At 71.1% G+C, this 115,343-nt stretch carries 79 protein-coding genes and 2 pseudogenes (1 of these 81 running past the window's edge); 39 read left to right on the top strand and 42 right to left on the bottom strand.

Annotation, left to right across the window (positions count from 1 at the left end):
• Positions 1-120: the 3' end of an NAD(P)/FAD-dependent oxidoreductase gene (locus tag KUM40_RS17915; RefSeq protein ID WP_217166998.1), read on the top strand. It extends 1,284 nt beyond the left edge of the window; only the last 120 of its 1,404 coding nucleotides appear in the window; the start codon falls outside the window, past its left edge; its stop codon occupies positions 118-120.
• Positions 117-1,421 (top strand): NAD(P)/FAD-dependent oxidoreductase, encoded by a 1,305-nt coding sequence (locus KUM40_RS17910; RefSeq protein WP_217166997.1) that lies wholly within the window; start codon positions 117-119, stop codon positions 1,419-1,421. Before KUM40_RS17915 ends, KUM40_RS17910 begins: the two co-directional genes overlap by 4 nt.
• Positions 1,422-1,445: 24 nt before the next feature.
• Here KUM40_RS17910 and KUM40_RS17905 read toward each other — a convergent pair whose 3' ends face one another.
• Positions 1,446-2,345, bottom strand: coding sequence for a lysylphosphatidylglycerol synthase domain-containing protein (locus tag KUM40_RS17905; RefSeq protein WP_217166996.1), 900 nt, complete (start codon positions 2,343-2,345; stop codon positions 1,446-1,448).
• 195 nt (positions 2,346-2,540) lie between these two features.
• On the opposite strand from KUM40_RS17905, the gene KUM40_RS17900 reads away from it, so the two are divergent.
• Entirely contained in the window at positions 2,541-4,415 is a 1,875-nt protein-coding gene (locus KUM40_RS17900; RefSeq protein WP_217167003.1) for an ABC transporter ATP-binding protein, read from the top strand.
• A gap of 56 nt (positions 4,416-4,471) precedes the next feature.
• Here KUM40_RS17900 and KUM40_RS17895 read toward each other — a convergent pair whose 3' ends face one another.
• The 13 genes and pseudogenes from KUM40_RS17895 to KUM40_RS42445 all read right to left on the bottom strand — a co-directional run.
• Positions 4,472-6,253 carry a SpoIIE family protein phosphatase gene (locus tag KUM40_RS17895; RefSeq protein ID WP_217166995.1) on the bottom strand — a complete coding sequence of 594 codons (1,782 nt, stop codon included), beginning with the start codon at positions 6,251-6,253 and terminating at the stop codon, positions 4,472-4,474.
• 903 nt (positions 6,254-7,156) lie between these two features.
• Positions 7,157-8,761, bottom strand: coding sequence for a glycoside hydrolase family 13 protein (locus KUM40_RS17890; protein ID WP_217166994.1), 1,605 nt, complete (start codon positions 8,759-8,761; stop codon positions 7,157-7,159).
• 148 nt (positions 8,762-8,909) lie between these two features.
• Entirely contained in the window at positions 8,910-9,785 is an 876-nt protein-coding gene (locus KUM40_RS17885) for a carbohydrate ABC transporter permease (RefSeq protein ID WP_217166993.1), read from the bottom strand.
• A gap of 18 nt (positions 9,786-9,803) precedes the next feature.
• Positions 9,804-10,763 carry a carbohydrate ABC transporter permease gene (locus KUM40_RS17880; RefSeq protein WP_217166992.1) on the bottom strand — a complete coding sequence of 320 codons (960 nt, stop codon included), beginning with the start codon at positions 10,761-10,763 and terminating at the stop codon, positions 9,804-9,806.
• A gap of 67 nt (positions 10,764-10,830) precedes the next feature.
• Entirely contained in the window at positions 10,831-12,246 is a 1,416-nt protein-coding gene (locus KUM40_RS17875) for an extracellular solute-binding protein (RefSeq protein WP_217166991.1), read from the bottom strand.
• A 151-nt stretch (positions 12,247-12,397) separates the two neighbouring features.
• Positions 12,398-13,411: a LacI family DNA-binding transcriptional regulator gene (locus tag KUM40_RS17870; protein WP_217166990.1), complete on the bottom strand. Its 1,014-nt coding sequence runs from the start codon at positions 13,409-13,411 to the stop codon at positions 12,398-12,400.
• Between the two features lie 146 nt (positions 13,412-13,557).
• Positions 13,558-17,847 carry a discoidin domain-containing protein gene (locus KUM40_RS17865; RefSeq protein WP_217166989.1) on the bottom strand — a complete coding sequence of 1,430 codons (4,290 nt, stop codon included), beginning with the start codon at positions 17,845-17,847 and terminating at the stop codon, positions 13,558-13,560.
• A gap of 240 nt (positions 17,848-18,087) precedes the next feature.
• The gene (locus KUM40_RS17860) at positions 18,088-19,098 is read right to left on the bottom strand and encodes a LacI family DNA-binding transcriptional regulator (RefSeq protein ID WP_217166988.1); all 1,011 of its coding nucleotides are present in this window, start codon (positions 19,096-19,098) and stop codon (positions 18,088-18,090) included.
• Between the two features lie 98 nt (positions 19,099-19,196).
• Complete coding sequence (locus KUM40_RS17855) at positions 19,197-20,228, bottom strand: endonuclease/exonuclease/phosphatase family protein (protein WP_217166987.1); 1,032 nt, start codon at positions 20,226-20,228, stop codon at positions 19,197-19,199.
• A 164-nt stretch (positions 20,229-20,392) separates the two neighbouring features.
• A pseudogene (locus KUM40_RS41390) lies at positions 20,393-20,703 on the bottom strand (N-6 DNA methylase); the annotation flags it as partial.
• A gap of 1 nt (position 20,704) precedes the next feature.
• Positions 20,705-20,911: a DUF397 domain-containing protein gene (locus KUM40_RS17850; RefSeq protein ID WP_217166986.1), complete on the bottom strand. Its 207-nt coding sequence runs from the start codon at positions 20,909-20,911 to the stop codon at positions 20,705-20,707.
• On the bottom strand, positions 20,908-21,333 hold the full coding sequence (locus KUM40_RS42450; protein WP_308401178.1) for a DUF5753 domain-containing protein: 426 nt from the start codon (positions 21,331-21,333) through the stop codon (positions 20,908-20,910). The genes KUM40_RS17850 and KUM40_RS42450 overlap by 4 nt, the downstream gene beginning before the upstream one ends.
• 122 nt (positions 21,334-21,455) lie before the next feature.
• Positions 21,456-21,653, bottom strand: a pseudogene (locus KUM40_RS42445) (multiprotein-bridging factor 1 family protein); the annotation flags it as partial.
• Positions 21,654-21,807: 154 nt separating this feature from the next.
• On the opposite strand from KUM40_RS42445, the gene KUM40_RS17840 reads away from it, so the two are divergent.
• Together KUM40_RS17840 and KUM40_RS17835 are read left to right on the top strand one after the other, a co-directional pair.
• Positions 21,808-22,287: an ATP-binding protein gene (locus KUM40_RS17840; RefSeq protein WP_217166985.1), complete on the top strand. Its 480-nt coding sequence runs from the start codon at positions 21,808-21,810 to the stop codon at positions 22,285-22,287.
• Between the two features lie 180 nt (positions 22,288-22,467).
• Complete coding sequence (locus KUM40_RS17835) at positions 22,468-23,052, top strand: hypothetical protein (protein ID WP_217166984.1); 585 nt, start codon at positions 22,468-22,470, stop codon at positions 23,050-23,052.
• A gap of 384 nt (positions 23,053-23,436) precedes the next feature.
• Here the strand turns inward: KUM40_RS17835 and KUM40_RS17830 are convergent, their stop codons facing one another.
• Entirely contained in the window at positions 23,437-24,093 is a 657-nt protein-coding gene (locus KUM40_RS17830; protein ID WP_217166983.1) for a hypothetical protein, read from the bottom strand.
• Positions 24,094-24,221: 128 nt separating this feature from the next.
• Here KUM40_RS17830 and KUM40_RS17825 point away from each other — a divergent pair, with 128 nt between their 5' ends.
• Both KUM40_RS17825 and KUM40_RS17820 read left to right on the top strand, forming a co-directional pair.
• Positions 24,222-24,554 (top strand): deoxyxylulose-5-phosphate synthase, encoded by a 333-nt coding sequence (locus KUM40_RS17825; RefSeq protein WP_217166982.1) that lies wholly within the window; start codon positions 24,222-24,224, stop codon positions 24,552-24,554.
• 260 nt (positions 24,555-24,814) lie between these two features.
• Positions 24,815-25,072, top strand: coding sequence for a phospholipase D-like domain-containing protein (locus KUM40_RS17820; protein ID WP_254395271.1), 258 nt, complete (start codon positions 24,815-24,817; stop codon positions 25,070-25,072).
• 71 nt (positions 25,073-25,143) lie between these two features.
• Here the strand turns inward: KUM40_RS17820 and KUM40_RS17815 are convergent, their stop codons facing one another.
• The gene (locus tag KUM40_RS17815) at positions 25,144-28,158 is read right to left on the bottom strand and encodes a carbohydrate binding domain-containing protein (RefSeq protein ID WP_217167002.1); all 3,015 of its coding nucleotides are present in this window, start codon (positions 28,156-28,158) and stop codon (positions 25,144-25,146) included.
• 414 nt (positions 28,159-28,572) lie between these two features.
• On the opposite strand from KUM40_RS17815, the gene KUM40_RS17810 reads away from it, so the two are divergent.
• The 4 genes from KUM40_RS17810 to KUM40_RS17795 all read left to right on the top strand — a co-directional run bounded on the left by KUM40_RS17810 (position 28,573) and on the right by KUM40_RS17795 (position 35,055).
• A complete protein-coding gene (locus KUM40_RS17810; RefSeq protein ID WP_217166981.1) occupies positions 28,573-30,294 on the top strand; it encodes a carbohydrate-binding module family 20 domain-containing protein in 1,722 nt (573 codons plus the stop codon).
• A 180-nt stretch (positions 30,295-30,474) separates the two neighbouring features.
• Positions 30,475-31,572 (top strand): NlpC/P60 family protein, encoded by a 1,098-nt coding sequence (locus KUM40_RS17805; protein ID WP_217166980.1) that lies wholly within the window; start codon positions 30,475-30,477, stop codon positions 31,570-31,572.
• A gap of 4 nt (positions 31,573-31,576) precedes the next feature.
• Positions 31,577-32,479 carry a hypothetical protein gene (locus KUM40_RS17800; protein WP_217166979.1) on the top strand — a complete coding sequence of 301 codons (903 nt, stop codon included), beginning with the start codon at positions 31,577-31,579 and terminating at the stop codon, positions 32,477-32,479.
• A 140-nt stretch (positions 32,480-32,619) separates the two neighbouring features.
• Positions 32,620-35,055 (top strand): polysaccharide lyase family 7 protein, encoded by a 2,436-nt coding sequence (locus KUM40_RS17795; RefSeq protein ID WP_217167001.1) that lies wholly within the window; start codon positions 32,620-32,622, stop codon positions 35,053-35,055.
• Positions 35,056-35,087: 32 nt separating this feature from the next.
• Here the strand turns inward: KUM40_RS17795 and KUM40_RS17790 are convergent, their stop codons facing one another.
• The 3 genes from KUM40_RS17790 to KUM40_RS17780 all read right to left on the bottom strand — a co-directional run bounded on the left by KUM40_RS17790 (position 35,088) and on the right by KUM40_RS17780 (position 41,009).
• Positions 35,088-36,539 (bottom strand): short-chain fatty acid transporter, encoded by a 1,452-nt coding sequence (locus KUM40_RS17790; RefSeq protein ID WP_217166978.1) that lies wholly within the window; start codon positions 36,537-36,539, stop codon positions 35,088-35,090.
• 6 nt (positions 36,540-36,545) lie between these two features.
• Positions 36,546-37,541, bottom strand: coding sequence for an ornithine cyclodeaminase family protein (locus KUM40_RS17785; protein WP_217166977.1), 996 nt, complete (start codon positions 37,539-37,541; stop codon positions 36,546-36,548).
• 93 nt (positions 37,542-37,634) lie between these two features.
• Positions 37,635-41,009, bottom strand: a complete 3,375-nt coding sequence (locus KUM40_RS17780; protein ID WP_217166976.1) for a molybdopterin-dependent oxidoreductase — start codon at positions 41,007-41,009, stop codon at positions 37,635-37,637.
• Positions 41,010-41,143: 134 nt separating this feature from the next.
• On the opposite strand from KUM40_RS17780, the gene KUM40_RS17775 reads away from it, so the two are divergent.
• On the top strand, positions 41,144-41,869 hold the full coding sequence (locus tag KUM40_RS17775; RefSeq protein WP_217166975.1) for a GntR family transcriptional regulator: 726 nt from the start codon (positions 41,144-41,146) through the stop codon (positions 41,867-41,869).
• Positions 41,870-42,032: 163 nt separating this feature from the next.
• Positions 42,033-43,226 (top strand): winged helix DNA-binding domain-containing protein, encoded by a 1,194-nt coding sequence (locus tag KUM40_RS17770; RefSeq protein ID WP_217166974.1) that lies wholly within the window; start codon positions 42,033-42,035, stop codon positions 43,224-43,226.
• Positions 43,227-43,330: 104 nt separating this feature from the next.
• Here KUM40_RS17770 and KUM40_RS17765 read toward each other — a convergent pair whose 3' ends face one another.
• The 7 genes from KUM40_RS17765 to KUM40_RS17735 form a co-directional block, all read right to left on the bottom strand.
• Complete coding sequence (locus KUM40_RS17765; RefSeq protein ID WP_217166973.1) at positions 43,331-45,637, bottom strand: UvrD-helicase domain-containing protein; 2,307 nt, start codon at positions 45,635-45,637, stop codon at positions 43,331-43,333.
• Between the two features lie 93 nt (positions 45,638-45,730).
• A complete protein-coding gene (locus KUM40_RS17760; RefSeq protein ID WP_217166972.1) occupies positions 45,731-52,525 on the bottom strand; it encodes a DEAD/DEAH box helicase in 6,795 nt (2,264 codons plus the stop codon).
• Entirely contained in the window at positions 52,522-58,023 is a 5,502-nt protein-coding gene (locus tag KUM40_RS17755) for a hypothetical protein (protein ID WP_217166971.1), read from the bottom strand. Before KUM40_RS17755 ends, KUM40_RS17760 begins: the two co-directional genes overlap by 4 nt.
• Positions 58,020-61,133: a DEAD/DEAH box helicase gene (locus KUM40_RS17750; RefSeq protein ID WP_308401177.1), complete on the bottom strand. Its 3,114-nt coding sequence runs from the start codon at positions 61,131-61,133 to the stop codon at positions 58,020-58,022. Before KUM40_RS17750 ends, KUM40_RS17755 begins: the two co-directional genes overlap by 4 nt.
• 126 nt (positions 61,134-61,259) lie before the next feature.
• Entirely contained in the window at positions 61,260-62,444 is a 1,185-nt protein-coding gene (locus KUM40_RS17745) for a serine/threonine-protein kinase (protein ID WP_217166969.1), read from the bottom strand.
• 125 nt (positions 62,445-62,569) lie between these two features.
• On the bottom strand, positions 62,570-62,770 hold the full coding sequence (locus KUM40_RS17740) for a DUF397 domain-containing protein (protein WP_217166968.1): 201 nt from the start codon (positions 62,768-62,770) through the stop codon (positions 62,570-62,572).
• Positions 62,770-63,639, bottom strand: a complete 870-nt coding sequence (locus tag KUM40_RS17735; RefSeq protein WP_217166967.1) for a helix-turn-helix transcriptional regulator — start codon at positions 63,637-63,639, stop codon at positions 62,770-62,772. Before KUM40_RS17735 ends, KUM40_RS17740 begins: the two co-directional genes overlap by 1 nt.
• A gap of 162 nt (positions 63,640-63,801) precedes the next feature.
• Between KUM40_RS17735 and KUM40_RS17730 the strand changes: the two genes are divergently transcribed.
• Positions 63,802-64,323, top strand: a complete 522-nt coding sequence (locus KUM40_RS17730; protein ID WP_217166966.1) for an ATP-binding protein — start codon at positions 63,802-63,804, stop codon at positions 64,321-64,323.
• Here the strand turns inward: KUM40_RS17730 and KUM40_RS17725 are convergent.
• Positions 64,268-66,853: a DUF262 domain-containing protein gene (locus KUM40_RS17725; RefSeq protein WP_217166965.1), complete on the bottom strand. Its 2,586-nt coding sequence runs from the start codon at positions 66,851-66,853 to the stop codon at positions 64,268-64,270. The two genes, KUM40_RS17730 and KUM40_RS17725, sit on opposite strands and share 56 nt — an antisense overlap.
• A gap of 174 nt (positions 66,854-67,027) precedes the next feature.
• Between KUM40_RS17725 and KUM40_RS17720 the strand changes: the two genes are divergently transcribed.
• The 4 genes from KUM40_RS17720 to KUM40_RS17705 all read left to right on the top strand — a co-directional run bounded on the left by KUM40_RS17720 (position 67,028) and on the right by KUM40_RS17705 (position 69,129).
• The gene (locus KUM40_RS17720) at positions 67,028-67,390 is read left to right on the top strand and encodes a hypothetical protein (RefSeq protein WP_217166964.1); all 363 of its coding nucleotides are present in this window, start codon (positions 67,028-67,030) and stop codon (positions 67,388-67,390) included.
• A 227-nt stretch (positions 67,391-67,617) separates the two neighbouring features.
• Positions 67,618-68,037 carry an aspartate 1-decarboxylase gene (gene panD / locus KUM40_RS17715; protein ID WP_217166963.1) on the top strand — a complete coding sequence of 140 codons (420 nt, stop codon included), beginning with the start codon at positions 67,618-67,620 and terminating at the stop codon, positions 68,035-68,037.
• A gap of 49 nt (positions 68,038-68,086) precedes the next feature.
• A complete protein-coding gene (locus tag KUM40_RS17710) occupies positions 68,087-68,431 on the top strand; it encodes a GNAT family N-acetyltransferase (RefSeq protein WP_217166962.1) in 345 nt (114 codons plus the stop codon).
• Positions 68,432-68,451: 20 nt separating this feature from the next.
• Positions 68,452-69,129, top strand: a complete 678-nt coding sequence (locus KUM40_RS17705; RefSeq protein WP_217166961.1) for an aspartate/glutamate racemase family protein — start codon at positions 68,452-68,454, stop codon at positions 69,127-69,129.
• A gap of 481 nt (positions 69,130-69,610) precedes the next feature.
• Here the strand turns inward: KUM40_RS17705 and gndA are convergent, their stop codons facing one another.
• Positions 69,611-71,050 carry an NADP-dependent phosphogluconate dehydrogenase gene (gndA, locus tag KUM40_RS17700; RefSeq protein WP_217166960.1) on the bottom strand — a complete coding sequence of 480 codons (1,440 nt, stop codon included), beginning with the start codon at positions 71,048-71,050 and terminating at the stop codon, positions 69,611-69,613.
• Between the two features lie 311 nt (positions 71,051-71,361).
• Here gndA and KUM40_RS17695 point away from each other — a divergent pair, with 311 nt between their 5' ends.
• Complete coding sequence (locus tag KUM40_RS17695) at positions 71,362-72,627, top strand: transglycosylase family protein (RefSeq protein WP_217166959.1); 1,266 nt, start codon at positions 71,362-71,364, stop codon at positions 72,625-72,627.
• On the opposite strand, the gene KUM40_RS17690 is transcribed toward KUM40_RS17695, so the two are convergent.
• On the bottom strand, positions 72,617-73,816 hold the full coding sequence (locus KUM40_RS17690) for a DMT family transporter (RefSeq protein ID WP_217166958.1): 1,200 nt from the start codon (positions 73,814-73,816) through the stop codon (positions 72,617-72,619). The genes KUM40_RS17695 and KUM40_RS17690 overlap by 11 nt on opposite strands.
• A 227-nt stretch (positions 73,817-74,043) precedes the next feature.
• Here KUM40_RS17690 and KUM40_RS17685 point away from each other — a divergent pair, with 227 nt between their 5' ends.
• The 8 genes from KUM40_RS17685 (at position 74,044) to KUM40_RS17650 (ending at position 88,516) form a co-directional block, all read left to right on the top strand.
• Positions 74,044-74,880, top strand: coding sequence for a (2Fe-2S)-binding protein (locus tag KUM40_RS17685; protein ID WP_217166957.1), 837 nt, complete (start codon positions 74,044-74,046; stop codon positions 74,878-74,880).
• Between the two features lie 37 nt (positions 74,881-74,917).
• A complete protein-coding gene (gene glgA, locus KUM40_RS17680) occupies positions 74,918-76,114 on the top strand; it encodes a glycogen synthase (RefSeq protein WP_217166956.1) in 1,197 nt (398 codons plus the stop codon).
• A gap of 50 nt (positions 76,115-76,164) precedes the next feature.
• A complete protein-coding gene (gene glgC / locus KUM40_RS17675) occupies positions 76,165-77,385 on the top strand; it encodes a glucose-1-phosphate adenylyltransferase (protein ID WP_217166955.1) in 1,221 nt (406 codons plus the stop codon).
• 170 nt (positions 77,386-77,555) lie between these two features.
• On the top strand, positions 77,556-80,177 hold the full coding sequence (locus KUM40_RS17670; RefSeq protein ID WP_217166954.1) for a PA14 domain-containing protein: 2,622 nt from the start codon (positions 77,556-77,558) through the stop codon (positions 80,175-80,177).
• A gap of 346 nt (positions 80,178-80,523) precedes the next feature.
• Complete coding sequence (locus KUM40_RS17665) at positions 80,524-82,926, top strand: RICIN domain-containing protein (protein ID WP_217166953.1); 2,403 nt, start codon at positions 80,524-80,526, stop codon at positions 82,924-82,926.
• A 59-nt stretch (positions 82,927-82,985) separates the two neighbouring features.
• Positions 82,986-85,310 carry a GH92 family glycosyl hydrolase gene (locus KUM40_RS17660; protein ID WP_217166952.1) on the top strand — a complete coding sequence of 775 codons (2,325 nt, stop codon included), beginning with the start codon at positions 82,986-82,988 and terminating at the stop codon, positions 85,308-85,310.
• 199 nt (positions 85,311-85,509) lie between these two features.
• On the top strand, positions 85,510-86,850 hold the full coding sequence (locus KUM40_RS17655; RefSeq protein ID WP_217166951.1) for a wax ester/triacylglycerol synthase family O-acyltransferase: 1,341 nt from the start codon (positions 85,510-85,512) through the stop codon (positions 86,848-86,850).
• Positions 86,851-86,953: 103 nt separating this feature from the next.
• The gene (locus KUM40_RS17650; protein WP_217166950.1) at positions 86,954-88,516 is read left to right on the top strand and encodes an SDR family NAD(P)-dependent oxidoreductase; all 1,563 of its coding nucleotides are present in this window, start codon (positions 86,954-86,956) and stop codon (positions 88,514-88,516) included.
• 33 nt (positions 88,517-88,549) lie between these two features.
• Here KUM40_RS17650 and KUM40_RS17645 read toward each other — a convergent pair whose 3' ends face one another.
• On the bottom strand, positions 88,550-89,017 hold the full coding sequence (locus tag KUM40_RS17645) for a hypothetical protein (protein WP_217166949.1): 468 nt from the start codon (positions 89,015-89,017) through the stop codon (positions 88,550-88,552).
• 456 nt (positions 89,018-89,473) lie between these two features.
• Here KUM40_RS17645 and KUM40_RS17640 point away from each other — a divergent pair, with 456 nt between their 5' ends.
• Together KUM40_RS17640 and KUM40_RS17635 are read left to right on the top strand one after the other, a co-directional pair.
• Entirely contained in the window at positions 89,474-89,662 is a 189-nt protein-coding gene (locus KUM40_RS17640) for a hypothetical protein (protein ID WP_217166948.1), read from the top strand.
• A gap of 40 nt (positions 89,663-89,702) precedes the next feature.
• Positions 89,703-90,185, top strand: coding sequence for a GNAT family N-acetyltransferase (locus KUM40_RS17635; protein WP_217166947.1), 483 nt, complete (start codon positions 89,703-89,705; stop codon positions 90,183-90,185).
• Positions 90,186-90,216: 31 nt separating this feature from the next.
• Here KUM40_RS17635 and KUM40_RS17630 read toward each other — a convergent pair whose 3' ends face one another.
• Complete coding sequence (locus KUM40_RS17630; RefSeq protein WP_217166946.1) at positions 90,217-91,566, bottom strand: amidase; 1,350 nt, start codon at positions 91,564-91,566, stop codon at positions 90,217-90,219.
• A gap of 162 nt (positions 91,567-91,728) precedes the next feature.
• A complete protein-coding gene (locus tag KUM40_RS17625; protein ID WP_217166945.1) occupies positions 91,729-92,775 on the bottom strand; it encodes a LacI family DNA-binding transcriptional regulator in 1,047 nt (348 codons plus the stop codon).
• A 230-nt stretch (positions 92,776-93,005) separates the two neighbouring features.
• Here KUM40_RS17625 and KUM40_RS17620 point away from each other — a divergent pair, with 230 nt between their 5' ends.
• The 5 genes from KUM40_RS17620 to KUM40_RS17600 all read left to right on the top strand — a co-directional run bounded on the left by KUM40_RS17620 (position 93,006) and on the right by KUM40_RS17600 (position 100,645).
• Positions 93,006-94,298, top strand: coding sequence for an ABC transporter substrate-binding protein (locus KUM40_RS17620; RefSeq protein ID WP_217166944.1), 1,293 nt, complete (start codon positions 93,006-93,008; stop codon positions 94,296-94,298).
• 6 nt (positions 94,299-94,304) lie between these two features.
• On the top strand, positions 94,305-95,255 hold the full coding sequence (locus KUM40_RS17615; RefSeq protein WP_217166943.1) for a carbohydrate ABC transporter permease: 951 nt from the start codon (positions 94,305-94,307) through the stop codon (positions 95,253-95,255).
• Positions 95,252-96,163: a carbohydrate ABC transporter permease gene (locus KUM40_RS17610; RefSeq protein WP_217166942.1), complete on the top strand. Its 912-nt coding sequence runs from the start codon at positions 95,252-95,254 to the stop codon at positions 96,161-96,163. The genes KUM40_RS17615 and KUM40_RS17610 overlap by 4 nt, the downstream gene beginning before the upstream one ends.
• A 42-nt stretch (positions 96,164-96,205) precedes the next feature.
• Positions 96,206-97,453 carry a cellulase family glycosylhydrolase gene (locus tag KUM40_RS17605; protein WP_217166941.1) on the top strand — a complete coding sequence of 416 codons (1,248 nt, stop codon included), beginning with the start codon at positions 96,206-96,208 and terminating at the stop codon, positions 97,451-97,453.
• A gap of 165 nt (positions 97,454-97,618) precedes the next feature.
• Entirely contained in the window at positions 97,619-100,645 is a 3,027-nt protein-coding gene (locus tag KUM40_RS17600) for a glycoside hydrolase family 38 C-terminal domain-containing protein (protein ID WP_217166940.1), read from the top strand.
• Between the two features lie 72 nt (positions 100,646-100,717).
• Here the strand turns inward: KUM40_RS17600 and KUM40_RS17595 are convergent, their stop codons facing one another.
• Positions 100,718-102,139 carry a lipase maturation factor family protein gene (locus KUM40_RS17595; protein ID WP_217166939.1) on the bottom strand — a complete coding sequence of 474 codons (1,422 nt, stop codon included), beginning with the start codon at positions 102,137-102,139 and terminating at the stop codon, positions 100,718-100,720.
• Positions 102,140-102,297: 158 nt separating this feature from the next.
• Here KUM40_RS17595 and KUM40_RS17590 point away from each other — a divergent pair, with 158 nt between their 5' ends.
• On the top strand, positions 102,298-104,388 hold the full coding sequence (locus tag KUM40_RS17590; protein WP_217166938.1) for a SpoIIE family protein phosphatase: 2,091 nt from the start codon (positions 102,298-102,300) through the stop codon (positions 104,386-104,388).
• 42 nt (positions 104,389-104,430) lie between these two features.
• On the top strand, positions 104,431-105,294 hold the full coding sequence (locus KUM40_RS17585; protein ID WP_217166937.1) for an Fpg/Nei family DNA glycosylase: 864 nt from the start codon (positions 104,431-104,433) through the stop codon (positions 105,292-105,294).
• 76 nt (positions 105,295-105,370) lie between these two features.
• Here KUM40_RS17585 and KUM40_RS17580 read toward each other — a convergent pair whose 3' ends face one another.
• From KUM40_RS17580 to KUM40_RS17570, 3 genes are all read right to left on the bottom strand, one after another.
• Positions 105,371-106,021 (bottom strand): zf-HC2 domain-containing protein, encoded by a 651-nt coding sequence (locus tag KUM40_RS17580; protein WP_217166936.1) that lies wholly within the window; start codon positions 106,019-106,021, stop codon positions 105,371-105,373.
• 199 nt (positions 106,022-106,220) lie between these two features.
• Positions 106,221-106,736 carry a hypothetical protein gene (locus tag KUM40_RS17575; protein ID WP_217166935.1) on the bottom strand — a complete coding sequence of 172 codons (516 nt, stop codon included), beginning with the start codon at positions 106,734-106,736 and terminating at the stop codon, positions 106,221-106,223.
• A 141-nt stretch (positions 106,737-106,877) separates the two neighbouring features.
• Positions 106,878-107,432, bottom strand: a complete 555-nt coding sequence (locus KUM40_RS17570; RefSeq protein WP_217166934.1) for a sigma-70 family RNA polymerase sigma factor — start codon at positions 107,430-107,432, stop codon at positions 106,878-106,880.
• A gap of 237 nt (positions 107,433-107,669) precedes the next feature.
• On the opposite strand from KUM40_RS17570, the gene KUM40_RS17565 reads away from it, so the two are divergent.
• Complete coding sequence (locus tag KUM40_RS17565; RefSeq protein WP_217166933.1) at positions 107,670-108,824, top strand: CapA family protein; 1,155 nt, start codon at positions 107,670-107,672, stop codon at positions 108,822-108,824.
• Positions 108,825-108,885: 61 nt separating this feature from the next.
• On the opposite strand, the gene KUM40_RS17560 is transcribed toward KUM40_RS17565, so the two are convergent.
• Both KUM40_RS17560 and KUM40_RS17555 read right to left on the bottom strand, forming a co-directional pair.
• The gene (locus tag KUM40_RS17560) at positions 108,886-110,292 is read right to left on the bottom strand and encodes an amino acid permease (RefSeq protein ID WP_217166932.1); all 1,407 of its coding nucleotides are present in this window, start codon (positions 110,290-110,292) and stop codon (positions 108,886-108,888) included.
• Between the two features lie 127 nt (positions 110,293-110,419).
• Positions 110,420-110,881 (bottom strand): universal stress protein, encoded by a 462-nt coding sequence (locus tag KUM40_RS17555; protein ID WP_217166931.1) that lies wholly within the window; start codon positions 110,879-110,881, stop codon positions 110,420-110,422.
• Between the two features lie 110 nt (positions 110,882-110,991).
• Between KUM40_RS17555 and KUM40_RS17550 the strand changes: the two genes are divergently transcribed.
• Positions 110,992-111,849 (top strand): polysaccharide deacetylase family protein, encoded by an 858-nt coding sequence (locus tag KUM40_RS17550; RefSeq protein ID WP_217166930.1) that lies wholly within the window; start codon positions 110,992-110,994, stop codon positions 111,847-111,849.
• A gap of 31 nt (positions 111,850-111,880) precedes the next feature.
• Here KUM40_RS17550 and KUM40_RS17545 read toward each other — a convergent pair whose 3' ends face one another.
• Positions 111,881-112,549, bottom strand: coding sequence for a class F sortase (locus KUM40_RS17545; RefSeq protein ID WP_217166929.1), 669 nt, complete (start codon positions 112,547-112,549; stop codon positions 111,881-111,883).
• Between the two features lie 331 nt (positions 112,550-112,880).
• Between KUM40_RS17545 and KUM40_RS17540 the strand changes: the two genes are divergently transcribed.
• The gene (locus KUM40_RS17540; protein ID WP_217166928.1) at positions 112,881-113,375 is read left to right on the top strand and encodes a hypothetical protein; all 495 of its coding nucleotides are present in this window, start codon (positions 112,881-112,883) and stop codon (positions 113,373-113,375) included.
• A gap of 99 nt (positions 113,376-113,474) precedes the next feature.
• Here KUM40_RS17540 and KUM40_RS17535 read toward each other — a convergent pair whose 3' ends face one another.
• The 3 genes from KUM40_RS17535 to KUM40_RS42150 all read right to left on the bottom strand — a co-directional run bounded on the left by KUM40_RS17535 (position 113,475) and on the right by KUM40_RS42150 (position 115,118).
• Positions 113,475-113,999 carry a hypothetical protein gene (locus tag KUM40_RS17535; protein ID WP_217166927.1) on the bottom strand — a complete coding sequence of 175 codons (525 nt, stop codon included), beginning with the start codon at positions 113,997-113,999 and terminating at the stop codon, positions 113,475-113,477.
• Positions 114,000-114,206: 207 nt separating this feature from the next.
• Positions 114,207-114,971 carry a DUF4239 domain-containing protein gene (locus KUM40_RS17530; protein WP_217166926.1) on the bottom strand — a complete coding sequence of 255 codons (765 nt, stop codon included), beginning with the start codon at positions 114,969-114,971 and terminating at the stop codon, positions 114,207-114,209.
• 15 nt (positions 114,972-114,986) lie between these two features.
• Positions 114,987-115,118: a hypothetical protein gene (locus KUM40_RS42150; protein ID WP_302180873.1), complete on the bottom strand. Its 132-nt coding sequence runs from the start codon at positions 115,116-115,118 to the stop codon at positions 114,987-114,989.
• Positions 115,119-115,343: the final 225 nt, after the last annotated feature.

The following is a 115,343-nucleotide window of genomic DNA, read 5'->3' as shown; positions in this document are numbered from 1 at the left end:
CCGATCCCGCCCCGCTCCCTCGACGGACTGCGCCGCCGCACCCGGGTCCGGTCGGGCCGCTGCCAGGGCTTCTACTGCGGGGCCGCGGTGCGGGAGTTGTTCGAGGAGGATCAGAAATGATGCGCCGTCAGATCGACGTGCTGGTGGTGGGGGCGGGCCCCGCCGGACTCGCGGCCGCCTCCCTGCTCGCGGCGACCGGCGCACGCGTCGAGGTGCTGGAGCGGGAGCAGCGCGCCGGGGGAGTGCCCAGGCACTGCGCGCACCGGGGCTTCGGCGACCGGCCGCGCACGCTGACCGGACCGGCCTACGCGCGTCTGCTCGCCGACGCGGCCCGCTGGGCGGGAGCGGACGTGCGGACCGGCGTCACCGCCCTCGACTGGGCGGGCCCGCGCACCCTCACCACCGTCGGACCACAGGGCGCCGAGACCCTCGCCGCCCGCGCGGTCGTCCTGGCCACCGGCGCCCGCGAACGCCCCCGCGCCGCCCGCCTCGTCCCCGGCACCCGCCCCGCCGGCGTGTACACCACCGGCGAACTCCAGCAGGCGGTCCACCTGTACGGGCAGCACATCGGCACCCGCGCGGTGATCGTCGGCGCCGAGGACGTCTCGCACGCCGCCGCCGACACCGTACGGGCCGCCGGAGCCGCGGTCGTCGCCCTGGTCACGGAGTTGCCCCGGGCCCCCGCCCACCTCGCACGCACCCTGGACGCGCGCCTGCGCCATCGCACCCCGCTCCTCACCGGCACCACGGTCACCGAACTCCTCGGCCACGGACGCCTGTCGGGCGTGCGGGTGCGCCACCGCGACGGCCGTACGGCGACGCTGCCCTGCGACACCGTCGTGTTCACCGGCGACTTCGTCCCCGACCACGAACTCGCCCGGCGCGGCGGACTGACCCTGGACCCCGCCACCCGCGGCCCCGCCGTGGACGGTGCCCTGCGCACCTCACGGCCCGGCGTCTTCGCGGTCGGCAGCGTGCTGCACGCCGTCGAGAGCGCGGCGACGGCGGCCCGCGAGGGCGCCCACGCCGCGACCGCCGTACGCGACTGGCTCGCCGGGACCACCGGGACCGCCGGGACCACCGAGAACAGCGGGAACACCGGGAACACCGGACGCGGCGCTGAGGGGGACGCCGACTGGCCCAGCGGTGTCCCCCTGATCGCCGCCCCGCCCCTGCTCCGCGTCACCCCGAACCGCGTCACCCCGAACCGCGTCACCCCGGCCGACCGCCTCCCGTACATCCTGCGCACGGCGATCCCGCTGACCCGCCCGGTCCTGTACGTCACCCAGGACGGCCGCCCGCTGCACCGCGAGCGGTTCCTCCTCACCACGGCCCTCCCGCACCGCCCGCTGACGCTGACGGCCCGCTGGGCGCACCGGGTCGACCCCGGGGGCGGTCCGGTGCGCGTCACCGTCGCCTGAACGCATCCCCCGGGTGAGCCGCCCTCAGATCACCCGCATCCGCACCAGCGCGGCCAGCGTCAGCGCCCCCGGCAGCAGCGGCAGCCAGACCGTCAGGAGCCTGAACGCCAGCACCACCGCCGTGGCCACGGCAGCCGGGCCGCCCGCCGCCACCAGCGCCACGACCAGCGCCGCCTCGACCGACCCGATGCCGCCCGGCGTGGGCACCAGCGCCACCGCGACCGTCGCCGCCAGATAGGCCACCGCCACGTGCGCGGCCGGCACCGGCAGCCCCAGCGACCGCCCCACCAGCACCAGCGCCGAGGCCTGCAACGCGGGGAACGCCAGCGCGCCGCCCCACAGCGCCAGCGCGCGAGCCGGGCGGGTGTGCACCGACCGGGCCTCGCCCAGCGCCGTCCGCAGGAAGCCGGCCACCGCCCCGCGCAGCCGCGGCAGCAGCGCAAGGACCACCGCCGCCACGACCGGGACCGCGCCCGCGACGAACACCAGGGGCCCCACGGCCCCCTCGGGCAGCAGCGTGCCGAGCCGCAGCGCGTCGGGGAACGCGATCAGCAGGGCGCCCAGCAGGGCGAGCCGGCCGACGCTCTCCGCCAGCAGATACAGGGCGAGGGCGGCCGAGGACCGGGCGAGCGGCAGCCCGCACACCGTCATGAACCGTAGGTTGACCGCGCTCGCGCCAAGACCCGTCGGCAGCAGGTGGTTGGCCGCGCCCGCCGCGAACTGCGTGGCCAGCAGCCGCCGCCGGGGCAACCGCTCCACCACCGCGCCCTGCCGGGTGCAGGCGGCGGCGACCCAGGTCAGACAGGTCGCGCCGGCCGCGGCCAGCAGCCAGGGCCAGCGGGCCGTGCCGAGCTGGCCGAAGCCCTCGGCGAGTACCGACCGGTGCCGCACCGCGACCACGGTCACCAGGAGCAGCGGAAGCACACAAAGGATCCGGCGGACCGGGACGCGGTGCAGGAGTGGCTTCTCGGGGAGTCGTACCGCTGTCGTCACACCACAAGACAGTCCCCGAGTCGCGCCAACTACGGATGGCCGACGCGCGGACACGGGCTTACGGACCGCGGGCGGCGCCTCCTTGACCTCAAGGTTGGTCGAGGTTCTACGGTCACTCGCATGAGTATGGAGAGCACGGCGTGGACGCAGCTTTACAGCGTCATGAACGCCAAACAGGAGCGCCGCCCCCTCGCCCGCGCCACGCTGCGCCGCATCGGCGCGTTCGCCCGCCCGCACCGCCGCCGCATCGCCCGTTTCGTGCTGCTCGGGATGGTGACCGCACTGCTCGCCGTCGCCACCCCCGTCCTGGCCGGACGGGTCGTCGACGCGATCGTGTCGCAGGGCGAGGAGGGCACGGTCGTGCGTCTCGCCCTGCTGATCGCGCTCATCGCGGTCGCCGAGGCGGTGCTCGGCATCCTCTCCCGCAGGCTCTCGGCGGCGCTCGGGGAGGGACTCATCCTCGATCTGCGGACGGCCGTGTTCGATCATGTGCAGCGCATGCCGGTCGCGTTCTTCACACGTACTCGTACGGGCGCGCTGGTCTCCCGTCTCAACAACGACGTCATCGGCGCCCAGCGCGCCTTCAGCAACACCCTGTCCGGCGTGGTCAGCAACCTGGTCACGCTGCTGCTCACCCTCGCCGTCATGCTCACCCTGTCCTGGCAGATCACCCTGCTCGCGCTGGCGCTGCTCCCGGTCTTCGTGCTCCCGGCCCGCCGCATGGGCCGCCGCATGGCCGGAATGCAGCGCGAGGCCGCCGCGCTGAACGCGTCGATGGGCACCCGTATGACCGAGCGCTTCTCGGCGCCCGGCGCCACCCTGATCAAGCTGTTCGGCCGTCCGGAGGAGGAGTCCGCCGAGTTCGCCGACCGCGCCCGCCGCGTCGCGGACATCGGCGTGCGCACCGCCACCGCCCAGGCCGCCTTCATCACCGCGCTCACCCTGGTCTCCGCGCTCGCTCTGGCCCTGGTCTACGGCCTCGGCGGCTTCTTCGCCCTGCGCGGCACCCTGGACCCGGGCGCCGTCGTGGCGCTGGCCCTGCTGCTGACCCGCATGTACGCGCCCCTCACCGCGCTCGCCGGGGCCCGGGTGGAGGTCATGAGCGCCCTCGTCAGCTTCGAGCGGGTCTTCGAGGTGCTGGACCTGACCCCGCTCATCGACGAGAAGCCCGACGCCCGCCCCGTCCCCGACGGCCCGGCCGCAGTCGAGTTCGACGACGTCCGCTTCGGCTACCCGTCCGCCGACAAGGTCTCCCTGGCCTCCCTCGAAGAGGTCGCCTCCCTGGACACCCGCGGCGGCGAAGAGGTCCTGCACGGCCTCTCCTTCCGCGCCGAACCCGGCCAGACCGTCGCGCTCGTCGGTTCCTCCGGCGCCGGCAAGTCCACCATCGCCCAGTTGCTGCCGCGCCTGTACGACACCGACGGCGGCACCGTACGCGTCGGCGGCGTCGACGTCCGCGACCTGAGCGCCCGGTCGCTGCGCGACACCGTCGGCATGGTCACCCAGGACGGCCACCTCTTCCACGACACGGTCCGCGCCAACCTGCTGCTGGCCCGGCCCGACACCACCGAGGAAGACCTGTGGGACGCGCTGCGCCGCGCCCGCCTCGCCGACCTCGTACGGTCCCTGCCCGACGGACTCGACACCGTGGTCGGCGAGCGCGGCTACCGGCTCTCCGGCGGCGAACGCCAGCGCATGACCATCGCCCGGCTGCTCCTTGCCCGCCAGCGCGTCGTCATCCTCGACGAGGCCACGGCCCACCTCGACAACACCTCCGAGGCGGCTGTCCAGGAGGCCCTCGCCGAGGCCCTCGAGGACCGGACGGCCGTGGTGATCGCGCACCGGCTGTCCACGATCCGGGCGGCCGACCAGATCCTGGTGGTCGAGGCGGGCCGCATCGCGGAACGCGGCACCCACGAGGAACTCCTCGCCGCCGACGGCCGCTACGCCCAACTGCACCGCACCCAGTTCGCACGCCCGGCCATGGACAAGGCCGCGTAACCCGGCGGCGCAGGCACGCGCAGGCGGACACGCGCCGGCAGGCCGCGCGCAGACTGCTACGGCGGGCCGGACACCCCGGCCCGCACCGGCAGGTCCTGCTCGGCCCAGACGACCTTGCCCTCGGGCGTGCGGCACGAGCCCCAGCGCCGGCACAGCATGTTGATCAACTGGAGACCGCGCCCGCTCTCGTCGCTCACGTCCGCGTGCTGGATCTGCGGCAGGTCGGGACCGGAGTCGGAGACCTCCACCGACAGCCGCTCGTCCCGCAGCAGCCGCAGCTCACCGGGGGCGTTCCCGTACCGCAGGGCGTTGCCGACCAGCTCGCTGACCACCAGCTCCGTCGTGTCGACCAGCTCCTCCAGACCCCACCGCACCAACTGCTCGCGCACCGCCGTACGGGCCTGCCCGGCGGCCTTGCCGTCCGGCGGCAGCGTACGCACGTACACGTCGTGGCCGGGACCGAGCGACCGGGCGCGGGCGGCCAGGACGATCGCGTCGTCCGACCGGTCGCCGCCGACCCGTTCGGCGACCGTTCGGCACTCGGTGCCGTCCTCGGGAACGCCTTCGCCGACCGCCTCGCGCAGCCGCTCCAGTTGGGTGGCGAGGTCGGCCGTACGGGACCTGATCAGCCCGTCCGTGTACAGCATCAGCCGGCTCCGCTCGGGCACCGCCCGCTCGACCGAGTCGTACGGGATCACCCCGGTCCCCAGTGGCGCCCCGGCGGGCACCTCCAGGAAGGAGACGGCACCGTCGGGCCCGGTCAGCAGCGGCGGCGGGTGACCGGCGCTGGCGATGCGGAAGGTGCGGCCGTACGGGTCGTAGACCGCGCACAGGCACGTGGCCACCTGGTCCTCCTCCAGGTCGCGGGCGGCCAGGTCGAGGCGGGCCAGCAGCCGCTCGGGCGCGATGTCGAGCGCCATCAGGGTCCGCGCGACCGTGCGCAGCCGCCCCATGGTCGCGGCGGCGGCCAGACCGCGCCCCATCACGTCGCCCACCATCAGCGCCGTACGGCCGCTCGGCAGCTCGACCACGTCGAACCAGTCGCCGCCCACGGCCGCCGGATCCGCGGCCGGGTCGTAGCACGAGGTCACGTCGAGGCCGGGAGTGCTCGGGCTGGACCGGGGGAGCAGCGCCCGCTGCAGGGTGACGACGTGCTCGCGCTCGCGCCCGTACAGCCGGGCGTTGTCGATGTACACGGCAGCCTTGGACGCCAGCTCCATGGCCAGTGCCACGTCGGTCCGGTTGAACGGCGCCCGGTGGCCGGCCCGGACGAAGTCGGCGAGCCCCAGCAGCACCCCGCGGGCGATCAGCGGCACCGCCAGGTAGGAGTGGACGCCCGCCCGGCGCATGATGTCCGACGACTCGCGCGAGGGGGCGATCACGGCGAAGTCCGCCCGCGTCATCCGGGGCACCAGTACCGGTCGGCGGGAGGTGAGACACCGTTGCCCCAGCCGGTCGGCGGTGTGCACCGACAACTCGCCGACGGGATCGGGCGCGAGGTTCAGGCCCTCGACCTCCGACACCGCCATGGCCCTGAGCCGCGGGGCGTCCCCGCCCAGGACCCGGTCGCCCTCCTGGAACCGCAGCACCGAGTCCAGCAGGTCCACCGCGGAGCCGTCGGCCAGCTCCGGCACGGTGAAGTCGGCCAGCTCCTCCGCCGTCCGCCGTACGTCGAGCGTGGTGCCGATGCTCAGGTCCGCCGCGTTCAGCCAGGCCAGGCGGCGTCGCGCGCCCAGTGCCTCCGTCATCGACCGCAGTGCGCCCCGCGCCGCGCGGTGCCCGCTCACGAGGGGATTCGGGGGGCGGCGCAGCCCGCCGAGCCACGGTCGTTCCCGCACGCGTCGCCTCCTCCCACGGCCTCCTGCCCTGATTCTGCCTTGCCACGCGACGACCGGCGACGGCGGCACCCCACCCAACGAACGCACCAACCGGCCCACCGCACCGCCACCGCACCTGGGTGCCGCGCCGGGCCACCGTGTCGGCCCACCGCGCCGGGGTGCGGCGCCGGGGGTGCCGCGCCGGCCCATCGTGCCGTGGCCACCGCACCGGCGGTCCACCGGCCGGCCACCGCACCGGCGGCCCATCGGCAGGCCACTGCACCTGGGTGCGGCGTAGGCCCACCGTGCCGGGGCGCCACACCGAGGCGTCGATCGGCAGGGCTCAGGTGCGCAGCCACGCTGCCGTGTCGCGTGGCAGTCGGCCGTCGCCGTCCAGGGGGCCGCTGACGAGCAGGACGGCGTTGTGCGCGGGCAGCCCGGCCGGCCCGGGCGGCCGGCCCACCGCGCTGGGGCGGAGTGCAGGGCTACCGCGCCGGGGTGCCGCGTCGGCCCATCGTGCCGTGGCCACCGCACCGGCGGCCCACCGGCCAGCCCACCGGCCGGGTCACCGTGCCGGGGTGCCGCGCCAGGCCACCGGCCGGGGTGCCACACCGAGGGGTCGATCGGCAGGGCTCAGGTGCGCAGCCACGCTGCCGTGTCGCGTGGCAGTCGGCCGTCGCTGTCCAGGGGGCCGCTGACGAGCAGGACGGCGTTGTGCGCGGGCAGCCCGGCCGGCCCGGGCGGCCGGCCCACCGCGCTGGGGCGGAGTGCAGGGCTACCGCGCCGGGGTGCCGCGTCGGCCCATCGTGCCGTGGCCACCGCACCGGCGGCCCACCGGCCAGCCCACCGGCCGGGTCACCGTGCCGGGGTGCCGCGCCAGGCCACCGTGCCGGGGTGCCGCACCGAGGCGTCGATGGGCAGGGCTCAGATGCGCAGCCACGCTGCCGTGTCGCGTGGCAGTCGGCCGTCGCCGTCCAGGGGGCCGCTGACGAGCAGGACGGCGCTGTGCTCGGGCAGGCCGGCCGGCCCGGTGGACAGGTTGACGACGCACATCAGGCCGTCCCCGCGCCGGAACGCGAGGACACCGGCCGGCGTGGGCAGCCAGTCGAGGGGGCCGTCGCCGAAACCCCCGGTGGAGCGCCGCAGGCGCAGCCCCTCGCGGTACAGCGAGAGCATCGACTCGGGGTCCGCGCCCTGCCGGTCCGCCGCGTACGCCGACCAGCCCGCCGGCTGCGGCAGCCACGGGTCGGTCTCGGAGCCGAACCCGCAGTACGGGGCGTCGGCGGCCCACGGCAGAGGGACGCGGCAGCCGTCCCGGCCCGGATCGACACCCCCGGAGCGGAAGTGCATCGGGTCCTGGATCCGCTCACGCGGGATGTCCGCCTCGGGCAGGCCGAGTTCCTCCCCCTGGTACAGGTAGACCGACCCCGGCAGGGCCAGCGTCAGCAGTGCGGCCGCCCTCGCGCGCCGGGTGCCCAGGGCCAGGTCGGTCGGCGTGCCGAAGGCCTTCTTCGCGAAGTCGAAGCCGGTGTCCTCGCGGCCGTACCGGGTCACCGTGCGGGTCACGTCGTGATTGCAGAGCACCCAGGTGGCCGGGGCGCCCACGGGCGCGTGCTCGGCCAGGGTGTCGTCGATGGTGCGGCGCAGCCGGTCCGCCTCCCACGGGCAGGACAGGAAGTTGAAGTTGAAGGCCGTGTGCAGTTCGTCGGGCCGCAGGTAGCGGGCGAACCGCTCGGCGTCGGGCAGCCACACCTCACCCACGAACACACCCCCGTACGCGTCGGCGACGGCCCGCCAGGAACGGTAGACGTCGTGCAGTTCGTCCTGGTCGATGTACGGGTGCGGGTCGACGCCCTCCTCGAAGTCCGCGAGCGCGGGGTCCTTCGCGAGCAGGGCGGCGGAGTCGATGCGTACGCCCGCCACCCCCCGTTCGAACCAGAAGCGCAGCACGTCCTCGTGCTCTTGGCGCACCTCGGGGTGGGCCCAGTTGAGGTCGGGCTGCTCCGGGGTGAACAGGTGGAGGTACCACTCCCCGTCCGGGACCCGGGTCCAGGTGCGGCCGGAGAACTGTGAGGGCCAGTTGTTGGGCGGGAGTTCGCCGTTCTCCCCGCGGCCGGGGCGGAAGTGGAAGCGCTCCCGCTCCGCGCTGCCCGGACCGGCCTCCAGCGCTGCCCGGAACCAGGCGTGCTGGTCGGAGACATGGTTGGGGACGATGTCGACGATGCTGCGGATGCCCAGCTCCCGCGCCTCGGCGATCAGCTTCTCCGCCTCGCCCAGGGTGCCGAAGGCAGGGTCGATCGTGCGGTAGTCGGCGACGTCGTAACCGCCGTCGACGAGCGGCGAGACGTACCAGGGGGTGAACCAGACGGCGTCCACGCCGAGTTCGGCGAGATGGGGCAGTCTCGCCCGGACGCCCGCGAGGTCACCGGTGCCGTCGCCGTCGCCGTCGGCGAAACTGCGGGGATACACCTGGTAGATGACGGCGTCGCGCCACCAGTCTTCGGTCCGGTGCGAGTTGGGGGCTGCCACGTGACGGTCCTTTCGGGCAGGGTGGATCTTCGCCGCCGGCCCGGACAGAGCGGGGCGTCGGACAGGCCGGCGGCGAAGGTTGACGGGACGATGAGCCGGAGGTGGGGGAGGGAGGTGGGCCGGTAGCGCCTCGGCCCTTTCGGGCCCCTCAGCCCTTGAGCCCTCCGGCGGTGAGTCCGCTCATGATGTTGCGCTGGAAGATCAGGAAGATGACGAGGGTGGGCAGCGAGGCCATGGTGAGCGCGGCGATCAGCACGTTCATGGGCACCCCGTTGGACAGGGAGTAGATCCCGACGTTCAGGGTCTGCTTGGCCGGGTCGGGCAGGGTCAGCATGGGCCAGAGGAAGTCCTTCCAGACGCCCACGATCGCGAAGATGGACACCACGCCGAGGATCGGCCGCGAGATCGGCAGGACGATCGACCACAGGGTGCGCATCGGCGACGCGCCGTCCATCGAGGCGGCGTCGAGCAGTTCCCTGGGGATCGAGTCGAAGAACCGCTTCAGCAGGAAGATGTTGAAGGCGTTGGTCACCGAGGGGAGCCAGATCGCCCACGGAGTGTTCAGCAGGTTGCGTTCGAAGATCGGCACATCGAGCACCGTCAGGTACTGCGGCACCACCAGCACGGTCGCCGGGATCATCAGCGTCGCCAGCATCAGACCGAGGATGGCCTTGCCGAAGATCGGCCGGAGCTTGGACAGGGAGTACGCCGCCGCCACGTCGAACACGAGCTGGAAGGCGAGCGCGCCGAACGCGTAGAACAGGGTGTTCCCCAGCAGGCCCGCCAGATCCATGACGTTCCACGCCTCGGAGTAGTTCTCCGGCCGGAAGGACTCGGGGACCAGCGTCGGCGGTGTCTGCACGACCTCCTGGGTGTTCTTGAAGCCACTGGAGACCATCCAGTACATCGGACCGATGAACACCACGGTGAAGAGCGCGACGACGAGACCGAAGACCACCCAGTACAGCAACTTGCCACGAGGGCGAGCGAGTTGGGCCGGTGAGATGAGTGTGCGTGTGGACATCTGCGGATTCCCCCGGCTCTACTCGTCCTCGGCGCGGCTCAGCTTCACGTACGCCGCCGAGAATCCGGCCAGCAGTACGAGGAGCAGCAGGCCGAGGGCCGCCGCGGCACCGTAGTTGTTGAAGTTGAAGGCGTACTGGTAGATGAGGTAGACGACCGTGGTGGTCGAGCCCTCGGGGCCGGCGCCGCCGGTGAGCAGGAAGGGCTCCACGAAGACCTGCATGGTGGCGATGATCTGCATCAGCAGCATCAGCGACAGGATGAGCCGCGTCTGCGGGATCGTGACGTGCCAGATCTTGCGCAGCAGCCCGGCACCGTCCAGCTCCGCCGCCTCGTACAGCTCGCCGGGGATGCCCTGGAGCGCGGCCAGGTAGATGAGCGCCGCGCCCCCCATGTTCATCCACGTCGACGCGATGACCACGGAGAGCATGGAGAGGTCGGGATCCTGGAGCCACTGCTGCTCGGGCAGTCCGAAGAAGCCGAACACCTCGTTGAGCAGGCCGTAGCCGGGGTCGTACAGGTACTTGAACAGGAGCACGGAGGCGACCGGGGGCAGCATCACCGGCAGGTAGACGAGCAGCCGCAGGTACCCCTTGCCGTGCCGCAGTTCGTTGATGACGATCGCGACGACGAACGGCACGGCGAAGCCGAGGACGAGGGCCAGCACGGTGAACAGCAGGGTGTTGCGCCAGGCCTGCCAGAACGCCGGGTCGTTGAAGACCGTCTCCAGGTTCTCCAGGCCGACCCAGGAGACCTCGCCCTGGTCCGTCTTCTGGAAGGCGAGGAAGAACTCCCGGACCATCGGGTACCAGGAGAAGAACGCGAAGCAGAGAACCGCTCCGATCAGGAAGCCGTGCGCCGTGAGATTGCGCTTCAGGCTCCTGCCGAACGACCCGCCGCGCCGGGGCGGACCGTCCACCGGCGGTGGGGCGTGGCGTGCTCTCGCCGCCTTGCTCGGGGTCAGGCTGGGGGCCGACATCGTCGCTCCTTGGGACTGATCTCATGGGCCCCGGGGGGCGGTGCGGCCCGCCCCCCGAGGGAGCCGGTCACTGCGTGGCCAGAACCTGGTTGACCTGCTTCTCCGCGCTGGAGAGCAGCTTGTCGATGTCGGCGTCCTCGTTGGTGAGGATGCCGGACATCACGTTGTCCAGGACCTTGTAGATCTCCTGCGCCTTCGGCGGCTCGGCCATGCCCGGGACCGGGTTGTCCATGAACGCCTGGAAGTTCTCGACCGGCATGGTGGCGTGCTCCAGCCGGGCCGCGTCGTCCTTCTTCTTCGACTCGTTCAGCCAGAAGTTGGGCTGCGGGAGGCCGACCGGCAGCTTGTCGGTCTTCTTGCGGGCCCAGTTGAACTGCCCCTCACCGACGGTGAGGTTCTGGAAGTTCAGCCAGGCGACGGCCGCCTTGATCTTGTCGGCGGAGATGCCCTTCTTGATCATGTAGCTGTTGCCGCCGGCGAGGGTGTTCTTCGCACCCGGGATGGGTCCCATGCCGAAGTTCTCGTAGTCGGCGCCGAGTTGCTGGACCATGTACGTGATGTCGTCCGGCGCGGCGAGGAACATGCCGAGCTTGTCGGTGGCGATCTGCTTCTGCAGGTCGCCCCACTTGAGCAACTGGGTCTTGCCCATGCTCTCGTCCTCCCAGCGCATCGCGTGGAGGTTCTCGGCGACCTGCTTGCCCAACTCGTCGTTGAACGCGGCCTTCTTGCCGCTCTCGTCGACGACCTCGCCGCCGATGCTGTACATCTGCGCGGTGAAGTGCCAGCCGCCGGTGTTGCCCGCGCTGTACTCGCCGAAGCCGGCGATGCCGTCGCCCAGGTCGGCGATCTTCTTCGCGGCGGTGCGGACCTCGTCCCAGGTGCGCGGCGGGGTGTCCGGGTCGAGCCCGGCCTTCTCGAAGAGCTTGCGGTTGATCAGCAGGCCCATCGTGTAGTTGCTCGTGGGCAGGCCGTAGAGCTTGTTCTCGTGCTTGAGCGAGCCGAGGACGTTCGGGTCGATGTCCTTGAGGAGCGGGACGGTCTTGTCGTTGACGTAGGCCGTGATGTCCTCGGCGCCGTCGTTGTCCAGCACCTGGGGCAGATCCGTGAAGTACGTGTAGAAGACGTCGGGCTGCGACTTGGCCTTGAGCATCGCCGTGAAGCGCGGCGGCTCCAGACACTGGCCCGGGGTGGAGCGGCCGTCGATGGTGACGTTGGGGTACGTCTTGTTGAACTCCTTGACGTCCTCCTTCCACTCCTTGAGCTGGGCCGCCTTCGCCTTCGGCGGCATGCAGTCGATGGTGATCGTCACCTTGGTCTTCGGGTCCAGTGGAGCGGCCGGGTCCGAGGACCCGCTGCCGCCTTCGGAACCGCCGCCGTCGTCACTGCTGCTCGTGCCGCAGGCGGCCAGAGCGGTCAGGGTCAGAGCGGAGACGAGCGTGATGGCGCCGGCACGACGAGTACGGCGGAACCGAGCACTTCTCATGGGTGGTCCCCTTCGGGCATGAACGTGGAAGGCGCCCCACCGCCGATGCGTTGTGGGGCGCCGCTCACTCAACCACCGCAAACAAGTGAACGCAATATCTCGCGCTGATTTCGTAATTGCTTGACAGTGCGCCGAAGATGTTGGGGTCCGGCTACCGGGCGGACGGTTGTGCCGTGGAGCCGCGGACGACGAGTTCCGGTTCGAAGAGCAGTTCCCTGTGCGGGACTTCGGTGCCCTGGATCTGGGCGCAGAGGAGGTCGACGGCGGCGCGTCCCATGGCTTCGATGGGTTGGCGGACGGTGGTGAGGGGTGGTTCGGTGCAGGTCATGAAGGCGGAGTCGTCGTAGCCGACGACGGAGACGTCGTGGGGTACGTGGTGGCCGCGTCGGCGGGCGGCGCGGATGGCGCCGAGGGCGAGGGGGTCGCTGGCGCAGATGATGCCGGTGACGCCGCGCTGGAGGAGGCGGGTGGCGGCTGCCTGGCCGCCTTCGAGGGAGAACATGGCCCGTTCGACGTGTTCGTCGGGCAGTTCCATGCCGGCGGCCTGGGCCGTTTCGCGGGCGGCGGTCAGTTTCCTGCGTGAGGGGATGTGGTCCGAGGGGCCCAGGACGAGGCCGATGCGCTCGTGTCCCAGTGATGCAAGGTGCCGCCAGGACTGCTCGACGGCCACGGCGTCGTCGCAGGCGATGCACGGGAAGCCGAGATCCGCGAAGGAGGCGTTCACGAGCACGACCGGAATCTTGCGCTCCGCGAGCAGCCGGTAGTGGTCGTGCGGGGCATCGGCCTGGGCGAAGAGGCCACCGCCGGCGAAGACGACGCCGGAGACCTGCTGCTGCAACAGCAGCTCGACGTAGTCGGCCTCGGAGACGCCGCCCTTGGTCTGGGTGCACAGCACCGGGGTCAGCCCCTGTTGGGCCAGCGCGCCGCCGATGACCTCGGCGAACGCGGGGAAGATCGGATTCTGCAGCTCGGGCAGCACCAGGCCGACGAGTCGCGCCCGCTCGCCCCGAAGCTGGGTCGGCCGCTCGTAGCCCAGGACGTCCAGGGCGCTCAGCACGGACTGCCGGGTCGTCTCCGAGACTCCCGGTTTGCCGTTGAGTACCCGGCTGACCGTGGCCTCGCTGACCCCAACCTTCTTCGCCACCTGGGCAAGTCGTCGCGTCACATACGCAAGACTAGCGCAAGTCTCGCAAGAGACTTGCGCCAGTCCGTGCGATGACCGACAAGAGTCGTTGCGGCCCCTGCGGCCCCTGCGGCCCCTGCGGCCCCTGCGGCCCCTGCGGCCCCTGCGGTCCCCCGGTCCAGTACGGTCTAGGGATTGCGGATGATCTTGAAGGTGGACGTGGTGTTCCGGATGTCCACGGCGTTGTCATCGAGCTTCAGCCCGTTGAAGGTGACCTCGCCGACCGCCGGTCCCTGCCCCGCCTCGGGCATCTCGTTGGCCCACAGGCCGAAACCGGACTTCGCGTCGAACTCGTCACCGCTCTTGTGCGCGCCCGTGACCGAGACGTCGGTGAAGACCGTGTCCTTGATCGGGAACTGTGGCTGACCTCCCACGTAGTTCGTCTGGAACATGATGCCGCTGTAGGTCGGATCGACGATGTCGACGTTGTTGACCCGGATGCCCTGGAACACCTTGGACGCCGAGAACACCCAGATGCCGGGGAAGGTCTGACCACCCCAGAAGTGCCCCCCGGCCCGGACGATCGAGATGTTCTCGAAGGTCGTCGGATCCGTGCCGAACCCGTTCATCGGGTAGCCGAAGTCCAGCGAGCTGATGGTGATGCCCGAGTAGACCAGGGTGTCCGCGATGTGGATGTTGCGGAAGGTGTTGTTGTAACCGCCGTAGACGGCGAGACCCGCCGCACGCCAGGTCAGCGTCGTCGTGAGGTTCTCGTACAGGTTGTTCTTCATGTCCGCGCCGCCCGCGTCGATCGCCGAGAAGAGCGCGAAGCTGTCGTCACCGGTCGCCCGGGCGTCGTTGTTGGAGACCAGGTTGTCGGTCGAGCCGTTGGTCATGTTGACGCCGTCGGCGAACATGTTGCGGATCCGGGAGTTCTTGATCGTCACCCGGTCGGTGTTGGCGCCCCAGTACAGGCACACCATGTGTTCGTTCCAGATGTTGTCGATCACGATGTCCGACACGTTGGAGAAGTCGAACACCTTGCCCGGCCCGTCGATGCGGGTCGTGTAGTTGCCGAAGTACGCGAAGTTCGCGAACGTCGACCCCTTCGCGCTCGCGTCGGCACGGAAGCCGATGTCGGTGTTGTCCTGCGTCGTGGGCGCGTGGAACCTGGTGAACCACGGACCGGCGCCCACCACCTTCACCGCCTTGCCGTACACCTGGAACTTGCTTGACGTCTGATAGTCGCCGGGCGGCAGATACACACCGACCAGCTTGCCGGAGGTGTCCATACGGACCTTGTCGAGGGCGTTCTGCACGTCCTGGTGCGTGAACCCGGCCGGCACCGCGTACGCCGCCGGGTCGGGGTTCGCCACCGCGGCGACCTGCTCCAGGCTGACGAAGTCGATCGCGTAGTCGGAGCTGTTCGCCGCGTCCTTCTGCAACCGGATCTTGCTGCCCGCCGGCACGGTCTCGCCCAGCATGATGTGCGCCTCGTCGTAGATGTGACGCGGCGCGCCCGCCCCCGGGGAGTTGCCGGGCGAGGCCTCGTTGCCGTACAGCCAGGCGTACTTCGACGTGAGCGGGAGCGCCTTCTTCATGACGCCGTCGACGTACACGTTGATCGTGGTGTCGATACCGCCGCCACCCGGTGCGTCCGGGATCGAGAAGCGGGTCACCAGGGTGTTGGTGTCCGCCTTCGTGGTGAACTCGACGTACTCACCGGTCTTGTCGAGGTGCACGGCCTTGCGGCCGGACGCCTCGCCCGCGATGTCGCCGATGGTCCGGTTGGGACCGACCACGGTGGCACCGCCGCCGACCGTCCCGTCCTCCGCCTCGTACATGTCGTACGGCATGTTCGCGCCGCGCCCGACGAACAGCGGCTGCGTGGAGGTGTTGTTCTCCCGCTTGACCGGCAGTTCGTTCGCGTCGTCGGCGACCGTGACCTTCAGGGTGTACGAGCCGTTGGCCGCCTTCCAGGTACCGAGGCTCACGGCCGGAGCCGTCTTGCCCGCGGCGATGACACCGGAGTGCGTGCCGGTGAGGGTCTTGACCGTGTCGCCCTTGGCGTCGAGCAGGGCGAGCGTCACCGCGTGGCTGCCGCCCGCGGAGTCCTGGGTGCCCTGGTTCCGGAGCGAGACCTTGAAGGTCACGTCGTCACCGGCGGCCGGACTGGAGGGAGAGGTGGTGACGGCGGCGGCGACCAGGTCGGAGCTCTGGACCGGCTTGACCACCAGCGGTTCGGGCCGCGTGTAGGTGTTGTTGGACTCGTTCTGCTCGATGATCTCGTTCGCCTCGTCGGCGACCGCGCTCAGTTCGTAGGACCCGGCCTCGCGTGCACCGATGGACGCCTCGACCGTGCTCTGCGCACCCGCCTCCAGAGCGGGGACGTCGGCGGTGGCGACCTCGGTGTCGCCCAGCCGCAGGGCGACCTTGCCGGCCGGGGCGTCGGAGGCGCCGCTGTTGCGGACGGTGGCGGACACCGTGATCTCGTCCGACTCGACGGGGGAGTCGGGCGACGTGGTCAGCTTCGTCACCTCGAGGTCGGGGTTGGGCGCGGGGGTGCCGACGACCTGGAACTCGGCGATCTGCCCGGCCGTCGCCCCGGTGTTGGAGGTGAACTTCAGCCGGACGTCCGCTGCCCGGTCGTCGACGGGGACGGTCACGCTGTTGCCGCCGCTCGCCGGGTCGAAGACGTAGTCCTTCGCGGCCACCAGAGAGGTGAAGTCCGACGCGTCCTGCGCGCGCCCCAGCACCTCGATGTTCTGGGTGCGCTTCGACCAGCTCGGGTCGGGATTCAGCTTGAGGACGACGCTGTCGATGTCCGCGTTCGCGCCCAGCTCGAGAGTCAGCGTGTTCGGGTAGCTGCCCGCCGCTCCTTCCCAGTAGGTCGACGTGCTGTTGTCGTTGGCGTTCTCGGCGACGTAGGTGTGGATGACGGACGAGGCGCTGATCGGCTTGCCGACGGCCAGGTTCGAGCCGTCCTTCGTGCCGTTGCGGATCACGGAGTTGCTGTCGCCCGACTCGTTGCCCGCCGCGTCCTTGGCCCGCACGAAGTAGGTCACGTTCGCCGACGCGGGCTGCGTGTCGGTGTACGTGGTCACGTCGCCCGCGACGCTCTCGCGGAGCTTGTTGTTGGCGTAGATGTCGTACCCGGCGACGCCCTCGTTGTCGGTCGAGGCGTCCCAGGTCAGCTTGACCTGCCCGGCGGCCGGTTCGGTGAGCGCCAGGTTCGACGGCGCGGTGGGCGCCTGCGTGTCACCGGTGCCGGCGCGGCGGGTGACCGAGTCGCTGTTGCCCGACTGGTTGCCGGCCGCGTCCTTGGCCCGCACGTAGTAGGTGACCGTCGAGTCGGCCGGCCGGGTGTCCGTGTACGTGGTGACGTCACCCGCGACCGAGGTCAGCAGCTCGCCGTTGGCGTAGATGTCGTACCCCGTGACGGCCGTGTCGTCCGAGGACCCGTTCCAGGTCAGTCGGATCTGCCCGGTGGCCGGCTCGGTGAACGCGAGGTTCGCCGGGGTGGTGGGGGCCTGCGTGTCACCCGTCGCCGGACCGTAGACCTCCAGCTCGGATATCTGCGCGGCGGGCTGACCGGTGTTGGCGGTCACCAGGACCCGCACGTAGCGCGTGGTGGTCGCGTCGAAGGTGATCGTCGCCGCCCGGCCGCCCGCCGCGTCGAAGGCGTACGCCTTGGCGGCGGTCAGGTCGGTGAAGTCCGAGCCGTTGTCACTCGCCTGGATCTTCAGGGTCTGGCTGCGGGCCGGCCAGCCGTCCGGCAGCCTCAGTACGACACGGTCGACCCGGCGGGACGAGCCGAGGTCGGCCTGGAGCCACTGCGGCAGGGCGTTGTTGGCGCTCTCCCAGTAGGTGGCCTTGTTGCCGTCGTTCCCGTTGCCCGGGGTGTACGCGCCCGTGGAACTGCTCGCCGTCAGCCGGCGGCCGTCGGCGAGGTTCGCGGACGACTCCCCGGCCGCGTGCACCTCCAGCTCGGAGAGCTGGGCCGCCTGCCAGCCGGTGTTCGCCGTGATGTCCACCCGCACGAACCGAGTCCGGGTGGCCGGGAAGCTCACGGTGACCGTGTTGCCCGAGCCCGGGGTGAACGCGTACGCGGCGGACGTCTTCAGTGTGCTGAAGCTCGCGCCGTCGGCGCTGCCCTGTACGGAGAGCGTCTGCTCGCGGCTCTCCCAGCCGGCGGGCAGCCGCAGGACGACCTCGTCGATCCGCTCGGTGGCACCGAGGTCGGTCTGCACCCACTGCGGCAGACTGCCGCCACCGCTCTGCCAGTACGAACCCTGGTTGCCGTCGGTGATGTTGGCGGCGCCGTACTCGCCGTGCGAGCTGCTCGCCGCCGTGGCGTCCCCCACGGCGATGTTGGGACCCCCGGCTGCCGTGGCCGACAGCAGCGGTCCTCCCAACGCCAGGAGACTGGTCGCGACCACGGTGCACAGGGCACGTGATCTCCAGTTCCGGTTTCTCATCTGTCCCCACATCAGGTAGACACTCAATGTTCTCTGACATTTACGTAGAGCGCTCAGAGAGTTGCAGAGAAGTGTTGAGTCGTCTACAGGCGAGGCAGCGCGAACTCAGCGCGGGGCAGGGCCGGGTGTGCTGGATGAGGACCGCGCCAGTGCCGGGGCATGCCTGGGATCAGCGGCTTTCATGGGCTACGTCGAGTAGCCGCAAGCCACTGCCATTTCCCGCAAGGAACTTGCGACGCTTTAGTCGGCGGACGGCTGTGCCGTGGAGCCGCGGACGACGAGTTCCGGTTCGAAGAGCAGCTCGCCGTGCGGGACTTCGGTGCCCTGGATCTGGGCGCAGAGGAGGTCGACGGCGGCGCGTCCCATGGCTTCGATGGGTTGGCGGACGGTGGTGAGGGGTGGTTCGGTGCAGGTCATGAAGGCGGAGTCGTCGTAGCCGACGACGGAGACGTCGTGGGGTACGTGGTGGCCGCGTCGGCGGGCGGCGCGGATGGCGCCGAGGGCGAGGGGGTCGCTGGCGCAGATGATGCCGGTGACGCCGCGCTGGAGGAGGCGGGTGGCGGCTGCCTGGCCGCCTTCGAGGGAGAACATGGCCCGTTCGACGTGTTCGTCGGGCAGTTCCATGCCGGCGGCCTGGGCCGTTTCGCGGGCGGCGGCCAGTTTCCTCCGGGACGGAATGTGGTCGGAGGGGCCGAGCACCAGCCCGATGCGCTCGTGTCCCAGTGACGCCAGGTGCCGCCAGGACTGCTCGACGGCCACGGCGTCGTCGCAGGCGATGCACGGGAAGTCGAGATTCTCGATCGACGCGTTGATCAGCACCACCGGGATGTGCCGCTCGGCGAGCAGCCGGTAGTGGTCGTGCGGGGCGTCCGCCTGCGCGAACAGTCCGCCCGCGAACACCACCCCGGAGACCTGCTGCTGCAACAGCAGCTCGACGTAGTCGGCCTCGGAGACGCCGCCCTTGGTCTGGGTGCACAGCACCGGGGTCAGCCCCTGCTGGGCCAGTGCACCGCCGATGACCTCGGCGAACGCGGGGAAGATCGGATTCTGCAGCTCGGGCAGCACCAGCCCCACCAGCCGTGCGCGCTCGCCCCGAAGCTGGGTCGGCCGCTCATAGCCCAGGACGTCCAGGGCGCTCAGCACGGACTGCCGGGTCGCCTCCGACACCCCCGGCTTGCCGTTGAGCACCCGGCTGACCGTGGCCTCGCTGACCCCAACCTTCTTCGCCACCTGAGCAAGTCGTCGCGTCACACCCGAAAGGCTAACGCAAACACCGCAAGCGGCTTGCTCACCGAATGCATTGAGACGGCTCCGTCCGTCTCGGTCCAGTTTCATAGTATATATCCAGTTCAGTCCACGGTGACCCGAGCGACGACCGGGAGGTGGTCGCTGCCGGTGGCGGAGAGGGCGCGGATACGGGCGACGGTGGCGGAGCGGGCCATGACCTGGTCGATCCGGGCAAGCGGGAAGGCCGCGGGGTAGCTGAGGGCGACGCCCCGCTCGGCCACGTTCAGCCGCTCGGTCAGCGGCTCCAACGCCCGGTCGTCGACCGTGCCGTTGAGGTCGCCCAGCAGGATCACCCGGTTCAGCTCCTCCGCTGCGACGGCCTCGCCCAGAAGCCCGGCGCTCTCGTCCCGCCAGGACGACGCGAGTCCGCTCGCCCGGACCCGGACCGAGGGCAGATGCGCGACGTACACGGCGATCTCACCGCGCGGCGTGTGCGCCACGGCCCGCAGTCCTCGGTTCCACTCCTCAGTGATGCCCCGGGGCTTGATGTCGAGCGGGCGGGCATCGGTGAGCGGGTACCTCGACCAGAGCCCGACCGTGCCCCGGACCGCGCGGTACGGATAGTCCGGGGCGAGAGTCCTCTCGTACACCCCCAGTGCCGGCGGCACCAGTTCCTCGAGCGCGATGAGGTCGGGCCCGGCGCCGGCCAGGGCACGGGCCGTACCCGCGGGGTCGCCGTTCTCGTCGCTGACGTTGTGCTGCACCACGACCAGGTCGTCGGTGCCGCCCGCCGACGCGGGCAGGAGCAGCCCGCCGAAGAGGTACGTCCAGGCGGCCACCGGAAGAAGCAGGGCCACCAGCGCGAGCGCCGACCGGCACAGCAGCGCCAGAACGAGCAGCAGCACGACCACCAGACCGAGCCACGGCAGGAACGACTCCAGCAGACTGCCCAGCCCGCCCACGCGGTTGGGAACCGCCCTGTGGAACACCAGTAGTACGGCCGTGAGCACTGCGGCCACGGCGAGCGCTCGTCCCCGCGTCCAGGCGGACGGGCCCGGCCCGTCCGCCCGCCGAGTCCGTGCCGGACGCCCTACCCGCCGCCGCACCGCCGCCTTCACCGCCGAAGCCGAACCACGGCCAGCCCGCTCCACCATCGTTTCCCGTCCACTCGTCCTTGCCCGTCAGGACGATCAACTTGGCTGACCGGGTTCCCGGGGCAAGGACGCCATTCAGTGGGCCGACCGGGCGGGTGCCAAACGGTCACCGGATGCCGAGGTCGGGTGGCGCTCGATCTGCTCCCCAAGGACCTCGGGTGAGGTCAGACGTCGAGCCCGCCTGCAGCGAGCAGGTCGGACGCGTCGTCCACCAGTTTCCTGCCCGTGCCGCCGGCGTTGACGAGTTGCGTCTCGAAGTCTCTGAGGCTCCGGAAGACCTCGGCGTACGCCGCCTGTTCCGCCAGGGGGCGTGGGTGCCTGCCTGGCGTCCGTTGGACGGCGCGCGCAGACAGCCGGCCAGGAAGTGGGCGTCCAGTTTCGCCGGGTCCACCCGCAGGGCGTGCAACTGGGGCCCCAGGGCGGTTGGGGGCCCGTCGTGCACCCAGGCCTTGAACGCCCGCACGACCCCGGTGACGCTACCCGGCAGCGAGCGTCACGAACGTGGCCCACCCGCCCCGGCCGACTCGCAGCACGGGGCCATCGCCCGTGGTCTTCGAGTCGCGTACGTACACTGCGCCGACTCCGGCGGCCACCTCGACGCAGTCACCGCCGCTCGTTCCGCTGTAGCTGCTCTTGAACCACGCGAGGTCACCGGGCTGCTCGATGTGCTGGTCGATGCTCATAGCTCCCCTTCCATGTGCTGGATGAGGCGCGAGGATTCCTCGGTGTTGAGGGCCTGCGTCCGCAGCGTCCCATACCGAAGCCGGAACTCGCTGACCTCATGTCGGTCGGACCTCACGCTCACGATGTCCTGGACCTCAACATAGACGTGCTGCTTGTGGTCGGTCGAACGCATCGTCGAGCACTCCAGTAGGTGCTCCAACTGCTGCCGCACCACTGATGTGTCACCCACCGCGCGCCGGACCGCCGACTCCTCCACGATGAACACGAAGACGATCGGGGGACGCTTGCGGGTCAGCAGAGCTTGTCGGGCCACCCGGGCCGCGACCCGTTGCTCGACTGTCTCCTCGTCCAGCGGAGGGAAATGCGCCTCCAGAAGAGCCTGGGCGTACGCCTCCGTCTGCAACAACCCCGGTACCAGCATCGGGTCGTAGGAGAAGCGGCTGACCGCCTCGGCCTCCAGCGGTCCACGTCGCCCTGGAGTACCCGCAGCGCCCCGCCCGCCTTCAGGACACGTTCCGTGGCCTCCGTGAAGGTCACCTTCGCCGGTCTCCGCCCCTGCTCGACGGAGGCGACCTGCTCCAGCGAGTAGCCGATCGCCTCGGCGAGGGCCTGCTGGGTGAGGCCGGCGCGTTCGCGGAAGAGGCGGACGAGTTTGCCGTAGGCGCTCCACGCCGCAGGACGTTCCTTGTCCGGCCCTTGCCGGCCGGTGGTACCGCATGCTCGCTGAGTTGTCTTGCTCATGGCGCCCCCTGTCCCGCGCAGTGTTCCGTTGTGACCGACAACGACTGGTCCGTCGTCGCGGCCACGAGCACGGACCCGTACAGCGGCCGTACCGTGCACCCGGGTACGACGGTCCGACCTCGTCAGGCTATATGCGTGACGGGACGGTTACACAGTGAAGTCATCCAATGTCAGCGCCGAACCACCCACCCGCACCCCGCAGTTCACCATCCGCCTCAGCAGCACCAGACGCGGAGCCCGTCTCGCCCGCCGCCTCGCCGGACAGCAACTCGCGGCCTGGGGAATCCCGTACGACTCCGAGACGTCACAGGCCGTCGCCCTCGTCACGGCCGAGCTGGCGGCCAACGCCATCACCCACGGCCGTACCCCCGGACGCGACTTCCGCCTGACGCTGCTCCTCCCGCCCGAGCACGGCGTCGTCCGCGTCGAGGTGACCGACACCCGCCCGGGGCGTCTCCCCCGCGATCCGACGGCCGAACCGCCGGCGCCCGACGCGCCGTCGGGGCTGGTGGCGAATCCCGTAGCGGGGGGTGTTTGGACAGTCTGTCCCGGCAGAAGCGCCACTTCGGCGGCGTGTCGCCGGGACAGACTGTCCAGTCGCCGCTCCAGCAACACCTGTTCGGACACGCCCTGAGACGGCTCGCGGAGGGGACCTGGGACCTGGAGCAGGCCGAGGCCCACATCGCGGCCGGCGAGGGTGCGTAACCGCGGTCACCGGCCGCTGGGAAGCTGTTTCCTGACGCTGACGTGTCAACCTCGTTGAAGGGCGGGCCCGTTCCCCGCTCTTGTCAGTGGCCACCTGTTTACTTGGCGTATGACCGACAAGATGAGTCACAGCGATGTCCACCGAACCACGGCTCTCACCCCCGACACCGAAATGGTCGAGCCATACGGAGGCGGGACGGGATTTCGGTTCAAGATCCGCAACGTGAAGATCGATAGCCAGACCGATGCGGTACATGTCCGCGAAGGAGGTTCGCACAAGATCAGTTTCGACGTGCTGCATGATTGCTCGGAGTGTGGCAACGCCATCAACCAGGTGATCGTTGGTCTGGCGGGCCAGGACCGAGCCCAGGCATCGGTATGGAACGGCAAGCAGCGCAGCGGGGGCGGCTTGAAGGTGGTCAACGCCGGCACGCACGTCGAGGCGCTGGCGGAAGACAACCCAGGTCCGGCGGAGTGGGTCAATGTGTCGTGCGACCTCGTTGTTCCCGACGAACTCGGCGTCTACTCGGTTCGAGCACGTTACGCCCAGGGGTATCAGGGACGACTGATGACTGCCGAGGGACGTGCGGTCCCACAGCCGGAATACCAGGACGTGCTGGGTTGGTGGAAGGTCGACCGTCCGGAAGGGCCCGGCCCGGAATCGACCATAGGCACCATCGTCGTCGAGGCGTGAAGCTGCTGGTCAGCCTTTTCGGCCAAACCCATGGCCTCGACCGTGAGGGTGACGGCCGGAGAGTCACGATCCTCGATGTAGCCGGTGATCTGTGCGTCGACGCGCACGGCGTAATCGGGCCGCACGCCGAGGTGCGGTATGCGTGTCTCCGGATGCCAGCCGATCTCGTGCAGGACGTGGTGCTTCCCCATGGCGCGGAACAACTGTTCCAGCGGGCCCCGGATCGCCGCCTCACGATCACCCTCCTGATGCGCAGTATGGGGCAGTATTTGACCAAACGGCAGGGCGCGTACGTCGGTGGGTACGCCGGGCTTACGCGCTCGTACGGGCGTCCGGGCCGCAGTTCCCGACCTGTCGCCGCTCAGATGACGGCGGGGGGACGGCCTATGCGCAGGGGGGAGCCGGTTCGCAGAAGAGCAGGGCGCGGGCGAGGGCGGAAGTCACCAGGGCTGTGTGGTTGGGCAGTTGTCGTGAGGTCCACGCGGCTGCCACGTCCAGGAACTCGGTCAGATCGCGCTCCGCTCCGGTGAGCAGGCGTCGCAGTTCGGCGGTGGCAAGCTCGATCACGGGGCTGTCTTCCCGGTCGGCGTCCACGGTCAGGCGGACGATGTCGCCATGTCGTTGCGCGAGCGGGGACGGGTCGTGGCCGAAAGAGGCCCAGCCGTCCCCGTCCAGGACGTCGAACCAGTCACGGCGCTCTTCGAGGCCGTTGCAGCAGCCCGGCAGCAAGGTGACGCCGGAGGCGGTGTCCGTGACCCGCAGGCCACTGCACGCCACGAGTTCCTCCATGATGAGCAGGCCGTGCAGAACGGCCCCGAGCGGGTCCGTGGGTCGTGACGGGCAGTCGTCTGCCGCAGGTGCGACGTTGTTGTGGGCGGCGATGCTCATGACCGCCGTGCCGACTTCGGCGGGAGCAAGCGCGCCACTGAGCGGCAGGAAGGCGTACGGCTCAAGCTCGGACACCGGCCAGAGCGAGAAGCCGGAAGCGCCGGAGACTTCGAGGACGGGCTGCAACACGATCACCCGGAGAGTGTGCGGCATGTCGTCCCCGTTCCGCACGGTCCGGGTGCGACGGCTGCCGTCCGTGAGGATCCTGGAGGTCCTCGGGGAGCGCCCCCTGCTCTCAAAACGCGTCGAGCTTCGCACAGGTTGCTGCCTATCCTGGCGGCATGGGCCACGCGAAGACCTCCTACGTCTGCCTGCCCTGCCGGGCCTCCTACAAGCAGCCCTACGACAGGGGCAGGCCGCACCGAGCTTGCCCCCGCTGCGCGGAACCGCTGATCCACGTGGGGTCGGCTTTCGCGGCGCCCCCGCGCCGGGACATTGCGGCCTGGCGAGTGCTGTCCGTACTCCTGCACGCGGGCGTCCGCTTCCACAAGAGCTGCTGCGATGGGCCCGGATACCGTCCGCGCACCCTGAGGGAGATCCGCGAGCGCAAGACGTACGCCCGCCGCACGGGCGAGCCCTTCGCGAGAGCGGTCGTTCGCTACGACGTGCCGTAAGGACTCGTCGTGGGCTCCGGAGACACGAGGGCATGGGTCCGGTCCATGGTCCGGTCGGCGAGGCCCTTCTCGGTCAACCCCCGGATGGCGTCGACAGTCGGCGCCCAGAGGGCGATGAAGGTCGCGCCGCGTCGAGAGCGACGGCGGTGACCTGTGCGGGCTCTCTCACGCCGAGGCGTCCTCGAGGAGGTAGGGCATGGCGTCCTCGTGGGTGAGGGCTTGATGACCGCGGCGAGGCAACTCGGTGCTGAGATCGCTGTATGCCGGCGGTGCCGCACCCGCGCGGGCCCCGTCCCGCCCGAGGGCCGGGCGGCCACCCTCACTCGCGTCAGCACGCCAAGCTCGCGGTGGCCGACCGTCGTACGCTGTTCCTGGGCAGCGCCAATCTGACCGCGTCCGCGGCCCACCGCAACATCGAGGCGGGGGTGCTGGTGAACGGTGGGGAAGCACCACAACGGGCGGCGGAGCACATCGTCGAGCTGCAACGTCTTGGCGTGCTCAGGCCGTTGCGGCCATGAGCAACCGTGCAGCGTGACGTGTGGGGCCGACGGCGAACGTCGCCGGCTCCACGTCGGAGGCTTCCGTCGGCCTACTTCAGGTACAGGCCGGCGGTCCCGATCTTCCCGGTGCCGTTCAGGACGTACACCCGCAGGTTGCCCTTGCCGGGTGCGGCCACGCTGAGCCTGCCGTCGGTGACGGTACGGGTGTCACCAGTGACGGCGTCGGTGTACGTGCCGTTGGGGATGCCGCTGTAGGTGGCGGCGCCCGAGACGGTGACGAGGGCGAAACTGTCCGTGTCGCCGTCGGTGTAGCGCCGTTTGAAGGCCATGTCGCCGGTGATGCCGTCCGTGGAGTACTGGCCCATCTGCAGGGCGGGAACGGCCCGGCGGATCTGGTTCAGCCGCTGTACGTGCTTGACCAGTGGCTGTTCCAGCGTCGTGGCGACGGCGCCGGTGGCCGAGTCCACCTTGGAGAAGTCGGAGGCCTCGACGTCACCGGCGAGGTGGTCGCCGTAGTAGGCGCGGCCCGTCGTCGCGAGGGGGCAGGTGGGGCCGCAGTCGATCTTCTTGCCCTTCTGGAACTCGATCTCCGATCCGTAGTACAGCGTGGGGATGCCGCGGAAGGTCCACATCAGGGACATGTTCTCGGCCCAGGCGTCGGTGCCGCCCGTGTAGCGTTCGCTGCTCTTGTTCGGGCCGTAGTCGTGGCTGTCGACGTAGACGACGTTGTACGTGGCGTCGTTGTAACTGTCGTCGGAGTCTTTGCCGTTGTGGAAGGCGTTGCTCGCGTCACCGAAGTTCATGTGCATGCGCATGTCGATGACGTTCATGCCGGAGAAGCGGCTGTGGTCGGGGGCGTGGTAGCTGTTGCCGTCGAGGAAGGCGTTGGTGGACGTGGGCTGGTTCCCCGTGCCCTGCTGCTGTTCGTACTCGTACATCTCCAGGGCGGCCTTCTCGTCGTCGGCGCTGTACTCCCTGCGCTCCTTCCACGTGTAGAACTGCGCGGAGTGGTTGACCGAGCCGCGGTTCCACTTGTCGTTGACGAAGGCGGCGACCTCCCCGAAGACGAAGAAGTTCTTCGCGGCCCCGGCGCCGTGCTGTTGGGCGACGCGCTCCTGGATGGCCGGCAGGAAGCGGCGGTTCCAGGTGGTGCGCGGGATGTGCACGGCCGTGTCGACGCGGAAGCCGTCGACGCCCATGTCGATGTACTTGTCGTAGGCGCCGATCAGGTAGTTCTGCACCTGCGCGTTCTCGGTGTTGAAGTCGGCGAGGTCCTCGTGCAGCCAGCAGGAACGGGAGTCCTCGCCCTCCCAGTTGCCGATCCAGCAGTTGTGGTAGAGCGCCTTGGGGAACATGCCGGACGTCGGGCTGGGCCACTGGCAGTTGTAGATGGTGTAGCCCTCGGGACTCTTGGCGCCGGTGGGCGTGCCCCAGTTGACGCAGGTGTTGCCGCTCGGCTCGGCGGTGGACCAGAGGTCACCGTTGTAGTACGACTTGCCGCTCTTGGGTTCGACGGTCAGGCCGTCGTACTCGAAGCCGGGCTGCTTCTCGTCGTAGTACCAGCTCCACTGGGAGTCGCGCACGCCGTAGACGGTCGGGGTGAACAGGCCCTTGGCGCCCCAGCGGGAGGAGTGGTTGTAGACGACGTCCTGGTAGATCTTCATGCCCTTGGCGTGTGCCGCGTTGATCAGGTCCTGGTAGGAGGCGCCTGCGGACTCCAGGCGTGGGTCCACCTTGTAGAAGTCGTAGCCGTGGTAGCCGTGGTAGTCGTAGTCGGAGCGGTTGAGGACCACCGGAGTGATCCACACGGCGGAGAAGCCGAGGCCCTTGATGTAGTCGAGCCTGTCGACCAGGCCCCTGAAGTCGCCCCGGAACATGGGGTCGTTGTTCGCCGCGTTGCCCGACTTCACGTGCTGGCTGCCGCCGCGGTTGTTGGAGCTGTCGCCGTCGTTGAAACGGGCGGTGAGGACGAAGTAGATCGGGTCCTTGCGGGGATCGGTGGCCAGGGGTTTCCCGGCGGCGGGCGCCGGCGGCTCCGTGCCGGTGGTGGCGATCGCGGCGGCCGAGGCCGCGGAGACGTTGCCGGCGGCGTCCGTGGCCCTGACGGTGTAGGTGTAGGTGGTCTTCTCCTCGAGGCCGGTGTCGGAGAAGACGGTGGAGCCGACGTCGCTCACGACATCGCCCCTGGTGCCGCCGCTACGGGTCACCTGGTACTTGGCGACCCCGGTGTCGTCGGTGGACGGCTCCCAGGTCAGCACGACGGACACGCCGTCGGCCTGCGCGCTCACCCCGGCGGGAACGGTCGGTGCCCGGGTGTCGGGAACCTCGTCGGCGCACGGGTCGTCGGCGTCCGCGGTGACCGTGTTGTCGGCGACGGTGGTGACGCCGGTGGGCAGGGTGTAGTCGGCGCCCTTGTTGTTGTCCCACACGCCGTTGCCGTTGTTGAAGGCGGCCTTCATCGAGGTGGCCGTGCCCAGGTCGATGTCCTTCTTCCACCAGCCGGCGCAGACGGCCTGCATGCCGACTCCGGGCACGGTGGTCCAGGAGCCGCCCGCGGGCTGGTAATGGATGTTGGCGGTGGTCCAGCCGAGGGTGCGGGTGGAGTAGTAGACGGTGGCCCGGTTGCCGTCCCCCGGCGTCGGGTCGGGGTCCGTGCCGCCGTCGCAGGGGTCGGAGTGGGCGATCACGCCGTCCTTGACCGTGATGCTTCCCGTGCCGAGGGCGTAGTTGTTGCCGGAGTTGTTGTCCCAGGTGCCCGAGCCGTTGTTGAAGGTGGCCTGCAGCCCCTCCGCGGTACCCAGGGTGACCGTCTTCTTCACCCAGTCGGTGCACGCGGTCTCCATCGCCACCCCGGGGACCGCGGTCCAGGAGCCGCCGTCGGGCGCGTAATGCAGGTTGTACCGGCTCCAGTTCTTCGTCTTCGTGTAGTAGAAGACGGTCGCCGTGTTGTCGGCCGTGGCGGCGGGGACGGTTGAGGGGACGGTTGAGGAGGAGGTTGTGGGGGAGGGGGTGCCTGGTGGGGCGGACACCAGTCCGAGGACGGTGCCGACGGCCACGGCGGCGGCCAACGGCCGTCCGAGCAACCGCATGCGGATGCGCCTCATGCGTCTCATGCGTGTCTCCAGAGAAGGCGGGCGGCGTGGCCGCGGGCGGTTGGAACGCCCAGGCCCTGAAAGAGTGCACGGAAAGTTGCAGAAAACTCTTACGGCAGCGGGAAGTTACCCCTGCGCGCCGGTGCCGTAAAGGGGTCTCGTTTCAACTTTCTGGTGCGCGGCGATGGTGCGCGTCCGCCTCGCGGGTCGGCACACGCTTCGTCATGGGCCACGTCATACGCCATGTCATATGCTGCGGACAGGCGGGGTGTCCGAGGGGTTGACCGTAGTTGAATGCCGCCCTTACGGTCACGATCGCAAGCCCTTGCAGTCATCTTGCTGCAACGCATTGCAAGCGTGTGCCGACTCCCCAGTCATCCGTCGGTACAGCACCCGGGACACCCGCATCCTCACACGGGAGACTCCATGCACGGGAGCACCAGCACAGCACGAAGAGTCACCGCCACAGCGCTCGCCCTCACCGCCGGCGTGGCAGGCAGCCTCCTCGCCACCGCGGCACCGGCCCAGGCGGCACCACCGGGAGAGAAGGACGTCACCGCGGTGATGTTCGAGTGGAAGTTCGTCTCGGTCGCCCAGGCGTGCACCGACACCCTCGGGCCGGCCGGCTACGGGTTCGTCCAGGTCTCGCCACCGCAGGAGCACATCCAGGGCGGACAGTGGTGGACCTCCTACCAGCCGGTCAGCTACAAGATCGCGGGCCGGCTCGGTGACCGCGGACAGTTCAAGAGCATGGTCGACACCTGTCACGCGGCCGGCGTGAAGGTCATCGCCGACTCGGTCATCAACCACATGTCGGCCGGCAGCGGAACCGGCACCGGCGGCTCGTCGTACACCAAGTACAACTATCCGGGCATCTACTCCTCGAACGACCTCAACAACTGCACCTCGGAGATCAACAACTACGGCGACCGCTACAACGTCCAGGAGTGCGAGCTGGTCGGCCTCGCGGACCTGGACACCGGCGAGGACTACGTGCGGGGGAGGATCGCCGAGTACCTCAACGACCTGCTGTCCCTCGGCGTCGACGGCTTCCGGATCGACGCGGCCAAGCACATGGCCGCAGGGGACCTGGCCAACATCAAGTCCCGGCTCAGCGACCCGAACGTGTACTGGAAGCACGAGGCCATCTACGGCGCGGGCGAGGCCGTCTCGCCGACCGAGTACCTCGGCAGCGGCGACGTCCAGGAGTTCCGCTACGGACGCGACCTCAAGCGGGTCTTCAACAGCGAGAACCTCGCGTACCTGAAGAACTTCGGCGAGGCCTGGGGCTACATGGCCTCGGACAAGTCCGCCGTCTTCGTCGCCAACCACGACACCGAACGGGGCGGCGACACCCTCACCTACAAGGACGGTGCGAACTACACCCTGGCGCACGTCTTCATGCTGGCCTGGCCGTACGGCAGCCCCGACGTCCACTCCGGCTACGAGTTCACCGACCGCGACGCGGGACCGCCCAACGGCGGCCAGGTGAACGCCTGCTACAGCGACGGCTGGAAGTGCCAGCACGCCTGGCCCGAGATCTCCTCCATGGTCGCCTTCCGCAACACCGCCCGCGGCCAGTCCGTGACCGACTGGTGGGACAACGGCGGCGACCAGATAGCCTTCGGCCGCGGTTCGAAGGCGTACGTCGCCATCAACCACGAGGGCTCCTCGCTGACCCGTACGTTCCAGACGTCGCTGCCCGCCGGTGACTACTGCGACGTCCAGTCCGGCAACGGCGTCACGGTCGACGGGTCCGGCCGCTTCACCGCCACGCTGGGCGCCAACACGGCGGTGGCCCTGCATGTCAACGCCCGTACCTGCGACGGCGGAACCACCCCCGACCCCGACCCGGAGACCTCGGGCGCGTCCTTCGCCGTGAACGCCACCACCAGCCCGGGCCAGAACATCTACGTGACCGGCAACCGGCCGGAACTCGGCAACTGGAACCCGGGCAGCGCGCTCAAGCTCGACCCGGCCGCCTACCCGGTGTGGAAACTGGACGTGGACCTCCCCGAGGGCACGTCCTTCGAGTACAAGTACATCCGCAAGGACGAGGCGGGCAACGTGACCTGGGAGAGCGGCGCCAACCGCACCGCGACCGTCAACAGCACCAAGATCACGCTCAACGACACCTGGCGTGACTGAGCGCTGCCGGTAGGAGAGTCGCGTGTGAGCAAGCTGACACGCGCGGGGACATCGGGGTCGGCCGTTCGGGGGAAGGTACTGTGTTCAAGGCTCGAACGGCCCCCCGTATGACCCGCGGTGGGGACCGCGGTGAAAGCCGTCCGTCTGAGCCGCCCGCACGCGACCTCTGAAGTGGAGCTCATGAACGTGTCGACCGGCGGCAGGCGGCTACGGAGTGGGGGAGCCACAGTAGCCCTGGTCTGCGCGATCGTCCTGTCGCCCGGCCCCGGTTACGCGGCCCCGAGCGAACCCGAACCGCGAAACGACAAGTCGATCGAGGACATCCGCGCCGAACTGGACGGCCTCTACCGCGAGGCGGAAGTGGCCACCGAGGCGTACAACGCCGCGAACGAGAAGGCGGCCAAGCAGGAGAAGCGGCTGACGTCGCTGCGCAAGGACCTGACCCGTGCCGAGAAACGGGTGGAGAACCTGCGCGACCTCGCGGGTGCGGCCGCCCGCACCCAGTACCGCGGGGGCGATCTCGCCGCCACCGGCATCCAGTTGCTGCTCGGCGACCACCCCGACCAGGCCCTCGACCAGGCGTCCCAGGCCCGCCAGGCCATGCGGGGCCTGGTCAACGTCGCCGAGACCCAGAAGACGGCCCGCGCGGAGCTGAGCGGGCAGACCGATGCCGCCACCAAGGAGCTGCGGGAGCTGAAGAGCAGCCGCGCGGCCAAGGCCGGTGCGAAGCAGAAGATCGAGAAGAAGATCGCCTCGGCCGAGCGGATCGAGGCGGGCCTCGAGGAGGAACAGGCCCGCAAACTCGCCAAGCTGGAGAAGGAGAGGGAGCGGCAGGCCGAGGCCAAGTGGACCGGCTCCGACTCCGGCGGCGGTGGCTCGACGGGAACGGGCAAGGGGAAGGGGCCGGGAGGCGGCACACAGGCGAGCGGGGCGGCCGGGAAGGCCGTCGGCTTCGCGATGGCGCAGATCGGCAAACCGTACGTGTGGGGCGCCGTGGGACCGTCGTCGTACGACTGCTCGGGACTCACCTCCGCCGCCTGGGCGGCGGCCGGGCACCCCATTCCCCGTACCTCGCAGGCGCAGTGGGCAGGCCTGACCCGCGTGAGCCTGTCCTCCGCCCGCCCCGGAGACCTGATCATCTACTACAACGACGCCACCCATGTCGGCATGTACATAGGAGGCGGGCAGATCGTCCACGCGCCGCGGCCCGGCCGCGCCATCACGACCGCGCCGGCCGCCTCCATGCCCGTACTCGGCGTCGTACGACCCGGAGCCTGAGCGGATGACCCACTCGCTGACCCCCCGTGACGAGGGAAACCTGCCCGCGCTCGGCGCCACACCGCTGATCCGTCTCGACGCCTACGTGGCCGAGGACGGGTCGACGGTGGTCAACGGCCACCTGCTGGAAATGGGCGGCACGCGACCGCCCAACGAGGCGATCCTCGACGCCGTCGCCATGTTCGCCCGCACCCTGCGGGCCCCTGTCGCGGCCACCGTCATCGACCGCACCGTGCAACAGGTGGCGCGCCTGCGCGTCCACCCCGACGGCTCGAGCCGGACCATCGCCGACGAGGAGGACCTGCCGCCCGGCCGCGAGCGGACCGCCGCCGAGGAAGAGGCCTTCCCTCCGCTCGCCCGCGTCGAGCGCATCATCCAGCACGCGCAGCGCGAGGAGCTGCACGCCGCGTTCGTCCTCGCCAGCGCGCTGCGGGAGCACCTCACGCTGCGCAGGGGCGCGGAGGACGAACTCTCGCTGGAGGCCAGGGCGATCGAGGCGTACCTCGCGTACCTGCGCGGCGACCACATGCTCTCCACCGTCCTCGCGCTGACCGTCGCCCGTATCCGCTGCCGTACCGACCTGAACCGGGCGGCCCCCGACGTCGCCCGCGCCACCGCGGCGTGGCAGCGGCTCTGGGACGACGGCCAGGTGGCCACCCGGGGGCAGGAACTGCTGCACATGTGGGAGCGGCTGTCCGAGGCGGACCTGCTGCGGGACCCGTCCCACCACGCCATGGCCCAGGCCGTACGCAGCCGGCTCGCACAGGGCGGCCGTCCCGTACCGCCACCGTCCGCGGCAGCGGCCCTGGCCGCCGCCCCCGGCCCCGCCCCGGCCCCACCCGAGGACAAACCCCTCAAGCCCACCCGCCGCGGCCTGCGCCGCTTCACCCGCCGAGCCGCCCGCTGACGCGACAGAGTGGATGAGGTGTACGGGACCCGTCCCGTCACCCGGCTGACACAGTGCCTCCGGTCACCACAACCGTCCGGCCCCGACCAGCCGTCCCGGGTGGCCGGGGCCGTCAATCGAAGCGAGGCCCTGTGAGACGCATGCTTCACGCGCTGTTAGTGGGTGCGGTCGCCGTCGGAGTCTCGGGTGCGTTCCACCCGGTCGCGGCGGCGGACACCTCACCGCTGGAGGTCAAGAGCGTCACGGCGAGCGCCGATGACGGCAACGTTCCCGCCAACACCCTGGACAACGACCTGAGTACCCGTTGGTCGGCCGAGGGTGACGGGTCGTGGATCCGCTACGACCTGGGTTCGGAGCAGACCGTCGGGTCGGTGTCGGTCGCCTGGCACCAGGGGGACAGCAGGAAGAGCACCTTCGACGTCCAACTGTCCGACGACGGATCGTCGTGGACCACGGTCCTGAATCGGAAAGCCGGCAGCGGCACCACACTCGACCAGCAGAACCACGACTTCGCCGACGCCTCGGCCCGCTACGTGCGGATCGTCGGCCACGGCAACACGTCCAACGACTGGAACAGCATCACCGAGACCGACATCTACGGAGCCGACGGCGGCGGAGACGACGACGGTGGCTCCTGCGCCTACCCGGCCGACGTACTGGATCTGACGAACTGGTACATCGGGCTGCCGGTGGGCGACGAGGAGTCCCCCACCAACGTCTACCAGCCGGAACTCGCCACGTACGCGAACGACCCGTGGTTCACCGCGGCCGACGACTGCGAGGCCGTCCGGTTCCGCGCCCCGGTCGACGGTGTCACCACCAGCGGCTCCAAGTATCCGCGCTCGGAGCTGCGGGAGATGACGGACTCGGGGGAGGAGAAGGCGAGTTGGTCGTCCACCTCGGGCACCCACACGATGGTGATCGACCAGGCCATCACGGACGTCCCCGAGGAGACCCCGAACATCGTCGCCGGCCAGATCCACGGGGACTCCGACGACGTCAGTGTCTTCCGCCTGGAAGGCAAAAAGCTCTACATCACGGACGGCGACAAGGACAACCACAAGCTGGTGGTGGACGACTACGAGCCGGGTACCCGGTTCCAGGCGAAGTTCGTGGTCGGTGACGGCAAGGTCAAGGCCTACTACAACGGCGAGTTGCAGACCACCCTGTCGAAGGAGTTCTCCGGCGCCTACTTCAAGGCGGGCGCTTACACGCAGGCCAACTGCGACAACTCGGATCCGTGCAGCGGCGACAACTACGGCCAGGTGAAGATCTACGGGCTGAACGTCACGCACAGCGACGATGGTGGCGACGACGGCAGCGACGGCGACTCGGCCGAGGCCGCCGAGCGGTACGGCTGGGGCACGCCGCTGCCGGTCTCCGACGAGTTCGACTACACCGGCGCGGTCGACCCCGCCAAGTGGGACGTACCGTCGGGCAGCGTCGGCGGCACGGCCCAGTGCTGGGAAGGACACAGCGGAAACGGCCGCCGGTGCGGGAAGAACAGCACCGTCGCCGACGGCATGCTGACGATGCGCGGTGAGGCGAACGGCGACACCGGATGGATCAGGCAGAACAGTGACACCCAGTACGGCCGGTGGGAAATCCGGTCTCGCTCACGGAACATCGGCTCGGAGGGCGGGCTCTACCATCCGCTGCACCTGATCTGGCCCACCGAGGACAACCGGCTCGAGAACGGAGAGTACGACTGGGTCGAGTACTCGGACCCCGACGCGCAATGCCTCACGGCGTTCCTGCACTACCCGAAGAGCCCGTCGGACGAGAAGGAACGCCGCGACCTCTGTCCCCTGGACATGACGCAGTGGCACAACTTCGCGTTCGAGTGGACGCCCGAGGAACTGGTCGGCTACGTCGACGGTGTCGAATGGTTCCGGCTGGCGGACGGCGCGAACGACGACCGGGGGAACATCCAGGACATGCCCCTGGGGAACCTCGTCATCCAACTGGACAACTTCACCGGAGACAGCGGTCTGCGCCCGGCAGTGTTCGAGGTCGACTGGGTCCGCACGTACGACATCGAACCCGCGGGCGAGGACCCCACCGACCCCACCGACCCCGGCGGGGGTTCCCCGGTACAGGTCGCGGACGTCTCGGCGAGCGCGGACGACGGCAACGTTCCCGCCAACACCCTGGACAACGACCTGGGTACCCGTTGGTCGGCCGAGGGTGACGGGTCGTGGATCCGTTACGACCTGGGTTCGGAGCAGACCGTCGGGTCGGTGTCGGTCGCCTGGCACCAGGGGGACAGCAGGAAGAGCACCTTCGACGTCGAGTTGTCCGACGACGGATCGTCGTGGAGAGCCGTCCTGGAAGGACAGACCAGCAGCGGCGGCACACGTGAGCAGCAGAAGTACGACTTCGCCGATGCCCCGGCCCGCTACGTGCGGATCGTCGGCCATGGCAACACGTCCAACGACTGGAACAGCATCACCGAGACCGACATCTACGGAGCCGACGGCAGCGGCGGCGTCGACGCCGGCGCCGACGAACGGTCGTCGTCCACGGCCACGCGGGCACCGCTCGACGCGGCAGACGTAGGACCCGGCGCCGCGTAGAACGCGCCGCGCGGCGGGGGAGTGCGCCCGGGTCAGGGCTGGACGGGCGGAGTGTAGGGGAGGGTCAGGGACAGCAGGGTGAGCAGGCCCAGTACCACCGGCAGCAGGGCCACCAGGTAGAGAAAGGTGTAGCCGATGATGTCGCGTGCCTTCAGTTTCAGCACGCCCAGCAGCGGCAGCATCCAGAAGGGGTTGACGAGGTTGGGGAGGGCCTCGGCGGCGTTGTAGATCTGCACGGTCCAGCCGAGGTTGACGTTCAGGTCGTTGGCCGCCTGCATCACGTAGGGCGCCTCGATGACCCACTTGCCGCCTCCGGAGGGGATGAGGAAGCCGAGGACGACGGAGTAGACGCCCATCGTCAGCGGGAACAGCCCCGAGGAGCCCGTGCCGGTGAACATCGAGGCGAGGTAGTGCGACAGGCTGTTGCCGGAGCCGTTGGTGGCCTCCGTCATGATCGCGGCGATACCGGCGTAGAAGGGGAACTGGATCAGTACTCCGCCGGTGGCCGGCACGGCCTTCGCCACCGCGGCGACGAAGCGCCGCGGACGCCAGTGCAGCAGCATGCCCAGCGTCAGGACCAGCAGGTTGTAGGTGTTGAGGGCGGAGATCGCGACGATGGGGCTCTGGGACGTGAACTCCTGCACGGCCCAGCCGCCGACGAGCGCGACGACGACGAAGGTGAGCAGCGGGCTGTACTCCAGCCACTCCCCGGGCCGGGTGCGCGGCCGGTCCTCCTCCACCGGGTCGGACGGGTCGATGCCGAGGTCGGTGGCGGTGCGGACGCTGTCGCCGCGCGGCGCGGTGACGTAGGCGACCACGACGCAGGTGATGATCACCGCGGCGGCGAGGGTGAGGGACTGCCAGGTGAAGATGGTCTGGCTGAAGGGGATGACGCCGGTGATGTCCAGCAGCGAGTCCGTCAGGCTGTCCGGGTTGGCCTGCAACTGGGCGGCGGAGGAGCTGAGGCCGAGTGCCCAGCTTCCGCCGAGGCCCAGGTAGGCGGCCGCGGACGCGGCGCGGTAGTCGACGCGCAGGTCTTCCCGCTCGGCCAGCCGGCGCACCAGCAGTCCGCTGAAGATGAGGCTGAAGCCCCAGTTGAGCAGCGCCGAGGTGAGGCTGACGGTGGCCACCATGGCGACGGCGGTGCGGTTGTCGGACGGTATCCCGGCGAGCCTGACGATGACCCGTTGTACGGGACGCGCGGTGGCGACGACGTAGCCGCCGATCGCCACCATCGCCATCTGCATCGTGAACGGGATCAGGTCCCAGAAGCCGTCGCCGAACACGCCCGTGACCTTCGCGGGCGACGAGCCGATGGCCATCGCGGCGACGGCCACCACGGCGACGGCGAGCAGGGCGAAGACCAGCGCGGTGGGAAACCAGCGTTCGGAGAAGGCGGCGCTCCGGGCGGCGGCCCGCGCGAAGACGTTGTCGCTGGCTGTCGGGTGTTGCGGCTCAGCAGGGGGGACGTGCTGCTGGGTCATCGGGGATCACTCCTGGGACAGGTGGGACGTGTGGGACGTGTGGGAGGTGTGCGACGTGGTGGGCTCGGGCGAGAGGCCGCACGCCTGGTAGACCGCCGCCGCTGCGGTGAGGTCGGCGAGCGCGCTGCCCACGGACTTGAAGACGGTGATCTCGTCCGGGGAGCGCCGGCCGGACACCGTGCCCGAGCAGAGGCCGGACAGCGTGCCGCGGATGTCGTCCGGGGTGAGGACGCCGCGCTCCAGGGGCTGGGTCAGATCACCGGACTCGCGCGCGGCCTGCGGGGTGTCGATGAACACCGAACCGCGGCGCACGCACTGGTCGTCGGCCTCCCGCATGGTGGGGCGGAAGCTGCCGACGAGATCGAGATGGGTACCGGGCCGCAGCCAGCCACCCCGGATCACCGGTTCGGTGGCGAGCGTGGCGCAACTGACGATGTCGGCCTCGGCGACCGCCGCGGGCAGGTCGGTGACGGCCCGGGCGTCGACGCCCTGCCGGTTCACCCGGTCGGCGAGCCGCCCCGCGCTCTGCTCGGACCGGCTGTGCACGAGGACGGTGTGGATGCCGAGGACGCTGCGGTAGGCGTCGGCGGCGAGGCTGCCGACGTGTCCGGCGCCGACCACCAGCAGGACGCCGCTGTCCGGGCGGGCGAGGTGGCCGGCGGCGAGTGCGGACGTGGCCATGGTGCGGCGCCGGGTCAGCTCGTCGCCGTCGATGACCGCCAGGTGTTCCCCGGTGACGGCGTCGGCCAGCACGTACGCGGAGGACAGGGCGGGCCGGCCGAGGGCGGCGTTGCGGGGGAAGACGTTGACCAGTTTCACGCCGAGGAAGCCGCCCTCCGACCAGGCGGGCATCAGCAGCAGGGTGGCGTCGCCGTCCGCGTCGACGGTGTGGTGGTGGCGGTCGGGACTGTGCGCGCCCCGCACGAACCCGTCCCGCAGCGCGGGCACGAGCCGGTCGAAGGGGAGGGCGGCGACGGTCTGTTCGGCGTCGATGTGCAGCATGGGGGTCTTTCGGTAGTCCTGTGAGGGCAGGTCGGCAGGTCGGCAGGTCGGCAGGTCGGCAGGCCCGCAGGTGCGTAGGTCGGTCGGTGCGGGTCAGGCGTCCAGGACGAGGTCGTCGGAGACGGGCAGCGCCTGGCAGGTCAGGCACTGGTCGTCGGGCAGGTCCTCGGGCGGGTCGACGAGATGGGTGACCCGGCCGCCGAGGACGGTCACGGCACAGCTCTCGCACTGGCCGAGCCGGCAGCCGCTGGGCAGCCGGACGCCTTCCCGTTCGGCGAGCTGGAGCAGGGTGCCGTCGGCACGGGTCCAGGTCACGCGTTTGCGGCTGCGCCTCAGCTCGACGGTGGCGCGGGCGTCCTCGGGAACCGCCACCGCTCGGGCCGCCGCGTGGAACTTCTCGGCGAAGATGTCGAAGCGTGGCACGCCCCGGGCGACGAGCCCGGCGGTGACATCGGCGAGCATCCGCTCCGGACCGCAGAGATAGAAGCGGGCACGGCGGGCGATCAGCCCGGCGTCGACGTGCTCGGCCCCGACCCGCCCGCGGTGCGTGGGAGAGGGCCGGTCGGCGGGACCGCTTCTGCTGTAGTGCGTGTGCACCCGCAGCCGCGGCAGCCGCCGGCGCAGGGCTGCGACGCGCCCGGCGAAGGCGTGCGAGGCGGCGTCCCGGCTGCCGTGGTGCAGCACGACCTCCGGGACGCTGCCTCCGCTGTGCGCCAGCGTCTCCAGATAGCCCAGGAACGGCGTGATGCCGATGCCGGCCGCGAGCAGTACGACGGGCCGGTCGATGTCGGTGGGGATCACGAAGGGCCCGGCCGGTGCGGTGAGCCGGGCCCGGGTACCCGGGGCGGCGGTGTGGGCGAGGCCGGAGACCTCGCCGTCCGGCACCCGGCGCACGGCGATGCCGTAGCCGGTGCGGGCGGGGTCACGGGCGGGTCCGGTCAGGGAGTAGCTGCGGGACGCCGCCGCCCCGGTCGCGCCGGGACCGGTGAAGGACACGGTGACGTGCTGGCCGGGGCGGAAGTCGCCGGGCGTGGAACCGTCGGCGGGTTCCAGGGTCAGCGCGACGATGTCGGCGCCCTCCGGGCGGGCGTCGGCCACGACGAACTCCTTGCCGCCCGTCCAGTGCGTCAGGGGCAGCGCCAGGACGTCGCAGGCGCCGGAGCGCATGGGCACGGAGCCGCTGACCGGGTCGCGTATCTCGTCGTCGACGAGCAGGTTGTAGTTGCTGCCCCGCTCGTCGAACGGGTCGGAGCCGGGCAGGCCGAGGTCGGGGGCATCCTGCCACCAGCCGTACTCGGCGACCACGACATCGTCGTGCAGGTCGGGGTCGATCCGCGCCCGCATCCGGACGGCGCCCGAGCGGGTGGACACCTGCACCCACTGTCCGTCCACGACACCGCGCAGGCGCGCCAGTCCTGCGCTGATGTCGACGCCGGGGTCCGGACTGCGCCGGCGCAGCGAGGTCAGCCCCCGGTGCTGGCTGTGACAGAAGTAGCCGTTCTTGGCGCAGGTCAGCCGGAGCGGGAAGCGGTCGTCCGTGGCGCGGTGCGGGTCGGTGTACTCGGGCACGGGGGAGTAGCCGTGCGCCGCCAACTGCTCGGAGTACAGCTCGACGCGGCGGGTGGGAGTCGCGAAGCCGCCGACGTAACCGTCCTCGTCGGTCCGCGCGTACTTGCGGTAGGTGTGTGCGAGAGGCAGCCGCAGTCCGCCGGGCCGGCCGCGCAACGCGTCGACGGTCAGACCGACCGGGGCGAGCTGGTGGTTCCAGCCGGCCGTGACGTCCCCGTCGAAGAAGTCGGCGCCCATGCCCAGCCGTTCGGCGAGTTCGAAGACGACCTCCGTGTCGGAGCGCGACTCGCCCACCGGCTCCACCATGCGCGGCCGCAGTTGTACGTGCTCCTGCGCGCGCAGCCCGATCTCGAAGCCCGCCTTGACGGCCTCGTGCTCCCAGGGGCTGTTGACCGGCAGCACGATGTCGGCGAACCGCGAGGTGGGGTTGGGGAACAGGTCCAGGTGCACGTAGAAGTCGAGTGCGCGCAGCGCCTCGGCGGTGCGCCGCGGATCGGGCTGGGAGAGCACCAGGTTGCTGCCGAAGCCGACCAGGGCCCGCACCGGGTAGGGCTCGCCGTCCAGGACGGCGCGGCACAGGTCGCGGCCGCTGACCCAGCCCTGCGCCGGCGGTCCGATCGGGTGCTCGGCGAGCCCGAGGGCCTTCGCCCGCTGTCCGGCGTCGAGTTGGTCGAGGGAGGTGACCGGGGCGAGGGGCTGCCGGGGCCAGATCACGTTGCCGCCGGGCGCGTCGAAGCTGCCGGTCAGCGCGTACAGGGTGGCGATGGCACGTTCGGTCTGCGTGGCGTTCGCGTGCTGCCCGACGCCGGTCCAGGAGTGGTAGGAGACGGAGCGTGCCGAGGCCAGGGCGTCCGCGAACGCGGCCAGTTCGGCGACGCCGACACCGGTCGCGTGAGCGGTGGCCTCCGGGGTCCACGGGGCGCAGGCGTCCCGGTACCGCCGGAAGGCGGGCACGCAGTCGACGGGGCCGTCGACGGTGTCGATCCGGTACGTGCCGTCCAGTGCGAAGTCCTCGGGGCGGTGCGCCGGGAACCGGGTGTCGTACGGCCGACAGGTCCCGGTGACGGCGTCCTGGACGACGTGACCGGTGAGCGCGGGGTCGACGTCCTCGGCGCGCAGGAAGCGGCCGGTGTCGCGGCGCACCAGGAGCGGGGCGTTGGTCCAGGCGCGCACGAAGCCGTCGTCGTACGCGGCACGTTCCAGCAGCAGCCGGGCGGTGCCCAGGGCGAGGGCCGCGTCGGTGCCGGGCCGCACCCGCAGCCAGTGGTCGGCGTCCCGGGCGCTGGTGGACCGGCGCGGGTCGACGACGGCCAGCCGCGCGCCGCGGGAGCGGGCGTCGGCGAGCGCCGCGGACTGGGCGAGCCAGGTCTTGGCCGGGTTGTGGCCCCACAGCACGGCGAGGTCCGTGGCGGCGAAGTCGGCGGTCGGCAGGGCGCGGCCGAAGGTGAAGGCGTGCGCCCAGTCCTTGTGCCAGTTGCAGACCTCGGTGGAGTAGCAGATGTTGGGGCTGCCGAAGAGCCTGACGAACCGCTCGATCCAGTCGATCGAGTCCGACAGCGCCGTGCCGCTGGGCGAGGTCACCGCGAACGCCACCGCCTCCGCGCCGTGCCGGGCCTTCGTCCGGCCCAGTCGCTCGGCGATCTCGGCGAGTGCCTCGTCCCAGCCGATGGGCTCCCACTTGGGGTCCGGGTCGGACTTCGGGGTGGTGCGCCGCAGGGGCCGGGTCAGCCGGTCGGGGCTGTGCACGATCTCGGGCGCGGCCCGCCCCTTGGGGCACAGGGCGGCCCCCGTGGGATGACTGGTGTCGGGCCGCACACCGGTCAGCGCCCCGCCCTCGACGGTGTAGACGGCACCGCACCGGGAGCGGCACAGGGTGCAGTACCCCTGCTTCTCCGCCATCTCCGCCACCTTCGCCATTGTTACTCTCCAGTAGTCGGTTACCGGCTACCGGTTGCCGGTAAGCCAGTAAGATGCATTGCGGCGGAGTTCGAAGTCAAGAGTTCGCAGTCAAGAGAAGGCAGGGCGGAGCACCGATGGCGCAGAACCTGGCAGCCGGTTCAGCCGGTTCCCTCAAGCGCACCAGCCTGCGCGATCAGGTGCTCGACCTGGTGCGCCAGTCACTGGTCTCGGGCGAGATCCGGCCCGGGGACATCTACTCGGCCGCGGCCCTCGCCGCCAGGCTCGGTGTCTCCAGCAGCCCGGTGCGTGAAGCCATGCTCACCCTGGTCGGCGAGGGCCTGATGGAACCGGTCCGCAACCGCGGCTACCGGGCGGTGCCGATGAGCGAGCACGACCTGGACGAGGTGTTCGCGATGCGCCTGCTGCTGGAGGTGCCCGGCACGCTCTGGGCGGCACAGCGGGCGACGCCGGAGGATGTGGCCGGACTGCGCGTGGTGGCCGACGAGATCGAGGCGGCGGCGGGGGCGGGGGACGTCGTCGCGTTCCTGGACGCGGACCGCCGCTTCCACGCGGGCCTGCTGCGGCTGTGCGACAACCGGCGGCTGGTCGACACCGTCCTGTCACTGCGTGACCAGACCCGTCTGTACGGCCTGGACGCCCTGGCCCGGCACGGCATGCTGGACCGCTCGGCCCGTGAACACCACGACATGCTGGACGCCGTGGCCGCGGGGGACCCGGAGCGCCTGGAGGAGGCAATCCGCCACCACCTCCGCCACACGCGCTCCGACTGGGCCCGGCCGGACGACGGCGCCTCGTCCGGGGCGGCCGAGGCGCCGGAGAAGGCCACCCCGCAGCGCTGACGGACGGCTTCCTGTGCGCGTCGGTGGCGAACTGAACGAAACAGCCTCCAACACGCCGTGCCTACCGCCCAAGTTGATCCTTCCGGACCAGTTCGCCCGTACGCTTTCCCCACCGTAGAGAGCAGGCAGGCGGAACCGGCCACGACACAAGGGAGTGACGGACATGCGGCGTATCGACGTGGCGGAGCGACGGGCCCGGCTCGGCGTACGGCACCGGCTGGCGGTCGCCGCCCGTGCGAAGGACCCCGTCGAGGTGGCAGGTGACCTCGTCGCGCTGCACAGCACCGACCCGTCCTCCGTGTACGTCGCCACCTGGGCGCGGACGAACGGCGGTTCGGTGCGGGACGTGGAACGCGTCCTCTACGAGGACCGCTCCCTCATCCGGCTGCTCGGCATGCGCCGCACCGTCTTCGTGACCACCCTCGACGTGGCCCCGGTGATGCAGGCCGCCTGCTCGAAGGCGGTGGCCGCGCGCGAACGCCGCAAGCTCCTGGGGTTCCTGGCCGCGTCCAAGGTCGCGGACGACGAGGCGGGGGTGCGCGCATGGCTCGCCGAGACGGAGGACATCGCCGTACGCGCGCTCGCCGCGCGCGGCGAGGCGACGGCCGCCGAACTCGCAGGCGACGACCCCCGCCTCAGTACGACGGTCGTGCTCTCGGCGGGCAAGAGCTACGAGGGCACGCAGAAGGTCGCGAGCAGGCTGCTGCTCCTGCTCGCCGCCGAGGGCCGCGTGGTGCGGGGTCGGCCGCGCGGCTCCTGGACCTCGCACCAGTACCGCTGGGCACCGCTGACCGACTGGTCACCCGGCGGCCTCGCCGAGTGGGACACCCACGAAGCGGAGCAAGAACTGGCCCGGCGCTGGCTGCGCGCCCACGGTCCGGCGACGGCGGACGACCTGCGCTGGTGGGCGGGGTGGACCAAGACACAGGTCAAGCGGGTGCTGACGGCACTCGAGCCGGTCGAGGTCGATCTCGGCGGCGGCACGACGGGTCTGCTCCTGCCCGACGACCTGGCGGAGACCGAGCCGCCGGAGCCGTGGGCCGCGCTCCTGCCGGCGCTCGACTCCACCCCCATGGGCTGGCACGAACGCGACTGGTTCCTGGGCGACCACGGCCCGCGCCTCTTCGACCGGGTCGGGAACATCGGCCCCTCGCTGTGGTGGGACGGCCGCATCGTCGGCGGCTGGGCCCAGGACGGCAGCGGTGAGATCGTGTGCCGCTTCCTGGAGGACATCGGCGCGGACGCCGAGGCGACGGTGCGCGCGGAGGCGGAACGCCTCGCCGTCCCCCTGGGCGACGTCAGACTGAGCGCCCGCACCCGGGGGCGTACGTGGCTGGAGGACGAGCTGGCGAAATAGCGCCGGGGAGGCGACAGCGAGGTGGGGCCCGGCCGACCAGGTCGGCGCCGCCGGGCCTGACTCCGGAGTCCAGCACGCTGCGCGCACCGCGCCCGCCGCGAGGCTCAGACGGGCAGGTACGGGCTCGGCTTGTCGTGCCAGCTGATGCGGAGCGCGTCGCGGGCGCGGGTCGCGGCCACGAAGAGCAGCGAGCGTGCCCTGAGTTCCTCGCGGGCGCGGCGCCGGGGATCGGTGACGCGGTAGCGCTCGATGACCGCCGTGCGGGGGATGACACCGTCGCGGGCGCCGACGATGGCCAGCTTCTGGTATTCGAGGCCCTTGAAGCGGTGCATCGTGCCGACGTGCACCTCGCCGTCCCCCTTGGGCCCGTCCTTGGTGAGTTCGGCGACGGTGATCCCCGCCTTGGTGGCCAGATGGAACATCACCTGATTGACCATGTCCCGTTCCGCGACGCACACGGCGATACTTCCGCGCGGGTCGCGACGCGGGCCGGTGCCGCCGTTGCCCGTCGTGATCTCCTCCCGCCAGGAGGTCAACGTGACGGCGAGCCGGTCGAGTTCGTCGTCCCAGGACGTGCAGGGGACCAGGTCGGGCACGGGGCCGCGCAGGACGGAGCGGTATCCGTCGAGGTTGTCGGTGCTGTCGTCGAGGTCGTCGTAGGCGAGGTTCTCGCCGGTGAGGTTCACCACCTGCATGGCCCGGGAGAGGATCTCCCTGGTGGTGCGGTAGCTGAGGGTGAGCCTGGACGAGCGGCCCCGGATGTTGACGCCGACAGTGCCGAGGGTGACCTGCTGATCGTAGATGCGCTGATGCGTGTCGCCGGCGATGAACAGGTCGTCGGGGCCGGGGGCGACCATGGCGCGCAGCATCTTCCAGTGGGCGGCGCGCAGGTCCTGGGCCTCGTCGACCACGATGTGACCGTACCGGTGGTGGAGGAACCGCATGCCGGAGCCGTCGTCGCGGTGGATGAGGTCCTTGCCGCCGACGGCTTCTTTGTGCTCCTGCCGGGCCCTGATCCTGGCGTCGCGCTCCCTTTCGAGGCGGGCGGCGCGCTCGGCGGCCTGCCCCCAGGTCTCCAGCCCGTCCTTGTCCAGGCGGGCGGTGAACTGCTCCAGGATCTTCCAGATCCCGGCGCGCTCGGGCCGGGTGACGGAACGGCCGCGGCCGGCCCGGCGGGCGTCGAAGTACGCCTTCCTGCTGCCGATGGACTGGCCGAGGATCACCTGGTCCCACTCCTCGTAGAGGAACTCGGCGTCCCAGCGGCGCTCGTCGAGTTCGAGCAGGAGCTGCCTCAGCACGTTGAGCGCGGCGTTGTCGTAGACGCGCTGCCGGGCCGTGCCCTTGACGGAGTTCTCGCTGAGGACCCGCGCGGCGAGCTGGTCGATGTGGGCGATCTCCACGCGGGCGAGCAGCTCGGGCTCCATCAGTGAGGCGAGCCGGGCGCGCAGGTCGGTGGTGAGGTTCTTGGTGAACGTCGTCAGCAGGATGGGCTTGCCGTGCCCGGGCGGCAGTTGCCGCGCGAGGTGCCTGACCCGGTGCAGGGCGACGATCGTCTTGCCGGTGCCGGGGCCGCCCGAGACGCGGGCCGGACCGTTGTAGGCGCGGTGGACGAGCTTGGCCTGGGTGGGGTGCAGGAAGACCTTCCAGGCGCGGAAGTCGCCCTCCTCCAGGGCGGCCTGGATGTCGGCGTCGATGGTGGTGACGGTGGTGCGGGCGAGCGCGGCGCCGAGGTCCTGCTCGTAGTCCTGGCCGAGGTCGACCTTGACCGGGGCGGTGATCTCCTTGCGGACCTCGTCGAGGGGCATGCCGGCGGCGAGCCCGTACAGGATGTCCTTGGACAGCAGCGGTGCTCCGGCGACCAGCTGGTCGAGCTCGTCGCTGTCGGTGACGGCGAGCGCGAGGTCGATGAGCTGGCCGGCGACGCCCAGCTCACGCAGGTCGTCCGCGGTGACCCCGGTGAGCAGGGGCTCGGCGGCGGGCGGGGCGGGCTCGGGCGCCGGCTCCCGGGCGGGCCGGGGCTCGGGCTCGGTGGGGGTGAGGGTGACGCCCGCGCGCTGCAGCACGCTCTCGCCCACCACGGAGAGGTCCACGAACTCGATCTCGCCGGTGATCCGGTTGATCGCGACCGAGAGTTCCTCGTAGACGTGCTTGCGGTGGCGTACCGCGATGACGAGCCAGTTCTCCCGGCCCGTGTCGTCGACACCGGCCCTGGCCAGCAGGGCGCGGTACGACTGGTCGATCTTGGCGCGGAAGACCCCGCCGTCGCCCTTGAGGGGCTTGAGGTCCAGGCCGGGGTGGTCCGGGTCCTCGCGGAAGCGGTGGCAGAAGTCGTAGAACTTGCCCTTGACCGAGCGGTCGAGCTTGTACAGCTCCTGTTCGGCCTTCTGATACAGGCTGAGCCGGGCGGTCATGGGATCAGTGCTGCCTTCCGTTGCCAGGGAGTCGTAGGAGTCGTCGAGGTCGTAGAGGTCGTAGAGGTCGGGGGAGTGGTTCGTGCCGCGTGTCTACGGGGCGTCGGGAAGCCTGCCAATGAGCGAGTCGAGGTGGTCGAGCCAGTCGTCCGCCGTACGGACCGCCCACCCGGCGTCGGCGTAGGCCTTGTCGCGCCGGAGGGCTTCCTCGTCGTCCTCGCCGTGCGGTACGGCGACGACGGCGACCCGGACGCCGGGGTCCTGCCAGGCGAAGTCGGCCGGCCAGCCGCGCTCACCGAGCTCGAAGCCGAAGACGGGGGCCCGCTTGCCCTGTTCGGCGAGTTCGCGGGCGAGCCGGGTGAGCGCCGAGTCCGGCTCGTCCTCGTCGAGCAGGGGAAGGATCTCCTCGTCCCAGACGGCGTCCCGCAGCAGCCGGGCGACGGCCCGCTCGGCCGCGGAGCCGCCGGCCTTCGCCTCGGGTCCGGCGGTGGCGGACGGCGCGTCCCGCTCCACCGCCGTCGGCAGCTCCCGCGGCCGGTATACGGCGATGAGCGAGTCGAGTTCACCGATGCCGCCGGTGACGGCCAGCACGTCGACCGGGAACGCGGACGCACGGCTGCCGGCCAACTGGACGCCGTCCCCGCCGGCGAACGCGAGGAACTGCAGCAGGTTCGACCAGTAGAGCCAGGCACGCCAGCGCAGCTTGTGCTCGTCGGTGCCCAGGACCTCGTCACGGTCGTCCAGTACGGCGAGCGCGCTCCACCGCACCGCGTTCGGGTCCTCGCCGTCGCTCGCGTCGACGGTGAAGAGGAGGGGCAGACCGTACGCGTCGGTCGCCCGGAGCACCAGGACGGCCCCGTCACCCGTGACCGGCTCCGCGGACGACGGCTCGCCGCCCGCGCCGTACGCGTCGAGCGCGGACCTCAGCACCTGACGCGTCTGGGCGCGGTCCGCCTGCATCGCCAGCGCGGCGGGCTCGGCCATGAGGCCGCCCACCAGGGCCCTGGCTCGGCGCCCCCACCGCTCCTTGACCGGCTCTCGCAGATAGGCGAGGAGTGTGTCGACGGGGTTGGCGAACGCGGCCTCGGTGAGGTCGGCGCGCTCGCCGCCCATCTCCTCGTACCAGTCCCTGGCCGTGTCCTGCGCGCTGCGCGGGTACGGCGGCCAGACCGGTTCGGCCCTCGCCGCCTCGCGCTTCTCGAACAGTTCCAGGTCGTCCCAGGTGAGCTGGAAGACGACATGGTTCCTGCCCCGCAGATGGTTCCGCTTGTCGCAGTCCCCGGCGATCCGGTTGTGCGCGCGGGTGGCGTGGTAGCGGTGGCCGTCGAGGTAGACGGTGACGTACTCCTTGGGGCCGTCCGTGGACTCGAAGGTGAAGTCGGTACGGGTGAACTCCATGTCCCGCTGTGCGGTGAGCCGCCAGTTGGCGCCCTGGCTGAAGCGCAGATAGCCGCTGGCCGTGCTGCTCTCCTCCAGTACGGCGTCCCGCTCCCCGCCGGTCCAGGTCCGCAGGGCGGCCAGGAACCGGGCCTCCAGATCGGACTCGACCTGCTTGTCCAGGCCGATCAGATCCGTGCTGGGCAGCTCCGCGACCTTCCACAGGTCGATGGGCCGCCCGTCCTCGTCGAGCACCGGCTGGCCGTCCTGGTCGACCGGGCCCAGCAGGTCGTTGATGATCCCCAGGGCCTCGAGACGCGACACGGTGTCCTGGTGCCGCTCCTCGGTGTAGCGGTGCAGGCAGCGGTGGCACGCGAGCCGTCCCTCGTCGCGGCACGGGCACGTCAGCAGCGCCTGCCGCGCGTCGGCGAGGGCCGCCCGGAAGTGCGCCGGGTCGGTGAGCCGGTGCAGGTAACCCGTGCCGCCCGGCAGCCGGTCGTAGAGCACCAGGAAGTGCCGCGTCTCGCCGGTGCCCTTGTCCGGCATGCGCGCCAGGGTCGCGTCCAGATGCTGCGGATCACCGCCGAAGTGGTGGTCGACGCCCAGCCGCAGCGCCGCCCGGAACGAGTGGATCTTCTCGTCGACCAGGACCGTGGCGGCCGGCAGCAGCACCCGCAGCGCCTCGGTGCGCAACTGGTGGGCCAGCAGCACCGGTTCCTGCGCCACGTCCTGCGGCCTCTTCCCCCGGCGCAGCGGACACCACGGCTGGTGGTGCTTCAGCTTGGGGTTGCGCGCCGCCGCGGAGTCCAGGGCGTCGGTGTCGTGGTCGAAGACGGGCCGCCCGTCAGCGGTCGCCGCGCCGCAGCCCGTGCACACGTGGAACGGCGCCATCCGCACGCTGTGCCCGGCGAAGTCGTCCTCCGCCTTCGCGTCGAACCGCATCGGGCCGACGTTCACCCGCCGGATGACCGCCTTGCGGCAGAAGTCGATGCCGAACGTCTGCGTCTCGTGCCGCCAGGAGGTCCTCGGCTCGATGTCCTCCAACGCGATGTCGACCGCGTCGATCACCGTGTAGTACCGCTGCTCCCGGTCGTCCTTGTCGTCGCTGATCCGGGCGTCCTCGCGCTTGTCCCGGGAGGTGACGACGGCGGGCTCGACGACCTTGTGCAGACAGGACCCGTCGTCCGCGATCCGGGCGCTGCGGCAGCGCGGGCACGGCGAGCGGTCGGTCTCGGCGTTCTGGGTGCGCACGTACCCGCACTCCTGGCAGAACCGCCACAGCCGCCAGTCGGGATCGGTCGCGGTCCCGATCTCCAGACCGGTGACCTGGTGCTTGTAGCCGTTGACGTAGAACGTGTTGCCCGGCGCGAACTCGGACAGGGCGTAGCGGCGGGGCCGGTCGTAGGCGCGCGGCTTGAACCGGTACGTCTCCCGGCCGGTCCTCTCGTCGACGCCCTCCGGCCAGTACAGCGTGGCGTTCAGCGTGGTCACCGCGTCGATGAGCGCGTAGTTCGGCAGCAGTCCGAGGTCGCACAGGGCCTGCTGGGCCGTGGTGAGCCCGAGCGACAGCAGCCGCTTGCCGACGGACCGGTGCTCGGCGTCCAGTTCGGCTTTCTGCCGTGCCTGTTCGTCGTCGCTGTCGTGCAGTTCGTCGCGTGCCTCGCCGATCAACTTCAACCGCCGGCGAAGTACCTCCTCACCGCGCCGCCACTGCCGCTCGGCCTCCTCCACCGCGCTGCGCAGGGTGCGGACCGCGTACTCGCGCAGTTCACCCCGGGCCTGGTCGCTCACGCCGCTGGGGAACAACTCCAGGAACCCGTCGACCAGTTGACCGCCACGGACGAGGGCGGCCTCGACCAGGTCGGTGAGGTAGCCGGAGGGTCCGAACAGCTCCGGAGCCCTGGCGGGGATCGCGGGCAGCGGCCTGCCGTCGGGGCGCGGCAGTCGCCCGCGCGCGGCCAGGTCCAGCAGATGCGCCAGGTACTGGCGGCGCAGGATCTCGATCGCCGACAGATGGCTGCCCGGCGGCACGATCCGGCCGGCGATCATCTCGCGCGGTTGGTCCAGGAAGTACAGGTCGCGACGGCTGCGGTCGGGAATCGTCAGCAGGAACGCGTTGCCCGTACGCCGCCCGGCCCGGCCCACCTGCTGGGCGTAGCCGGCGGGCCGGCGCGGCAGCGCGGCCAGCACGACGGCGGACAGGTCGCCGATGTCGATGCCCATCTCCAGCGTGGGCGTGCAGGAGAGCACATTGGGGTCCTTGAACCCGGTGCCGTGCTTGAACGCCGTCTCGACCCGCTCCCGTTCCGGCCGGGTGAGCATGCCGGTGTGCTCGGCGGTGACCACCTGGTAGGTGCCCGCCTTGCGGTACAGCCGGCGGTAGTAGTCGTCCCGGTAGTTCCGGTCCCGGTGGTGCACACCCAGCTCCTCCGGCCGGTTCCCGGCGACCAGCCTGCCCCGCCGGCAGCGGTACGACGGGCACGGCTGCCCGTGCCACTGGTCCAGCAGCTCCGGGTGGACCGTCTGCTCCCAGAAGCAGACCGGGCAGCGCACGAAGGCCTCGTTGACGACGTCGTCGGCGAGGAGCCGCACGTCGACCGCGCCCGGCTGCAGCCCGTACACGCGCAGGCTGCTGTCGGCCGGGGTGCGCACCGACAGCAGCCCGGCCGTGACCAGTTCGGGCAGCAGCCGGTTCCAGAACCCGGCCGTCTGCTCGCGGGGCAGGTCGAGGCAGCGCTGCGCCCAGCGCTCGTACCAGGACAGCCGCCCCGTCGCGAAGTCGAACTCGCTGTTGGTCTTGGGCTGGTCCAGGAGGAACACCGGGGCCGCGACGCCCCGGGGGAAGGCGCGCATGCCGACCGGCCGCTTGCCCCAGATGAAGTAGCGGCTGGTCCCGGCCTCCTTCAGGTATCCGTCCAGCCACTTGTGCCCGATCGCACCCCTGGTGCGCAGCCGCTCCAGCAGGATCCGCAGGAACGCGAGATAGCGGGCGTCGTCCTGCTCGACGGGCGGCAGCCCGCCGCGCCGGCCCTCCTCGGCCAGGTGCGCGTCCTTCACGAGCGCGACCGCCGCGGCCACGTCCGCGATACGCACCTGGGCCGCCGCCGTCCGGGTCAGCTCCAGGGTGCGGCCGTTGCGGGACCGGAACCCGAACTCCATCAGCGCCTCGAACGCGAACCGCTCACCGATCAGGTTCCACGTCCTGCGGTCGCCACCCCGCCCCTGACCGGACAGCAACCGCTGAACGCCTCGGATGTCGTGCAGGTCGGTCGGCACCACGGCGGCGAGCGTCGTGCGGTCGGTGGTGGCCGCGACGACGTCCGCGATCAGGTCGTTGAGCGCGGTCGGCCGCTCCTCCGACAGGTGCTTCTTGAACAGGGCGCGCAGGGAGAAGGTGTACGAACGGGAGGCGACGAACCCGGCCCGGTGCGCGGCGTCCTGCACCGAGTCGTTGAACATCAGCGTCTTGTCCTCGCCCTGTTCCTCGTCCAGCTCACCCCCCGTGAACAACTGGGTGACCGAGGCCGCCGCGAGCGCCGCCGCACCCGTGCCGAGGAAGCGGATCGTGTTGCGCGACCCGCACGCCGGGCACCAGTCCTCCTCGGCCGCCGTGTTCGCCGTCTCGCCCAGATTGACCAGGACGAAGGCCGAGTCGCTGGTGGCCGGGCGCGGCTCCCCGGTCGAGGGGTCGAAGTCCCTGACGGGATCGGGCAGCCGCAGCGTCCGGTTCGGCCCGTCCAGCACCCGCAACTGCCCGCCCCGGCCGGCGGAGAGCGCGGACGTGGCCCGTCCGCCGTCCGCCCCACGCCCGGCCGACGCCATCGGCGCGGCACCGGAGCCCTCCTTGGCCTCGGCGTCCGTCGCCGCGATCAGATTGCGTACCCGCATCTTGTCCTGGCTGACCGAGGCCCGCCGGATCTTGTGCGAGTCGACCTGGACGTGGGTGTCGTCCGTCTCCGGGGAGAACACCGCCCAGCCCGAACGCCCGCAGTCACGGCAGTAGACGGCGGGCAGGAACAGGTTCGCGGCCTGGCCCGCCGTCGCCGTGGTGACCGGCGCCGTCCGGGCGTGCTGGTCGCTCTGCCGGTCCGCCGCACCGGCCGCGTCCCACTGGAACTCCGCCTTCGGCCACGGCAGCACCCCGCGTACGAGGCGGGAGACCGAGCGGGCCCACTGGTGCACCTCCATCTGCACCAGGGGCCGCGGACGCTCCGGCGTGGACTCCGGGTCGCGGGCGACCGCCAGCAGCGCGACGAACCGGGCGAGGGCGGAGGCGGCGACCTCCGGCCGCTCGGTGATCGTCTTCCCCCAGGACCGCGCGCCCTTGCGCCACATCAGGTCGAGCACTTCACCGGTGGTACGGACCTCACCGTCGAGCGCCTGCATGACGGCGGAGGTCAGCGTCTGCCGCTTCAGGTTCCGGCCGAGGAGGAACGGGTCCGGGTCACGGGTGCCGGTCACCGTCTCGACGAGATCGGCGAACTCCTCCGCACCGAGGGACGGATCGGGCAGCAGCGCCAGCTCGTCGGGGGAGGGGTCCGGCAGCGCCGGATCGAAGTCGTCCGACGGAATGAACGCGTCGACGCTCTGCCGGTCCTCACCGATGATCGCGTCCTCGGTGAACCCGGTCCCGAAGACCTGGGCGGCCACGTCGAGAAGCTGGCGCACGCCGTCGCCGTCCGTACCGGACGCGAGCGTCGCGGAGGTGGCGACCGGGCAGATCCGGCCCAGCGGGTTCCCCGGCTCCGACGCCCCGACGGCGGCGGCCAGGCGCCGCAGCAGCATCGCCACATCGGTGCCCTGGGCGCCGTCGTAGGTGTGGAACTCGTCCACGACGACGTAGCGGATGTCCGCGCCGTTCCACAGCGCGGCGTCCTGGGAGCGCTGGAGGAGCAGGTCCAGCATCTTGTAGTTCGTGATGAGGATGTCCGGCGGCGACACCCACATGTCGGAACGGCGGGTGTACACCCGGTCGTACTTCGTCTCCGCCCGGTCACCGATGTACAGGCCGGCCCGGAGCTTGCCGAGGTCGGCGTCGTGCTCGCGGAGCAGGTCGTTGATGCGCTGCGCCTGGTCGGTGGCGAGCGCGTTCATCGGGTACAGGAAGACGGCCTTGACGCCGGTGTTCCCCGCGTCGCGCTCGCGGGCGCAGTGGTCCAGGACCGGGTAGAGGAACGACTCGGTCTTGCCGGATCCGGTGCCGGTCGTGACGAGTGTCGGCCGGGGCGTACGCCCACCGGCCGACGACAGCCGCTCGAACGCCCTGGCCTGATGGGCGTACGGGGTCCAGTCGTCCGTACGCCGCCAGTCCAGCAGCTCCTTCCAAGAGTCACCGGCCTGCGTGAACGGCGTCCGTATCCGCAGGAACGGCCCCCGGAACATCCCGGACGTCTCGTCCCCGAGGAACCGGTGCAGCGACTCCCGGGCGCCCTCGTCGGTCAGCGCGTAGGTCGTCGACAGGTACTGGAGCAGGCTCTCCTTGAGCCCCTGCGCTTCGAGCGTCGGCCTCACGACTTGGGCACCTCCTGCTTCACCGGGTCCCACTCACCCCGGTCGACGGCTTCGTCGAGACGCTTCTGGAAGTAGGCGTGCGCTGCGCGCATTTCGGTCTCGCGGTCCGCCTTGTGGAAGGGGGCGGTGTAGCCGTCGGGGGCGGGGGTGTTGTCGGGGTCGGCGAGGTAGGCCTGGAACTGGCCCCAGGTTTCCTTGGTTTGGCGCTGGCCGATGGTGCGGGCGTTACCGGCGAGCTTCCATCCCTCGGCGTCGAACCAGGTGACGGCCTCGTACTTCTGCAGCACGGGGAAGCGGCCCCGGTAGGCGGCGATGAGGGCTTCGGCGTCCATGCCTAGCCAGACTGCTACGAGGGCGTCGATTTCGACTAGGGCTGCGCGGCGGGCGCGTTCGGTGCGGAGGGGGGTGTCGGGGCGCCAGTCGGGGGTGACGTCGTGGAGGGGGTGGAGGCCGGGCCAGGGGAGGGCCCAGGGTTCGTGGGTGAACCAGGTGGGGTCGTAGAGGCTGGACCAAAGTTCGGAAAAGACCTCTGTGAGACAGTTCAGGCGCAGTGTTCGAAGTAGCAGCGCAGAAGCTAGAGGGTGGGCGCGCCGTATACCTGGCATAGCTCGAACGCCTGTACCGCGCAAATGGCCGCGTCCGCTAATTCTCAGCAAATAGTCCGTGGGCAGCGAGGCCCAGAAGCCCGCGACGAGAGTCGTGGACCGGACATCTTCCAGCACCAGTGAGTTCACGTTGTCTACGTGCGCTGCCCCGGGAGGGACGAGCGCCGCATACAGCGCTCGTTCGGTGTTGGGAGCGATCATGCATCTCCAGGCCAACCGGTAGAAAGTGACGTAGCGTCGCCGTGACCGCTCGACAAGCAGAGCATCGATCTTGAAGGGATCTGCCTCGGCATGGGGCACATGGTCAGCACGGGCAACCTGCTGACGCGCGCGGTGAAGGGCCTTCTCCTCCGAGCGCAGCCGCTTTAGTGCCGCGTGGTCGAGCCAGCGATCCTGAGCTTTGAGGTATGCCTGACTACGTTCCTTCGCTCGCACATACTCCGTGTCGGGTACGAAGTCGGAGGGAAGCGCCACCAAGTCAGCCCCGTATGGATCGTTGCTGTTGGCGTCGTGGCGCTTGAAGATCGGTGTGGCCACGCTGATTTGCGTACCCTTGAGGACTACATGGCGCCAGCGGTCCGGCTGGTACTCCAGACCAGTGGAAGCGTCCGGACGGTTGTAGTCGATCAACTTGTCCCTCTTGGCTCCGCTCTCGTGGTAGCCAGGGCTAATCTGCGGCGAGAGAGCCCCCAACCGCAGCGGATAGTCCGCCAGCGCACCGATCGCGCTGGCTTCCGCTGTGCTCACGGGAAACAGCAGTCGGGCCCGTGCGTCCGGCTCGTCTTCTTCGTCCAGCAGTCGCTGCCAGACGGCCAGCAAATCCGTATCAACGCGGACGACCCGCGACCGGTGCGGACGCTCGTCGAACTCGCCGTTGCGGTAGCGGACACCGGGTACCTCACCGCTGCCGTCATGCTCAGCCGAGAAGCGCAAGGCGTCTGCCGACACCAGCCAGGACAAGTGGTCGAACCCGATCTTCTGCTGGTGGCCGTACACGTGCACGCCGAAGTGGGCGGTGTGCCCAACGGGCTCAGGGAAGAACCGCTGCCCCGAGTTGACGAAGTCGCCGTGAATGCGAAGCCGACGGTAGGCGGCTTCTCTCAGAGCACCTTCCTTGTCGCCCGTGAAGTGGGTGTCTGGGTGCACCAGCCCCGTCGTTCCCGACGCCGACGCGTGGGCCCACACCTGGCACATGAAGGCCCTGTACAGGTCCGGTTGCGTGCCTGTCAGCAGGGGATAGGCCTGCGAGGCACCGAAGACCGCGACCTGCCCGCTGACGTTGGTCAGCTCATCCAGCACGTACTGATGTGCCTTCGGCAGTCGTAGAAGCTCGGCCCGCCGCTCCTCCTTCTCCGTCGTCGACGCCCGTTCCGTAAGTTCGAACCACGGCTCGTGCTCCGCCAGCACCGACCCCTCGTTCCACCGAGGCCGCACCCACGGCGGATTACCCACCTGCAAGTCGAACCCACCGCCCAGCGCGAAGACCAGCGCGAAGTCCAACTCCCAGTGCAGAAAGCCCTGTTCCTCCGCGATGTTGGTGACCGTGTGCATCCAGGGGAACCGGGTCTCCGGGTCCGCGAGGTCCATCCCCATCAGGTGGGGGAGGTTCTTCTCGAAGTCTTTGAGCGCGTCCAGGTTGTCGAACTCGGTGACCAGGTTCTCCTCGTCGGGGTCGACCGTGCCCAGCAGGGCCTCCAGGAAGTCCAGCCAGTCGTCCAGTTCGACCAGCGGGATGGTGTTCCGCCACGTTCGCCGCTTGGACTGCTTCTGCGCACCGCGTTTGGACTGACCGCTCGCCTCCACCGTCTGGAGGTCGATCAGCGGCTCGTCCTCCGCCACGTCGGACACCAGCGTCTCCTGCGTCGGCCCCGACGCGAACAGCATGGTCTGCTCGGTGAAGCGTGGCCCCGGGACCGTTGCCGACGTGCCCTCGACGGCCCCGCCGACCAGCGGCACACCCAGCAGGTCACCCAGCGCGTCAGCCGTGGCCACCGGCGCCGCCGCCTCGTCGTACACCCCGTCCGTACCGTCCAGGACCGACGCCTTGTCCGCCGGCCAGAACCACAGCGCACACCACGCGTCCATGACCTTCTTCAGGCGCCAGTACGGCGTCTCGGTCGCCAGGAACAGGTCCGCCATGACCTGCTCCTTCGGCACCGCACCGGCCGCCGTGCGCAGGAAGCCGTACTCGGAGTCGTCCAGCCCGGCACCCCACACGTCGACCTTTCGCGCGATCGCCTCCTCGGAGAGCCGCATGCGCTTGATGACGAGCGACCACAGGAACTCCGCCCGCTTGGCCGCGTCCCGCAGCCGCGTGAACTGGGAGGAGGCTTCACGCCTCGGCTTGCCCGCCTTGTCGAGCTTAGGCGTCCCGTCCTTGTTGACGTGCGCGGTACTGCGCTTGGGCCGCTGGAGGACCCCCTTCTTCCAGGCGGCCAGCTGGGCGACCTCGGCCTTGGCGAGTTCCTTCGCCTCCTTGGAGCCGGTCACCGCCGCCCACCCGGGGCTAGGCAGCAGGAACTGGTGCACCGCGTCCTCGGGCAGCGGCTGCGGCTCGCCGTCCTTGAGGAACGGCAACGGCGTCGGCGCGAGCGTGTTCTTCGCCGCGAGCCAGGCCTTCGCCGAGGAGGCGACGTCCTCGCCCGCGTACACCGCCCGCCGCCCGCCGATCAGCGAGTTGCCCCGCCGCAGGTGCAGCCCGAACCACGGTGCCCGCATCCCCGGGTGCATGGTGTTGAGCCACAGCGAGACCTCCGCCAGCTCCACGCCCGTGGCGTTCAGGTCGACGCCGTACGCGTTGTGCAGGGCGACATACGCCTTGACCTTCTGCTTCTCCGTCAGCGCGTCCGAGGCCGGGATGGAGACGCCCAACTCCTCCTGGCGCCGCCGCAGATACTCCTCGGCGACCTGGTTGATCGCCTCGTTGAGGAATGCGCCGGAGCCCAGCGCGGGCTCGCAGATCTTGTACTTCAGCAGCTCCGAGGCCCGCGTGCGGACGACCTCGCCGTTCTCGTCGCGCTCCTGGTCGAGGCGGTGCTTGAGCGCCAGTTCGACGGTGACCTTGGTCAGCGACTCGGGGGTGTAGTACGAGGCGGACGTCTCGCGGTCGCGGCCCGCCAAGCGGTAGACGAACTCACCCACCTTGTACTTCTTCGGCCCGCGCAGGCCCTTGACCGCGTCGTGCTCGTCGTACTCGACCCAGGTCTTCTCCGGGTACTCCTTCAGCCGGTGCGCGGGCACCAGCCAGGAGCCCTTCTCCGGGGCACCGCCCTTGGCGACCTCGGACAGCTCCTCCTCGGCGATGATGCCGGTGTACGACATCAGGCCCTCGTACACGGCGCCAAGCTGGTTGATGCCGAGGTTGCGGTAGGAGATGAAGCCACCGCGCTCCCCGCGCCGCTTGGCCTTCTTCATGGTCAGCAGCCGCAGCACCTCGTGCAGGGCGCTGTTGCGTAGCCGCAGGTCCAGCCACCGCGGCTCGGCGTCCTCGTCCGAACGGGGATCGAGGACACCCTGACCGATCAGCCGGATGGACTTCGGCTCGAAGAGTTCGCTGCGCAGCGGCTCGAAGCGCAGGCCCCGGTCCTCGCTGCGCCGCTTCGCCTTGAGCTTGCGGGTCTCCTCGTCGTCGTCCGGAAGCTCGTCGTCGGGTTCGGTGCCGTACGGGCGGTGGCCGTGGTTGACCTTGTTGAACAGGACGTCCAGGGAGGCGAAGAGGTGGTGGCCGTTCCTGGCCTCCTCCTCGACGAGCTGCTCGTCGCGCTCGACGAGTTCCCGCAGCCGCGCCACCGAGTAACCGGCCTCGTAGGTGCCGTCGTCGGCGGGCAGGATACCCAGCTCGGGGCGGGCCTCGGCATACAGCAGGAACAGGATGCGGTAGAGGTAGCGCAGCGATTCGCGGGTGAGTTCCTTGGCGAACGGCAGCCTCGGGTCCTCGATCCGGCGCGGCTCGACACCGGCGCAGTCCAGCCGGGCCAGGACCTCGTTCGCGATGATCTCGACCGAGCGCTGCAGTCCCTCGCGCAGCTCCCCGGAGACACCGACCGCGTTGTCGCGGGAGGCCTTGACCAGGGCGTCGATGCCCGGTCCCTTGCCGTCCTCGGCGGGGGCGAGCGTCTCATGGCTGAACAGGGCGGCGATGGTCGCCAGTTCACCGCCCTGCTTGCGGTCGTTTCGCTCCAGCGCGGCGTCGAGGTTGGCGGCCAGGAAGCGGCCCTCGCCCCACACCTGGCGGTCGGCCAGGACGATCACGCCGCCGCACAGCAGCAGCACGAAGCGGGGCGGCTCCCCGCCCGGCTCGCCCGGTTCGCTGTGGAAGAGCCAGGTGGCGAGGGACTGGCCGGTCTCGTAGCTCTCGCTGCCGCTCACCCGCAGCGGGTGCAGCAGCCGGCCGGGGCCCTCCGCGTCCAGGGCCATGTCGTTCCCGGCGGCCCAGCCGCACTCGACGGCCACGATGCCGTCGCCGTGCCAGGCCGTGGCCACGGTGTGCTCGCGCCCGGCGCGGTGGACGGTCAGCTGCCGCCGCTCGGGGGCACCGGAGAAGCCGAGGGCCGCCAGCACCCTGTCGTGCCAGGCGCTGAGCCGCTCGCGCCAGTCGCCGTCGTTGTGGGTGTTGAGGCGGGCTCCGGCGGCGGCGCTGTTCTCGTCGGCGTCGTCCTCGGCGTCCAGCTTGGCGCGCTGGGCGAAGAAGTTGCGGAACTCCTCCGACAGGTACGTGCCCCGCAGGGCGCGGACCGTCTCCCTGGGGGTGGGACGCGGGTCCTTCTCGTCGGTCTCGCGCACGGTCCAGGTGGCGAGGAGACCCTTCTTGAGGTCCTGGCCGAGCTGTTCGGCGAAGTAGTGGGCCGACAGGTACTCGCCGCGGTTGGAGAAGGAGTCGAAGTCGGTGCTCATCGGGTGGTGGTCTCTCCGGCAGCGGCGGACAGGGGCTCCAGGACGCAGAGCAGGCGCAGCATGGGCGCCCCGGAGGTCTTCAGCGACTTGATCAGCGTCTTGCGGCGGCTCGCCGTGAGGTTCACGTCGTTTCGGCCCTTCGCCGAGCGGGCGGAGGCGAACAGGGCGTCCTGCTGCCACCGCGTCACGCGCTTCTCGTACGGGTCGAGCATCTCCTCGATCCGCCGCGCGTACTCGGCCTCCTGCTCGCGCAGGTACCGCGCGGCCTCGTCGACTGCCTGCGGAACGAACTGCCGCAGTGCCTCGCGCTCGTCCTGGGGCACGGCGCGGCCGGGCATTTTCGGGCCGACGCCGCACGCGGCGAGGAAGGCCGCGTCCACGCGCACGACGCGCGGTGCGTCGGGCAGGCCGACGACGGCCATCCACTCCACCACCGTGGGACGGCCCAGCGCGTTGGAGTGGATGCCCTGCATCAGGTAGACCGGGCCGGAGAGTTCGGCCGGCAGCCGGGGGTCCAGCTTGGCCGCCGCGGCGGCGTCCGGACGGTGGGCGAGGACGAACGCCTCGTCGTGGCGCAGGGACGCCAGGGCCTTGTCGGTCACCCAGTCCAGGACGGGATGCACGTCCGAGACGTAACTGACGTTGGGCCACTGGGTCTTGGACGACTCGCGGGCCGCCTTCAGCCGCTGATCGCCGAGCCGCTTGTCGAAGGTGATGCGCAGCCGGCCGGGGGCCTTGCCCGTGGGCAGGATGTGCTGTTCGGTCAGGTACGACTTGGGCAGCGCCTTGAAGCGGTACTGGAGGTCGGCCGGCGGCTCGAACGCGATGGTGCCGTCGTCCTCGTGGCGCAGCTTCAGCTCGTTGTCCGCGCCGGTGGGGCAGATCTGACGCAGGGCCTCCTCGAAGTAGGCGGAGGTGGAGCGGAACACGCTCGGGACGGTCGCGTAAGCCAGGTCGTCCTGGGCCGACTTGGAGCCGATGTTGCCCATCATCCTTCTGAGCATCGACGGCGCGCCGCCGCTGGACCGCTTGATGGACTCCTCCACGGTGCGGCCGGCCAGCAGGTCGCGCGTGAGGCGGTTCTCCTCCTCCTGCGCCCGGTACAGGCCGGTGACCGCCTCGGCCGAACCGTCGATGCGGTGCGCCTCCTGCTCACGCCCGAGGAGCTTCGCACCGACCAGCCGGTCGTCGAGCGGCAGACCCTCCCCGGTCTCCGGGGCGTGGCGCCACTCCACGTCGCTGGTGAGCACCAGGGCGCGGAACTGCGGCTTCTCCTTCTGCCCGTAGCGGTCGATACGGCCGTTGCGCTGCTCGATGCGGATCAGGGACCAGGGCAGGTCGTAGTGGATGAGCTGGTGGCACTCCTGGTGGAGGTTGACGCCCTCGGAGGCGACGTCGCCCGTGAACAGGATGCGCACCGGGTCGTCGCGCAGCCCGAACTTCTCGACGATCCGTTTCTGTTCGTCCTCGTTGGTGGCCTCGCCGTGCATGACCTGCACCGCTCCGCCGTACACCAGCCAGGGCCGGTTCTTCTTCTCGCTCGCCTCGACACTGCCGCTCTTCTGAAACCCGAGCCGGGCGGGGACGGCCTCGGCCAGCCACGTCAGCGTGGGGATGCGCTCGGAGAAGACGACGACACGGGTGTCCGAACCCGGACCGACGCCGATCTTCTCCAGCTGCTCGACCAGCGCGTCCAGCTTCGCGGAGTCCTCGTCCCCGATCTCGCCGGCCAGCCGGTCCAGCTCCACGATCGCCTCCCGCTCGACCCGCAGGGCGGCCTCGCGGGCGGCCAGGTCCTCGCCCTTCCTCACCTTCGCGGGCCTGGCCAGGTAGTGGCGCCGTGCCTCCAGCGACTTCTGGAGCGCCTTGTGGGAGGAGAGGAAGGCCTTGAAGAAGTTGTAGGCGGCGAGCGGATCGGCGCAGACCGAGGAAGCGGCCGGATCGCGCGGGATCCAGCGGGCGGACAGCTCCTCGAAGACCGCGCGCTCCTTCTCGGTGGCCTGTGCGGGGACCGGCTCGGACGGGCCGCGGTCGGCCCACACGCCCTTGAGGGAGTCCCGCACCTCCCTGTCCGTTTTGGTGCGCCGGATGTACAGGTGGTCGAGGTCCTTCACCTCGTACTCCGACGGGTCCGCGATCGCGGCCTCGTCCAGCATCCTGATCAGCTCGGCGAACGACTCGCCGTCGCCGTTGTGCGGAGTCGCCGAGGCGAGGATCAGCGCGTCGGTGCGGCGGGCCAGCAGGCGGGCGAGGTCGTTGTTCTTCGTGCCGCGGTTGACCAGGTTGTGGGACTCGTCGATCACGACGGCGTCCCACTCGGTGGAGTCGAGGTGGTGGGCGTACACGTCGCTCTTGAGCGTGTCCACGGAGATGATCGCCCGCTTGAAGTACGCGAACGGGTTCCGCCCCGCCGGGATGTCCTGCTGGATGCGCTGGATGCCCGTGGAGTCGAGCCGCACGAGCGGGATGGAGAACCGGGTCCACAGCTCGCGCTGGAACTGCTCCAGGACATGGGCCGGCGTGACCACGAGAATCCGCTCACCCCGCCCGCGCCGGATCAGCTCGGCCAGCAGGATGCCGATCTCCAGCGTCTTGCCGAGGCCCACGACGTCGGCGATGAGCACGCGCGGCTGCGGGTTCTTCATCGAGAGGGCGAGTTCGGCCGGCCGCAGCTGATGGGTCTGCTTGTCCATCAGGAAGCCGTCGGCCAGCGCGAGCCCGTGCTCGGTCTGGGGCAGCGCCGTCTTGCGGATCACGGCCTCCAGATAGAGGCGCGCCTTGCGGTGGTTGGGGGAGTCGTCGGCGACCAGCTCGGTCTTCCGCGGGTCGAGCACCTGGATGTCGTCGAGCAGGCTGTAGAAGACGGCGTCCGTGCCCCGCACGAACGAGGAGACGCCGGTGACCTCCACCATCCAGCCGTCCCGCGCCGTGGGCGCGACCTTCCGGACGAGCCACTGCTCGTCACGGATCCGGACCTGGGCACCCGGCGCGTAGGCGACCGACCCGCCGCCCGGTCGTGCCACGTCCCCCGACGCGTCGAGGGCGATTCCGTCCTCGCTCACGGCGTCGAGCACGCCCTGGCCGTCACCGGCTTCCGCAACGGTGGTCACGTGCTCTTCCATGTCCCGCCCTCGATCTTCCTGGACCACCGTCGTACACGGTTCGTCCGCATTCATGCTGCCTACAAGTACCGCGCGCCACTGACACCGCCCCCACGGCGTCCCCGGAAGCTGGGCTCAGAGGCCGGGCTGCGCGGCGTACCGGCTCCGCAGCTCCTCGGCCACACGCAGTGACGCGGGCGGCCGTCCCGGCTTCCGGGGCACGGGGACGGGCGCGGGGACCTCGACCACCGGGGCAGGGGGCGCCGTGCTGTCCGCCGACGAGTCGGGCACGTCGGCGGCCTCGGAGGCGTCTTCCTCGTGTGGCGGCTCCGGTGCGGCCGGTGAAGGGCTGTCCAGCGGGCTGTCCGACGCGTCCTCGTCGAGTGCGACCGCCTGTTCGGCGAGCCGCTCCCACACGACCGGCGGGTCGTTTCCGGGTGGTGGTGCCGTTTCGTCCGTCGCGGTGGCGTCGATCAGGGCGTGCCGGGCCTCCATGGGGGACAGGCCCGCCGAGGCCAGCACGCTCGTGCATCCGGCCATCACCGCGTCGAGGGAGGGCCGGTCGGCCGGGTCGTGGGCCAGCATGGAGCCGATCAGCGGGACCAGGGGCTGGGGGAGGCCGCTCAGATCCGGGGCCTGGTCGGGGTTGGCGACCTGCCCGACGATCGCCTCCCAGCGCGCCCCGTCAAAGGGATAGTGCTCGGTGGCTGCGTACAGCAGGACCGTGCCGAGCCCGTACACATCGGCGGACTCCTTGACCTTCGTGCGTCCAAGAGCCTGCTCGGGCGGCATGCAGCGCACGGTGCCGATGATCATTCCGCTGTGGGACAGGGTGTCCTTGGTGGTGTCCAGGAACGCCCCGAGGCCGAAGTCGATCAGGATGGGGCCGTACGCGCCCAGCATGACGTTCTGCGGCTTCAGGTCCCGGTGGAGCAGTCCCACCGCGTGAACGGCCTCAAGTCCCTCCGTCAGCAGGGCACCGAGGCTCGCCACCAAGGGGGCGGACAGCGGACCGTGCCCGTCGACGTACGTCAGCAGCGTCTGGCCCGGTACGTACTCCATGGCCAGCCACGGGCGCTCCGCGTAGGGGTCGGCGTCCAGGAACCTGGCGACCCGGTTCGTCCCCACCACCGTCCTGGCGATGAGAGCTTCCTTCTCGAAGCGCGCACGAGTGACAGGGTCTAGCCGGTCCGGGCGGATCAGCTTCACCGCGACCGGATCACCGGCGGGCGAGAAGGCCAGATAGACCTCACCCATTCCCCCCGAGCCCAGCTCCTGTTCGACCACATATCGGCCGATTTGCTCGGGAGCCCCGTTCATGAACCGTGCGTATCCTCTCGTTCACCGCGTGCCCCCCAGGCGGCGCCTTCACCGGATCTACACCTTAATCCCAAAGGTGGGCACGGTCACCCTCCCCGGGGGCTGGGGAGGGGCCGCGCCACGCATCAGATCCGGCCGCGCCCGAGATCCGCGAGGAACCCGGACCATGCGCTCCGCGGGAACGCGAGCTGAGGCCCACCGCGTTCCTTGGAGTCCCGTACGTGTATGACGGTCGAGTCGGGGGCGATTTCGACGCATTCGCCGCCGTCCCCGCCGCTGTAAGTGCTCTTGAACCAGTGGAGCTCGTTGGGCTGTCGGATGTCCATCAGTCTCCCCGCAGCTTCTCGATCAAGGCTGAGGATTCAGCCGGGTTGAGCGCCTGTCCTCGGATGCTTCCGTAGCGTGCGGCCAGCATACGGACCTCCTGGGGATCTGTGATCAGACGATTGATGCTCTGGAACTCTCCATATCCGACCTGTGGTTTGCCCTTCGGCGTGAGGAGGATGAACGGCCCTTCCATGCCTGCGTGCCCTTGGCAATCCAGTGGAAGCACCTGAATCTCCACATTTCGCAGCTTCCCCAACTCCAAAAGCTGCGTCAGTTGTTCCTGCTGTACCGTCTGGCCGCCGATCTCCCGGCGCAGCACCGATTCTTCGATCACCGCTGTGACCATCGGCGGAGGCCAGCACGTCAGGATCTGCTGACGGTCGAGTCGCGCGGCCACCCGCTGCTCAATCGTCTCTTCGTCCAGGAACGGACGTCGTGCCGTGAAGATCGTCCTGGCGTACCCCTCTGTTTGCAGGAGGCCTGGCATCGTCAAGGTGCTGTAGAAGCAGATCTCCTCCGCCTCCGCCTCCAACCGCGCATAGTCACGGAACCACTCCGGATGCCGCACCCTCCGCCGAGTCTTCGCCCGTTCCACGTCCTCCGCCGCAGAAGCCAGCAGGCCCCCGCACTCCAGCAACGTGTCCACGGCGACCAGCAGTTCGGGCTGAGGCGTCCGCCGTGCCCGCTCGACCGAGGAGATCGTCTCCTCCCCGTACCCGAGCCGGTCGCCCAGCTCCTTCTGACTCAGCCCGGCCCGTTCACGCGCGACCTTGATCTGGCGGCCGAGGGCCCGGAACAGGTCCGCGACCTCGTCCGTGCCGTCCGTCTCACCGCCCGTGGGAACCCCCGCACCCGCCTGCGCCGTCATGCCGCACCACCACCCTGTTCCTTGTGCTGAGGACGAACCGGCGACAGCACGGTCAGGTCATGGCCGTACGCCCGTACTTCGCACCGTCCGCACCGGGACAGTCACCCTGCGTACCGCCCGGAATGCTCCACACGGTAGGACCACTCGGTCACCCTCGGTGATGTGAATCAGGAAACTGTCACCGCTCCAGGTGAACCGACCGTCGGCACAGACCACTTCCGCACCATGTTCCCCACCACCGCGCGGGGCGCGCATACCGCACGCCACGCCGCCGAACGCTGGCTCGCCACACACCGAGGACAGCGGGAGCCGGTGCCCACCGACGACGGCATGGCCACAGCCTCCCTCCTCATCGCGGAGCTGACCGCGAACGCCGCCCTGCACGGCCGGGTGCAGGGCAGGAACGCACGCCTCGCCCTGACCCTGACACCCACGACCCTGCGGATCGAGGTCACCGACGCGCGGGGCGAACGTCTGCCCGTGCCGCCCCTGGACGTCGAGGCCGACGCCGACGGCGAGTCCGGGCGGGGCCTGCTCCTCGTCGCCTCGCTCGCGGATGCCTGGGGCTGCGAGGCGTACCCGCCGGGCGGCAAGACGGTGTGGGCGGAGTGCGCCCGGCGGACATCCGTCAGGACGTGCCCCGGCCCTCCCAGCGGTCCCGGAACCACGTCAGCGTCTCGGTGAGGAGCTCCCGGTTGCGGTCCTTCTCCAGCAGGGACAGCCGGATGTTGGGGCGCAACTCCAGCTTGCCCTCCGGGATGTCGACGCCGTCCAGAGCATTGAGGCGGGTGAGGAGTTCGGCGCGCAGCGCGCGGTCGGTGAACGGCTCCCGCGCGGCGAGGTACTGGAACACCACCTCCGCGGTGCTGCCGCGTCCCGCGCCGGGGTAGAGCGTCATCGGCCAGATGCCGCGACCGGGCCCGCCGACCTCGCCGAGCATGAGGTACGCGCTCGTGGTGACATGTCCCGCGCCGTTCCCGATCCAGCCGCCCAGCCCCTCCCAGTGGGCGAGGAGCGCGCGGACCGCTTCGACCGTCTCGGGCGAGTCGTCCGCGGCGAGCTGGCGGAAGAAGCGTTCGGCGCGGGTCTCCTCGCCCGGTGCTTCCGCGGTTCCGTCCTGAGCGGTGTCCTCATCGTCAGCCCGGTCGTCGTCCGTGCCGGCGAGCAGCGCGGCGAGGTCGTCGGCGGTGAGCCGCTGGGCCGGGTCGGCGGCCCCGGTGGCCGTGAAGCGGACGCCGTCAGCGGCCAGTCGGACGCGGACGTCGTCACTTCCGGTGTCCTGGGGCGCCGCCCACCGGAAGCCGTCGGAGACCTTGCCCTCGGAGGTGAGGACCCGGTACGCGTTGGCCACGCCAGCAGTGTTGGCCAAGTGGTTGCCCACGGCCTGGGCGCCGGAGCCGAGGAACGCGGCGAGGTCGCCGTACGAGGTCCAGGTGCCGTGGGGGAGCGCGGCGAGGACCTGGTGGGCGAGCTGCCAGTCACGGCTGCGTTCCGCACGGCCGACTCCGCGCAGCGGGGCCGGCCACAACGCGACCGCACGGTCGGCGAGTTCGTCGGCGCGGGCCAGGATCTCGCGCACGCCCCAGCGCTCGGTGGCGGCGATGCGGCGGTTCATCTCCAGATGGCTGCCGCCCAGCAGATCCTGCTTGCGCTCGAAGGGGTGATTGGACAGCTCCGAGTTGACCGCGGTGAGTGTCAGGTTGCCGAGGGTGTGCTGGAACCGGGCGTGCAGTTCCTCCGCGGTCTCGTCGTCGGACGCCTCCTCGCCCAGCACGCGCAGCCACTCGTCGCCGGGCGACTGCGGCATGACGTGCTCCACGGTGAGCTGCGCGGCGGCGAAGTCGACCGGTTCGGGATGCCCGTAACTCTCCTCCAGCCGTTGCAGCACCAGTTTGCGCTGCTGCCACCGGCCGTATTGGTAGAACGGCGCCTTCCGGACCTTGTCGCGCAGTTCGGCGTCGTCGGGCCAGAAGCGGTTCTCGGAGGAGAGGAGCTGGTGCAGCCCCTCGGTGACAGGCACGTCGAGCGGAAGCTGACCGGGCACGGCCTGGAAGATCCGGTTGAGGTTGTTGGTCGGGACCCGGCAGATCATCCGGCGGACGAGGAAGCTCTCGATGTACGCCATGGCGCGAGCGGTCTCGGAGGAGTCCAATTCCCCGCGCTCGCGCCGGTCGAGCAGCAGCATCAAGGCGGGGTAGGTGACGGCCGCCTGCCATGCGTCAAGGCGGTGGAGCGCGGCCCGGACCTCGGAATCGGGTTCCTCGTCGGGGTGCAGCAGCCGGCGGAAGAGGGCGCTGTGACGGTGGAGTTCCCTGATGTACGCCTCGATCTCCGCCTCGCCCTTCCTCGGGCTCTCGAAGCGCTTCTGCTGGGCGGCGTACAGGTCCTGACGGCGGACCCGGTCGTCTCCGTCCAGCACGAGTTGCAGCCACATGAGCTGTTCCAGCTCGTCGTTGCTCAGACTGTTCTGCAGGGGCAACCAGTAGGTCTCGTAGACGTGCTCGCCGCGCGTTGTCAGCCGCATGAAAAGGTAGTTGCGCAGCAGGTCGGCCTGGCTCAGCTTGAGGCCGGTGTTGTTGAGTGACTCGAAGATGCGATGCACGTTGTCGCCGGGTTCGGCGGTCACCGCCACCAGCGTGAGCCGCGAGGTGATCGCCTGCTCGATGCGGAACACGTCCTGCGGAGCTGCCGGGTCGTCCGCCTCGACGAGCTTCTTGCGGAAGAAGGCGTAGGCCGTGGCGACACCGCTGCCGGCGGCCTGCTCGGTGAGGGGACCGCGGATGTGCGCGGCGAACTGCGGCCGGTCAGCCTGCGTCGGCAGTAGACGGAGGTGGTCGTGACCGCTCTTCCGCTTGTTGATCAGGTATTCCTCGTTGATGCGCTCGGCCTCGTCCGGCTCGGTGTCCGCGACGTGGTCGCGGAGGGCAGCCAGGGCCAGGGACAGCGTGGTCAGCCGCTGCTGGCCGTCGACGACGAGCCAGCGGGGGAATGTCGCCTCGTTCTGCGGTGACGGCGCGAGCACGACCGAACCGAGGAAGTGCGTGCTGGCCTTCTCCTCTTCGGACTCGAGCAGCTCGGCCTGTTCCAGGATGTCGTTCCACAGCTGTTTGAGGTGCTTCTCGGTCCAGGAGTACGTCCGTTGATAGAGCGGCACCTGGAACTGCTGGGCCCTGCCCTGCACGAGATCGGCGAACAACGTTTCCTTGGCCTGCATATGGCCCCCTTGGTCCTCGGTCGTCCGCCGCCGATTACATCAGGCTCGGCCGACCTCGTAATCGCCCACTGGGCGAGATGTCCGAGGAACGGGCGGGCGGCGCCCAACCCGTACGTACAACAGGGGAGCCCCGTATCCGCCATGCCGCCGACTCTCAGCAGCGACACTGGATGCATGGACACGACGATCACCGCTCCCCGCGCCGAGGTGCTGCGGGACCGCTACCGCAGCCGACTGCCCAAGAGCTTGCAGGAGCTGGCCGGCCCCGTCGAGGGCAACGTGGACCTGCCCCTCCATATCGTCTGGTCCGGGCGGACGAGCTACGGTCTGGACCGTCCGAAGTCCCGCATGACGCTCTACCGGACCGTCCTCGCCGAAGGACCGAGTGAGGACCTGGTGGCCCTCCTGCACCACCGGCTGCTCACCGAGCAGTGGCCCGTGCTGCGGCGCTTGATCAGTCCCTACGTCCGCGAGGTCTGGGAGGACGCCTTTCCCGAGCTGCTCCGCACCGCTGCGGCCGACACGACCGCCGCGTGAAGGTCACTCCGCTCCACGAGCGTCTGGTTGTCGTCGGCGTTCACGGGACGCGGCGGCACTGCCGGCCTGGGTACGGGCCCGCGTACAGGGAGAGGGCGTCGCAACCGTCGGGGTTGCGGTCGCGGAGATTTTCTCACGACCTTCGAGTCCGACGCGTGCCGGTGTAAAGTGAAGGACGCCCTTGACCTGCAGAAAGCAGGCAGGGAGCCGTCTTCCAGGAGTCCAACATGCTGCGCACCATGTTCAAGTCCAAGATCCACCGCGCCACCGTCACCCAGGCCGACCTGCACTACGTCGGCTCGGTGACCATCGACGCCGATCTGCTGGACGCGGCCGATCTGCTGCCCGGTGAGCTGGTGCACATCGTGGACATCACCAACGGGGCCCGGCTGGAGACGTACGTCATCGAGGGCGAGCGGGGGTCCGGGGTGATCGGGATCAACGGGGCCGCGGCTCACCTCGTCCACCCCGGGGATCTGGTGATCCTCATCAGCTACGCCCAGGTCACCGATGCCGAGGCGCGGGCGCTGAAGCCCCGGGTCGTGCACGCGGACGGCGACAACCGTATCGTCGCCCTGGGCGCGGACGCGTCCGCGCCGGTACCGGGCTCGGACCAGGAACGCAGCCCTCAGGCCGTGTCGGTCTGACGTACTGACCTGCTGATTCTGCTGAGCTTCGGGGACGAGGAGCGTGGCCGTGAGTGATATCGAGATCCGTGACGACCGGGCGGCCGGGCGGCTGGAGGCGGTGGCGGCCGGAGAGGTCGTCGGCCGTATCGAGTACTTCGTGCTCGACGCTCCCGAGCGCGCCCTCGTCCCCGTCCACACGATCGTCGAGCCGGCCCACGAGGGCCAGGGCATCGCGGGTGCCCTGGCCCGGGAGCTGTACGCCCTCGCGCGGCGGGAGGGTGTCACGGTCGCCCCGCTGTGCCCGTACGTCGTGAAGTGGGCCGAGCGTCACCGGGACGAGGCACCCGGGGCCGACCCGGAGCTGCTGCGCGCGGCGAAGGAATGGCTCGTCGCGCATCCCGAGCGGTTCTGAGCCGGGGGCTCGGAGCTCCTGTGCTGGCGTTGCTGCACACCTCGCCCGTTCATGTCCCTGTCTTCGACGCCCTGCGTGACCACGCGCATCCCGGTCTGGAACTGCGGCATCACGTCGACGCCGGGTTGCTGGACCGGGCGCGGCGCGACGGGCCGGAGGCCGTGACCGACGCCGTCGTGGCCGTGCTGAGGCAGGCGGTCGCCGAGGGGTCGCGGGCCGTGCTGTGCACCTGCTCGACCATCGGCGGTGTCGCGGAGGCTGCCGCCGCCGGGGCCGGTGTGCCGGTGCTGCGGGTCGACCGGCCGATGGCCGCCGACGCCGTGGCCGCCGGTCCTCGCGTCCTCGTCCTCGCCGCTCTGGAGAGCACGCTCGCTCCGACGGTGGCACTGATCGAGGAGGAGGCCCGTCGCGCGGGCCGCCCCGTGGAGGTGCGGACGCGGCTGGTGGACGGCGCCTGGCGGCGGTTCGAGGCCGGCGACACCGACGGCTACCTGCGCCGGGTCGCCGAGGCGGCCGACGTCGTCACCGGCGCCGACGTGATCGTCCTGGCCCAGGCATCCATGGCGCCGGCCCGGGAGTCGACGAAGGCCCGCGTCCCGGTGCTGGCCAGTCCCGCGCCCGGACTGGCCGCCGGCGCGTCGGCGGCGCGCCTGGGCCACCTGGGCCACCTGGGCCCCGAGGTTCATGCGGGGGAGTGAGTGGGGAGGCGGCCGTCGGGTAGGCGGGGGACAAGTCCAGAGCCGACGTCGACCGACTGGCCGGAGGACAGCGCCATGACGAACCCGTATCCGGATCCCGTCCCACCCGGGCCCACCCCGGGACCCGCTCCCGGTCCGGACCCGGAGCCCCCACAGCCGAGCCCGGATCCGGTGTCGCCCCCGGCCCCCGGCCCGCAACCGACCCCTCCACCGCCGTCCCCCGGCCCGGGGCCGGGTCCGGAACCCACACCTCAGCCTCCGGGGCCCGGCCCGCAGCCGACGCCCGAGCCTCCCGGTCCTCCCGGGCCCTCGCCGTCGCCGATCCCGCCGGGACCCGAGCCGGTACCCAACCCGGAGCCGGGGCCACCGCTCACCTGAACGTCAGGGCGACGATGGGCTTCACGGAGGGCAGAGGGAAGCGGTGGGCGTGTGCTGCAGACGGCCGCTCATCGCCTCCCTCACCCTCCCCGCTGCCCAAGAACTACGCCGTGACCTCCGACCGGTCCCCGCCCCACAGCGTGTGGAACGCGCCGTCCCGGTCCGTCCTGCGGTACGTGTGCGCCCCGAAGAAGTCCCGCTGGCCCTGCGTCAGCGCGGCCGGGAGCCGCTCGGCGCGCAGGGCGTCGTAGTAGGCGAGTGCGGCGGCGAAGCCCGGTGTCGGTACGCCCTGCCGGGTCGCGGCGACCAGGACCTCGCGCCAGTCGTCCTGCGCGGTGGCGATCTCCTGGGCGAACGTCTCGTCCGAGAGCAGGCTCGGCAGATCGGGCCGGGCGTCGTACGCGGCGCGGATGCGGTCCAGGAAGGCCGCGCGGATGATGCAGCCGCCGCGCCAGATCGCGGAGACCGCGCCCAGGTCGATGTCCCAGCCGTACTCCTCACTGCCCGCCGCGACCTCGTGGAAGCCCTGCGTGTACGACACGATCTTCGACGCGTACAGCGCCTGCTCGACGCGGTCGGCGAAGGCGGCCGCCTCCGACTCGCCGAGCGGCGCCGCCTTCGGGCCCGTCAGACCGCGCGAGGCCTCGCGCAGCGCCGCGTGACCGGACAGGGAGCGGGCGAAGACCGCCTCCGCGATCCCGGACACCGGCACGCCCAGGTCCAGCGCCATCTGCACCGTCCAGCGGCCGGTGCCCTTCTGCTCCGCCTGGTCGACCACCACGTCCACGAACGGCTTGCCCGTCGCCGCGTCCACGTGCGAGAGCACCTCCGCGGTGATCTCGATCAGGTACGAGTCCAGGCGGCCGGTGTTCCAGGTGCGGAAGATCTCGGCGATCTGCGCGGGGGAGTACCCGGCGACATCACGCAGTAGCTGGTAGGCCTCGCCGATCAGCTGCATGTCGGCGTACTCGATGCCGTTGTGCACCATCTTCACGAAGTGCCCGGCGCCGTCGGGACCCACGTGCGTCACACAGGGCGCCTCGTCCGCCGCCTTCGCCGAGATCTTCTCCAGCATCGGGCCGAGCGACTCGTACGACTCCTTCGAGCCGCCCGGCATGATGCTCGGGCCGTTCAGCGCGCCCTCCTCGCCGCCCGAGATGCCGGTGCCCACGAAGTGAATGCCTTGCTCGCGCAGTTCGCGCTCCCGGCGCCGGGTGTCCGCGAAGTGCGCGTTGCCCCCGTCGATGATCATGTCTCCGGGCTCCAGGAGCGGGGCGAACTCCCGGATCACCGCGTCGGTCGGGTCACCTGCCTTCACCATGATCACCAGACGCCGCGGCCGCTCCAGCGCCGCCACGAACTCCTTGGCGGTCTCGGTCGCGACGAAGTCGCCCTCGCCACCGAACTCCTCCACCAGCGCGTGCGTGCGCGACGCGGTCCGGTTGTGCACCGCGACCGTGTAGCCGTTGCGGGCGAAGTTGCGGGCGAGGTTGCGGCCCATGACCGCGAGACCTGTGACGCCGATCTGTGCTGTGGTGCTCATTGGGTTGGCTCCTAGAGACTTCGCTTGGCATCCGTGGTGATGGTGACTGGTACCTGTGACGCTGGTCGTGCCCACGAATATTCCGGCTCGACCATCTTGACGTGCCGGTACGCCGGCCGCATTTCTCGTGTCCGACGGACTCCAGTACGCACGGAACGGGTCGGACGCCTCAGCGGGTGGACCCCGCATCCGGCCAACGGTCGTCTGTTCTTGGCCACTCGGCGTGACCAACCGGCCGATTGCCGTCTTGTCATGGCCTGTTCGTGGCGCTTACTTTTGCCCCTCCTGACGCAATGTCGAGGGGGATCTCCATGGCCGTACGCGGCCGGCATCGCCGGTATCAGCCGAACAGGATCAACCGCGCCTCACTGACCGTCACCGCCGGCGGCGCGGGACTGGCGCTCCCACTCGTCGGTACCGGCACGGCCCACGCGGACGACGTGGAGACCTGGGACAAGGTCGCCGCCTGTGAGTCCACCAACGACTGGGACATCAACACCGGCAACGGCTACTACGGCGGCCTGCAGTTCACCCAGTCCACCTGGGAGGCGTTCGGCGGCACGCGGTACGCCCCGCGCGCCGACCTGGCCACCAAGGACCAGCAGATCGCCGTCGCCGAGAAGGTACTCGACGGCCAGGGACCCGGCGCCTGGCCGGCGTGCGCGCCGCGGGCCGGACTGACCCGGGGCGGCGACACCCCCGACATCCGGCCGGCCGGGGGAACGGAGCCCGCGAAGAAGTCCGACTCGGTGAAGGACGTCCAGCCGCAGACCACACCGCAGTCCCGGGCGGGCAAGGCCCGGATGTACACGGTGGTCACCGGCGACACCCTCTCCGGCATCGCCGACACCCACCAGGTCCGGGGCGGCTGGCAGCGCCTGTACGAGGCCAACCGCGGCGCGATCGGAACCGACCCCGACCTGATCCTGCCCGGCCAGCGCCTGACACTGCGCGGCGAGGGGTCCACCACGGCGTCCCCGGCCGAGTCGAGGACCACCCAGCCGCGGCAGAAGCAACCGAAACAGGACGAGCGGCAAAAAGAGCCGAAGCAGCAGAAGCAGCAGAAGGTCCAGGAGCAGGAGAAGCAGAAAGAGCAGAACAAGCAGCAGAAGGCGCCGGAGAAGTCGTCCTCCGACAGCGGCAAGAGCCAGGCCGGCAAGGCCACCACCCACCAGGCCGTCGTCGCCCCGGTGGACGCCGCGACCGGCACGCCGTACCACCAGGCGGGCTCCTCCTGGTCGAAGGGCTACCACACCGGCGTCGACTTCCCCGTCCCCACCGGTACCTCCGTCAAGTCGGTCGCGGCAGGCCGGGTCGTCAGCGCGGGCTGGGGCGGTTCGTACGGCTACCAGGTGGTGGTCCGGCACGGCGACGGCCGGTACTCCCAGTACGCGCACCTGTCGGCGATCTCCGTGAAGGACGGTCAGTCGGTGGGCGCCGGTCAGCGCCTCGGGCGCTCGGGCGCCACGGGAAACGTCACGGGCCCGCATCTGCACTTCGAGGTGCGGACGGGGCCCGGCTTCGGTTCGGACGTCGACCCGCTGGCGTATCTGCGGGCCGGCGGCGTCAGGATCTGATCCGGACCCGTCGGCGGCTGAACAGGGGCGGCGGAACGAACGGGCCGCCGTAGAAGGGGCCGTAGGAGAGCGTCGTGTCGTCGCTCTCCGCCGGTACCCGGGCGTCGTACGCCTCCTCGACGGGGGCGGGGTCCCGGACCGGCGATGCCACCGGGGAGGGCACGAAGACCTTGTCGGGCTGCCGGGCCACGGGAGCGCCCCGCTGCTCCCGCTCCTCGCGCCCGCCCCGGACCCGGGCCCCTTGAGCCCTCTCGACCGGCAGGGCCACGCCGTCCTCGGCGCGGGCCGAGGTCTCCTCCGCGACCGTAGCCGTCGCCGTGATCTCCTCCAGGGCCGTGGTCGTAGCCGTCGCCAGGGTCTCCCGGGCGATCCGCTCCGTAGTCAGCAGGATCAGGCCGCCGGCGGCCACCACCCCGCAGCTCAAGGCGAGCACAGTGCCGGTCGTGCCGTAACGGAACGTCTCACCGAACATCGTGATGCCGACCACGGCGGCCACCACCGGGTTCACGACCGTCAGCGTGGCCAGCGGGGCCGCGAGGCCGGCGCCCCGGTAGGAGGCCTGGGACAGCACCATGCCCGCCGTGGCGAGTACGCCGATCACGGCCAGCGACGGCAGGTCGGCGGCGGTCACCCCGCCCGTCCAGTCGACGGCGACCGTCTTGGTGAAGACCGAAGACATACCGAAGGCTATGCCGGACGCGGTCGCCAGCAGGATGCTGCGGACCGCCGGGTGCCGGTGCGCGGCGCGGCCGGCGATCATCAGCGCCACCACCACACCACCGGTGACCAGCGCCGCCCCGACGCGCTGCGCCGTGTCCAGCGACTGCGCCTCGGACGCGCCGACCAGGGACAGCAGACCGGCGAGACCGACGGTCGCCATGAGCGCGCCCCGCCAGGCCGTCGCCCCGGCCCTGCGGCCCACGAACAGCGCGGCCATGGGCAGGGCGAACACGATGGTGAGCGCTCCCAGCGGCTGAACCAGGCTCAGCGGACCGAGAGCGAGGGCGACGACGTGCAGCAGACCGCCGAGGCCGTTGAGCGCGACCGCCCCCCACCAGCCGGGCCGGCGCAGCGGAGCGTACTGAGCACCCGGGGACGACGACGCGACCTGCTCCTGCACGATCGCTCCGCCCGCGTACGCCACGGCGGAGACGAGCGACAGCAGCACGGACAACGCGAGGGCGCTCATCGGCTGCTCCTCTGCGTGAGGCGGGGGCGCTGGGCCCGGCGCGGCGTACGGTCGTCATCCATGGACAACACGATGCCGTCTCAGGGTCTTCCCGTCGTCGTCCCTGAGCATTCTTTGGGTCCTACTACCGATGGAGTACGACGGCCCCGCCGTCCTCCCCAGGGTGGGCTACTTCGGGCCCCGCCCCCTGGCTCCGCCCCTTAGGGGCCTTGATACTACTGCTCTCCGTGGACCTCGACCCCGATCTCGCCGCACTCCGCCCGCTCGGCGGCTTCTCCGTCCTGCACACGTCCCCGCACATGTCCCAGCACCCGTCGCGGCCGTCGCCGTCCGGGCCGCTTGCCACCCTCGCACACGCCTACGCATCGGGATACGCATCGGGATACGCGGCAGCGACGCCGGACGTTCAAGTTCCGTTCGGTCCTGACCCGCTGGGCTTCCGCGTCCGGAAGGTGGCCGTCGCGCTCCGAGCCCCCGAGACCCGGGTCGCCGCCTCCGTGGCCCAGCAGGGGCTCGCGGCCCGCCTGTGGTCGGTGACGCTGGCCTGCGCCGCCCTTTACGGCCGTGTCCCCGACCTCGACCCGAGCCTGCTGCGCTGGGACCCCGACGCCGGCGCCCCCGACGACCTGTGGCTCACCGAGGTGCACGCCCTGCCGGGGGACACCACGACCGTCGCGGACGTCGTGCTCACCACCCACCTCGCGCCCCTGGCGTCCGCCGTGCACGCCCGCTACGGCGTCGCGACCGGCCTGCTGCGGGGCAACGCGGCCTCCGCCCTGGCAGGCGCCGGCCGGGAACTGGAACGCTGGGCCCGCCGCAACGGCCGTACGGACACCGCCGCCCACGCCCGGTCGCTGACCGCAGCCCTGCTCGCCCACCCATTGCTCGCCGGCACCGGCGCCCTCACCGGCACTTCCTTCCGGCGGCGGAGCTGCTGCCTGTACTACCGGGTGCCCGGAGCCGGGATCTGCGGCGACTGCTGCTTCTCCCGGCCCCCGGGGTCCCCGCGATCCCCAGCGTCCCCGCGGCCCCCGCGCTCTTCCCCAGGCGGCCCGTCTGAGTGACCATGAGGGAACCAGCCGCCGAGACGGGAGGTTCCGGGTGCGCGTGGGACTGCTGACCCGTGAGTTCCCGCCGGACGTCTACGGCGGCGCCGGTGTCCACGTGGAGTTCCTCGCCCGCGAACTCGCCCGCCTCGTCGACCTGGACGTGCACTGCTGGGGTGAGGGCCGTACCGACGGCGTGCTGCGCCACCGGCCCTGGTCCGCGCTCGACGGCGCCAACGACGCGCTGCGCAGCTTCTCCGTGGACCTCACCATGACGGCCGCCCTCGAAGGCCGCGAACTGGTCCACTCCCACACCTGGTACGCCAATCTCGGCGGCCATCTCGCCAAGCTCCTCTTCGGCGTCCCGCACGTGATGACCGCCCACTCCCTGGAACCCCTGCGCCCCTGGAAGGCCGAGCAGCTCGGCGGCGGTTACACCCTGTCCGGCTGGGCCGAGCGCACCGCCGTAGAGGCGGCCGACGCGGTGATCGCCGTGTCCGGCGCCATGCGCGAGGACGTCCTCGGCTGCTACCCGGCGCTGGACGCCTCCAGGGTCCACGTCGTGCACAACGGCATCGACACCAGCCTCTACCGGCCCGACCACGGCACCGAGGCGCTGGACCGGATCGGACTCGACCGCTCCCGGCCGTACGTCCTGTTCGTCGGCCGCATCACCCGTCAGAAGGGCGTGCCCCACCTGCTGCGCGCGGTACGGGACATCGACCCGGCCGCGCAGGTCGTGCTGTGCGCGGGCGCCCCGGACACCCCCGAGATCGACCGGGAGTTCCGCGACCTCTTCGCAGGGTTGAGCCGCGCCCGCGAGGGAGTGCACTGGATCCCGCGCATGCTGCCGCGCCCGGAGGTGATCCAGCTCCTGACGCACGCCGCCGTCTTCGTCTGCCCCTCCGTGTACGAGCCCCTCGGCATCGTCAACCTGGAGGCGATGGCCTGCGGCACCCCCGTCGTCGCCTCCCGGGTCGGCGGTATCCCCGAGGTCGTGGCCGACGGCGAAACGGGGGTACTCGTCACGAGGAACAGCGACACCAGGAACAGCGACACCAGGGACAGCGACGGGGACGACGATGTCTTCGAGGCGGGCCTCGCACGCGCACTGGACTCCGTCCTGGGTGACCCACGGGCCGCCCGGCGGATGGGCGAGGCGGGCCGGGAGCGCGCGGTGGAGGAGTTCGGCTGGGACGCCGTCGCGCGCCGTACGGTCCGGCTGTACGAGGAGATCCTCAAGCAGGCTTGAGCCGCCCCGCCCCGGGGTGGCCGAGGTGAACGAGGGTGAGGGGAGCGGCCATGCGTCGTGGAGGTCCTTCGGTGCTCGGCATCGTGCTGGCGGGCGGGGAGGGCAAACGCCTGATGCCCCTGACCGCCGACCGCGCCAAACCCGCGGTCACGTTCGGCGGCACCTACCGGCTCGTCGACTTCGTCCTGTCCAACCTGGTCAACGGCGACATCCTGCGGGTCTGCGTGCTCACCCAGTACAAGTCGCACTCCCTGGACCGGCACATCACCACCACCTGGCGGATGTCCAGCCTGCTGGGCAACTACGTCACCCCGGTCCCCGCCCAGCAGCGCCTCGGCCCGCGCTGGTACCTGGGCAGTGCCGACGCGATCCTGCAGTCCCTGAACCTGGTGTACGACGAACAGCCCGAGTACGTCGCGGTCTTCGGCGCCGACCACGTGTACCGGATGGACCCGCGCCAGATGCTCACCCAGCACATCGAGTCCGGCGCGGGCGTCACCGTCGCCGGGATACGGGTCCCGCGCGCCGAGTCGCCGTCCTTCGGGGTGATCACCCCGGGTTCCGACGGGCAGACCGTCACCGGCTTCCTGGAGAAGCCCGCCGACCCTCCCGGCCTCGCCGACGACCCCGAGTGCGTCTTCGCCTCGATGGGCAACTACGTCTTCACGACCAAGGCCCTCATCGAGGCCCTGCACAGGGACGCCGAGGACGAGAACTCCGTGCACGACATGGGCGGTTCGATCCTGCCGCAGCTCACCGACCGGGGCGAGGCGGCGCTGTACGACTTCAGCGCCAACCACGTGCCCGGGGAGACCTCCCGGGACCAGGGATACTGGCGGGACGTCGGCACACTGGACGCCTACTACGACGCCCACATGGACCTGATCGCCGAACGGCCGGCCTTCAACCTCTACAACCGCGACTGGCCGGTCTACACCCACTCCACCCAGCTCTCGCCCGCGCGCTTCAACGCCGGCGGCATCGCCAGCGAGTCGATCATCAGCGCGGGCTGCCTGATCCGGGGGCAGGTCACCCGCTCGGTGCTCTCGCCGGGCGTGGTCGTCGACCCGGGCGCGGTCGTACAGGGCTCGGTGCTGCACGACAACGTGCACATCGGCCGGGGCGCGGTGGTGCGCGGGGCGGTGCTCGACAAGAACGTCGACGTGCCGCCGGGCGCGACGATCGGCGTCAACCCGCAGCGGGACGCCGAGCTGTACACCGTCTCCAAGGGTGGCGTGATCGCGCTGGGCAAGGGGCAGCGGGTGCCGTGACGGCCGGGCCGTCGGCATGCCGCCGGACTGTTGTCATGTCCCTGGACGCCAAGCGGAATCCGTGCTGTCATGCCTCTGCACCTCCGCCATTACATCGTTGTACGGCATCGGTATGACATCGATGTCCGAGCCGAGCCATCAGCCGCCACCCGTTCTCGAGGAGAGGGTCAGTGCGCACCAAACGACTCAGAGACAAACTCGCGCTGCTGCTAGCCGCCGCCCTCGGCGTCGCCGGCCTTGCCGCCTCCCCGGCCGCAGGCGCGGCCGGGGAGGCGACCGACGGCAACGACACCGCGGAGATCCACGGTCTGAAGGGCGAGTACTACACCCAGTCCGCCCCCGGCGCCTTCGACTTCGACGAGTTGAAGGCCACCGGCTTCGACCCGCAGGTCGACTTCAACACCCTGGAGCCGCGGCTCGACTTCGCCACCGGGCAGTCGGACGACGTCAGCGTCCGCTGGACCGGCAAGATCGTCCCGGAGCGGACCGGCGCCCACACCTTCTCGATCATCGGCGACAACGGCTTCCGCCTCTGGATCGGGGGACAGCTCGCCATCGACCACTGGGTCGACGACTGGGACCGCGAACAGACCGCCCAGCCCGTCGAGCTGACGGCAGGTCAGTCCTACGACATCAAGCTGGAGTACTTCGAGCACTACGGCGGCTCCAACCTCCACCTGCGCTGGACGGAGCCCGGCGGCACCAAGGAGGCGATCCCGCAGTCGGCGTTCCGCCTGCCCGACGGCTACGACTACAACGGTGCGACGTCGACCACCGTCCAGTCCACCGGACGCACCCTCAGGCTCGACTTCGCCGGCCCCCTCGCCGCGCCCCCGGCCGGCCTCACCGACCACCTCGAAGCGGTGATCGGCGGCGCCACCTGGCCGCTCGGCGAGACCGAGGTCGACCCCGCCGACCCGAGCGCCCTGCTCGTCGCCCTCGACGAACCCGTCGTCGGCAACAAGAACGGCGACGCCCCCGGAACCGCCGACGTCCGCTACGACGGCGAAGGCGGCCTCACCGACACCCAAGGCAACGTTGTCAAGGCGTTCTGGAGCAGCGGCGGCAACGAGTCCACCTACGAGCTGCGCACCGACTGGGCCGACGAGGTGGGACCGGACAACGCCCTCCCGGAGTACCCGCGCCCGCAGTTGACGCGCGACGACTGGCAGAACCTCAACGGCCGCTGGCAGTTCGCCGCCGCCGAGGCCGGCGAGCAGCCGCCGGTCGGCAAGAACCTGAAGGAGCGCATCCTCGTCCCGTACCCCGTGGAGTCCCAGCTCTCCGGCCTCGAACGGCACGAGGACCGCATGTGGTACCGCCGCACCTTCACTGTGCCCCGCGACTGGCACATCGGCTCCCGTCAGCGGCTGAAGCTCAACTTCGGCGCCGTCGACTGGCAGTCCGAGGTGTACGTCAACGGCACGAAGGTCGCCGACCACAAGGGCGGTTACGACAAGTTCAGCGCCGACGTCACCGACGCGCTGAAGCCCGGCCGCACCCAGGAACTGATCGTCGGCGTCTACGACCCGACCGACGCGGCGAACGGCGAGAACCCGCCGATCGGCAAGCAGCGGCTGGACCCGAGCGGCATCTGGTACACGTCCAGCTCCGGCATCTGGCAGACGGTCTGGATGGAACCGGTCGCCCGTGACCACGTGGACTCCCTCGAGCTCACCCCGGATGTCGATGCCGGCACACTGACCGTCGAGCCGAAGGGCGTGCGCGACGGCGTACGGATCAGCGCGACGGCGTACGCCGGACACCGCAAGGTCGCCAAGGTGAGCGGACGCACCGGCGAGCCGCTGACCCTGAAGATCCGCGACCCGCGCCTGTGGTCGCCCGACGACCCCTTCCTGTACGACCTGAAGGTCACCGTGGGCCGCGATCACGTCGAGAGCTACTTCGGGATGCGTTCCGTCGCCGTCGAGAAGGTGAACGGCGTACCCCGCACGATGCTCAACGGGGAGCCCGTCTTCCTGATGGGCACCCTGGACCAGGGCTTCTGGCCCGACGGGCTGCACACCGCACCCACCGACGAAGCCCTCGCGTACGACCTCAAGCTGCACAAGCGACTCGGCTTCAACTCGGTGCGCAAGCACATCAAGGTGGAGCCCGACCGCTGGTTCTACTGGGCCGACAAGCTGGGCCTGCTGGTGTGGCAGGACATGCCGGCGATGACCGCGGGGGTGAACCCCTCCACCGCGGCCCGCGCCGAGTACGAGCGCGAGATGAAGGAGATGATCGACGAACACATCAGCCACCCGTCGATCATCATGTGGGTCACCTTCAACGAGGGTTGGGGCCAGTACGACATCGGCCGCGTCGCCGAGCAGGCCAAGGCCTGGGACCCGACCCGTCTCGTCAACAACATGTCGGGCCTGAACCTCGGGGCCGACGGCGGCGCCGGCGACATCATGGACGAGCACGGCTATCCCAGCCCCGCCCTGCCGAAGTCCCCGGACGGCGAACGCGCCCTGGTCACCGGCGAGTACGGCGGCCTCGGCCTCGCGGTGCCCGGCCACGCCTGGTCCGTGCAGCAGTCCTACGTCGACGTCGACCCGGCGACGTACACCGACGACTACCTCACCAAGCTCGACGAGGTGCGCGCCCTGGCCTGCAAGGGCGGCAACGGTGCCATCTACACGCAGATCTCGGACGTTGAGGGCGAGCTCAACGGCCTGGTGACGTACGACCGCAAGGTCGTCAAGCCCGATGTGGCACGGGTCGAGGCGGCGCAGGCGCGGCTGATCGCCGACATGTCGCGGGCCACCCCCGCGCACTGCCCCTGACCACGCGCCGACCCCGGCGGGACGCGTCCCACGCGTCCCGCCGGCACGCCGTGCGCGGCTGGCACAGCCGGCACGCCGCGCACCGGCTGGCACAGCCGGCACGCCGCGCACGCCGCGCACGGTCCGGACGGCCCGGACGGGCTCGCACGGCTCGCGCGGTCCGGACAGGCTCGCACGGCCCGCGCGGCCCGCGCGGCCCGCGCGGCCCGCACGGTGGGCCGGCGGCGGCGCACCCCGTCGGCGCGCTGCCCCGGCCCACCGGGCTCCCTCACCTGCCCCTGCTCCGTCACCTGCCCCGCCCACGCCCCCGCCCCCTGTCCCTGCCCTCGCCCCGACTGGAGTCCCCATGGCTCTCGATCGACGCCGTTTTCTCCACGGCGGTTCCCTCGCCGTCGGCGCGCTCGCCGTCGGCCTGCCCGCGCTCGGCACGCCCGCCGCAGCCGCCGACGCGCTCGCGCCCGACGCCTTCACCCGGCTCGCGCCCGGCAGTGTCACCGCACGCGGCTGGCTCGCCGGGCAACTCCGCCTCCAACTGGACGGGTTGTGCGGCCGCTACGCCGAGCGCTCCCACTTCCTCGACTTCGCCACCACCGGCTGGGTCCACCCCGACCGGGGAGCCTGGGAGGAACTGCCGTACTGGCTGCGCGGATACGTCCCGCTCGCCATCGCCACCCGCGACCGCGAGGCGCTCGACCAGTCCCGCCGCTGGATCGACGCGATCCTCGCCACCCGCCAGGCCGACGGCTTCTTCGGCCCCCGGGCGCTGCGCACGTCCCTCAACGGCGGCCCCGACTTCTGGCCCTTCCTGCCCCTGCTCCAGGCGTTGCGCACCTGGGAGGAGTACGCGGGCGACGAGCGGATCGTGCCCCTGTTCACCGGCTTCCTGCGGTTCATGAACGCCCAGGGAAAGAGCGCGTTCGACTCGAGCTGGGTCTCGCTGCGCTGGGGCGACGGCATCGACCTCGCGCTGTGGCTGCACCGCCGCACCGGCGACGCGTTCCTGCTCGGCCTCGTCGAGAAGATGCACGCCTGGGGCGCGGACTGGACGGGCCCGCTGCCCAGCCCGCACAACGTCAACATCGCCCAGGGCTTCCGCGAGCCGGCCCAGTACGCCCAGCTCTCCGGCTCCGCCGCCGACACCCGGGCCACCTACGACACGTACGAGCAGGTCATGGCCGGGTACGGGCAGTTCCCCGGGGGCGGACTCGCCGGGGACGAGAACATCCGGCCCGGGTTCGGCGATCCCCGGCAGGGCTTCGAGACCTGCGGCGTCGTCGAGTTCATGGCCGCACACGAACTGCTCCTCCGGATCACCGGCGACCCGGTCTGGGCCGACCGCTGCGAGGACCTGGCCTTCAACGCACTGCCCGCGGCCCTCGACCCCGAGGGCCGCGCCGTCCACTACGTCACCAGCGCCAACAGCGTCGACCTGGACAACGTCCGCAAGACCCAGGGACAGTTCCAGAACGGCTTCGCCATGCAGGCCTACCAGCCCGGCGTCGACAACTACCGATGCTGCCCGCACAACTACGGCATGGGCTGGCCCTACTTCACCGAGGAACTGTGGCTCGCCACCCCCGACCGGGGCCTCGCCGCAGCGATGTACGCCCCGTCCCGGGTCACGGCCGCCGTCGGGACCGACGGCACCCGCGTGACCGTCACCGAGGACACCGACTACCCCTTCGACGACACGATCACCCTGACCGTGTCGACCCCGCGACGGGTCGCCTTCCCGCTGATCCTGCGCGTCCCGGGCTGGTGCACGGGGCCGCGGGTGCGGGTCAACGGCCGGGCGGGGCCCGAGTACGTGCCCGAGTCCGGCGGCCCGGCCTTCGTCCGCGTCGAGCGCACCTGGTCCGACGGCGACCGCGTCACCCTGCGCCTGCCGCAGCGCACCACCCTGCGCACCTGGTCCGGCAACCACGGATCGGTCAGCGTCGACCGCGGACCCCTGACGTACGCCCTGAAGATCGGTGAGGAGTACGTCCGCTACGCGGGCGACGACGTCTTCCCCGAGTACGAGGTCCACGCCACCACCCCCTGGAACTACGGCCTCGTGCCGGGCGCCACGCCCGCCTTCCGCCGTGCGCGCGGGCCGGTCGCGGACAACCCCTTCACCCACGACAGCGTGCCCGTCTCGCTGACCGCCGAGGCCCGCCGAGTCCCCGAGTGGATCGCGGACGACGAGCACGTGGTCGCGCCGCTCCAGCAGAGCCCGGCCCGCTCCAGCCGGCCGGTCGAGAGGGTCACCCTGATCCCGATGGCCGCCGCCCGGCTGCGGATCGCCTCCTTCCCGACCGCCGCCCCGGACGGCACCCCGTGGGTCCCCGAGCCGGCCTTCCGGCGTGTCCAGAACAAGCACAGCGGCAAGGTCCTCGCCGTCGACGGCATGTCCACCGCCAACAGCGCCCGCGTGGTGCAGTTCGCCAACACCGGCACCGGCGACCACGCCTGGCAGCGGATCGACAAGGGCGACGGCTGGTTCCTCGTCCGCAACGGCTACAGCGGCAAGGTCCTGGGCGTCGACGGGATGTCCACGGCCAACAGCGCGCGCGTCGTGCAGTACGAGGACAACGGCACCGACGACCACCTGTGGGCCTTCGTCGACCAGGGCGACGGCTGGTTCCTGGTCCGCAACAAGCACAGCGGCAAGGTCCTCGGGGTGGACGGGATGTCGACCGCCGACAGCGCCCAGGTCGTGCAGTTCGACGACAACGGCACGGAAGACCACCTCTGGCGCTTCGCCTGAGCCCGAGAAAGCCCTGAGAAGGCCTGAGAAAGGCCTGAGAGAGAGGGAGACACCCTTCCATGAGCTGGACCCAACGGTTGCGCGGTGTGGCGACGGCCGCCGCGGCGGCGCTCCTCGCGGGCGCGGTCGCCGCGCCCTCGGCGCAGGCGGCCCCACACCACGACGGCCCGCTGACCGATCTGGTGAACCCCTTCATCGGCACCGAGAACGAGGGCAACACCTACCCCGGCGCCGCCGTGCCCTTCGGCATGGTGCAGTTCTCGCCGGACACCGGCCACAACACCGGCTACGACCACTCCGACACCCACATCCGCGGCTTCTCCCTGGTCCACCTCTCCGGCGTGGGCTGCGGACTCGGCGGCGACCTGCCGGTGCTGCCGACCACCGGCGACGTCACCGAGACGGACTACGCGAAGTACGCCGCCTCCTTCAGCCACGACGACGAGGAGGCGAGCCCCGGCTACTACCGGGTCGGCCTCGACTCCGGAGTCGACGCGGAGCTGTCCGCCACGGCACGCACCGGAGTGCAGCGCTACACCTTCCCGGCCACCGACAAGGCCAACGTCCTGCTCAACGCAGGCCAGTCGCTGCACAAGAACATCTCCACCAAGGTGGAGGTGCTGGACCGCCGCACCGTGCGCACCGCGATCACCGGCAGCGGCTTCTGCCAGGACACCGAGCCGTACACCGTCTACACCATCACCCGCTTCGACCGGCCCTTCGCCTCCTACGGCACCTGGGACGACGGCACCGTGACCGCGGGCTCGAAGTCCGGCGGCGACGGCGCCTACGTCCGCTTCGACACCACGAAGGACCGCACCGTCGAGGCGACCACCGCCCTGTCCTACGTGGACGCGCGCGGCGCCGCGCGCAACCTGCGGGCGGAGGGCGGGCGCTCCTTCGACTCCGTGCGCCACGGCGCACAGCGCACGTGGGAGAGGCGGCTCGACGACGTCCGGGTCCGGGGCGGCGACGACACCCTGCGCCGCACCTTCTACTCGTCCCTGTACCGGTCCTTCCTCGCGCCCAACATCGGCAGCGACGTCGACGGGCGTTACACGGGCTGGGACCAGAAGATCCACCGGGCCAGGGGCTTCACGTACTACCAGAACTGGTCCCTGTGGGACACCTACCGCACCCAGTCGCAGCTCCTGTCCCTGCTCGCGCCCCGCGAGGCTCGGGACATGGCCATCTCCGTCATCAAGATCGACGAGGAGAGCGGCTGGCTGCCCAAGTGGGGCTACGGCACCGTCGAGACCAACATCATGACCGGTGACCCGGTCACCCCCTTCCTCACCAACGCCTACCAGCAGGGCCTGCTGCACGGCTGGGAGGAGCGGGCCTACCGGGCGCTGAGGAAGAACGCCGACGGCGTCCCGCCCACCGACTCGCCGGCCGTCGGCCGGGAGGCCAACCGCGAGTACCTCGCCGACGGCTTCGCGCCCTACGTCAAGGGCCGCCCGCACGCCAAGCCCGGCGACTCCGACTACGACCACGGCGCCTCCGCCACCCTGGAGTACGCCCTGTCCGACGCCATGCTCTCCCGCATGGCCCGCGACCTCGGTCACGACCAGGACGCGAAGCGGTACGCCGAGCGCGCCCAGAACTACCGCAACATCTTCGACCCCTCGACCGGCTTCTTCCGCGCCCGCGACGCCGACGGCGCCTTCACCGGACCGGCCGACCCGGCGCAGAGCGAGGGCTTCCACGAGGGCACGTCCTGGCAGTATCAGTGGCTGGTGCCGCAGGACCTGCCCGGCATGATCGACCTCATCGGCGGCACCGAGGCCGCGAACGACCGGCTCGACTCGTTCTTCGCCTACGACCAGCTCCTGGAGGACCCCGCGAAGACCGCCCGCGAGGTGTGGGTCAACGGGCCGTACGACTACTACAACGCCGACAAGTACAACCCGCAGAACGAACCCGACCTGATCGCCCCGTACACCTACCTGTCGACCGGGCAGCCCTGGAAGACGACCGACGTGGTGCACGCGGCGCTCACCCTGTTCACGGACACGCCGACCGGCATGACCGGAAACGACGACCTCGGAACCATGTCCGCCTGGAACGTGCTGTCCTCGATCGGAATCTTCCCGATCCAGCCCGGCTACGACACCTGGGGACTGTCCACACCGGTCTTCGACCGCGTCGACCTCACCCTCGACCGCCGCTACTACCCGCGCGGCGCCCTGACGATCACGGCGCCCGGTACCTCCGGCACCGACCGGTACGTCCAGTCGGCCCGCGCCGACGGCACGGACTACGCCAAGACCTGGCTGACGACCGACGCCCTGCGCTCCATCCGGTCGCTCCGGTTCACGGTCGGCCCGCAGCCGTCCGGGTGGGGAACCACGGCGGAGGCGGTGCCGCCGCCGCTGACGTGAGCACAGACGCCCCATGAGTCCCAGCAGTCCCGCCCCATTCAAAAGGGGCGGGACTTCAATCTCTTGTTAACTGTGCGTAGCTTGATCGTACTTGACCGTAATCGTCGGAGGACGATTGACTGCTTGTCCACCCGTCCTCCGCTCGTCCTCCATCCGTTGCCCATCCGCCGCCCATGTGTCGTCCTTGCGAGGCAAGCCCTTGACTCCCGATCCGCTCGCTCCCCTCGACCTGGCGTTCTGGAACATCGAGTCCCCCGAGCACCCCATGCACCTCGGCGCGCTCGGCGTCTTCGAAGCGGACTCGCCCACCGCCGGGGCCCACGCGGCGGACCTGCTCGCAGCCCGCGCCCCCTCGGTGCCCGGACTGCGGATGCGGATCCGGGACACCTGGCAGCCGCCGCTCGCCCTGCGGCGGCCGTTCTCCTTCGGCGGCGCGACCCGCGAGCCCGCCCCCGGCTTCGACCCGCTGGACCACGTGCGGCTGCACGCCCCGACCACCGACTTCCACGCCCGGGCGGGCCGCCTCATGGAACGCCCCCTGGAGCGCGGCCGGCCGCCCTGGGAGGCGCACGTGCTGCCCGGCGCGGACGGCGGCTCCTTCGCCGTGCTGTTCAAGTTCCACCACGCCCTGGCCGACGGCCTGCGCGCCCTGACCCTCGCCGCGGGCGTCCTGGACCCGATGGACCTCCCCGCACCCCGGCCCCGCCCCGAGCCACCGGCGCGCGGACTCCTGCCGGACGTGCGCACCCTGCCCGGAAAGGTGCGCGACGCCCTGTCCGACGCGGGCCGCGCCCTGGACATCGGCGCCGCCGCGGCCCTGTCCACCCTCGACGTGCGCTCCTCCGCCGCGCTCACCGCCGCGTCCTCCGGCACCCGCCGCATCGCGGGCGTGGCGGTCGACCTGGACGACGTGCACCACGTCCGCAAGACGACCGGCGGCACCGTCAACGACGTACTGATCGCGGTCGTCGCAGGGGCCCTGCGCCGCTGGCTGGACGAGCGCGGCGACGGCAGCGAGGGCGTCGCGCCCCGCGCGCTGATCCCCGTCTCCAAGCGCCGCCCGCGCACCGCCCACCCACGGGGCAACCGGCTCTCCGGGTACCTGATACGGCTTCCGGTCGGCGACCCCGACCCGCTGTCCCGCCTGGACACGGTCCGCGCGGCCATGGACCGCAACAAGGACGCCGGGCCCGGCCGGGGCGCCGGAGCCGTCGCCCTGCTCGCCGACCACGTACCCGCCCTCGGCCACCGGCTCGGCGGGCCGCTGGTCTCCGGGGCGGCCCGGCTCTGGTTCGACCTCCTGGTCACCAGCGTGCCCCTGCCCAGCCTCGGGCTGCAGCTCGGCGGCCACCCGCTCACCGAGGTCTACCCGCTGGCGCCGCTGGCCCGCGGCCACTCCCTGGCGGTCGCCGTCTCGACGTACCGGGGACAGGTCCACTTCGGCCTGGTCGCCGACGCGAAGGCGGTGCCGGACCTCGACCGGCTGGCCCTGGCCCTGGCCGAAGAGGTGGAGACATTGCTCACCGCGTGCGGTCCCTGAGGCGAACGGGTTTGGCTCCGTGCCCCGGCGCTGAATAAAATCCGCTGTTCGAAAGCGGACGCGTCTCGGAGCGCCGCGACGGTGACCAGGGACGGCAGCGGCGATGACGGTGACACAGGACGGCTCGGCGACCACGGACGAGGTGGTGCACGGGTCCGGTGACGAGGCGGGAGAGGCGGGAGAGACAGGAGCGGCAGGAGAGGCAGGAAGGGCTGGACACGGCCCGGGAATCGACCCGGAGCGGCTCGCCGTCTGCCTGAGCGTGCTCGAGGAACTCGACCGGATCGACGTCGACCACCCGGACGCGATCCGCGTCCGCCGCGCCACCTCGCACATCTACCGCATGGTCAAGCAGCGCCGCCGCCAGGAGCGCCGGGCCGCCAAGACCGCCCACGACAAGACGGTCACCGAGGCCACCGCCACCGGTTCCGCCGAGCGCATCGACGACGAGACCGAGGGCATCCTGCCCTCCTCCCGCACCGAGGAGGGGCGGATCGCGGGGATACTCCAGCGCCCGCGCTCCTGCTACACCTGCAAGCAGCGCTACGTGGAGGTCGACTACTTCTACCACCAGCTCTGCCCGGACTGCGCCGCCGAGAACCGGGCCCGCCGCGACGCCCGCGCCGACCTCACCGGCAAGCGCGCGCTGCTCACCGGCGGCCGGGCCAAGATCGGCATGTACATCGCGCTCCGGCTGCTGCGCGACGGCGCGCACACCACGATCACGACCCGCTTCCCCAAGGACGCCATCCGCCGCTTCAAGGCCATGGACGACTCCGCCCAGTGGCTCCACCGCCTGGAGGTCGTCGGCGTCGACCTGCGCGACCCGGCCCAGGCCGTGGCCCTGGCCGAGCAGGTCACCGGGCAGGGCCCGCTGGACATCCTGATCAACAACGCCACCCAGACCGTGCGCCGCCTGCCCTCGGCGTACGCCGCGCTCGTCGAGGGCGAGAGCGCCCCGTTGCCGGCCGGTGAACTCCCCGCCCACCAGGTCATCGGCGCCTTCAACTCCGGTGCGGTGGACGGCCTGGCCGCGCTGCCCGTCGGCGCCTCGGGGCTCGACGCACAGAAGGTGGCCGACCTCGCCCTGGTCGCCGGCAACGCCAGCGTGGTCCGGCACCGCGAGGGGACCGCCATCGACGCGGGTGGCCTGGTCCCCGACGTCGTCGACAGCAACACCTGGGTTCAGACCATCGAGCAGATCTCCCCGGTGGAACTGCTCGAGACCCAGCTCTGCAACTACACCTCGCCGTTCATCCTCATCAGCGCGCTGCGGCCGGCGATGGCCGAGGCCGCGCGCAAGGCGCCCGCGGGGCGCGCCTACGTCGTCAACGTCTCGGCGATGGAAGGCGTGTTCGCCCGCGGCTACAAGGGCGCGGGCCACCCGAACACCAACGCCGCCAAGGCCGCCATGAACATGGTGACCCGGACCAGTGCCCAGGAGATGTTCGACGCCGACCGGATCCTGATGACCTCGGTGGACACGGGCTGGATCACCGACGAGCGTCCCCACTTCGACAAGCTGCGCCTGGCCGACGCCGGTTTCCACGCCCCGCTCGACCTGGTCGACGGCGCGGCCCGCGTCTACGACCCCATCGTGCGCGGCGAGGCGGGCGAGGACCTGTACGGCGTCTTCCTCAAGGACTACGCGCCCGGCAAGTGGTGACGGGCGCACCTCGCGCCCGGAGCGCGGGGCGCCTCAGTCGACGGCGCCCAGCCGGGAGTTCCGCGCCGCCGTAAGCTCCAGTACCGTGCGCCAGTCCTCCAGGACCCCGGCGTCGAAGACGGCCGTGCGGGCCTCCTCGTCCGCCTGACGCAGGCCGGTCAGGTCGTCGTCGTGGGCCCAGGCCTCGGGGTGGGCCTGCCGGCGCACCAGCCGGGCGACACGCGCGCCGAGCAGGGGCCGTACAGCGTCGGCGGTCCGGACGGCCGGGTTGCCGGGCCACAGCAGCCGGCCCACCGGCGACACCAGGCCGGCGACCTGCAACTCCTTGTCGGCGGGCCGACGCCGGCGCAGCAGCGCGGCCGTCCGCAGGGCGTGCCCGTGCGGATCATCGGGCCCACTGCCGGGCCCACCGCCGGCCCCACTGCCGGGCCGCGCGGCGGACCGCTCGCCCCGGCAGGCGTACAACAGGTCCATCAGCTCCTCGACGCTGCGCAGTTCCATGCCTCGGTCCTCCCGCGAGACAGCCGTTGCCGACCGCCAGCAGAACATGGCGAGCTTGCGCCGCAGCCAACGGCAACTTAACTGCGCGACCCGTCGCCGGTATGGGCCGAACGGGTGAGTCGCACACGGTGCGGAAGTGGGGCGATCAGGGCACACTTGGGCCAACTGCGCACACAGCGAAGGGCAATGGTTCTCCCATCTTTTGAGCCCCATAGAGCGCGCCCCCGCTCATTTGGTTAATCTGGAGCGGACGGACAACAGCACAGGGCCACAGGGCACTACCCACACCCAAGGTCCGCCATGGGACAAGCCGGTTCACAACGGCCCGCTCTCGCACGAGTTGCCGGCGCCACCGCGTCCGAACTGCATTCGACTCACACCCGAGCGGGCGACTGGTGCCGGACAGGAGACTGGCCGACAGGCCCCGAGGGTGACCCGACACATAAGGAGTGCGCGGTGACACCGGAGACAACGACGAACCCGGAACAACGCAGCGAGGAACGCACCGGGGAACGCACACAGCGTGCGAGCCGCAGGCCCGGAGAGATCGGCAGCCTCGACGTGTGGGCGCGGTCCGCCCCGATCCGCCTCGCGGGTTACGAGGAGGACCTCGCCGAGCCCCACATCCTGCCCAGCGTGGACTGACCGAAGCCGCCCCACGCATGGGCGTGCGAGACTCACGCCCATGCTGATCAGGGAAGCCACGGCCGACGACTGGCCGCACATCTGGCCCTTCTGGCACCGCATCGTCGCGGCCGGCGAGACCTACGCATGGGACCCGGACACCTCCGAGGAGGCTGCCCGGGCCCTGTGGACGAACCCCGCCAAACGCGTCTACGCCGCCGAGGACGAGACCGGCGCCGTCGTCGCCTCCGCCTACGTCAGCCCCAACTACGGCGGTCCCGCCGCGCGCATCGCCAACGCCGGTTTCATGGTCGACCCCGACCGGGCCGGCCGCGGCACCGGACGCGCCCTGGCCGAACACGTCCTGGCCGCCGCGAAGGCCGACGGCTACCGGGGCATGGTCTTCAACGCCGTCGTCGAGACCAACCCGGCCGTGCGGCTGTGGATCTCCCTCGGCTTCACCATCCTCGGCACGGTGCCGGACGCCTTCGACCACCCGCGGCACGGGCGGGTGGGCCTGCACATCATGCATCGCGCCCTGTAGGGACCGCCCGACCGCGCCCGGTACGGACGGCTCAGACCGAGACCGGCGGCGCCGTCCGCCGCCAGGGCCGCAGCACCTCGATCCGCCCCGCCAGCTCCAACAGCGCCGCCTCCGACCCCGGGCGCCCCACCAGTTGTACGGCGCAGGGCGCGCCCGAGGGCAGGGTGTCCAGCGGCACCGTCATCGCGGGCCAGCCGGTCAGGTTCCACGGCGGCGTGAAGGGCGAGTACGCCGAGTTCGCCACCACGTTGCGCAGCCAGCCCCGTTCGTGCCAGGGCCCCGCCTTGGGGGAGCGGCGGGCCAGCGCCGGCGTCAGCAGGACGTCGTACTCGGCGAAGAACGGCTCCAGGCGCCCGCGCAGCCGCTGCCTGCCCTCGCCGGTCGACACCCGGGCGACGAAGCGCCGCCCGACGGCCGCGTGGACCCGCGTCCGCCTGGCCAGCAGCCGCCGGTCCAGGCCCCGCGCGTCCACCGACGTACCGGCCGTCCAGTGGGCCAGGGCGGTCGCGCCCAGTGACGCCGGGTAGGGCGGGTCCGCGCGCCGCACCTGGTGCCCCGCCTTCATCAGCACCCCGGCCGCCTCGCGCACGGCGTCCGCGTACGGCCGGGACGCGGTGACGCCGGCCAGCGGGCTGCGCAGCGAGGCGGCGACGCGGAGGGCGCCGGAGTCCTCGCGGTCGGGCAGGGCTCCGTCCGCGAGGACGGTGAGCATCAGGCGGGCGTCCGCGACCGTCGTCGCCAGCGGCCCGTTCTCGGACATCCCGAACCAGTCGCCCTCGCCGATACCGGCCGGCACGACGCCGTGGCCCGGCTTGACGGTGACCAGACCGCAGTTGGCCGCGGGGATGCGCAGGGAGCCCATGCCGTCGTTGCCGAGCGCGAGCGGCACCATCGCGGCGGCGACCGCGGCCGCGCCGCCGCCCGACGAACCGCCCGCCGAGCGGGCCGGGTCCCACGGGTTGCGGGCCGTGCCGTGCACCCCCTCGGTGGTGCCGAACACGCACAGTTCCGGCACGTTGGTCAGCCCCACCACCACCGCGCCGGCCGCCCGCAGCCGGGCCACGGTGACATGGTCGGCGTCCGCGGGCGTGTCCGGCGTCGCCGCCGAGCCGACCCGCGTGGACTCGCCGCGCACCGCGAGGTTGTCCTTGACCGCCACCGGCACCCCGGCCAGCGGCAGTTCGGCCAGATCTTCCCGGGCGCCCAGCGCGTCGGCCTCGGCGAGCGACGCTCCGGCCCGCACCGCGCGGAAGGCGCCGACGCGGCCGTCGAGCCGCTCGATGAGGGCCAGATGCTCCGCCACCACCTCGCGCGGCGTGACCCGCTTCTCGCGTACGGCGGCGGCGATCTCGGTGGCGGTCCGGCCGGCCCAGTCGTTCACGGAGGGCTCCTCGGGGGTGGGGTGGCGAAAATGATGACGGCATCGCGGGAGTACGGGACTACAGGCCTACGGGACTACTGGCGAGTACGAGCAGAACTCTGCCCGCCCCCGGCGCCCACGTCGAGAGTGCGGACCCGCCCGGCCGTCGGCACGCCGCCCCGTTCAGGCCGGCCGGGCCGCTCCCGTGCTGTCCCGCTCGATCAGCCGCGGCACCGGCACCCGCACCGTCCGGGCCGGGCCGCCGTCCAGCAGGGCCGTCAGCTCCGTCGCCGCCGTGCGGCCGAACTCCACACTGTCCCGGGACAGGGCGGACAGCCAGGGCTTGACCATGCGGCACAGTGCCGAGTCCTCCCAGGCCACCACGGACACGTCCGCCGGCACCGAGAAACCGAGTTCGGCCGCGGCGGCGACCCCGGCGACGGCCATCACGTCGTTGTCGTAGATCAGGGCGGTCGGGGGAGCGGGCGCCTCCAGGACCCGGCGGGTGACGGCGGCGCCCTGCGCGTCGGAGTAGTCGGTGGTCACCGACTCGACCTCGCCGAGGCCGCGCCGGGCGGCCTCGGCGCGCAGGGCACGGATGCGGCGCTCGGTGTGGGCGAGGCCCGGCATTCCGGCGATGTGCGCGATCCGCCGGTGCCCGAGCGAGTGCAGCGCGTCCACCAGCGCGGCCATCGCGCCCGCGTCGTCCGCCCACACCGTGGACAGGCCCGGGTGGCGTTCGTCCGGCGCACCGCCGATCACCACGGCGGGCAGCCCCAGTCCGTCGAGCAGGTCCGGGCGCGGATCGTCGGTGCGCGGGTCCACCACCAGGACGCCGTCCACCCGGTGTTCGGCCCACCAGCGCCGGTAGACCGCGCACTCGTCGTCGACGTCCGGCGCCACCTGGAACAGCAGCCCCAGATGGCGTCGCGCCAGCACTTCCTGGATGCCGGAGACCAGTTGCAGGAAGAAGGAGTCGACGCCGAGGGTGTGCGCGGGCCGCGCCAGCACGAAGCCGACGGTCGCCGCGCCCTCCCCGGACAGCGCGCGCGCCGCCGTACTGGGCCGCCAACCGAGCTGCTCGGCCACCCGGCGCACCCGGTCCCGGGTGATGTCGGAGACCCCCGGCCGGTCGTTCAGCGCGAACGAGACCGCGCTCTCGGAGACCCCGGCCCGCCGCGCGATGTCCTTCATCGTCGGCCGGCGCGCGGCAGGCCGCTTGGCCGGCATGTACGCCCCTTTCTCGGTGGTGAGGTAAAGCGTGGTGAGCTAAAGCGCTTGAGTGGAAAGATCCTAAAGCGCATTAGTGGATCGTGGCAAGTAACGCGACTGATGCCGCCTGAACTGGACTAATGCTCTCCACGTGTCTTTAGTTCCCGTGAATCCATTGACTTCTCGCGGAATCGCCGTGCATGGTCGCTGCCATCCCACCGTCGACGTCTTCAGGGAGACGTGTCACCGTGCCCACCTCGCGCAGAACATTCGCTGTCGCCGCCGTCGCCGCCCTCGTCCTGCCGCTCAGCGCCTGCGGCTCCTCGGACGACGGCGGCGGTTCGACCGACGCCTCGGGCAAGGTCGAGGGCGACATCACCTTCCAGACCTGGAACCTGCGGGCCAACTTCAAGGACTACTTCGAGGGCCTGATCGCCGACTTCGAGAAGAAGTACCCCGGCACCCACGTCAAGTGGGTCGACCAGCCCGGCGAGGGCTACGCCGACAAGATCAGCGCCGACGCCGCCGGCGGCACCCTGCCCGACGTCGTCAACGTCTCCCCGGACCTCGTCGCCCCGCTCGCCAAGGCCGGCCTCGCCCTCGACCTGGACAAGGCCGCGGGCCAGTACGAGAAGGAGTACCTGGAAGGGGCCTGGGCCAGCCACCGGATACCGGGCATGGACGGCACGTACGCCTTCCCCTGGTACCTCAACACCGGCCCGCTCTTCTACAACAAGTCCCTCTTCGAGAAGGCCGGACTCGACCCCGAGAAGCCGCCGAAGACGTACGACGACGTCTTCGACGCCGCCCTGAAGATCGCCGACAACACCGACGGCGAGGTCGCCACGCTCGCCAACGTGCCCACCATCGAGGACTTCGGCCGCTACGGCGTACCGCTCATGAACAAGGAGGGCACCGCCTTCGCGTTCAACGACGCCAAGGGCGTCGAACTCCTCACCAGGTACAAGGAGCTGTACGACGCCAAGGCCCTCGACCCGCAGGCGCTGACCGCCACCCCCGAGTCCACCGGGAAGAAGTTCCTCACCGGTGCCGTCGCCATGAACCCGGGCAGCGCGCTCGACCTCGCCAAGTTCAAGAAGCAGGCGCCGGACCTGTACAAGAACATCGGCATCACCGACCAGATCACCAGCACCGGCCACGTCAACATGTACGTGATGGGCCTGATGGTGAACCAGCAGAGCGAACGCAAGCCCGCCGCGGTCGCCTTCGCGCACTACGTCACCGACGCGGCGCACCAGATGTCGTTCGCCAAGCAGGTCGCGATCTTCCCGAGCACCGCCGGTTCGCTGGAAGACCCCTACTTCACCAAGCAGGACGGGACCGACGAGACGCGTGTCCGGGTCGCCGCCGCCAAGTCGCTGAAGACGGCAGTCAACTACACGCCCGTACTGTTCAGCGAGCAGATGAAGACGGAGCTGCGCAACGAGGTCGCCAAGGCGCTCCAGGGCAAGCAGAGCCCCGAGGAAGCCCTGGACAACGCCGTCAAGGCGTGCGACCGGCTCCTGACGCAGCAGGGCTGAGACGTCATGGCGAGTCCCACCGTCACCGGCCCCCGGCGCGGCACTCAGGGCGGCACTCAGGGCGGCACCCAGGGTGTGACCCGGCGCGTGCGGCGTCAACTGCCCACCAGTCCCTGGCTGTTCGCCGCTCCCGGCCTGCTGATCGCCGGCGCGTTCATCCTGTACCCGTTCGTCTCCACGCTCATCAACTCCTTCACCGACCGCCGCACCCTGGTCCCGGGCGAGTTCGTGGGCCTCGCCAACTTCCGCGAGCTGCTCCACGACGACATGTTCTGGATCGGCCTGCGCAACAGCACCCTGTACGTCCTCGGGGTCGTCCCCGCGCTCGTCCTGCTGCCGCTGCTGCTCGCCCTGCTGGTGCAGAAGAACATCCCCGGCATCACCTTCTTCCGCTCGGCCTTCTACACCCCGGTCGTCGCCTCGATCGTCGTCGTCGGGCTGATCTGGGTCTGGCTCCTCGACGAGCGCGGCCTGGTCAACTCCCTGCTGGAGACGCTCGGTGCCAGTCCGGTCGGCTTCCTCAGCGACCAGTGGCTGATCCTGCTCAGCGCGATGGGCGTCACGGTGTGGAAGGGCCTCGGCTACTACATGATCATCTACTTGGCGGCGCTCGCCAACGTGCCGCGCGAGCTGCACGAGGCCGCAGCCGTGGACGGCGCGGGCGCGGTCCGCCGCTTCCTCACCGTCACGGTGCCCGCCGTCCGCTCCACCATGGTCCTGGTCGCGGCCCTCTCCTCGGTCGCCGCCTTCAAGGTCTTCTCCGAGGTGTACCTGATGGCGGGCCCCAGCGGCGGCCCGGCCGGCGAGGACACCACCCTCGTCATGCTCGTCCAGCGCACCGGCACCGGCCTGACCGGCCGCGTCGGCTACGCCTCGGCCATCTCCGTCGTCGTCTTCGTCGTCACCGTCGCCCTGATGCTGCTCGTGCTGCGCGCCGACCGGAAGGAGGAGTCGTGAGCGTCGTCGAGAAGACCCGGCCCGCCGGGAAACCAGAGGCCGCGCCGGCCCGCGAACCCCGGATCACCGACGAACACGGCCGCCGCGTCCGCGGCTGGGAACTGGCCCTGCGCTACCTGCTCCTGCTCGGCGTCCTCGCCCTGACCATCGGCCCGTTCCTGTGGCAGCTCTCGACCTCGCTCAAGGGTCCCACCGAGGACATCTTCAGCTCCCCGCCGAAGTTCCTGCCCGCCGAGCCCACCCTGCACAACTACGAGCGGGTCGCCGAGACCATCCCCGTGTGGGACTACGCCCTGAACTCGCTGAAGGTCGCCGCGGCCAACGTCGTCACCAACTGCGTCGGCGCCGCCCTCGCCGGCTACGCCCTGGCCCGGCTGCGCTACCGCGGGCGGCGCGTCGCCACCCTGGTGTTCATCCTGGCCATGCTCGTGCCCGTGGAGGGCATCATCATCGCCCAGTTCACCACCATGCGGGAGCTGGGCCTGAACAACACCCTGATCGGCGTGGTGCTGCCCGGCTGTGTCAGCGCCCTGAACGTGCTGCTGATGCGCAACGCCTTCCTCAACCTCCCCTACGAGATCGAGGAAGCCGCCTACGTCGACGGCGCCAACGTCTGGCAGCGGTTCCTGCGGATCGCGCTGCCCTCGGTGAAGGGCACCCTCGCCGTCGTCGCGATCTTCGCCTTCATGGGCGCCTGGGACGACTTCCTGTGGCCGCTGATCGTGCTGAGCGACCCGTCCAAGTTCACCCTGACCATCGGCCTCAACTACCTGCACGGCACCTTCGCCAACGACGAGCGCCTCGTCGCCGCCGGCACGATCATCGCCGTGGCGCCGCTCATCGCCCTCTTCGCCTGCCTCCAGCGGTTCTTCTTCCGAGGCGTCGGCGAGGGCGCGGTCAAGGGCTGATCCACGTACTTCTTCCCCACAAGTTCCCCACAAGGACACCGCATGCCCTCTGCCGTGCGCTTCGGCGTCAACTACACCCCGAGTGACGGGTGGTTCCATCACTGGCTCGACTTCGACCTCGACTCCGTACGCGCCGACCTGGACTCCGTCGCCGCACTGGACGTGGACCACGTCCGCGTCTTCCCGCTGTGGCCCTACTTCCAGCCCAACCGCGCCCTGATCCGCGAACGTGCCGTCGAGCACCTGGTGGCGCTGGTCGACGCGGCCGGCGAACGTGGCCTCGACGTCAACGTGGACGGCCTCCAGGGCCATCTGAGCAGCTTCGACTTCGTACCGGCGTGGACCCGCACCTGGCACCGCCGCAACCTGTTCACCGACCCCGAGGTCGTCGACGGCCAGGCCACCTACCTGCGCACCCTCGCCGCCGCCCTGGCCGGCCGGCCGAACTTCCTCGGCATGACCCTCGGCAACGAGGTCAACCAGTTCTCCGCCGGGCCCCACCCCGACCCGGACCGCGCCACCAGCGAGCAGATCGACGCCTGGCTGGAGCGGATGCTCGCCGCCTGCGAGGAGGGCGCCCCCGGCCGGATGCACCTGCACGCCGAGTACGACGCCACCTGGTACCAGGACGACCAGCCCTTCACCCCGGCCCAGGCCGCCCGGCGGGGCGCCGTCACGGCCGTGCACTCCTGGGTCTTCAACGGCACCGCCCAGCGCCACGGCCGTACCTCCGTGCCCAGCGAGCACCACGCCGCCTACCTGATCGAGCTGAGCAAGGCCTGGGCCGACGACCCGCACCGCCCGGTCTGGCTCCAGGAGGTCGGCGCCCCCGCGCCCCTCGTCCCCGCCGAGCACGCCGCCGCCTTCACCGAGGCGACCATCGAGAACGCCCTGGACAGCCCCGACCTGTGGGGCGTCACCTGGTGGTGCTCCCACGACGTGTCCCGGGCGCTGGCCGACTTCCCCGAGCTGGAGTACGGGCTCGGGCTGCTGACCAACGACCGCCGTCCCAAGGACACGGCGCGCGCCCTGGCGAGCGCGGCGCGTGCGGCCCGCGGGGGAGCCCGCCCCACCCCCGCCCCGCGCACCACGGCCCTCACCGTCCCGGCCGACCCCGCCGCGCGCTCGGCCTGCGCCCCCGGCGGCGCGGTCTTCGACGCCTTCTTCCGGCTGGTCGCCGACGGCGCCCGCCCCACCACCGTCCTCGACACGCGCGCCGCCGACACCGGGCACCTCGCGGCCCGCGGCATCACCGAGGTCGTCACCCCCGACCAGGTGACCGCCCCGTGACCCCCGCCCGGCGCGGCACAACGAGGGCGCCGCACGATTCGAAGTGCGTGCCGCTGGGGAGCTGTACCTGACGTCGGCCCCCGCCACCGTGACCCACCACCGTGACCCACCCCTGGTAACCACCCGAGCCCGTAACCACCCGCCCCCCGACCCCGGAGCACCCGCATGCATGACGACCGCAACCTGGTCGAAGCCCGCCTCAAGCGTGTCCTCGACGAGCGCGTCCGCCCCGCCCTCTACCCGGAGTCCGTGCCACTGGACGTGGCGGTCTGGAACGCACCCGGCGAGCCCGTCCCGGTCGAGGAGGGACTGGCGGCCGAACCGCAGCCCGTCGAGGTGGGCGCCCGCTGGGGCGCGCCCTGGGGCACCAGTTGGTTCCGCGTCACCGGCACCGTGCCGAAGGAGTGGGCCGGGAAGACCGTCGAGGCGATCCTCGACCTCGGCTTCGACGAGAACATGCCCGGCTTCCAGTGCGAGGGCCTGGTCTACCGACCCGACGGCACCCCGGTGAAGGGCCTCAACCCGCGCAACCAGTGGGTGCGGATCGGCGCCCCCGCCGAGGGCGGCGAGGAGGTGTGCCTGCACGTCGAGGCCGCCTCCAACCCCGTCGTCCTCGACTACCACCCCTTCGTGCCCACGCACCTCGGCGACAAGGACACCGCGGGCAGCGAGCCGCAGTACACGCTCACCCGCATGGACCTCGCCGTCCTCGACGAGACGGTGTGGAACCTGGTGCTCGACCTGGAGGTGCTGGGCGAGCTGATGGCGGAGTTGCCAGTGGACTCGCCGCGCCGCTGGGAGATCCTTCGCGCGCTCGACAAGGCCCTGGACGCCATCGACCTCCAGGACGTGAACGGCACGGCCGAGCAGGCCCGTTCCCGCCTCACCGAAGTGCTCTCCACCCCCGCCGTCCCCTCCGCGCACCGCATCAGCGCCGTCGGCCACGCGCACATCGACTCGGCGTGGCTGTGGCCGCTGCGCGAGACCGTGCGCAAGGTGGCCCGCACCACCTCCAACATGACCGCCCTCCTGGAGGACGAGCCGGACTTCGTCTTCGCCATGTCGCAGGCCCAGCAGTGGGCGTGGGTGCGCGACCACCGGCCCGAGGTGTGGGCGCGGGTGAAGAAGGCCGTGGCGGACGGGCGTTTCGTGCCGGCCGGCGGCATGTGGGTGGAGTCGGACACCAACATGCCCGGCTCGGAGGCGATGGCCCGGCAGTTCGTGCACGGCAAGCGGTTCTTCCTCGACGAGTTCGGCGTCGAGAACGACGAGGCGTGGCTGCCCGACACCTTCGGATTCGCGGCCGGACTGCCGCAGATCATCAAGGCGGCCGGCACCAAGTACCTGCTGACGCAGAAGATCTCCTGGTCGCAGACGAACAAGTTCCCCCACCACACCTTCCGCTGGGAAGGCATCGACGGCACCCGGATCTTCACGCACTTCCCGCCCGTCGACACCTACAACTGCTCCATGAAGGGCGGCGAGATCGCCCACGCCGCCCGCAACTTCAAGGACAAGGGAGTCGCCCGGCACTCCCTCGCCCCGACCGGCTGGGGCGACGGAGGCGGCGGCACCACCCGCGAGATGATCGCCAAGGCGGCCCGGCTGCGTGACCTCGAGGGCTCGGCGACCGTCGAGTGGGAGACCCCGCACGCCTTCTTCGAGAAGGCCGAGGCCGAGAACCCGGAGCCGCCCGTCTGGGTCGGCGAGCTGTACCTCGAACTGCACCGCGCCACCCTCACCAGCCAGGCCAAGACCAAACAGGGCAACCGCCGCAGCGAACACCTCCTGCGCGAGGCCGAGCTGTGGGCGGCCACGGCCGCCGTGCGCGCCGGGTTCCCCTACCCGTACGACGACCTGGACCGCGTCTGGAAGACGGTCCTGCTGCACCAGTTCCACGACATCCTGCCCGGCTCCTCCATCGCCTGGGTGCACCGCGAGGCACGCGCGACCTACGACCGCGTCGCCGCCGAACTGAACGGGATCATCGACGCCGCCCAGCGCGCCCTGGCCGGCGAGGGCGGCACCCCGCTGGTCTTCAACTCGGCCCCGCACGCACGGGCCGGCGTGGGGGCGGGCGCCGCCGCGGCCCCCGTCACCGAGGGGCGCACCGACCTCACCGCCCGCCCCGGCGGCGGCCACGTCCTGGACAACGGCCTGCTGCGCGTCGAGGTCGACGACCGCGGGCTGGTGGTCTCGGCGTACGACATCGCCGCCGACCGCGAGACGATCGCGCCGGGCGGGGCGGGCAACCTGCTCCAGCTCCACCCCGACTTCCCCAACATGTGGGACGCCTGGGACGTCGACGCGTTCTACCGCAACACCGTCACCGACCTCACCGACGCCGACGAGGTCGCCCCCGGCGACGACGGCGTCTCGGTGCGTGTCGTCCGCTCCTTCGGCTCCTCCCGCGTCACCCAGGTGCTCATCCTCGCGCCGGGGGAGCGGCGTCTCGAGGTCGACACCGAGGTCGACTGGCACGAGACGGAGAAGTTCCTCAAGCTCGCCTTCCCTCTCGACGTGCATGCCGAACGGTACGCGTCGGAGACCCAGTTCGGGCACTTCCACCGGCCCACCCACACCAACACGAGCTGGGAGGCCGCCAAGTTCGAGGCCTGCAACCACCGCTTCGTCCACCTGGAGGAGCCCGGCTGGGGCGTCGCGGTCGTCAACGACTCGACGTACGGCCACGACGTCACCCGCACCGTCCGCACCGATGGCGACGCCGGTACGACCACCACCGTCCGGGTGTCCCTGCTGCGCGCCCCGCGCTTCCCCGACCCCGAGACCGACCAGGGCGTGCACCGGTTCCGGCACGCGCTGGTGCCGGGCGCGGGCATCGGCGACGCCGTGCGCGAGGGCTGGCGGATCAACCTGCCCGAGCGGCACCTCGCGGGCGGCGCCTCGGAGGTCGCCCCGCTCGTCACGGCCGACCGGGACGCGGTCGTCGTCACCGCCGTCAAGCTCGCCGACGACGGCAGCGGCGACGTCGTGGTCCGCTTCCACGAGGCCCACGGCGGCCGCGCCAGGGCCACCCTGACGGCCGGCTTCCCGGTCGCCGGCGTGGCGGTCACCGACCTCCTGGAGCGCCCGCTCGCCGACGAGGAGCCCGCGATCGAGGCCGACGGCGACCGGATCGCCGTACGGCTGCGCCCGTTCCAACTGATGACCCTGCGGCTGAAGCGCGCGTAGCGCGTCCGGCGGCGGGCCCGGCCGGCACCCGGAAACGGTGCGCCGGGCCCGCCGCTGCGACCGCTGTGACCGCTACGACCGCGTCGGCACCCCGGTCAGCCGCGTCGGCGGCAGATACTCCCGCACATACGTCCGCTCCCAGCACGCCCCCGTCTCCCGCAGTTCGCGCCACGTCGTGTACCGGTAGCGGAACAGCCGGGCGCGCACGAAGCGCGGCGGGGCGTCGGGCGGGAACGGGGAGCGGCGCAGCAGGCGCAGCGTCGCGCGGTCGTTCTCCAGCAGCCGTTCCACCAGGGTGCCGAACCACGACCCGGCGTACGAGGGCGACAGCGCGGCGAACCACATCAGCCAGTCCAGGCGCAGATGGTACGGAGCGAACTGGCGCGGCCAGCGACGTGGATCACCGGGCTTGCCCTTGAACTCGTACTCGCGCCAGTCCCCGTCCTCGCGGGCCGTCTCGTCGGCGGTGCCCTCGATCACCACCTCGTAGCGGACCCGGCTGACGGTCCCGAAGGCGCCGTAGGTGTTGACCAGGTGGAGGGAGTCGAAGGAGCGGTTCATCACCTGGCGACGGGAGATCATGTTGCGCACCGGCCGGTGGCTCAGGAACACCAGCAGTGCCGCCACGGCCAGGACCACGACCTCGTACCAGAGCGGCGCGGCAGCCACGGACGGCGGATCGGCCGGGAACGCGACAACCGGCAGCGCGAGCACGATGGTGATCCAGTTCAGCCAGGAGAAGTTGCCCGAGAGCACCAGCCACAGTTGGGTCGCGATCATCAGCGCGGCGGCGGCGCCCGCCACGGGCTGCGGGGTGAAGAGCAGGAAGGGCACCAGGAGCTGGGTGACGTGGTTGGCGGCCACCTCGACGCGGTGCAGGGGCCGGGGCAGGTGGTGGAAGAACCAGCTCAGCGGGCCCGGCATCGGCTGCGTCTCGTGGTGGTGGTCGAGGCAGGTCAGCTTCCGCCAGCACGCGTCGCCGCGCATCTTGATCAGCCCCGCCCCGAACTCCACCCGGAACAGCAGCCAGCGCAGCAGGAACAGGACGAGGACCGGCGGCGCGACCTCGTCGTTGCCGAGGAACACGGCGACGAAGCCGGTCTCCAGCAGCAGCGACTCCCAGCCGAACGAGTACCAGGTCTGCCCGACGTTCACGACCGAGAGGTACAGCGCCCACGGCACCAGCCACAACAGCATCCCGCCCCACAGCGGCAGCAGCGAGTCAAGACCCGCCACCAGCGCCGCCGACACCGCGCAACCCGCCCAGGCGCAGCCCGCGAAGAGCCGGTCCGAGTAGCGCCACTGGAACAGGCTCGGCGCCCGCCTGAACGGCACCCGCTCCACGAAGCGCGGCACCGGCGTCAGTCCCCGCTCGCCCATCAGGGCCCGGAACTGCAGGGCCGCCGTCAGGAACGCGACCAGGTACACGACGGCCAGCGCCCGCTGGAAGACCAGCCGGCTCAGCCAGTAGTCGGGTGCGGTGAACCACTCCACGGCCGCGCTCCTCTCGTATCCCCTCGTACCGTCTCGTACCGTCACGCTCTGTGTACCCCGGTCCGTGTGCCCCGGTCCGCCGCCCGGTCCCTCCCGGAAGGCACCGGGCGGCGGACCAGGAGTCGAAGATTCGGGCAAATCCTGGCAAGGTGGGATCCATGGCTGATCGGGGAGCGAGCGCCCCGTCACTCCCGGACGACTGGCCCGCCCACCCGGACCCGATCCTGGCGCTCAATCGCATGGGCAGCTTCGACTGGGACCTGGACGCCGGGCTGTTCCACATGGACGCCCAGGCCCACGAGGTGTTCGACCTGCGCCCGGAGGAATACGACGGGCGCCCCGAGTCGCTGTCGGTGCGGGTGCCCACGGCGGAGGTCCGGCGCATGGACGCCATCGTCGCCCAGGCCATGAAGGACGGCAGCGAGAACTACGCCACCTACTTCCGCCTGCGCCGCCGTGACGGCACCCTGCGCTGGACCCACACCCAGGGCTACATCCGCCGGGACGAGACCGGCCGCCCCCGCCGGATCATCGGCATCGTCCGCGACGCCACCCAGGAGATGGCCGAGACCGCGGCCAGCCGCGAGCAGGCCGCGCAGGACGAGGCCCGCCGCCGGCTCACCAACGTCGTCCAGCTCGCCACGGCCGCCCTGGCGCACGCCCGCACGGTGGACGACGTCATCGAGGTGCTGCGCGACACCCACGGCCTCACCCGGCTGGGCGCCGCCAGCCTGGTGATGGGCCTGGTCGAGGCCGGCCGCATCCGGCTGGTCGCCGACGGCCCCGAGAACAGCTTCGTCCCCGGCACCCGGATCACCCGGATCGACGAGCCGTACCCGATGAGCGAGGCCGTACGGACCCTCAGCCCCCGCTTCATCGAGTCGCCGGAGGACTTCGCGGAGCGCTACCCCCTGCTGTGGAAGGACATCACCCACCTCGACATCACCGCGGCCGCCTACCTGCCGCTGATCGCCCAGGCCCGCCCGATCGGCGCGATCGGGCTGCTCTACAGCGACCGGCACGGCTTCTCCCCGGAGGACCGCAACGTGCTGGTCGCGCTCGGCAGCGGCATCGCGCAGAGCCTCCAGCGGGCCATGCTCTACGAGCAGGAGATGGACCTCGCCGCGGGGCTCCAGCAGGCCATGCTGCCGCGCACCATCCCCAGCGTGCCCGGCTGCGACGTCGCCGTCCGCTACCGCGCCGCCTCCATCGGGGGTTCCCTCGGCCGTGACATCGGCGGCGACTGGTACGACCTGATCCCGCTGCCCGGCGGACGCGTCGGCGCCGTCATCGGCGACGTCCAGGGCCACGACACGCACGCCGCCGCCGTCATGGGCCAACTGCGCATCGTGCTGCGCGCCTACGCCGCCGAGGGCCACCCACCGGCCACGGTGATGGCGCGGGCCTCCGTCTTCCTGCACGAGCTCGACACCGACCGCTTCGCGACCTGCCTGTACGCGGAGGTCGACCTGGGCACCGGAGTGGTCCAGGTGGTCCGCGCCGGACACATCGACCCCCTGCTGCGGTTCGGCGACGGCACCTGCCGCCACGTCCGCGTCGAGGGCGGGCTGCCGCTCGGCCTGTCCGCCGAGTTCGGGCGCCTCGCCTACCCGGTCGCCACCCTCGAACTGGACCCGGGCAACACCCTCCTGCTGTGCACCGACGGCCTGGTCGAGCAGCCCGGCGCCGACCTCGACGAGGGGATGGGCGTCCTCACGGCGCTGATCAGCTCCGGGCCCCAGGACGTACGGGACCTGGCCGACCGGCTCATCGACGTGGCCGACGAACGCCGCGGCGACGACGACGTCGCGCTGCTCCTGCTGCGCCGCCACGGTCTTGGCGCCCCCCGGACCTTCGGCCGGGTCCAGCAGCACGTGTCCCCGGGCGACCCCGAGGCCCTCACCGAGGCCCGGCACATGATCCGCACCGCGGTCAGGTCCTGGGGGGCCGGGGGCCAGAGCGACGAGATCGAACTGGTCGCCGACGAGCTGATGACCAACGCGCTCATGCACACCGAGGGCTCCGCGATCGTCACGCTGCGGCTGCTCACCGGCACCGACCGCAAGCTGCGGGTCGAGGTCGAGGACTCCTCCAGCGCCCTGCCGCGCCGCCGCGAGGCCGGGGACGACGGCGTCTCGGGGCGGGGCCTGCTCCTGGTCGAGACGCTCGCCGACGAGTGGGGCGTGGAGGCGCGCGGCGGCGGCAAGTGCGTGTGGTCCGAGTTCGTGGTGGCGCACGGCGCGGGCTGAACCCCCACTGGCACGGTCGGCGGCCGGTGGCACCCTGGACGTATGCCAGAACTGCCCGAGGTCGAGGCGCTCCGCGACTTCCTGACCGAACACCTCACCGGCCGCGAGATCGTCCGGGTCCTGCCCGTGGCGATCAGCGTCCTGAAGACGTACGACCCACCGCTCACGACGCTGGAGGGCCACCGGGTGGCGGGCGTGCACCGCTACGGCAAGTTCCTCGACGTCGAGACCGCCGGCGGCCCGCGTCTGGTGACCCATCTGGCCCGGGCCGGCTGGCTGCACTGGAAGGACAGCCTGCCCAGCGGTATGCCCAGGCCCGGAAAGGGACCGCTCGCGCTGCGTGTCGCCCTGGAGACGGGTGCGGGCTTCGACCTGACGGAGGCGGGCACGCAGAAGCGGCTCGCGGTGTACGTCGTGACCGACCCGCGGCAGGTGCCGGGCGTGGCCCGGCTCGGGCCCGACCCGCTCGCCGACGGCTTCGACGAGGCGCGCTTCGCCGCCCTCCTCGACGGCGAGCGGCGGCAGCTCAAGGGCGCCCTGCGCGACCAGAGCCTGATCGCGGGCGTCGGGAACGCGTACAGCGACGAGATCCTGCACGCCGCGAAGATGTCCCCGTTCAAACTGGCCGCCTCCCTCACCGACGAGGAGACCGCGCGGCTGTACGCGGCCCTGCGCGGCACGCTCACCGAGGCGGTGGAACGCTCCCGGGGCATCGCGGCCGGACGTCTGAAGGCCGAGAAGAAGAGCGGGCTGCGGGTCCACGGGCGTACCGGCGAGCCCTGCCCGGTGTGCGGCGACACCATCCGGGAGGTCTCCTTCAGCGACTCCTCGCTCCAGTACTGCCCGACCTGCCAGACCGGCGGCAAGCCGCTGGCGGACCGGAGGCTGTCCCGGCTGCTGAAGTGACGGCGGACGACGGCGGAGGACGGCGGAGGACGGCGGACGACGGCAGACCAGTGCAGATGTTGGCTGCCGGCGGTGGTCACCCGGCCGGAAGCGTCACCAGATGCTCCCCGTCCGCGGTCCGCACCTCGTAGCGGGCGATCTCGTCGGGATGCAGGGCGGCCCCGCCGCGCATGGTGTTCGTCCGGGCGTCGTGATCCGGGACGTTCCAGCTAGTGATCGTCTGCTCGGTGCCGTCACGGCCGACGGCGACGAGCCGGCACGAGCGCGGTCCCGCCCCGTCCTTGACCTCGAGCCGCACGTCCGTGCCCCAGGTCTCGTCCTCGGCCGTGATCCGCGCCCACACCCCGGACCTGGCATCGGTCGCGGTGACCGGCGCCGCCGGGTCGCCCTGGCTCGCGTACAGCACGGCGCCTGGCCCGGCCACGGCGCACACGACCGCGGCGGCCACGGCGTACAGCACCCGCCTTCGGCCGGCCCGGTGGCGCGTGGTGACCTCGGCCAGCAGCCGGTCAAGCAGGCGCGGGCCGGGCCCGGCCAGGGGGTGGACGATGCGGGGTGTCGCCTGCCGGTACAGCATCAACTGGCGGGCGGCGGGGCCGAATTCGGTCACCTGGGACGCGCACCGGGGGCATTCCATGAGGTGGTCCTCGAAGCGGAACGCTTCCGCCTCGTCCAGCACGCCGAGCGCGTAGGCGCCGACGTCACGATGCCTTTCCAGGGACCTCATGCCGAATCCTCGTGCCGTTGGGTGTGGGTGGGGTCACTCCTTGCTCCCACCCGTACGCACCGGACAGCCGAATCACTCAAGCCACCGCACAATCGCAACCAAGGTGTTCGGAGCGGCGAAAGCGGCGGATTGGTCGGCCCCCGAAGAAGTTTGCGAACAGGTCCGAACGGCCAGAACAGATGGACTTGAACAGATGGACCTAGAACAGATGGATGGCGAGATGACCGAGCGGCAGTCCGAGCTGCCAGGCCGGCGTCCACACCTTCGGGCCCTCGTCCTCTCCGGTCACCGGCGCTCCGCCGGGGACCGCGTTGAGGTCGGGGGCCAGCAGTTCGGTCTCCTGGAGCCAGCGCCAGGCCGCCCGGGCCAGCTCCAGGTCCGGCGAGTGTCGTCCGGCGGCGATCGCGTCGGCCGTGACCTTGGCCAGCCGCCCGTGCACCCACTCGTGCCACGGCTGGTCGTACGCCGTCAGGGACAGCCAGGTCTCCAGGTGGGTGACGACACGGATGCCGCTCAACTCGTTCTCCGTGTCGGACAGGAAGACGGTCAGCGCCAGCGCGTCGCGTCCGGCGCGGAACTCGAAGGACGTCGGCGGCATCAGGTCGCCGGTCCGCAGCAGCTCGTCGGCGATGTACTCGGCGTACAACCACGCCATGGGAACGCTCAGTTCGCCCCCGCCTGTGCCGTCCGTGCTCTCTTGACCTCTGTACAGCATCCCTTCCTGCCTTCCTCCGGTGCGTGCGCGTCGCCCGACCCGGGTCATGGGCCCCCGTCCGGAACACGGATGAGGACAGCCGATTACTCAACCGGGGTCCCGGGCAAGGCGCTTTACGGAGGTTTGACCATACGGTCGGTTTCACCGCAGGTCGGCGGCGTATCCCGGTAGCACCCTGCGCAGGGCGCGCAGCGCGTAGTAAGCGCGGGACTTCACGGTACCGGGCGGGATGCCGAGGGCCGCCGCGGCTTCCGCCACACTCGCCCCCTGGAAGTACACCAGCACCAGGACTTCACGGTGCTCCGGAGTGAGAGTCTTCACAGCCTCGCGCACATCGAGGGCGGCGGCGGCCCGTTCGGCGTGATCGGCGCAGACCCGCGCGTTCTCCAGTACGGCGTCGCCGACCTCCGGGGGGCGTGCCTGACGGGCGCGGCGCGCGTCGATCGCGAGGCGCCGCGCCACGGTGAGCAGCCAGGGCCGTACGGAGTCGAAGTCGTCGGCGCGCAGCGCCTCGGGGTGCTGCCAGGCGCGGACCAGGGTCTCCTGCACGAGGTCCTCGGCGCGTTGCCGGTCGCCGTCGCTGAGCCGCAGCAACAGCGCGAAGAGCGGCCGGCCGTGCTCGCGCTGCAGTGCGGCGAGCTCGTGCTCGGCGGTCGTCCCGTTCGCGGTGTCCGTCAGGGTGATTCCGGCCGTCATGGCCGTATGGCACCGCAGGGGGCCGCGCGGGGACAGGGCGTACGCACGGGTGTGCGGCGGACGGTCGATCGCGTCGACGAACGGTTCGACGAACGGTCGGCACCCCCCGTTCGCGCACGCCGGACGGGCTAATGGGCGTGTCGGAGCCGCCTGTGACAAGCCACGCCTCATTACCTGTTTGTAAGTAAATGTGACTTTTAATCGGTGTGTGACCCAGCGGAGCGAACGGGTGAACGGATGATCACACGCAGTCGGCAGGTGGCCCTGGCCCTGACCGCCCTCCTCACCGCGGGCGCGGCCTGCCAGGCCCGCGACCACGAACCGCCGAACGGCCCGGCGCAGGCCCCGCCCGCCGCGGAAAGCGGCGCCTTCACACTGGTCGCCTCCGGCGACGTACTGCCGCACGACTCGATCATCGAGCGGGCCCGCTTCGACTCCGGCGGCACCGGCTACGACTTCCGCCCCATGCTCGCCGGCGCCCGCCCGATCGTCTCGCGCGCCGACCTCGCCCTGTGCCACATGGAGACCGTCTACGGCGCGAACGGCGACTACAGCGGCTACCCCCTCTTCAAGTCCCCGCCCGAGGTGGCCAAGGCGCTGGCCGCGACCGGCTACGACGGCTGCTCCACCGCCTCCGACCACAGTGTCGACGACGGCGCGGACGGCATCCGCCGCACCCTGGACGCCCTCGACCGCGCCGGCGTGCGGCACGCCGGGACGGCGCGCACAGAGGGCGAGGCGGACACCGCGACGGTCCTGCGCGCCGGCCGGGCCGAGGTGGCCCACCTCGCCTACACCCTCCACACCAACGGCCACCCGCTGCCCCCGGGACAGCCCTGGGCGGTCGGCCTGATCGACGAGGCGCGCATCGTCGAGGACGCGCGGGCCGCCCGGAAGGCGGGCGCGGACGTCGTCGTGGTGTCCCTGCACTGGGGCACCGAATGGCAGGACGCGCCCGACCGGGACCAGTTGGCCCTGGCCCGGAGACTGACCGCCGCACGCACCGGCGACCGCCCCGACATCGACCTGATCCTGGGCACCCACGCCCATGTCCCGCAGGCCTACGAGAAGGTCAACGGCACCTGGGTGGTCTACGGGATGGGGGACCAGATCGCGGGCGAGATGGTCAATGCCGGGGGCGCCCGCGATCCGCGCGGCAACCAGTCGACCATCGGCCGCTTCACCTTCGCCCCGCCCGCCCGGCGGGGCGAACGCTGGAGGGTGACCAGGGCCGAGTTCGTCCCGCAGTTGTTCGACGTCGACGCCGGCCGGGTGGTGAACCTCAACCGGGCCCTGGACAAGGGCGCCGACGTACGCGCCGTGCGCGACCGCATCCGCGACGTCGTCCTCGGCCGGGGCGCGGCCGAGGACGGGCTGGTGATGGCGAAGTAGGCCGGTGGTGCCCGGCCCGGCCCGGCCCGGCCGCGCCGCGGGCTCCGGTCCCGCGCACCCGCTAACGGCGCGCCAGCTCCGACTTCCGGTAGGAGTACGTGAAGTAGATCACCAGGCCCACCAAGAACCACACGGCGAACCGCAGCCAGGTCTGCCACTGGAGGAACGTGATCAGCCAGATCGAGAAGACGATGCCCAGCGCCGGCACGAACGGCATCCACGGCGTACGGAAGGTGCGCGGCAGGTCCGGCTGCCGGTAGCGCAGCACGATCACCGCGGCGCACACCACCACGAACGCCAGCAGGATGCCGATGTTGGTCAGCTCGGCCGCCTCGCCGATCGGCAGGAACCCGGCGATCACGGCCGACGCGCACCCGACGATCCAGGTGACCCGCGTCGGCACGTGCCGCGTCGGGTGCGTCTTGGCGAACCACTTGGGCAGCAGCCCGTCGCGCGACATGGAGAACCACACGCGGGTGACGCCCAGCATGAACGTGAACATCACCGTGAGGATGCCGATGATGGCGCCCACCGCGATGATGTCGGCCAGCGAACTCAGCCCCACCGACTTGAACGCCGTCGAGAAGCCGCTCTCCGGGTCGATGCTCTTGTAGTTCTGCATACCGGTCAGCACCAGACAGGCCGCCACGTACAGCACCATCGAGATGATCAGCGAGTAGATGATCGCCTTCGGCATGTGCCGCTGGGCGTCCTTCGACTCCTCGGCCGCCGTCGACATGGCGTCGTAGCCGAAGACCGCGAAGAACACCGTCGCCGCACCGGTGAACGCCCCGCCGACCCCGAACGGGAAGAACGGGTGGTAGTTCGAGGTCTCGACGTGGAAGACACCGACCCCGATCACCAGCAGCACCACCAGCACCTTCAGTACGACCACGACCATCTCGAAACGGGCCGCGTTCCTGATGCCCAGCGTCAGCAGATACGCGATCAGCAGGCACAGCACGGCCGCGAACAGGTCGACTCGGTGACCGTCCCCGGTGCCGGGCGCACCCAGCATCCAGTTCGGCAGGTCGGCGCCCATCTCGTTGACCAGGAAGCTGAAGTAGCCCGAGATGCCGATCGCGACCACCGCCACGATCGCCGTGTACTCGAGCAGCAGGTCCCAGCCGATGAACCACCCCACCAGCTCGCCCAGGACCGCGTAGCCGTAGGTGTACGCGGAGCCCGCCTTCGGGATCAGCCCGGCGAACTCGGCGTAGGACAGGGCGGCCGCCGCGCTCGCGACGCCCGCGATCAGGAAGGAGACGAGGACCGCGGGGCCCGCAGTGCCGTTGGCGACCGTGCCGGCCAGCGTGAAGATGCCGGCCCCGATGATGCCGCCCACGCCGATCGCGGTGAGCTGCCACAGTCCCAGCGAGCGGACCAGGCCCCCGCCGCTCTCCGTCTCCTCGATGTGCTCGATGGGTTTGCGGCGGAGAACACCCTCACCCATGCGGATCCGGGCCATGCGCCTCACCTCTTCGTGAACGGCAAACGGCTGACGGTGGATCATGATGACTCACACACGTCCGGGACGGAAGCCACGACGCACACCCGGTCCCGAGACCCGGTCCGGACACCCGGTCCCGGCGGTGCTACGGCACCACGGTCACCGGCCAGCGCCCCGCCTTCACCAGCCGGACCGCGACGGAGCCGATGAACCGGTGACCGGCCTGCTCGGAGGCGCCCACCACCACCGCGTCCGCCTTCAACTGGTCGGCCGTCGTCACCAGGCCGCTGTACGGGTCGCCGCGGAACGTGTGGAACTCCCAGCGGATGTCGAATATCCCCTTGACCCGCTCGGTCGCCTCCCGGATCTGGGCCACCAGCTCCTCGGCGATCTCGTCGGTCGTCTCCGCCACCGGCGCCCCGAGCGCCGCACCCCCCGCCAGTACCGGCTGTACGTACACCACGGCGAGCAGGGCACCCTGGCGCCGGGCCAGGCCACCGGCGTAGGCCGCGGCCCGGAGCGAGGAGTCGGAGCCGTCCACACCGACGACGATGACCTTCGGTCCGTCCGTGCCGCGTTCGAACTGATGGGAGTGCTGTTCCGTCACGCGGCGAGGCTATCGGAGTCCTTCGTGATCTTCGGCCGGCCGGGTGGATTCGTACCGCCGCACCGGTGTTGCTCAGGTGCGGCGCGGTCCGGCCGGGCGACTGATGAGTCATGAGAAAGGATCACTTGCCCACACACTTGCCCACACACATGCCCACACGTCGCGCACTGCTCGCCGGTGTCGCGGCCGTCGGAGCGGCCGGCGTCGGCGGTGCGCTCGCGACGGGCCTGGGAAACGGACCGGCCGGGCCGCCCGCCCCCGCCCCGGGACCCCCGCCGCACAGCCCGCTCAAACCCTCGGGCTACCGGCTGAAGCCCCTGACCGGATACGGCAGCCCACGTGCCGCGCCCCGGCAGCCCCCGGTGCGCAGCGAGCCGATCCTGCGCATGACGGGCCGGGGCCGCACCATGCTGCTCACCTTCGACGACGGACCCCATCCCGAGTACACCCCGCAGATCCTGGACACGCTGGCCAAGTACGACGTGCACGCGACGTTCTTCGTGTGCGGGGAGATGGCGGACTACAACCGGGACCTGCTGACCCGGATGTCCGACGAGGGACACGTGGTCGGCAACCACACCTGGTCCCACCCACTGCTGACCAAACTCACCCGGCGCCGCATCCGCTCCGAGATGGAGCGCACGAGCGAGGTCGTCGAGCAGGCCTACGGTGAGGCGCCCCGCTGGTTCCGGGCCCCCTACGGGGCGTGGAACCGCGCCACCTTCCAACTCGGCTCCGAGCTCGGCATGGAACCGCTGGCCTGGACCGTGGACACCCGTGACTGGACCACCCCCGGCACCGACACCATCGTCGACCGGGTCGAGGACGGCGCCGCCCCCGGCGTCGTGGTGCTCTCGCACGACGCCGGGGGCGACCGGTCGCAGAGCGTGCGCGCCCTGCGGCGCTATCTGCCCGAGCTGCTCGACTCCGGCTACCACCTCACGGTCCCGCGGAGGCGCCTGCTGTGACCGCCGCCGCGCCCGCCCGGCCGGGGCACGCTCAGCGGACCTCGACCAGGCGGGCGAACGTGACGACGTTCCCGTCGTAGCCGTTCTGCTTGGAGAAACCGCCGCCGCAGGTGATGACCCGCAATTCGGGGCTGCCCTTCGAGGCGTAGACCCGGTCGCCGGGGAAATTGTCCTTCTCGAACACCTCGATGCCGTAGATCTCGAATACCGCCGTCTTTCCGTCCTGGCGGTGGATCTCCACCTTGTTTCCCTTTTTCAGGGCGCCGAGTCCGTAGAAGACGGCGGGGCCCTGCTGGTTGTCGACATGGCCGACCACGACCGCCGTGCCCTTTTCCCCGGGGGCGACCGCGCCGGTGAACCAGCCGGCCAGATTCGGGTCCTCGGGCGGCGGCGCGTCCACCCAGCCGTCCACGTCGAGACCGACCGCCATGACCGGCGCGTCGACCTGGATGGCGGGGATGGAGACCCGGTCGGGCACCGAGTACGGCAGCGGCTTGACACTGCCCGCGGCGCCGTCACCGGAGCCCGCGCGGGTGTCCGGGGCGGCGGCGGCCGACGCCGGCTGCGGCGGGCCCACGTCGAATTCCCCGGAGCCGTTGCGGACGAGCGCGAGACCGGTCAGCAGAACAAGCGCTATCACGCCCCAGGGAGCGCGCTTCCGCCGCCGCTCCTCCTCTTCGGCCAACTCGGAGTCGTACATTCGCCATCCCCTCTCGACCCGGCCGTCGCCGGATCATCCGCGCATACGAGCACGCTAAGCGCCGCGCGTGGGACCGGCGACGGGGCGGCGGCGAACGGGTGGTGCGCGCGTCCTTCGGTGAGCCATCCGGGATTTCCCCGGCGGAGATTTTCTGACGGTGCGTGACCTGCGGCGATATCCACTCGCGCGGTTTTGGCCCGGTACCGCCCTCACCAGGACGGACCATTCCCGAAATGCGGCCTCGTGCAAGGCAACTGAGGGTCTTTCTGGGAGGCGCTTTCTCGCCGATCGACCGGGGACGGGTCCCGGGGCGTCTTCCGCGGAGGATCACATGCGCAACACTCGTGCCCTCGCGGCAGCCGGCGCCGCCGTCGCTGTCCTCGGACTGGCCGCCCCCACGGCCACCGCCGGCGGCGACCACAACCAGCCGAGCAACATCGTCGCCCTGCCCAGCGTCATCGCCCGCGGCGGTCAGATGACCGTCACGGTCGACGGCTGCCCCCAGGGCGGCACGATGACCTCGGACGCGTTCCGGACCACCCACCTGACCCCGGTCAGGGGAGCCAACGAGACCTCCAAGGGCAGAGCCACCATCAAGGAGGACGCCCGGCCCGGCTCGTACGACATCACCGTCAACTGCTCGGGCAGGCGGCTGACCCGCCCGGCGGCCTTCACGGTCATCGGCGGTGTCCGCGGCGGGCTCGGCGGCAGCAGCTCCAGCGGGGCGACCCCGACCGACATCGCGATCGGCGGCGGGCTCGTCGCCGCGGCCCTCGCCGGTGGCGGCCTGTTCTGGATGCGCCGCCGGGCCGAGCGCCGGTTCTGACCCGTTCCCGTCCACCCGTCCACCCGCCCACACGACAGGGCTTCGCCCCGGATCCGGCAAGGGTCCGGGGCGAAGCCCTGTGCGCGCGGTGCGGTGGGATCAGGTGCCGTCCCCGCCGGGACGGCGGCGCGAGAGGTGGTACGCCGTGCCCACCGCACCCGCGATGAGCGCCACGCCGAGCCCGATCTGCTTCACGTCGAACCCGGCGACGCTGCCGCCCTCACCGGCGTGCACCCCCTTGGAATGACGGGGCTCGGGAGTCGGACGGTGCGAACCGTCCGCGATGGTGAGGTTCACGGTGCCGGTCCGCTCCTTGCAGGCGAACGACACCTGGTAGACCGCCCCGCGGCGGGCGTCCCGGTCGACCCGCGCCGTCGCCGACGACTCGTGCCGGGGGATGGTGACCGTGTCGAACACCGGCGAGGTGACCGTGACCCGGCCCCGGCAGCCCGCGGCGGTGCGGCCCACCCCCAGCGTCACCTCGCCGCCCGGCTCCACGATGCCCGGGTGGACGGTGAAGCCGAACGTCGAGTTGTCTCCGCCGACGGCGGCCCCGGCCGGTACGCAGGCGGAGAGGGCGGCGACGCCCAGCAGTGCGACCGAGGCGACGGGTATCGCGCGCATGGTGAATCCTCCGGGTCCCCGAGGAGCGGCGGCGGACCTGTTCCGCTCGCGCCAGGAATGCACCTCGATGTCCGAAACGCTAGGAAGCCGTGCGCGCGGGCGCGATCGCAGTCGCGCGAATGGGGCACGAGGGTGGGCCGCCCAGGGGCGTCTCAGGGGGCGCCCCAGGGACGGTGACGGCGTGGTCGGCCGTCCCCTGGCGCGGTGTCAGCCTCCGATCCCGGGGAAAAGGCTCAGGAACGGGTCGGTCGAGGCCGCCACGCCCCGGCTGAAGGGGGCGTCGAAGTCCCAGATCAGGAACAGCAGGAAGGCGATCAGCGCCGAGAACAGTCCGGCCAGGACCAGTTCGCGGGTGGTACGCCGGATCTGCAGGGCGAAGACCATCCCGATCGTGATGACGCCCCCGGCGATGAGCCCGAACCACACCACCCCCGGCATGGTCGCCCCGGTGGACTGCGCCCGGGTGGTACGGGCCTGGTCCGCGATGGCCACCTGGTCGACGAGGGGCTGGTACGCCTGGGCCTCGAAGTCCGACTTCGGCTCGTAGTCGGTGACGTCCGCGCGGACGCGGTCCAGCAGCTCGGTGCCGCGGTCGGTCACCTCGCCGTCATCGGCCATCGCCTTCCACTCGGTGGTGACGACGTGTCCGACATAGGCGTTGACATCCTCCCGGATGCGGTCACGGACGTCGGGCGGATAGCTGCGGACGCGTTCCGAGATCTCGTGCAGCGCCACGGCCTCCGTCTGCACGTTGTCCTGGGCGGCACTGCGCGCCTCCCAGACACCGGCGATGGCCAGGCCCAGGACGATGGCGTACACCACGCCGATCCACATTGTCATGTACTCGATGACGTCGGGAGTCTCGGTGATGTCCTCGTCGTCGGACGCCGCGCGGTGCCGCAGGAGGGTGACGATGACCACCACGACACAGGCGGCCAGCATCGCGAGGGTGAGAACAAGCCATTCCGGCAAGGGAGGCCTCCAGGATCAGCGCGCACGGAGCGCGGCGACGGCTACCACCGCGGGCACCGTGATGAGCAGGACGAAGACGAGCGGCGACGTGGTCCCGCGCGAGGACCGCTGCGGCGGCCGGGCGGCGCGGTGGCGCGGATAGTGCACCGGGCTCAGCGAAGGCCGCGGCGTGGGCGTGGGGGTGGGAGTGGCCGACGGGACGGGCGCGGGAGCCGCCGGACGGACCGGCGGCGGGGTGGGACGGGGCGTCGGGGTCGGAGCCGGGGCGGGCCGCGGAGGCGGCGGCGGTTCGGGCCTCGAGGCCGGTGGTGCCGGTGGTACCGGCGGGGGAGGCTTCGGTACGGGGGGCCGTGGGGGAGCGGGCTTCTGAGG

The organism is Streptomyces sp. AC512_CC834 (assembly GCF_019049325.1).
GTDB lineage: Bacteria > Actinomycetota > Actinomycetes > Streptomycetales > Streptomycetaceae > Streptomyces.
Note: the sequence above shows the minus strand (reverse complement) of the source record. Positions and strands in the feature narration are given on the sequence as shown.

Excerpts from the sequence above, each read along its gene's own strand:
- KUM40_RS17910 (WP_217166997.1), top strand. The coding sequence starts at position 117 with ATGATGCGCCGTCAGATCGACGTGCTGGTGGTGGGGGCGGGCCCCGCC.
- KUM40_RS17900 (WP_217167003.1), top strand. The coding sequence starts at position 2,541 with ATGGAGAGCACGGCGTGGACGCAGCTTTACAGCGTCATGAACGCCAAA.
- KUM40_RS17885 (WP_217166993.1), bottom strand. The coding sequence starts at position 9,785 with ATGTCCACACGCACACTCATCTCACCGGCCCAACTCGCTCGCCCTCGT.
- KUM40_RS17880 (WP_217166992.1), bottom strand. The coding sequence starts at position 10,763 with ATGTCGGCCCCCAGCCTGACCCCGAGCAAGGCGGCGAGAGCACGCCAC.
- KUM40_RS17875 (WP_217166991.1), bottom strand. The coding sequence starts at position 12,246 with ATGAGAAGTGCTCGGTTCCGCCGTACTCGTCGTGCCGGCGCCATCACG.
- KUM40_RS17865 (WP_217166989.1), bottom strand. The coding sequence starts at position 17,847 with ATGAGAAACCGGAACTGGAGATCACGTGCCCTGTGCACCGTGGTCGCG.
- KUM40_RS17855 (WP_217166987.1), bottom strand. The coding sequence starts at position 20,228 with ATGGTGGAGCGGGCTGGCCGTGGTTCGGCTTCGGCGGTGAAGGCGGCG.
- KUM40_RS17850 (WP_217166986.1), bottom strand. The coding sequence starts at position 20,911 with ATGAGCATCGACCAGCACATCGAGCAGCCCGGTGACCTCGCGTGGTTC.
- KUM40_RS42450 (WP_308401178.1), bottom strand. The coding sequence starts at position 21,333 with ATGCTGGTACCGGGGTTGTTGCAGACGGAGGCGTACGCCCAGGCTCTT.
- KUM40_RS17835 (WP_217166984.1), top strand. The coding sequence starts at position 22,468 with ATGACCGACAAGATGAGTCACAGCGATGTCCACCGAACCACGGCTCTC.
- KUM40_RS17830 (WP_217166983.1), bottom strand. The coding sequence starts at position 24,093 with ATGCCGCACACTCTCCGGGTGATCGTGTTGCAGCCCGTCCTCGAAGTC.
- KUM40_RS17825 (WP_217166982.1), top strand. The coding sequence starts at position 24,222 with ATGGGCCACGCGAAGACCTCCTACGTCTGCCTGCCCTGCCGGGCCTCC.
- KUM40_RS17820 (WP_254395271.1), top strand. The coding sequence starts at position 24,815 with ATGCCGGCGGTGCCGCACCCGCGCGGGCCCCGTCCCGCCCGAGGGCCG.
- KUM40_RS17815 (WP_217167002.1), bottom strand. The coding sequence starts at position 28,158 with ATGAGGCGCATCCGCATGCGGTTGCTCGGACGGCCGTTGGCCGCCGCC.
- KUM40_RS17810 (WP_217166981.1), top strand. The coding sequence starts at position 28,573 with ATGCACGGGAGCACCAGCACAGCACGAAGAGTCACCGCCACAGCGCTC.
- KUM40_RS17805 (WP_217166980.1), top strand. The coding sequence starts at position 30,475 with ATGAACGTGTCGACCGGCGGCAGGCGGCTACGGAGTGGGGGAGCCACA.
- KUM40_RS17800 (WP_217166979.1), top strand. The coding sequence starts at position 31,577 with ATGACCCACTCGCTGACCCCCCGTGACGAGGGAAACCTGCCCGCGCTC.
- KUM40_RS17795 (WP_217167001.1), top strand. The coding sequence starts at position 32,620 with ATGCTTCACGCGCTGTTAGTGGGTGCGGTCGCCGTCGGAGTCTCGGGT.
- KUM40_RS17790 (WP_217166978.1), bottom strand. The coding sequence starts at position 36,539 with ATGACCCAGCAGCACGTCCCCCCTGCTGAGCCGCAACACCCGACAGCC.
- KUM40_RS17785 (WP_217166977.1), bottom strand. The coding sequence starts at position 37,541 with ATGCTGCACATCGACGCCGAACAGACCGTCGCCGCCCTCCCCTTCGAC.
- KUM40_RS17780 (WP_217166976.1), bottom strand. The coding sequence starts at position 41,009 with ATGGCGGAGAAGCAGGGGTACTGCACCCTGTGCCGCTCCCGGTGCGGT.
- KUM40_RS17775 (WP_217166975.1), top strand. The coding sequence starts at position 41,144 with ATGGCGCAGAACCTGGCAGCCGGTTCAGCCGGTTCCCTCAAGCGCACC.
- KUM40_RS17770 (WP_217166974.1), top strand. The coding sequence starts at position 42,033 with ATGCGGCGTATCGACGTGGCGGAGCGACGGGCCCGGCTCGGCGTACGG.
- KUM40_RS17765 (WP_217166973.1), bottom strand. The coding sequence starts at position 45,637 with ATGACCGCCCGGCTCAGCCTGTATCAGAAGGCCGAACAGGAGCTGTAC.
- KUM40_RS17755 (WP_217166971.1), bottom strand. The coding sequence starts at position 58,023 with ATGAGCACCGACTTCGACTCCTTCTCCAACCGCGGCGAGTACCTGTCG.
- KUM40_RS17745 (WP_217166969.1), bottom strand. The coding sequence starts at position 62,444 with ATGAACGGGGCTCCCGAGCAAATCGGCCGATATGTGGTCGAACAGGAG.
- KUM40_RS17740 (WP_217166968.1), bottom strand. The coding sequence starts at position 62,770 with ATGGACATCCGACAGCCCAACGAGCTCCACTGGTTCAAGAGCACTTAC.
- KUM40_RS17735 (WP_217166967.1), bottom strand. The coding sequence starts at position 63,639 with ATGACGGCGCAGGCGGGTGCGGGGGTTCCCACGGGCGGTGAGACGGAC.
- KUM40_RS17725 (WP_217166965.1), bottom strand. The coding sequence starts at position 66,853 with ATGCAGGCCAAGGAAACGTTGTTCGCCGATCTCGTGCAGGGCAGGGCC.
- KUM40_RS17720 (WP_217166964.1), top strand. The coding sequence starts at position 67,028 with ATGGACACGACGATCACCGCTCCCCGCGCCGAGGTGCTGCGGGACCGC.
- panD (WP_217166963.1), top strand. The coding sequence starts at position 67,618 with ATGCTGCGCACCATGTTCAAGTCCAAGATCCACCGCGCCACCGTCACC.
- gndA (WP_217166960.1), bottom strand. The coding sequence starts at position 71,050 with ATGAGCACCACAGCACAGATCGGCGTCACAGGTCTCGCGGTCATGGGC.
- KUM40_RS17695 (WP_217166959.1), top strand. The coding sequence starts at position 71,362 with ATGGCCGTACGCGGCCGGCATCGCCGGTATCAGCCGAACAGGATCAAC.
- KUM40_RS17690 (WP_217166958.1), bottom strand. The coding sequence starts at position 73,816 with ATGAGCGCCCTCGCGTTGTCCGTGCTGCTGTCGCTCGTCTCCGCCGTG.
- glgC (WP_217166955.1), top strand. The coding sequence starts at position 76,165 with ATGCGTCGTGGAGGTCCTTCGGTGCTCGGCATCGTGCTGGCGGGCGGG.
- KUM40_RS17665 (WP_217166953.1), top strand. The coding sequence starts at position 80,524 with ATGGCTCTCGATCGACGCCGTTTTCTCCACGGCGGTTCCCTCGCCGTC.
- KUM40_RS17660 (WP_217166952.1), top strand. The coding sequence starts at position 82,986 with ATGAGCTGGACCCAACGGTTGCGCGGTGTGGCGACGGCCGCCGCGGCG.
- KUM40_RS17650 (WP_217166950.1), top strand. The coding sequence starts at position 86,954 with ATGACGGTGACACAGGACGGCTCGGCGACCACGGACGAGGTGGTGCAC.
- KUM40_RS17645 (WP_217166949.1), bottom strand. The coding sequence starts at position 89,017 with ATGGAACTGCGCAGCGTCGAGGAGCTGATGGACCTGTTGTACGCCTGC.
- KUM40_RS17635 (WP_217166947.1), top strand. The coding sequence starts at position 89,703 with ATGCTGATCAGGGAAGCCACGGCCGACGACTGGCCGCACATCTGGCCC.
- KUM40_RS17625 (WP_217166945.1), bottom strand. The coding sequence starts at position 92,775 with ATGCCGGCCAAGCGGCCTGCCGCGCGCCGGCCGACGATGAAGGACATC.
- KUM40_RS17615 (WP_217166943.1), top strand. The coding sequence starts at position 94,305 with ATGGCGAGTCCCACCGTCACCGGCCCCCGGCGCGGCACTCAGGGCGGC.
- KUM40_RS17605 (WP_217166941.1), top strand. The coding sequence starts at position 96,206 with ATGCCCTCTGCCGTGCGCTTCGGCGTCAACTACACCCCGAGTGACGGG.
- KUM40_RS17600 (WP_217166940.1), top strand. The coding sequence starts at position 97,619 with ATGCATGACGACCGCAACCTGGTCGAAGCCCGCCTCAAGCGTGTCCTC.
- KUM40_RS17590 (WP_217166938.1), top strand. The coding sequence starts at position 102,298 with ATGGCTGATCGGGGAGCGAGCGCCCCGTCACTCCCGGACGACTGGCCC.
- KUM40_RS17585 (WP_217166937.1), top strand. The coding sequence starts at position 104,431 with ATGCCAGAACTGCCCGAGGTCGAGGCGCTCCGCGACTTCCTGACCGAA.
- KUM40_RS17580 (WP_217166936.1), bottom strand. The coding sequence starts at position 106,021 with ATGAGGTCCCTGGAAAGGCATCGTGACGTCGGCGCCTACGCGCTCGGC.
- KUM40_RS17575 (WP_217166935.1), bottom strand. The coding sequence starts at position 106,736 with ATGCTGTACAGAGGTCAAGAGAGCACGGACGGCACAGGCGGGGGCGAA.
- KUM40_RS17570 (WP_217166934.1), bottom strand. The coding sequence starts at position 107,432 with ATGACGGCCGGAATCACCCTGACGGACACCGCGAACGGGACGACCGCC.
- KUM40_RS17565 (WP_217166933.1), top strand. The coding sequence starts at position 107,670 with ATGATCACACGCAGTCGGCAGGTGGCCCTGGCCCTGACCGCCCTCCTC.
- KUM40_RS17560 (WP_217166932.1), bottom strand. The coding sequence starts at position 110,292 with ATGGCCCGGATCCGCATGGGTGAGGGTGTTCTCCGCCGCAAACCCATC.
- KUM40_RS17550 (WP_217166930.1), top strand. The coding sequence starts at position 110,992 with ATGAGAAAGGATCACTTGCCCACACACTTGCCCACACACATGCCCACA.
- KUM40_RS17545 (WP_217166929.1), bottom strand. The coding sequence starts at position 112,549 with ATGTACGACTCCGAGTTGGCCGAAGAGGAGGAGCGGCGGCGGAAGCGC.
- KUM40_RS17540 (WP_217166928.1), top strand. The coding sequence starts at position 112,881 with ATGCGCAACACTCGTGCCCTCGCGGCAGCCGGCGCCGCCGTCGCTGTC.
- KUM40_RS17535 (WP_217166927.1), bottom strand. The coding sequence starts at position 113,999 with ATGCGCGCGATACCCGTCGCCTCGGTCGCACTGCTGGGCGTCGCCGCC.